A 114617-nucleotide genomic window follows, 5' to 3' on the forward strand; every position below is an offset into this window, starting at 1 on the left:
TTCTTCCACTACAAAAGGCGATCGCACTCCTCTACTTAAATACCACTGTAATACTGAATGAGCGATTCGACAAGCTGGAAGTTAATGGTTGTACTGTTCATAAATTTTCTCCTTGGTACATTTTAGGTTTTAATGCTCGATCGCTCCTAGTGCTTTCAGAGTGGCTTTTTCTGCTTCAGTCAAGCCTTTTACCCCTGTAATATTCATCCCTTCATAAGGTCTCTTAGGTCTAAGCACTTGAAGACAAGTGTTGTTTTGCACATCCCATAGCCTAATAGTTCCATCTTCACTCCCACTTGTTAAAACTTGTCCATCCGGCTTAAAAGTAATAGATACTACCCAATTGCTATGTCCCTCTAGCGTTCTAAAGCAGTCACCAGTTTCGACATTCCATAGCTTTATCGTCCTGTCATGACCGCTACTGGCAAGAATTTGACCATTCGGACTGAAAGCAACTGCTCTAACTTGATTGTCATGTCCTTGTAGAGTTTTAAGGCATTCGCCGCTTGTAATACTCCATAGTTTTACTGTTCCGTCAGCACTGGCGCTTGCTAGGCATTGGTTATCAGGGCTAAGAGCAATTGACCAAACTCGATCAAGGTGTCCCTCCATCGTGTTTAAGCACTGACCTGTAAGACAATCCCAAATTTTTAGTGTTTTATCATCACTACCACTGGCTAAAATTTTACCATCCGAACTAAAGGCAAGCGACTTTATCAACTCGGTATGACCTTGTAAAGACTTTAAACACATCCAAGTTTTGCTATTCCAAAGTTGAATTATAGCTTCAGAGCAAGTAGCAAGTATGCTATCGGAATTAAAAGCCATTGGCATTACCCAATTATGACCGCTCACTTCTAACGTTTTAAAGCATTCATTGGTTTTCAAATTCCAAAGCTTGATGCTTCTGTTAGAACTTCCACTCACTAAAACCTGTCCATCAGGGCTGAAAATCAAGTTTGATACCCAGTTTTCGCTTACTTTCAGAATCTGGAAACAGTTGTATGTATTGGTATCCCACAATCTAAGTGTTCCATCATCACTTCCGGTTGCTAATGTTTGACCATCTGGACTGAAGGCAACAGACAAAACAAGATGATGATAGCCTTGGATAATCCTGAAGCACTGTCCACTAGACTTATCCCACAGTCTTGCAGTTTGATCATCTCCACCACTGGCAATAATTTGGTTATTAGGAGAAAAGCAAATTGAGCGAACCCAATTAGAATGCCCTCTCAAAATTTTCAGGCATTCACCTGTATCGACATCCCAGAGTCGTATGGTTTGGTCGAAGCCACCACTTGCCAGTAATGGACTATCTGAGCTAAAGGTTGCTGTGCGTACAGAAGCGGTGTGCCCTTCGAGAATATTCATGCATTCACCTGTATGAACCTGCCATAAACGCAATGTTCGGTCGTCATTGCTACCGCAGCTAACTAGCAGTTGACCATCAGGGCTGAATGCTACCGAAGTAACTGAATCAATATGTCCTTGCAAGACTCTTAAACACTTACCTGTATCGACATTCCAGAGTCGTATAGTTTGATCACCCCAACCGCCACAGCTAGCGAGTAGTTGACTGTCAGGGCTGAACGCAACGGATTGAACAGAAGCAGTATGTCCTTGCAAGGTTTTCAGACATTCACCTGTGTCAATATTCCACAGTTGAACCGTCTGATCTCCACCACTGCTGGCTAGAATTTGACTATCCGAACTAAAAGTTACTGCTCGGAGCCAATCAGAATGTCCTTGCAAGATTTTGAGGCACTTACCTGTGTGAATATTCCATAATCTGATTGTCCGATCGTTACTCCCGCTTGCTAGCAGTTGCCCACTGGGACTCAGTGAAATCGACCGTACCCAGTCAGTATGTCCCTTAAAAGTAGAGAGTCGTTCGCTGTCTTCTACTCGCCACAAGTGAATCTCTCCATTCGTGTCACCCGTAACCAAAATCTTTCCATCTACAGTAAATGCTACCGACAGCACGCTTCCCAAGCATTGAGTGAAGCTAGAATTTTTGAGATTTGCTTCAGCAAAGTTGACATCGCACAAATTAGCGCTTGTCAGGTCAGCGTCAATAATTATGGTACGAGAGAGGTTTTTGCCTACTAGACTTCCTTTATCAAGTTTAATTAGTAGTGTTGCCACATTACCACCAACATACTCAACCTCTGCTTCAGTTTTGTTCTGCGTTTCTTCAAGGATTTTAATTAAAGCATTTTGATTTGAGTGAACATTAGGAGCCAACACTGGCAACAGCAGATCCATCACTGCTTTTGATAATGGAATTTTTCCTATTCCTAGCCGTAATCTCTGCAAATCTTCACTCACGAAGTTCTTCAAAGGTGCGATCGCCACACTCCGTCCTGTCTCATCCAATGTTCGCTGAAAGTAAGCCGACCAGGTGTAATCTTGCGGTTCTGCACTGACACCTACACAAGACTGCATTTGTGCCAACTCCAGAAAATCAGGCGCGACTGCCCCTAACTCAGCTGCAAACTTATAGGCAACAAAGAATTCTAAGAGCGATCGATGGGCTGGCATATAATCCCCATCTGCATTGCGGATCAGCATTGTCTGCCCCATCATGTCGTAATGCCAATGATCCAGATCTTTTTCTTCTTGAACCACAGACCCAAACAAGCGACGAATGCGATCGGGAAACTCGCGATAGTTGAGGCTCATCCGGTCAGTGGACAACATCTCCCACGACAACTCACATAAGAAATAGAGCTTTTCTGCCAGTGAGGTAAACGTGCGCTCCTCCTTGATGTCTCGCTCCATCTTGCGTCGCACCGCATAAAGATACACCCGTGACATATCCACAGGCTTACCCGCCTCAATATCTGGTAGCGCTTCCAGAATCAACTCTGTCATTACTGGACGACGTGCCAGGTCTAGTAGCTGCGGATTGCCCATTACCTTTTCCACCGTAGCGGACTCCGCCTGCTGAGACATTACCTGCCGAATTTGCTCATCGTTAAATTTCTCCAGTTCTAGCACCTCAAACTGGGGCATTTCTCCCGTTAAGTTTGAGACTGATGCTTGCAATTGGGCGTTTAGCACATCCCGCCCTTCTCTAGCTTCTGGAAAATGCTCAGTCCGGCAAGTGAGAATGACCTTCGCCCCAGGTACCACCGCTTTCGCTAATTCCCAAAAGTTATTGATCATCTCCTGGCGATCGACCCGTGCTGCCATTTCATCAAACCCGTCGAAAATCAGCAGCAGTTTACCCATTCGATTCAGTTGCTCAAACGCAGAATAGGTGAGCGATCGCACCTCATGTTTGCGGAAGAAAAACTCTGAAAATAGCGACTCCACGCTCACTGCCTTAGCATAATCGCGTAGTGGAATCACTAAGGGCAAACGGGGACGCTCCACACCACGCTGCTGTGCCTCCCGGTAGCGTTTCAGAGCCTGACTGGCATAGTGAAACGCAAACCAGGTTTTACCCGTGCCAAACTCACCCAAAACCGAAATATGCTCTTTTGCCGGATCGTCTAGCCACAGGTCAATGTAGCCATCAATCCAGCCATCGCGATCGTCATAGCGGCTCATCCCCATCCGCTGCTTGGTGTCGGGGTCAATTTCCTCTTTGGTGCAGGCTAGCGGCACATACTTCTGCTCGATGCCCCGGCGCTGAATTTCGGATTCCAGCCAGTCCAGATAGCCGCCAAAGTCTGCATCTTGATCTAGCAGTTCATCGAATGTGTAGCAGCCTAGGTCATGATTCTCCTCCTTCTCAACCTCCTCTCGTGCCGCTCGACTGATGCGTCGCGCCGTTACCAGCCAGCCTTCATCTGCCCGCTGCACCTCTACCGACCGCCGCAACGCCTTGATGTCCTTCAGCCCCACCTCGCCATCGATGCCCCGTACCAGGATGCGATCGTACCGTCCCCGCCGTACAGGAATATCGATGATCCATTCAAAATAGTCATCTTGCCATACCTCATAGGACTCAAAGCGATAGCCTAAAGTCTCAAACCAACCCTTCATCTGCTGGGCGAGGGCAAAGGCTCGGCACTGGCTTTCCTGAAACTGGCGTTCTTGAATAGCTGCGGGAGTGGCGATCGCCCCAGGCAGTGCCGGGTAACTCTGAGCCGCAAGCCGCGCCATCTCTGTCCGCATTCCTTCCAGTGTAGGCAGCCGATGCAGCCGCTCTTGAATATTGCCAATTTGCCGATGCAGAGATTCAAGTTTCTGATTCGCTAAAACTTCAGCAGGCGTGCGGGTGCGCTTGGCAATTTCTATAAAAACCGCTGCAAACTGATAAAACTCTTGTCGAGCATCAATACCAAGAGCCTGAATTTGATCACCCAACGTATGCCCGGAGAGAAAGGCTTCACCTTCCTTAAGCAGCAGACTTGGATTGTTTTGATCTAATGCCTTACGAAAAATTTCTTGAATCTCTGCTTGTCGGAACAATTCCAGCACCGGCTTAGGCTTACCGATGCCATATTCCACCAAGGTGTACTGATAGACTGCTGTAAAGTCGGCAGGGGGGTGATCTGGGTCAAGATTGAGTTGCTTCAGTAGCTTGATGACAACCTCACTCCGCTGGAGCTTATTTTGAACCACTGGACTGGCAAAACCAACAATAATGTCAATTAGCTTTACTAGCTCAAGCACAGCTTCTCTCCTCCTGATTCAGTGCAGTCCCATCAATCTTTAATCGCTATTATCCAAACCCTAGGGTAAAAATAGTTGAATTAGGCGGATTTGCTTAATCTGAGTCTTGAACTTTCTCAGTCTTCTGACGACGCGCAGCCTGCACCAGCTTCACTCGATACAGATCGGCATCCTTGCGCCACACCACCCGATGCCCTTTCAACTCCGCACAGTGGTCTTCCAGGCATTTCTGCCAACCCCGACGATCGCCAATCTGTTTCCAATCATCTAGCAATCCCCAATCTGCTTCTTGCCGACTCAGCTTGGCGAACTTCTCGTGGAGCGGATAATCCGTCATTACCAGCAAATCCTTCTGATGTAGCACGGGCGGGTTGTCGCTATGGTCATAGTCTCGGTAGCTGACATGCAAATCCCGCAGGTCAACCTGCATACTGGTGTCTAGGGCAGGATGGGGATCAGCGTCAAAATCTGGATAGACCTGGTAAGAGATTTTGGGCTGACGGAAATGAAACTTGATCACATTTGCCTCTTCAGGACGACCGATCGTGCGAGAGGCGCAACCTTCGTAAAGACGGAGCAGCGGATCAAGGGCTTCGATCGCCGACACATGCACCCAAAGCGAATTGGGTAGCTTCTTGCCAACAGCACTGTTTTGGCAGCGAGCGCCGATGATCTCTAGATTGCCGAGGCTTAACAGTATCAAATCTGACGCTGTACAGGCTTGCTGATAGCCACCGAAGAGGGCTTTGATGTCGTTTTGCACGACTGAGGAAAACTCGCGCAGTTTGGGACGACGGCTGAAGTGGCTGAGGGCAAGATACACCAGCAAGTCCTGACGGCGCTTATCGGCGATCGCATCCCACTCCTGAACGTTGGTCGCCTGTAAAATCAGATGAAATGCTTTACGAAGCGTGCCAAATTCTGTCTGGATCGATGCGAAATTTTGAGTTTCTTCGGCGATGGGCAAGCGTCCGCGATCGCTGACAAACGCCATTAGGGGAGCCAGAAGCTCCTGGTATTCCTCAAATCGCCGGACGCTGGCTTTGACTCTGGGGGTCGTGGTGCGCGATCGAAACCGGGAAGCCCGAAAGCTCTGTGCCTGTGCTTCATCCCGAAACACTAAGTAGATACCCAGGGCGATCGGAATCGCATCGACTCTCAACACCTGATCGATGTAACCCTTCAGTTCTTCCTGCTCATAATTTTTCTGAAAGGTATTGCGACGCGTAATCACGCCATCGCCATAAATCACCGTGCCGCGAATGCGGTCTTCAACCAAAACCTGTGCGGCGACAATCAACACTTTCTGAGTCAGCGCCCAAGCCTTGATCAACGCCTCTCGCCGTTCTGCTGGATTTTCGATCACATTGATGACATAACCCAAATTGATGACATCGGCAGAGACACAGGGAGTATCAGGCTGATAGTGCGGGTCCCAGCCTGAACCCGAAAAGCCCTGCTCTGCCATGCGCTGAACATCTCCACCCTGCCCACAGCCGTAATCAAAAAACGTGGTTTCCGGCGTGAACAACCCTGCTTCTAGGGCTAAGCGAACAGGCTTAGAAAGAGCGGTACGAACCAAGGCAGCTTTGTGGCGATCGATCTTAGGCGGGCGATCGGCTCGGAGCGGACAAGCCAGCCGATGTCCATGCAGTTCAATTTGGTGAGCGTTCAATCGCTGCTGCCAGCCAAACCGAGTGCCAATCTCACGAGAGTTGTTGAGCAAACCCAAGCTAACCTGCTGTCGCGTTAGCTCAGCAAATTTGCTGTGGTGAGGATGGCTAGGCAAGAGAAAGGTTTCTTTGCGATGCAGCACGGGTGGATTGTCGGCATCTTGGTAATCACGACTGCTAACCTGTCCAGTACTCAGGTCTACTTGAATACTTTGCTGAAGGGCGGGATGGGCATCAGTCTCAAAGTTTGGGTAGAACAAATAAGAGAGTTTGGGCTGAGCCGTGCTGAATTTAATCAGCGTTGGAGCAATCGGCTGTGGAAGATAGCGTCGGGCAAGCTGCTCGTAACTTTGTAGTGTTGGGTCAAGATTTGGCAGAGCCGAAATGTGAATGTAAAATGCACCCAGTAGCCGTTTGCCGATCGCACTTTGATTACAACACGCCACAATTTCAGCGAATTGCTGCTCGATCGCCTCTGAAGCAAACGCTACTTGCTCTAAGCTGTCCATGATGCTCACCCAGTTGCTTAAAACCAGCATAGGGTATTGATCTAGATAAGGCAGAGAGAAAGAGTTTCAGTACGGTTATACTAAATCTAAGTAAATCTATCTTACCTAGTGCGTAAAATAGCGCTTTGGCTTTTTTACCACCACATCTAGCGTGATCCTCAAAATTTCTGCTACTGTTAGGAGCCATTGGGAAGACAAGAAGGCAAGCCATGAAGACCCTGAGTCTATTTGAAGAGGAGCGCCTGACGTTGCCGAAAAGCATTGAGCTATCGGTGGAATCGTTGCGTCACTATGGCTCTTTCTACAAACACTGGGCGATCGCCTTCTCTGGAGGAAAAGACTCTTCAGCTACCGTCACGCTCGTTGCCCATCTGATTGAAACAGGGCAGATTCCCAAGCCCGAAAGCCTGACGATCCTCTATGCCGACACTCGCCAAGAGCTACCGCCGCTCCACACGAGTGCGCTCAATATTTTGGATGCCCTGCGCGATCGCCTTCAGCCTCTCTTTAACAAAGGCAGTTTTGAAACTCGTGTCGTGCTGCCTGAATTGGATCACCGCTATTTTGTCTACATCCTGGGTCGGGGTGTGCCGCCGCCCTCAAATACGTTCCGCTGGTGTACGCCCAAGCTGAAAGTGATGAGCATGGAGCGGGAACTAGAGGCGTTACGCCAAGAGCGGGGCGAAAAGTTTCTGATGCTGACGGGAGTAAGGATTGGCGAAAGTGCTGCCCGTGACCAGCGGATCGCCGTGAGCTGTACCAAAGATGGTGGCGAATGCGGGCAAGGATGGTTTCAGCAATCTACGTCGAGTGCGATCGCCGATACTTTAGCGCCGATCGTCCATTGGCGTGTTTGCCATGTATGGGACTGGCTGCTTCATGCGGATTTGGAACTGGGTTTCCCGACGTTAGAGATTGCGAAGGTTTATGGGCAGGACGTTAGCGATGGGGAAGAGCCTATCAATGCCAGAACGGGCTGTATTGGCTGTCCCCTTGTCCAGAAGGATGCTGCACTCGATCGCGTTGTGGCCCAGCCGGAGTGGGCATACCTGAAACCCTTGGAAAAGCTTAGACCGTTGTATTGGGAAATTAAAAAGCCGCAGTATCGTCATCGTAAGCATGGAGAGATCAATAAAAACGGTTCTTTGGCAGCCAAACAGAACCGCTTGGGACCCCTTCATATAGATGCTCGTCGTTGGATGTTAGAGCAGGTTTTAGCGATTCAAGCAGAGGTAAATACGGCAGCAAAATTGCTGAGTAAACCAGAAATCAGCTTGATTAACGATGAAGAACTGTCGCGGATTGAAGAATTGATTGCTGCAAACACCTATCCTGAAAAGTGGGATGGGACTGAACACCGGGGTGATGAATGGCTTCCTGAAATTCTTCCCGATGGAAGCATTCAGAATCTTTTGTTTGATAATTCTGAATTTGATCCTGTTGGATGAGTCTCCAGACAATGGCTCTAATGGAGCTTAGACGACAAGGTTTGGCGGCGCTGTGCAAGGAATCAGACTAGCATAGTGCGCTTTCTTCACCAGTTTGATGCCGGGAAGCGGTGACTATACAAAAGATCACCACCAGTGGCAAGATGGGCTGACTGTAGCGGATATAATGACGCAGACTAAGGGACGTCGCAATCAAGTGTAATTTACTACAAAGTGTGAGAGGAGATTTATGGAGAAGCGAACCATTGCTGAGGCAGCGATCGAGGTACTGAAGGAAGCAAAGCAGCCCATGACAGCAGCCGAAATTACCCAGGTAATCCTTAATAAGGGGCTTTACAGCTTCAATACAAAAGACCCAAGGGCCATGGTGCGTGGGGCGATCGAACGGCGATGTGAGGGTGTCGATCGTAAAAATTCAACTGGAATTAGATTATTTAAGAAGCTTCCTGATAACAAGTATCAGTTAAAGGCATGATACGACGATCGGTACTATCTCAATTGTTTATCTACCTCTCGAATGAAAGCAGTAACTTCTTTCAGTAGAAAATCAATGTCATTGCTGGTAATGTTTAGTGCGCTTCCATCTTTTCGCTTTCCATTTCTGTGAACAATATCATGTCGATTTAGTATTGCTTTGAAAACTATTGAAAGATTCTTTGGAAAGCTAATACCCAAAGTATGATGGTAAAGCTCCCTTACTTTATCTAGCCTGTGATAAACCAAATCCATTAAGTATATTTGAACTTCATCCTTCAAAGAGTCAAACCGCAGAAATATCTCACCTAAATTTAAGGTTCTGGCTCGTAATTCTGGTGCTTTCTCTACCAATTTCCTAACACTTTCTTCATTAGAGAGTACTGTAGTAATGAATGCATCTGACAAATAACTTTCCATTGCCGTGATGATGTGACCATAGAGCATTCGATTAAGCGCTTGTTCTAATTCATCCTTCAAGTTTGGGGATTGCTTACTTAACTTTTCTATACTCTTAACTGCCGCTTCAAAATTTTTATAGAACTCCGTGTTCAGATTTTCTATAAAGTACTCATCTATATCATCATCCTTGGGAATTTTAGACCACTCTTTACAGGAAAAGTTATCTTCTATCTCTTTAGCAATCTTGAGAATAATAGCGGATGACAAAATGTCAGAAAATTCATTGTTTAGAACATCTAACGCCTCGTAGGGACCATCTAGGACAGACACAGAGTTCCCCTCTACATTATTTGCGGGCTTATATTCTGATAAGAACCACTCTTTTAATGCTCTAACTTGATACTCTAAGTCGCCGTCAGCGATATCTTGCAATGACACTGGCTTAATGCTATCAAGTTTTGGAAGATAGTATTTTCTTTGAGTCTTGCCCTTGTTGTTTTGGATTCTTTCTGGTGGCTCTAAAAAATAATATCGGTTATCTTCAGTCGAGATGAAATGTTTTGTCCTAGAGTATGACTTCTGTTCAGGAATTCCTTTACAATGTTTTCTGATCTGACCATTTACGATGTGGACTGGATCAGCAGTGTTGAACTCATAAAAGTTGTTTTTCACGATTTGTTGATAAGCTTCCTTTGCGGTCATGGGCTGACCTTTGATTCTCATAACTTCTTTGATGGCTTCAATAATGATCATGCCTAGTTCTTTTGAAGAATAAATTAGGTGAGGTCTTCATACTGAATAATTTCAGTGGATTTAAGGACTGTTATTATTAAGTTTTCGCTACTTTTAATGCTTGAATCAGCTGCTAAGTATCCGATACCCCGATGGAGATGTAGTCGAAACTGAGTTGCTAATGCCTCTCGATCTGTATCAAAGCCATCTTCGTAGCATCGTTGTTTAAGTGCTATCGCCAGTGAATCTCCGATCGCCCCTCCAAACACTTGCCAAGTCATCTCCACATTGCTGTCAGTAGGGACTGCAACAGGTGACGGTGGGGCTGGTTCTGCTAAAGAGCGGCAAAATGCCCAGCGGCAAAGGATGTTCCATTGGTCAATTTTGGTGACGCGCTTGAGCTTGATTAGCTGATCCTTGGCGGATTGGGAAATGCGAACTCGATCGACAGGGGGTTCCATAGGATTTACCAGAAGTAACCAGGCTTTACTTGAGTTTGATGCTTGGCGCGATCGTACTTCAGCAGATATTCACGGGCGATCGCACCATTCTCCCGCAACCGCTTCACCTCCGTCTTGCCAATCTCGGTATCAGTTGAGAGCAGCAGCACTTGGTGACTGGCTTGCGGAAAGTAGCGATCGACTAAATTATTGCGGTGGGAGGAATCAAGCCGACCCAAAGGGGTATCGATTGCCACAGGGAGTTGCCGACCAGAGGCACGGGCTAATCCCCACAGCAGTGAAATCGCCAATAGCTGCTTTTCACCAGCGGACAGCCGATGTTTGGGTACGGGCTGTCCCTCATAGTCAAAAAGGGAAAGGCTAAAGGTTTCAGTGTCAATTTGAACGCGCTGCACTAAGTTAGATTTGTGCAGCAAGTAGAGGAAGCACTCTGTCACTAGGGTTTCAAGCTGGTTGAGCTTGCGAAGCATTAGCTTTTGTTTGAACACTTTGAGCGTTTCTTGAACTTTGTCGATTGCGCTTAGAATATGCTCATCGTTCTTTTGGTCGATCGCCAACTTGCCATAGTCCATCAGTTCTTGTTGGGTACGAGCGATCGTCTGTTCTGCCTGTTCCAGAAGCCGCTGGCTCTGTTCACGATCGGCTTTGAGGCTCACAACATCCGTCTGCGCTTGCCGTACCTGCTGCACTAACTTGGCATAGATTTCTGGGGAAGCGGCAGTTGCCAAGTAGCGTTCGATCGTCTCAATCTCCTCCTGGCAGGCCTGAAGCTGCTGTAGCTGTTCCGCTGCTACTTCAAACTGATGAGGTAGGGCGTATTGCAGCGTGTGGGTGAGTTGATGCAGCGTGTCTACATCCACACCCAGCCAGTTTTCGACCGTTTCCTGGGCAACTGCTTTGTCCTGTTTCGCCAAAAACGATTGGATTTGCTTTACCTTCCTTGTCTCTAAGTCCAGCGACTTAACAAACTGGAGCAGCTTTTGACTCCGTTCTTCCAACAACTCTTTGGCAACTGACCACTGCTGTTGTCGAACTTCCTTCTGAGCTTGAGCTTCCGCCTGTTGAAGTAATGGCTGAATCAGTGCCAAAGGCAATACTCCAGATGCGATTTCACGTAAGGCTGCACGATGAGCATTAGCGTTGTCTCTTACCTGCTGTAATTGGCTCTCTTGCTGAGTTTGCTCTGCCGCAATTTTCCCCCCTTCCGATAGAAATCGTTCTTCTGCCTGCCGCCGGTTCTCCTCTACTTTTTCCAATTTTTGTTGAACCGCTGCGGTTTTCTTTTTAAGGGTACGGCGTTCTTCCTCCTGAACTTCTAGGCGTTGCTCAATGTCTAATAGCTGCGCTTGCTCTTGAGCAGTTGCTATGGCTTTACGCTTGCGAGAAGTCAAGACATCGAGATCGGCAGAGAGGCGATCGGGCAGTTCGAGTCCCAGTAGCGATCGAATGGCGCTGGTGACAGACTGTGGCAGTGTGTCCTGGTCAGCCAATTCGCCGACCTGCTCGCCATCAAATAGGAACAGGCGGGAGATTCCCAGGGGTAACAAATCCTCAATGCGCTCATCCCATTTCTGTGCAAGATCGGGGGCGATGTCTTCATTGACGGTAATTCTTAGGATGTCTCGATGACTAATCTGCTCAGTCCAGGTACGGTAGATTCTAAATTCGGTGGGTTGCGCCTCGTTATTTAGCGTTTGCTGAAAGCCCAGTTCGATCGCGGCATCTTGTGCCTGCCGATTAATGCACTGTTTGAGGAATTCGGGGTAGCTGAGGTTGCTGCGAGTTGAACAGGAAGCGCGATGCCCATAGAGTGCCAGACGGATAGCATCCATCAGCGTCGTTTTGCCACCGCCGTTCATGCCGCCGAATAGAATGATGCTTTGCTGATCCTTTCCAGGACGCAAATTGAACACCCACCGCCCTTTGTAGGGACCAAAGTTTTCTAAAGTTAGTTCTTGAAAAATCATGTCGCCGCAACTAAAGGAATGACTGTGATTAAGTCGGAGAAGCGATCGAAATCTTTCACATTATGGGTCAATAGCCGATCAATCCCAGAGGTGAGCAGGGTGGCGACGATATTGGCATCATGAATTTGACGACCGCCCATCGGGATAGTCTGGAGCAAATTTAATAATCTTGCCGTAACTTGGAAACTATCCTCAGCAATCTGAAAGCGTTGCTCAAAAAACTGAATCCTTTCAACAATGACTTCAGGCGGTTGAATATTCACAAAGGTTTGAGGACGCGTTAATGCAGCAATAAATTCGCGCAAAATTTGCCGACTGATCCATAAGTCTGCCCCTGAGTTATCCAGGTTTTGCAATCTTTCAATGGCGAGTTGATGATAGGGTGCAGAACTAACGTTGGCATAAATCAAAACATTCGTATCAACAAAAATAGCTCTATCGCCCGAAGTCACCATACATATCCTCACGTCTTAGTGAAAGATCAGTGGGCCAGGGGCCATAGTCATCCACTGGAAATTTGAAGGGTTGGCGTTGCTCCTGAGTAGGCTGTTCTTCCATAACTAAAACAATCTGGTAGTCTCCAGCAGGAATTTCTGGAGGAAGCTGAATTTTTAGTTCATGATCGGAAGTAATTGTGGCTGTAATCTGTAGGGTTCGCATCGTTGGATGGCTCAGTGCTAACTTGTCTTTTCCAATTATGGACTCTCGCTGATTCAGATTTCCTGACGGTTGCCGAATTTTAGGTTTGCCCAGGAAGGCGCTGGCTGAGTCTCTTGGGTCGAGGCTGTGCCATCGGTTAGCTGTTTGACGGTCTCTACATCTCCAGCTTTGGCAGCTTTTTTGATGTTCCAGTTGCGGTGGGCGTTGTCGATCGCCTCTTCTTTAGGACGAGAACTGGTGTCAAAGTGTTTTTCGAGGGCATCGATGATTCCAACCCGCCGCGACATGGTTTGAAACTTGCGCTCGGTGCTGAGGAGCCGAGTCATGAGTTCAAAGTGCATGGGGTCATCGCAGATTTCCTCTAAGATGCTCCATTCATCTAAGCCAAGTTGAGTGCTGCCAGCGTTGGGGCGGGGATCAATAAAGTCTTCCCCTGTCACCTCTTTGTAAATTGATGGCAGAACATCGTCGAACTCGTGAAATTCCTCTAGCCAAATCCGGCGAATCTCGCTGATTTCATCGATCGCAATCAGTTCAATGTTTTGCATTAACGCAGGGGCATTTTCCCGCACTTCTGTTTGAGCCTGGAGTACTCGTCGCAGCCATTCTTCTCGCCATTGCTTGGTGTAGGGACCTGGAATATTAACAATTTCTTTGGCATTCAGACTGTCCACATTGCGCTCGTACAGTTGAATTTGTCCTTGTCGCCGTCGAAAATCACGGCGATCGAGGTCATTCTCCATATCCAGTTCGTTTCGTAGATCGAGGAGCGGCTGCATCCACTCTTTTTCTTCATCATTTTGGATCATTGCCTCCATTGATTTGTCGGCGCTGACCAAAGTGCAGACCCAGCAGCCAAACCGAGAGCTACCGCAACTTGGCGTAGACGTGTCAACAACCAAGGGACATTCGTTGTCTGCCGTTGCACCTCGATACATGGCAAATAGGTCTTTGTTGTTATTGCCCCAAGGGTTTTGCCATTGCAGCAAATACAGCCAAACCTCATCGGTGCGCCAATCTTCGATTGGGGTATAGATGAGGGAGTTCGGGCGGCTGGGGTTGTAGTTGAGGTGAGAAAAGACACGCCAGTTGCGGTGCTTTTCCATCAGGGCTGCCCGCGATGCGCTCTCAGCCTTGCGGGTTCCCAGAACTAGAATAACTTCGCCACTTTCGCGGATTTTCTCGCAGATGTAGTTATCTGACGGTTTGATCTTGAGACGCGCGGTACACCAGCGAAATCCTTGCCGTGGCGCAGGATAGCCTTTGCCAATGAGATTTACCCAAAAGGTATCTTTGACGGCGGGTTTAAGCAGAATTGGCTCAATGGGCATATTTTTCTCTTTGGCAACCGCCCCCATCACGGTGAGCGATTTATCGACCTAGGCAGAGACGACCAGATTTTTGACCATCGTATCGGTGGTGATGACATGAATGGTCTTGGTACGCTTTTCAGGGGGAAGGGCGGCGATCGCATTCCACACTAGCTGAAGCACCGCTGTCGAATCTTTACATCAGAATAGTACAAATGAACTTCAAGTGCTATAATAAGTTTACGTAAATGTTCTTCAGGAAAGCAGATGAGCGCACGGATCGAAAAATTCTATCCTTTGTTGCTTGGCTTCTTGGTAGGTATTGCAAGTCTTTATGCTGCAAAAATCTATGGAGTTTCTGAGAACTTTAAAGATATTTTCTCCGCCGTCATTAATATTTGTGGAATTACAATAGGATTCCTTGCTACTGTAATAACAATCATTCTTGCATTTAATGATCAACACGTTATCAAACAGCTTAAGAAGACTGGTAGTTATAAAAGAATCTTTAATTATTTTATAAGCTCAATTCAATGGTTCTTTACAATATTGTTGCTAAGTGCAATTGGCTTAGTCCTTGACTTCCGTACGAGTTCAGCTTGGCAGCCATATTTCATTGGCTTATGGTCATTTGCACTTGCTGCTGCTTTTCTCAGCTACTACCGAGCAATTGATATCTTCACCGTTATTCTTCGTTCGCTAGATTAGTCTCTGGTTTACCTCCTTTAAACTAAAGATTTCGTCTTGTCGTCTCTGCCAAGCTCTACGAAGTGCATCACAACGTGAAGTGTATGGAATACTGCGCTCCTGCCCCATTTGCAAGCTTACAGTCTCTCTCATTGTTTCTTTGAGCAGATTTTTGATATGGATAGCTTCATTATCCTCGTCTGCCCCTGAAATCCTTATTCTAGAGATTTCTCCTGGATGCTTGCCTTCCCATCTAAGTAAAGATTTCACTGTAGTTTGTGTGCTGCTTGTGTCCAAGGAATCATTTTTAAGATGTCCAATAGAAAACTTTAGACCGATACTTGGTGCTTTGTACTTATTCATCAAATCAATTTCTTGTTTCACACTCAAACCTTGATCTTGGAGAAATTCCATATTGTTTACTTCTGCAACTCGAAGTCGGTATTCGAATGTCCTAATACTCCTCAACCTCCCAAGTCGCTGCAAAGCATCTTTCACAATAATTGGATCTGCAAAAATCTGCGATTGAAAGAGGTTTAATACAGAGCATCCCAAAATTTCCAAGTATCTCAGAAAGGAAGGAATAGAAACTCCTACTTGAGTAGCGTGAAAAAGCAAAGTTTTAGTTGCAGAGTGATATAGAAAAGCTGTTTGTTCTCCTAAGCCCTTGTTCACTGGAAGATTCAAATCTTCGACTCCACCTTGCAAGCCCGCTATGAAAGGCAACCCACTCATGCGAATTCGCACTATTTCGCCTTCAAGAAATTTATTACCAAGATTTTCCACTTCTAATAGTCGATGTATGCGAACGGGTGCGGTGTTAACAGTCTGTGTTCTATCGTTCTCAGGTAAAGCATATATCTGTTTAAGGAAATCCTCAAAATTCAAGTTTGCATTTTCCGGCATTTCAATGGTGTAAAAATCTATCCTGGCAACCTTAGTCATTAGTACAGAGTAGTTAGGTGAAACACAACATTGCGCTAAAGATAGCGTGATCTTAACTTATGCTCACCAAAAATAACTACATCTGTACTATTTTCTGCTACTCTACTTGAATTCTTCGGCTAGCAACGCTAATAAACTCCCCTGTATTTTTAATTTCAACAGGATGGCTCCACTCGCTACCCGCGATGATATTGCGGTTGTGCAATAACAGAATCATGCGATCGACGGCTTGACGGGAAGCAGTGAGCGTCATTTTTACAGGTTCATCATTTGGGGAAAATCGAACAAAACTGTCCATAGGCGGTTGGTCAGAATCGCCTGAAGAGCCTCTATCAACGAACATTTTAAGCACTCCTTAAGCTACAAAGAGAAACTGTCACACTAAATTGTCACAGTCCATTTAGTCTTTATAGATTATCACAGTCCATTTGGACTGTATACGAGAATGCAAACCTCTGACACGATTGATTATGCTTCAGTCAAATTGTGCAATTTAGAGGTATGGGTAAGGCAGGAAGAGTTCTGAAAGCGGTTATGGAAAAGTACGGCATCAGTCAAGGAAAGCTTGCTGCCGTAATGAATATTGGCTCTTCTAATGTCTATCGTTGGGCGAATGAAGTGAGAGATCCGACATCAGAAACTGTCATTGCCATTATCAAAGCACTAGAGGCAATTAATCCTGATGCAGCAGCAGAATTTAGAAGTCGGTATGTTGATGATTCGGAAGCTTAGGCGATATTCCAGCGTTGACGATGCCAATCCAGTGATTCAAGTCTTGGATAGTGAGTGGCTTGAGTCGGTAAATTGATTAGCTCTCCATCAAAATCCTTCATCGATCTTGTGTCTTGGGGAGATTCTTCAGTAAAGCGATCGTGCGGAATGATAATCCGGTAATCTTCGTTGATGCCGAACCATCCGCGATCGAATGCCCAATGATGATTTTTGCAGAGCGCTAGACCGTTATCAAAGCGATCGTCTCTAAATTCAGAGAATGGTTTAATGTGCGCTCCGTCCACAATATTCTGACTATCCAAACTAATGATTCTCAGTCTACAAAACGCGCAGCGCTGACCGTACAAGGAGACAACTATTTTTCTAAAGGCTGCATCCCTAACAACGGTTTTTGCTTCGTCTGCTAGATCCTCGACGCTGTAGGTTTCACCGCCTTTCTCAAAAAGCCGTAACTGAAATTCCTGAAAAGCATCAACCTGATACAGGGTTTGGAACTCTCTTTCCCATTCAGAAAACCATTCTTGGACTATGGCAGTTATTAAATAACTTCTTGATTCTGAATCATATAAAAGATTAAATAGATCGTCATCTAAAAAAGCATAGTTGACTGCATTTCTCAAAGCCGTCAAGCTTTTGAGTTTAACTTTGGCAGCGATCGTAGACTCAAATCCAGGATTAGGCGACAAATGCCAAAAACCATCGCCAGTTAAATGATAAAATGGTAAGGCGATATCTGAGCGATGAATATCTGAACCTAAATGAGTCCAGTATTTCAGGAACGTAGAAATCAACTCAGCCGATAGAAAAATCTGATTTTGTTGAATTTCGCCTTGCTGAAGTAACTCAATTACAGACAACAGTAAGATCGGTTTATGAGGTGCAACGCTACCATGAGCGCGATCGACTCGTAATTTAGAAAACTTTTTCACGTAAAAGCTGAGATCTTTAGTCATCTTGGATCACGCCTCATCAATAATCTGCTGAATTTCCTCAAATCTGCCAGGAAACCATCGAGCGATGAGAACTGTCATTAAGCTACTTCTGGAAAGTGGATCTTGTAGGAACTCAAATAAATCCTCATCTAAATGAGCGTATTTTATTGCTTGTTTAACTTCTGATAATGTTTTTAACTTAATCTTAGAGGAGATGAGATTTTCAAAACCTGGGTTAGCCCATAAGTGCCAAAACTTACCGCTTCTCATGTGAAAAAATGGACGAGAAATATCTGGGTTATGTTGCTCTGAGCCTAGAAAATTCCAATATTTATGGAATGTGTCGCTTAGTTCAGAAGACAAATAAATCTCATTTATGCTTATGGTTTCTCTCCTAATTAAGTCAATGACAGATAGCAGCAGAATTGGCTTATGCGGTGCAACTCCATGAGCGCGATCGACTCGCAACCGTTGAAACTTCTTAGCATAGTAGCTTAGAGCTTCTATCTTGGCTACTTCATCTCTCATTAAATGACTGCACTGTGATCCGTACTTTCAAACTTTATCAGAACACCCACAATAAAGCTGAGTCGAAAGAAGTCCCTGCCAAGACCGCACATTCTCAAACGCCAGTACAGGCGCTAACCCAAACTTTTGACACTCCCGCGCCCACTGCTTCACCAAATGCCGATATGGATAAACGATTAGCAACGACTGAAGCTGGATTTCCTCATAGAGTTCCGCCGCGATCGCCAGTGCCGTAATGGTTTTCCCGCTCCCGGTTGCCATCTTCAGCGTGCCTTGCCCCTTGTTGGTAAACCAGTTGGCGATCGCTTCCTGCTGATAAGGACGCAGGGTTAACCAAGCTGGAGTCACCGGATAAAAAGACGGAGTGTTAGATGGCTCTGAAGGGGAGATAGAATAATCGCCCTGCGGCTCCTGACTTTTAATTGCAGGCTGCTCCGTCACCGGAAATTGAGTCGGGCACAGCCGCAAGAGCGATCGCCTTGCCGCTTCAGGAAATTCTAAAATCTCCAGCGTTGGAGTCTGGTTTTCCCAGAGGCGTTGAAAGTCCTCAAGTTTCTCAGTAACCCGCTCATCATCCCCCGATCGCCATGAACGAAACACATCTACACACTCAAAATTATCGATCAGCCCGCTAGCACTCTCATTTGCTGATCCTGTGAAGACAACGACATTGCCATCTGCGTCTCTAAAAATTCCCAACTTTTCATGGTAAATACCGCGCTGATAGGGGTCTTGATGCACCGCTAGCTTGATTTCCAACAGCCCCTTGCTCAGTAGCCATGCCAGATAGCCCAGACGATCGTTGGCAGTTGATTCTGGCTGCTCCAGTTCTTGCAGCAAAGAGACTGTGATCACCGCTTCTCGCTGCTTTAGACCTTGGGCGATCGCCTCGGCATCGTCCTGGGATAGGTGAGGAGAGGCAATCAGCCGCATTTTACCGCCTGACTGAATCAGCGCCGTAACGCCCTTGGCTGCTGCCGCCAAGGAAGAACTGGAAAAGAAGCCGACCGCGCGATCGTAGGTAAGCGATCGCTCTAAGCAAGGAATGTAAAAATCTTCCAGTAGGCTGTGGCGGTCACTACGATATTGATTGCGTAGATCGAGATGCTTCAAACTCAATGAGACTGCCCCCAACTGTTCTGTCTCTAGTCTGCCCCACTCCACAGCAATCGGATACGACGACTAAAGCCGCCGCGCTCAGTCTGTCTCCGCTTCTGTTCTGCTAACACTGCCTCGTGGTCAATGTTATGGGCTGCCATAAGTGCATTCATTACTTCACATAGATCGGCTAACTCGGCAACCAACTCTGTAGAAGCTGCTGCTGAAGCTTCTTGGGCTTCTTCCATCAGTTTTGCCCGTAGTGCTTGGTGAAATTCCTCCTTACTCATGACTTCTACCGCACACCTCTGTCCTGTCGCCTGAATAATTTCGGGGATGCGATCGCGTACTAACTTGTTATAGACCTTTCTCATTTGCTTGTATTGATTCAATAGTTCTAAGTGATGGTATCAGTTTGGGCTACCTCATTGGGCTGCTTGTCCTTGCTACACTGAATCTAAAGCACCCAGAGACAGCAATGCAGATTACACTGGAAATCCCTGACGACTTGGCTTCCCAGATAGGATCTTTAGAAGACCAACTCCCTCAGATCCTACAGTTGGGACTACGGGAATTGCACGCAGGTGCTCAGGTCGGTTTTACTGGAGCAGCAGAAGTACTGGAGTTTCTGGCTGCATTGCCGTCTCCAGAGGAAATTATCTCATTGCAACCCTCTGAAACCCTTCAGGCTCAAATCAACAGCTTGCTGGAGAAAAATCGTACACAGACGCTAACAGTAGACGAAGAGCAAACCTGGCAACAATACCAATACCTTGAGCATCTCGTTCGGATTGCAAAAGCTCAAGCACTGATCAAGCTAAAACAGCGTGCTTTGTGAGTAGCTATATCCCCGCCGCATTGCGTCGTTTAATATACGACCGGGCCAAGGGCTGCTGTGAATACTGTTTTACGCCCGAAATCGCTTCGTTTGCTTCTCACGAGGTTGACCACATCATTGCGGAGAAGCATGGTGGGCTGACGCAGGAAGATAACCTAGCTTTATCCTGCACCCTTTGTAACAAGCACAAGGGATCTGATCTCGCTTCGATCGACCCCCAAACGGGAGAAATTACACCTCTATATCATCCTCGACGCGAGTACTGGCTTGAGCATTTTTGCCTTGTAGGGGCAGAATTTACTCCTTTGACTCCAGTGGGTCGAGTGACTGTTCGCCTACTACAACTGAATCGGAGCGATCGCGTCAAGGAACGCCAGCTATTTATCAAAGCAGGTGTGTTAGATTTACCCTCTGCAAAAAGCTAAAAGCTATTTCAATCTTTTGAGGGCGATCGCCGAAGTAGTTTGCAATTTCGCCCCATCCCCACTGAATTCAAATGACCTAACTTGCACCAAAGTGACCCAAAGTTTTATTGATTGGGGGAAAATTGGGGGAATTTATTAACAAAAAGCTTGAAAGCCTAATCTTTGCGTTGTTTTACGAGGACTGAAAATCCTCGTGTCACCAGTTCAAGTCTGGTTCCTGGCATATAAGTAAATCAATGTACGGCCGCACGATAAATGTCGCTGATCGCAAGTGTGACTGTGCATGTAAAGTGGCGCAATTTTCAGGTCTATGCGTTGATCTTCCGCTTCCTGTCGTTGGATGTATTGTCGCACCGTTGCTTCTTCGCGTCCCACCGTTGAGACGTAATACCCCCGCGCCCAGAAATGTTACCCCCACAAAGTTCTTTCGCTTTCCTCCATAGTTGCGCGCGATTGCATAGAGCTTCTCTCCGCCAAAAGCGTAGGCACTCTTGCCCTTGAAAAATCCTACCACTTGAGATACCGAGTGCTTTGGTGGAATTGAGATCAGCATATGTACATGATCCGAGCACAAATTCCCTTCTTCAATCCGGCACTCTTTCTGCCGCGCTAATTCATAGAACACTTCTCTTAGATACTGCCGTAGCTCTTTGTACATCGCTTTGCACCGATACTTTGGGATGAACACCACCGGGTATTTGCACTCCCATTTTGTATGACTTAAACTGCCTGCGTCTTTCATAAGTCTTCTTTGCACCTACCCTTCCTTGATAAGTGGTAAAGAGACTCTTTCCTACACTTACATCTCTGTCAAACTGTGACTCCTGGAACCGTCAAACTTTGCGAGTTCCCCAGCAGAGCTGAGGGTTTACCCGATTAAGTTAAAGACACTCTTGCTTAGCAGCAGAAGTACCTGCATGGGTACTAGGCGATCGCTGACGCAACACCTGAGAATGGGTGCAACGGCGTTCTGTTAGAGATAGTAGCTCAGAAAAATTAGAGGTTAAACTGCTCACGCCACAAAGGTTTAGGAACAGCGGCATATAGGAGACAAGCATGGCAGCTACCTTAAGAATCAGGAGCATCACCTGTATTCCTTGTTTGAGAAATAAAAAGCTTAGGATATGCGTTCAAAACGCGCCTCAGTCAGGGCAATGTAAAACAATTACACTTTGCCCAAACGGGAACTCTCAGCCCATTAATCTTTCCTTTCGGGTCGAGGGTAAAATCTGCTTCTACCAAATCGGTGAGTCTGAGCCAATTTACACGAGCTATCCTTCCGTTAGCCCGCTTCAGAGCGACAACAGAACCATAACTTTGCAGGCTACTATCCAACAGGCTGGAGGCTGTGAATTGAGATTATCTTATAGGGTTACCCCGAACCAGAATGTACTAGCTTTTGCATTAGATTTTGTGGTTCTCTCCGCGACCACCCTGATTCGCTACATAGGAGATTTCCTCTCTACCCTCTTTGTCCTCTTGTTTAGCCGATCGCAACTAGAGGAACAAGATCCACTCATCGAGGACACCGTAACGCCACCTGAAGAACCGTCTACTGAAATCCCAACAGAGACTTCTACCGAGCAAACTCCTCCGCCAGAAGACTCTTCTCCAAAAGACAGCGATCTATGACCAGCAAAGGGCGATCGCAAGTTTCAAAGCTCAATATTGGTACTTCGATCGCACTGGGTCTGATTCTGGCGTTTAGTCGTGCGACCCAAGCAACGGCACAGCAGATACCCGATCAAACCCTGGGACGCGAACGCTCACGAGTTCAGCAAAATGTTGAAGTTCGAGGCAGACAAGGCACACAAATTGGGGGCGGTGCTATCCGAGACACCAATTTGTTTCATAGCTTTCGCCGCTTCGATGTGCAAGCTGGACAGCGCATCTATTTTACAAATCCATCGGGTATCAACAGTATTCTGGTACGGGTGACGGGCAGCTCGGCTTCTACAATTAACGGCGTACTCGGTGTCGCGGGAGATGCCAGCCTATTTTTGCTTAACTCCAACGGCATTCTATTTGGAGAAAACGCCCGATTAGATATCAGAGGAGCCTTTGTTGCTACGACGGCGGCTGCCATCCACTTTGCCGACCAGGGCAGCTTTAGTGCCACTGATCCTGATGCCAATTTACCCCTGCTAACCGTTCAACCATCGGCTTTGCTCTTCAACACGCAACCTCAACCGATCGTGACCCAGCAGGCACAGCTAGAGAGTAGGACTGGCTTAGCCTTGTTGGGCGGGAGAGTGCAGGTGAACGGCGGTCTACTTCAATCAGAAGGGCAGATTGCGCTGGGAGGACTGGCAGAATCAGGGCAGATTGCGATCGCCCATGAAGCAAACCGCTGGCAAATCGACTTTCCTACGCAAGCTAGACGATCTGATGTAGTAATCGATGGTCGTCGGAGTATCCCCAGTACAGCCAGTCTTAAAGGCAATCAGTTAACCATCCATGCAAACCAGATTCAGCTCGATCGCGCCAGTCTAAGAGCAACCCCAAGCGCTTCTGGTACACCTGGCAGCATTCAACTGGAAGCTCAAGGGGCGATCGAGCTAAATGAAAGTGGACTCAGTAGCGTTAGCTTTAGTCAATTGAACGCTTCCGGTAATGTTGGGTTAAAAGCGAATGGCAATGTAACTCTACAATCCAGTACGATCGATAGCTCGACCTTCGGCAGTGACGATGGCGGTAGCCTCGTCATTCGCGCTCATGCCCTCGCGCTCAACGATAGTTCTGCCTTATTGACCGTCACTACAGGTGCTGGCAATGCAGGAAATATTTTTGTTTACACCGATACAGATATTACCCTACGGGACAGCAGTCATGTCTCTGCTGCGACCGATGCCAATCCAACTCTGGGACTGGGTGATGGAGGAGAGGTGATTTTCTTGTTTGGCGGTACACTCTCCTTGTTAGATGATAGCTATGTCACGGCGATCAGCCGTGATCAGGGAGAGAGCGGCACGGTGCTTCTTACCCAGACCAACCCAACTCGGAGCGCTACTGAACCGCTGACTGTCCTGGATGCTCAGCTCATCGATCGCGCCTGTAGCACTGCTGACACTCACCTGAATAAGTTTGTCATCACGGGTCGTGGGGGGATATCGCCTAACCCCACAGATTCCCGCAGCCTTGAGGCGGCGATCGTAGACTGGGCAAGTTTGCCAACAGAACCGAGGCAGGAGCAGCCGATTTCACGGCAGAATAGCCGAGTAGCTGACCGTCGAGCAATGCGGACTCCAGCCCCATCCCAGATTACCGAGGCTCAGGGCTGGATTAGGGATAAAAACAATACCATTACTCTGGTAACGCAAGCCTTGGCGATCGCGCCCCAATCTGGTGGGTTAGGTAGCCTGAGCTGCAATCCACCCCAAGCTACTGAAGTTGGGGAGTAAAGCGATCGCTTTACCCAGAATCAGGAGATCGCAAAGTCTTCCTATTTTTCCTAAAAGCTGGATTTCAAAAGCGCTCCGCGCTTTTGAAATCCAGCTTTTAGGGTTTTGTGGCGCGCTCCGCGCGCCACAAAACCCTAATTTGAGATCTACTGAGAATGCGCAGGTTACTATTGTGCCTCCGGAGAGCGTCTGGGTGTAGTGTAAAGAGGTTGCTCATAGTTAGAAGCAATGCATTTCTCCAATAAGTTAGAAGCTACGATTAGCCGCAACTCCAGTCTTCTGATCGTTGGACTTGACCCTAATCCAGAGATGATGCCTGCTGGCTATGGCGATCGCTCCAGCCAGGATGCGCTCATTGAGAGCCTGCGGGCTTGGTTGCAATGGACTATTGCTCAAACAAAAGATTTAGTCTGTGCTTACAAACCTACGCTGGGTTTTTATCAAGCTTTGGGCAGTGCGGGAATGGAATTGCTTCAAGATATTCTTCATTCCATTCCCTCCCATATTCCCGTCATTCTGGATGCCAAGCACAGCGACTTAAATACCAGCAGTTTGATTGCCCAAACGGTTTTTATCGAGTGGCAAGTTGATGCAATCACACTTAGCGCTTACCCTGGGCAGGATTTGGTTGCTCCCTTTTTGGTTTATCCCGGCAAGGCAGTATTTGTGCTGTGTCGTACTGCTAACGCATCTGCTGCCAAATTACAGGAAGACCCAACATCTGAATCTCCTTTCTATCTCCATGTCGTTCAGGAATCCAAGAATTGGGGCACGACCGATCAACTGGGATTAGAGATTGGGACAACGACACCAGATGTACTAGAGAAAGTGAGGGCGATCGCTCCAGAGCGGCTGATTCTGGTGCGGAGTATCTGGCAGGAAGAGGTGAGCCTGCCTCAAATCTTGGCAGCGGGATTGAACCACAACGGAGAAGGGCTGCTGATTCCGATCCCCCAAGACTGGATGAGCCAGGAAAATTTAGCTGAGCAGGTGCGATCGCTGCGAGAGCAGGTTAATCAGGTCAGAACGCAGACGGTTCAAGAAAACTTAAGCTGCGATGTATGGTTCTCTAATGTCTGCACCCTGAAGCAGCACCCACACCTGGATTTGATTTTGCAATTGTATGATGTGGGCTGCATTCTTTTTGGCGACTTTGTTCAAGCCTCTGGAGCCACTTTTCCCTACTACATTGATCTGCGCAAGATTATTTCTAACCCACAGCTTTTCCAACAGGTGTTGAGCGCTTATGCAGAAATTCTTAAAGACTTGAGCTTCGATCGCATTGCCGGGATTCCCTATGGAGCTTTGCCCACTGCGACCGGACTGGCGTTGCAGATGAATCGTCCGATGATCTTTCCTCGTAAAGAAGTCAAGGCTCACGGGACGCGCCGCATGGTTGAAGGCAATTTTGAGCCGGGAGAAACGGCTGTGGTGGTAGATGACATTTTGATCAGCGGCAATAGCGCAATGGAAGGAGCCGCCAAGCTTCAATCTGTAGGACTGAAGGTGCTGGATATTGTAGTGTTTTTAGATCACGAACAGGATGTTAAAGATAGGCTACGAACCAATGGGTATCAGCCACACTCGGTGCTTACAATTTCGGAGGTGATCGAGACACTCCAGCAGGCAGGTCGCATCAGTGAAGCAGAAATGGGAAGGTTTAAGTCGGAGATGCATTAGAAATTATCTGACACAACGATCTAATCCTATAAGTTCGCCTTGAGAAATAGGACTACCAATTTGTAGGGTTAAGCGCGATCGCTCCTTCAATGAAGTTTGTAGCAGAATGACTGCTCAAGCGAGACAAACGGCAAATCTGCGGGGGCAAGATACTTGGCATAACAAGACAGCCAGAACCCCTTTTTCAAAATAACTCTTCTGCCTCTTCAAGAATTTCGGTTTCAGAATCCTCAGAACTCATACTGGTTTTGGCGTTGCTGATTTTAGCTATGAAATTTATTTTGAGAGGTGCGCGGAGCGCACCTCTCAAAATAAATTTCATAGCCGGATTAAGCAATGCCCTGGTTTTCTCTGTAGATGAGTAGGGGGAAAATAGCCCGTATTGTGATACGTGAGTTTCCACACACCCTGCACTCATAGGCCCTCTGAGCAGCTCGTTCGCTGCAACTCTAAATTTAGACGAGTAAGATAGGCGAAGACAAGCAATGTGGGTAGGGTAGCCAGCGTGAACCGTTTTCGCTTCTCTCAGCAGTCATCAGAACCGCCAGAGGCACCTTTGGGTGGGCGGTATCAGCTCATTGAAAAATTGGGGAGCGGTGGATTTGGTCAAACCTTTTTGGCTCAAGATCTACACTTACCCGGAAATCCTCGCTGCGTCATTAAGCGTCTCCAGCCTCAAATTACGGATGCCGCCAGTCTGCAAACTGCAAAACGGTTGTTTGACACTGAAGCAGAAGTGCTTTATCAGCTAGGTAGCCATGATCAGATCCCTCACTTGCTGGCACACTTCGAGCATCAGCAAGAGTTTTACTTGGCGCAGGAATTAATTGTTGGGCAAACGCTGATTCCTGAACTGATGGCGGTTCAACCTTGGACAGAAGATCAGACGATCGCGTTTTTACGAGATCTTCTGGGTGTCCTAAACTTTGTCCATCAGCAGAATGTCATTCATCGGGATATCAAACCGGCTAATTTAGTTCGCCGTGAGCGAGATAGAAAAATTGTCCTAATTGATTTTGGGGCGGTCAAACAAGTTAGCACTTCTCTCACTCATGCTAATGGTGTATCACAGACGATCGCGATCGGTACCCAGGGCTACATGCCCAGTGAGCAACTCGCAGGAATGCCTCGCTTCAGTAGCGACATCTATGCGGTCGGCATGGTTGCCATTCAAACGCTAACGGGCATGTCACCGCAATCCTTCAGACCTGATCCTCAGACTCACGAAATTCAGTGGCAACATCTCGCTCCGCAGGTGAGTCCAGCCCTGATAGCTGTTTTGGATAGAATGATCCGCTACGATTTTCGCGCCCGCTATCCCTCAGCGGCGGTAGCCCTAGCCGCGATCGAGCAGCTTATTGATGGCTCTGCGGCTACTCATGCTCTTGATCAAACGTCATTTCCGATAGAAAAATCGGTTCCACCACCATCGCTAGATGCATCTACTACTCTACCTTGGAAAAACAACCTACTCCCCCCACCCCCTAACGCACTCAGTCAGGCAATAACTCAGCCGCTGCTGGCTCCTGATAAACCGATCGAATCAGCCCCAATGAAGCTAAAGGGTTGGCTATCAATGTTGACCACGCTAGGTCAGGGGCAGACTCTGAGGCGGGTGCTGGTAAGCATAGCTGCCCTTGGCGTTGTGGCGACGGTGATTCAGGTTGCATCCTCCCTACAGCCGATTGCTCAATTACCCGCTCAATCTCCGAGTCCCTCAGCTTCCCCCAGTCCAGATCCAGTGGCTCAAGCGTCTGCACTGCTAGCTCAAGCCGATCAGTTGCGATCGCAAAGCCAATTTCAGCAGGCAATCGAGCGTTACCAGCAAGCGAGTGCACTTAACCCCAAATTACCAGAAGCCCACTGGGGAAGGTGTTACAGCCTGAATACTCTCGAAAAGTTTACTGAGGCAATCACGGCCTGTGACGCTGCCCTAAAGATCAAGCCCACCTATGCAGAAGCCTGGTGGAGCAAGGGATATGCTCTGGATCGACAACAGCAAGACCCGCAGGCGCTGGAGTCGTATGAACAGGCGATCGCCTTGAAACCTGACTTTGCAGAAGCCTGGAGCAATAAAGGCACTGCGCTGTTGCAACTCGACCGCTCTACTGAAGCAATCGCCGCATTTGACCAAGCCACCCGTTTGAAGCCCAACTTTGCAGAAGCCTGGAGCAATCGCGGAGCTGCGCTGTGGAGCCTACAGCGATTTGATGAGGCGATCGTCTCTGTCGATCGAGCGCTGCAAGTTCAACCGGACTACAAAGATGCCCTGAGCCTACGACAGCAGATGCGCCAGCGGTTAGGACGCTAAACCATTGACCACTCAAAAGCGCAATCAAAGCCCCAATCGACTTGAATGCCGAAACTTTGAGCAGGGCTGTCGGCATCAAGCTGCACGACTACTTATCGAGAAGTGATGATTGCGATTGAACCCGAACAATGGATGGTTTTTCAGTCTTTGCCTTTTATTAAAGCCCGCTTGTATGCAGCAGGAACGAAATGGAAAGAACGGGGTGCTGCCCTTGTTTTGAGTCTACGGACGTTAAGTTATTCCCAAGGTCGTTGGCAGCAGTTTTGGTCAAAAATTGATCAGTATGGCTTTAACTTAGCAGAAGGGTAACATCAGATTTTGGTCACACCCTCGGCAATAATGTCTTAAATGTCTTAACCATAATGGCTACAGCTGTAATTCCGACGCGATCGTAAGCAATGCGCGGCTTTATCCTGTATAGCGCTACGCGCTTAGATCCAATGAGTTATTTTTTGAGAGCCGCGCGGAGCGCGGCTCTCAAAAAATAACTCGTCCTAACTCAATTACGTAATGCTATACCAGGATATTCTCAACTCTCCAAGGCGACAGTTCGGTTGTTGTAAAGACTCATAGCTTTAGGAAAGCCCTGCTTGAAGCTCAGCTCCACGGCATCTACGACAAGCTTCAGAACTTCAGCCATTAACCGATTTTCTGCCTGTGAGAATCGACCTAGCACATGGGAAATCACCTCTCCCTCGGTGCCTTTGTCTTGAGGAATGCCAATACCAATCCGCAGCCGGGAAAAATCTTGGCTATTGAGATGGGCGATCGCCGATTTCATGCCGTTGTGTCCGCCTGCCGAACCCGACTGACGTAAACGGACTTTGCCGATCGGCAGATCCATATCGTCATAAATAACCAGCACTTCCGCCGGGGTAATTTTGTACCAATCGGCAACCGCCCGAATGGACTGTCCAGATAGGTTCATAAAAGTCGTAGGCTTCAGTAGGCAAACCTTCGCGCCCTTCACCGCTACCCCTTCACCAAACCAGCCCTGAAATTTGCGATGTTCGGCAAGCCGAATCTGCCAAGTTTGCGCCAGAGTATCGATCGCTGCAAAGCCAATATTATGACGTGTGTGGTCATACTTAGCGCCGGGATTGCCCAACCCGACAATCAGGCGTGGCATTGGGGCTTCATCCGTATCAGCCATGGTCTACAGGGGCGATCGCTTCTTCAGGATTAGCTTCAGGCTGGTCTTCAGTCTCATACCCAGCATCCAAATCCGCAGATGCCAGGGCTTTGAGTTCGGGGGGTTCTAAAGTTGCCTTCATAGGTTCGCTCTGAGGCTCCTTTTTAGGTTCGCTCACCGTTTTTTCGATGCGCTCTGCTTCTTTCTTAAACTCATTTTCAAATTCCTTGGAGGCTTCCTGAAAGCCCCGAATCGCCTTGCCCATGCTACGACCGATTTCGGGGAGCTTTTTAGGACCAAAAACCAGCAGTGCTAACGTCATAATCACCGCCATTTCTGGCAAACCAACTCCAAAAATATTCATAGCATTCTCCTGAAAGCGATCGCGTAGTACCTAGACCGAGAGCCACAGAATAGATGCAGCATACCTGTCCTACAGCCTTACTTCCCTACTTTAATACGAATAGCGTGCATCGACCGGATGCAGACAGGCTCACCGTGATGAAAGCCATAGCGCCAGACCTCATGCAGAAAAAATCCCCAGCCGAGCCAGGGAAAAAGCTTAAGTTTGCGAGAGTCTCAAGCAAGCCCAGAACGAGCTTGCTGTTCAGACCCTACTTTCCGAGCGTAGACCAATCCACATTCACACCTTCCAAAATCAGGGAAGAGTTGTAGATTTGCAAAATAATCAACAAGAAAATGAGAAATAACCCCATAAAAACGCCCATCAACGGCGTTGTGCCCCAACCGGGCGCAACCTTACCGTACTCAGAGTTTAGGGGCTTGAGGATGTCTCCCAACCGAGTCTGCTGTGCCATGAGTGACCCTTATCGCTATCTAAAGATTTTAACGATCCGTAATACTATAAGAATAATACTTGTCGTCGTCATTTCAACATACGTTATTAATCAACACATGGTACCTGCAATAGTTCTTAGCGTTATCGATACTTCAGAGCCTGCAACCTACATCAGCTGGGCGATCGCATTTTTTGTGGTGCTGCTCACGGGCATTACGGTCTACCTCTCCTTTGGGCCGCCCTCTAAGCAGCTTGCTGACCCTTTTGAAGATCACGAAGATTAGTCAACTTTCGAGCTTTGGATTTCAGACTGAATTCAAAAGCTATAGCTGTATTCACCTAGGTTAGGACGGGGACATTTTAGTTGGCGCGCAGAGCGCGCCAACCAAAATGTCCTAAAGAAATTGAATACGGCTGTAAAACCCAAAGTTCTGAGCCACGCACCAGCGCATATTACCCTGGGCTGCAAACTCTCAAGAGTTACGAGCGGTCAAGAATTACGAACGGTTCCGTCGGGCATGAGGGTTTGAAAAAAGATTGCATTCCGTAAATCGGTGCAAGATAAATTAGCGCTTCTCAAGTCTGCCCCAGTGAGATCAGCTCCAATCAGTGTGGCATCGCTGAGATTAGCAGCCACGAGGCAAGCATTTCTGAGAATGGCATGGCTGAGGTTAGCACGGCACAAATCAGCACCGCTTAAATTCGCTGAGCATAAATTAGCGGCTGCCAGATCTGCCATGCGGAGTTGCGCCTGAGTAAAGTTACAGCCCTGCAAATTCGCTTGAGTTAAGCCAATTTGGAAAAGGCAGGCACGGCTCAGGTTGGCTTCTTCTAAACTGGGAGCCACAATATGCAATCCGCTTCCCCTTAAAACAGCGCGGGTAAATGTTCTTTTACCTTTTGCATACTCCTGCAGCAGGAGAGCGGCTCTTTCTTGCGCAAAGCTACTGGCTTGCATCAGGCTACCGGGAATAAAACTGCTTTGAGAAGATTCGCTATAAGAGTTTTGAAAGCTTTTCATCGCAGACCGGGAAGTGAAGAACACTCCATCATTCAATCTAGGTCTGGGAAATCCGGTGCCACTCTCTGGGCTGAAACACGGAACTTTGCCCCTACCTTGGGATTTGACAAGAGAAGATTCAGTATTCTTACAGAGGACAAGCTATTTAGCTGGCAATGCCTCTGTGTACACTTTCTAGCGCCTGCTCTTCAGTGCCAAAAATCTCGAATACAGAATCCATCATAGTGACTTCAAAAACTAACTTTGCTTCGGGATGGACATTACAAATCCGAAAGCTGCCGTTCACTTTATCAGCATCCCGCATTCCAGCTACAAGCGAGGTCAAGCCAGAGCTATCGATAAAATTGACTTGGCTCAGGTTAACCACAATATACGGGCTAATTTTGGCAATGCATTCCTGTAGCTTGAGGCGAAATTGCCAAGCAGTCGTGATGTCTAGCCGCCCAGTGGGAGCCAGAACAACGACAGTTTTGCCGTCTTGAGTGGTATGAATCTTCTGCTCCATTGGAATTTTTGCCCTTCTCTAGAAACGTAGTCGATCGATGTACCCATTCACAGAAGCACTGAAAGTAGTAGGCTCGAAGATCTCGAAGCCAAAAATAGAGTGAGAAACCCGCAGCAGATCTTAGCGGACCTTCGACAGAGATGTCTGATGACAGAAATATCTGACGGGAAGGATAGTTCCTGTTTCTATTGACTCAACGAGTTCGGTACAGCCTACCCAATATTACCCAGGGTGCCCCAGGAAAGTCATAATCTCTACACCCGATCGCATGATTCCCAGAGAAGTTGATTGGCTCAGCTTGAGTTCAAAGATTTAGAACCCCCCGCCCAACCAATCTTGTGACTTAAGAAAAGTTTCGTAGAGTTGAGCTTCAGGAGAGTTAGGTTCAGGTTGATAGCTATACTCCCACCGCACGAGGGGCGGCAGAGACATGAGGATCGACTCAGTGCGCCCATTGGTTTGCAGCCCAAAAATGGTGCCGCGATCGTAAACCAGATTAAATTCTACATAGCGTCCGCGTCGGTAGAGCTGGAAATCGCGCTGGCGATCGCCCCATTCCAAGCCCTGTCGGCGATCGATGATGGGCAAATAGGCAGGCAGGAACGCGTTGCCGCAGCCTTGCACAAAAGCAAAGATTTCTTCCCAGCTTCGAGGAGAGATTTCTCCGACAGCATCGCTATATTGAGCCGCAGTGCCCGTGGGGTTGGAAGAAGTTTTGGGATTAGGGCCGTGATAGAGCTTGCTGCGAGTGCCATCTTGATAGTCGAAGAAGATCCCGCCTACGCCCCGCGTTTCTTGACGGTGCTTGAGATAGAAATATTCGTCACACCAACGCTTGAAGGTGGGGTAATACTCTTTGTGGTGGCGATCGCAGGCATCTTTTAGGGTCTGGTGAAAATGCACCACATCTTCGGTAAAGGGATAGTAAGGCGTGAGATCGATGCCGCCGCCAAACCACCAAACGGGGCCTGCCTCAAAGTAGCGATAGTTGAGGTGAACCGTAGGAATGTAAGGGCTGTGAGGATGGAGAACCATAGAGGTTCCCGTCGCGTAAAACCCGTGTCCGGCCGCCTCTGGACGCTGCACCAAAATAGAAGGAGGAAGTTCCTGTCCCCAAACTTCTGAAAAGTTGACTCCACCCTGCTCAAAAACGCCGCCTGATTTGAGAACCCGCGATCGCCCACCGCCGCCTTCTTCTCTCTTCCAGCTGTCTTCCTGAAAAGTTCCCTGTCCGTCCGCAGCTTCTAGCCCTGTGCAAATGTGATCCTGCAACTGCTGAAGAAATGCGCTAACGCGCTGCCGTGAATCAGAAGGAGGCGCAGAAGCGCCAGAGAAGCCTGAAGCTGTGCCGGAGACTGGAGATTTCACCATAGCAATAAGAGATTCAAACGATAATGAAGCAAAATTGATGACGCGATCGAAGGCTGTTTGGGAGAGACAAGTGACGTAAAACTCACCCTGCCCTGTAGGTCAAACCTTCCTGTTAATCTAGCCTATACCGATGTGTGGCACTCTAGCGCAGCATTACGTTAATGAATGTAACGAATATGGGGCTGGGGTAGGCATAGAATTCAGGCTGGCAGCCCTCTCAATACACGTAGAACTAGCAGATCGCAAATTAGGGTTTTGTGGCGCGCGCCACAAAACCCTAAAAGCTGGATTTCAAAGGCGCGGAGAGCCTTTGAAATCCAGCTTTTAGAAAAATTAGGAGGACTTTGCGATTGACTGAAGATGGCAAATTAACGCAGTGTGCAACTTGATCTAAAAGTCTTATAGGACGAGCAAGAGCTTTAGAGAAAGAGTCACACATTGCGTAAATTAGCTGGCTCGTAATCGTTTATTGGAAGTGTCGCGCTCCGCGCGACACTTCCAATAAACGATAGTGGTATATAGGTAAGGACTACCCCAAAAACTATTGGGTTTTATCTTGTACGTGATCCTTAGCAAACTGCGCTGATTTATTCTAGAGCGATAAGCTGATAGAGATGCAGCATCAGTGGGAGAATCTTGATGCTATTTTGCTGCGAGACCGATAGAGGGAAATCGTCATGCTAGGTTTCTGGTTAAAAATTGTTCGTCTGGTGCGACGAAGCTGGAGGGAATTTTCGCCCCTAGTTGTGACCTATCAGGTCTTGAGTTCAGCCTCAGTGGATGACTTGTGGCAAAAAGTAGTTGATTTGGCAGATGTGTCCTGGCATCCGCTGCTGGCAAAAACGGATGTGCCTCGCGGTCAGATTCCTAAGCCGGGATTAATTTATCAGGCTGTTAGCCGTCTGTTTCCAATGCCCATCCAAATCTTTGTGGAACGGGTGCTGCCCCAAGAGCTGTTGAGCGTCAGAATTTTCGCGTTGCCCGGAGTGGAAGAGCGCGTTACCTACCGAGTAGAATCCACAGTTTGCGGCACCTACGTTTCCTATTCGGTGACCCTCAAGGGTTGGCTGTCGCCGTTAGTTTGGTCGGTGATTCGCCCCTATGCGGCAAAGGTGGCGAGTGAGCTAGCGCAGACCGTAGAGCGAGAGCTATTGACTAACACAACCCGGCGGCAAAAGTTTGCTAAACCAGATGGCTTAGATTTTTTGGGTTGGGTGCTGCTGCTGGGTGCTAGTCAAGCGATCGTCTCCCCCTCTTACTTCTGCTAATCTGCCTTCTACCAATTTGTTCGGTTAACCCGTTCTGCCTAACGGTAGAATGAGGCATTGAGAGCGAGCTGTTTCCTGTTTAAGCTGTTTGCTGTTTAGATTGAGGTAGCTCTAGCGATCGCTGCTATGGTGGAGAACACGGTGAAGAATATAACGTCTGATATTAATGCCAACGCCATTCTGGAAGCGCTGCGTCCGGTTCAAGATCCTGAGCTTCGCAAGAGCTTGGTTGAGCTGAACATGATTCGTAACGTCCGGGTAGAGGAGGGCAATGTCAGTTTTACGCTGGTGCTGACAACTCCTGCCTGTCCATTGCGGCAATTTATAGTGGAAGACTGCGAACGGGCAATCAAAGCTCTGCCGGGAATACAGAGTGTCTCAGTAGAGGTGACTGCGGAAACGCCTCAGCAAAAGGCTTTGCCCGATCGCACGGGCATTTCTGGAGTCAAGAATATTCTGGCAGTTTCCAGCGGCAAGGGTGGCGTAGGCAAGAGTACGGTGGCTGTGAACGTTGCGGTGGCTCTGGCGCAGATGGGGGCAAAGGTAGGGCTGATCGATGCCGATATCTATGGTCCCAACGCGCCGACAATGCTGGGCTTAGCTCACACCAAAATTCAGGTGCAGCAAGATGAAAAGGGCGAATTTATTGAGCCTGCTTTCAACTATGGGGTGAAGCTGGTGTCGATGGGCTTTTTGATTGACCCCGATCAGCCCGTGATTTGGCGAGGGCCGATGCTCAACGGCATTATCCGCCAGTTTCTTTACCAAACGCGCTGGGGCGATCTAGATTACCTGATTGTAGATATGCCGCCCGGTACTGGAGATGCCCAGTTAACTCTAGCGCAGGCGGTGCCCATGGCAGGTGCCGTGATTGTCACCACTCCGCAGGCTGTGGCGCTAATGGATGCCCGTCGGGGTCTGCGAATGTTTCAGCAGTTGCAGGTGCAGGTGTTGGGCATTGTCGAGAACATGAGCTACTTTATTCCGCCCGATCTGCCCGATCGCCAATACGATATTTTTGGCTCTGGTGGCGGCGAAAGGACTTCTAAAGAGCTGGGGCTGCCTTTGCTGGGCTGTGTGCCACTAGAGATGCCTGTGCGGGAAGGGGGCGATCGCGGTATTCCTATCGTCATTGACCTGCCGGATTCGGCATCGGCTCAGGCTTTGAAGGCGATCGCTCAGCAAATTGCCGCCCGTGTCTCGATCGCTGCGTTAGCTTGACGTAGAGGAGTAGAAGGGTAGATGAGTGAATGGGTAAAGGGGTAGATTCGGACACTCTCATCATCCATCCACCCCTCTACCCCGTCACCCATCCACCCCTTTATCCCATCACCCATCCGTTCTCCAAGTTCTTGACCTACCGCCAAACCCATGCTGCAAAAATCCCTGTTTAGCCGCATTAGTTGGAAATCTTTGCTCCAGCCTTGGCAAGAAGTAGATTGGCTTTTAATCTTGCTTAGCGTTGGGTTGACCCTGTTGGGTGGCGTAGCGATTCACAGCACGGTCATGCATACAGAGCTGGCAAACTATGGGTGGCAGCATAATCTGACGGGCGGCGTGGGGCTGCTCGCAACGCTAATGATTGCCCGCTGGCGCTATGAAAACCTAATGCAGTGGCGCTGGATTATCTATGGCATTACCAACGTAGTTCTGTTGGTCATTATTTTCATCGGCACGACCGCTAACGGAGCACAGAGCTGGGTAGGTGTGGGAGAATTCTTCATCCAACCTTCCGAATTTGCCAAGGTGGGCGTGATCATTGTCTTGGCTTCGCTGCTGCAAGAACAGGGGGCATCCAGTATCCCGATCGTCCTTAAAGCTTTGGCTATTACAGTTCTGCCCTGGATATTAATCCTGCTACAGCCCGATTTGGGCACCTCGCTGGTGTTTGGGGCAATTTTGCTGGGAATGCTCTACTGGGCAAATGCTAAGCCGGGTTGGCTACTGCTGATGGTTTCGCCGCTGGTGTCTGCTATCTGTTTTGGGCTGTTTCTACCGGGATGGCTGGTGTGGATTGGGGTAGTGGGTGCGATCGCCTGGAGAACGCTGCCCTGGGCGTGGATTGGGACGTTTTTCTTTACGGTGATCAATCTGGTGGCGGGAGGGCTAGGCAACTTTGCCTGGGAGCATGTGCTGAAATCGTATCAGCGCGATCGCCTTACCCTATTTCTTGATCCCGACAAAGATCCGTTGCGGGGCGGCTATCACCTGATCCAGTCGCGTATTGCCATTGGTGCTGGAGAACTGATGGGGCGAGGGCTAAACCAGGGCACCCAAACGCGGCTTAACTTCATTCCAGAGCAGCATACCGACTTTATTTTTTCGGCGATCGGTGAAGAGATGGGTTTTGTCGGGTGTATTTTAGTGCTGCTGCTGTTTTGGTTGGTGTGTTTGCGGCTGGTAATTATTGCCCAAAATGCCAAAGATAATTTTGGATCTCTGCTAGCGATCGGCGTGCTGTCGATGATTGTGTTTCAGGTGCTGATCAATATTGGCATGACGATCGGGCTGGCTCCCGTGACCGGAATTCCGTTACCCTGGCTCAGCTATGGACGATCGGCACTGTTGACCAATTTCATAGCGCTGGGCATTGTGGAATCGGTCAATAATCATCGCCATCGGCTGAAGTTTTAGTCTCAATCAGCACCATTATGCAACGCGGGAATTAAAAGATTGGCAACGACTAAAGGGGATAACATAGAGAGCCATAAAGCAAAGAGCCATAAAGCATCTGAACAGCCTTTGGTGCGGCTGTTGCAATATGGGCAGACTTATCGATCGCAGTTTTGGCTAGCGACTCTCTTCTCTGTCCTCAACAAGTTTTTTGACCTAGCCCCCCCTGTGCTCATCGGGGTGGCAGTAGATACGATCGTACAGCGCCAGAATTCTTTGATCGCCCAGTTCGGCGTTCAAGATGTCAGGCAACAATTTCTGATTCTGGCGGCTTTTACAGTCTTAGTTTGGGTTTTGGAGTCGGTATTTGAGTATGCCTACGCGCGGCTGTGGCGCAATCTAGCACAAAAAATTCAGCATAACCTGCGGCTGGATGCCTATCGGCATGTGCAGGATCTGGAGCTAGAGTATTTTGAGGCGCGTAGCACAGGCGGGCTGATGTCGATCCTCAATGATGATGTCAATCAGCTAGAGCGATTTCTAGACTTTGGTGCCAATGAAGTGATCCAGGTGATCACGACCGTGCTGCTAGTGGGCGGCGGCTTCTTTCTGGTGGCGCCCAGCGTTGCCTGGATGGCGATGTTGCCGATGCCGTTTATTTTGTGGGGTTCGATCGCCTTTCAAAAGCTGCTGGCGCCTCGCTATGCGGATGTGCGCGAGAAGGTCGGTTTACTCAGCGGTCGTTTGTCTAATAACCTAAGCGGCATTGTCACGATCAAAAGCTTTGTCACCGAAAATTACGAAGTCGAGCGGCTGCGGCTAGAAAGTGAAGCCTATCGCCATAGCAACCGTCAGGCGATCGCCCTCAGCGCTGCTTTTGTGCCGCTGATTCGCATGATTATTTTGGTGGGTTTTACGGCGCTGCTGGTATATGGCGGATTGCAGGCAGTCGAGGGCAAGATGGCGGTGGGCACCTACAGCACGCTGACTGTGATGATTCAGCGATTGCTGTGGCCGCTGACTCGGCTGGGCGAAACGTTGGATCAGTATCAGCGGGCAATGGCATCGACAAATCGCGTCATGAATTTGCTGGATACACCGATCGCCATTCGTTCAGGACACAAGCTTCTGGGAGACAATTTGTTGGGAGACAATTTGTTGGGAGACAATTTGTTGGGCAACGGGCGATCGATCCGGGGCGAAATTGTTTTTAAGGACGTGACATTTGCCTACCGCGATCGCGCTCCTGTGGTCGAGCATCTGTCACTCCACATTCCTGCGGGAAAGACAACGGCGATCGTGGGTTCTACGGGTTCGGGCAAGAGCACGCTGGTGAAGCTGCTGCTGCGGTTTTACGAAATTCAGTCGGGTAGCATTACGGTAGATGGCATTGAGCTGCGTGATTTGGAGCTACACAGCTTGCGGAGCGCCATCGGGCTAGTGAGTCAGGACGTGTTTTTGTTTCACGGCACGGTGCTAGAAAACATTATCTATGGCAGCCCATCGGCAACGCTGGCTGAGGCAATGGCAGCGGCAGAAGTTGCCGAAGCCCAAGAGTTTATCGATCAGTTGCCCCAAGGCTACGACACAATCGTGGGGGAAAGAGGACAAAAGCTCTCAGGGGGACAGCGCCAAAGGTTGGCGATCGCCAGGGCAGTGCTGAAAAATCCGCCGATTCTGATCTTGGACGAAGCCACTTCTGCTGTAGATAACGAGACGGAAGCCGCAATTCAGCGATCGCTAGAGCGCATTACCCAAAACCGGACCACCATTGCGATCGCCCACCGTTTATCCACCATTCGCAATGCCGATCGGATTTATGTGATGGAGCAGGGCAAACTGGTGGAGCAGGGCAACCATGACGATCTGCTAGAGCAGCGAGGCATTTATACCAATCTCTGGCGCGTCCAGATGGGCGTACGGAGTGGGGGGTAATGGCTACAGCCTGAGTAACCTACTCCAGGGAATTAGCTGCCTGAGATAGCAAAGCCCCTAGCTGCCTGACTTTTTCTATCAATTCGCCATCCGCCACTTCGCCATCCGCCGATTCGCTAGCTAAGCTGTCTGCAAATTGAATCGTGTCTTGACCCAGATCGGCAATGGCGGCTGCGATCGAAGCATCCGTGACCCCCATCAATGCTAATTTCAGCCGCTCTAGGTCTTCGTCTAGAGTCGTGCTAGAAATGTTTGCCCTAATCTGCTGCTTCCAGCTTTCAACGAGCTTCAGGGCATCCTCAGAAGAGATAGAATTTAGACCCTGTTGAAGAATAGAAATAGTGTTGTCCAGATCAGCAGTTTGCATAATATCAGCCATAAAGTTCTTGAATTAGGCGCAGACTCCTCAAAGATTACTAGAAAACTGGCTCCAGGAAACTGGTTGGGCTAAAGCTGCGATCGTCTCCCCAGAAATCGCCTCCCCAGAGGATGAGCCGTTCTGCTTCCAGTTGCTATTTACCAGCCTAATCCTGAGAGCTAGCTTGAGACTTCAGCTCTGAGAGATGCACAATAAATTTCTCACCCATAACCGCAATGCGATCGCCCTCCATCAGCTTGCGTCCGCGACGAGTCTCCATTTTGCCGTTGACTTTGACCTCGCCACTCTGAATCAGCAGCTTTGCCTCACCCCCCGTCTGCACTGCCCCTGACCATTTCAAAAATTGATCTAGCTTAATCGCGGGGCTTGAAGCAGCACTCGAAGCGTTTGGCAGTTCATCCAGTGAGCTATCCAATGAACTCTCTGGCAAATTATCTTGTGAATGATCCGGCATTGTCATAGGGCTGTGGAAGCGGAGAGATTAAAATCTTTAGACACATCATATTATCCCAACTTGCTTCATGACCTATTGCCTAGGTATCATCACCCGTCATGGATTGGTTCTTGCGGCTGACTCTCGCACGAATGCAGGGGTAGATCACATTTCTACCTACCAAAAGCTGTTCAACTTTTCTGATGCCGGACAGCGCGTTATTTTGATCGCAGCTTCAGGGAATTTGTCAATTACTCAGGCGGTGATCAATGACCTGAATCAAGACCTAAAGCTGAAGGGCGAAAACCTGCATTCTCTGCCAACGCTCTATGACGTAGCGCAATACATTGGCGGCAAGGTTCGCCAAATTCAGAGTCAAGAGCGCCCTTGGCTGGAGAAAGACCGCATTGACTACCACTCGACTTTGCTGCTAGCGGGGCAGATGCCTGACGAAGCCCCCGGACTGTTCATGATTTATAGTCAGGGCAATTTTATTCAGGCAACCCCCGAAACGCCGTTTCTTCAGATTGGTGAAACCAAGTATGGCAAGCCTATTCTCGATCGCACTCTCACCTACGACACGCCGCTAGAAGAAGCTGCCAAGTCAGCGCTGCTATCCATCGACTCTACAATGAAGTCCAATATCTCGGTAGGGCCGCCGATCGATCTGGTGATGTATGAAACTGATAGCTTCTACCTACGGCATCAATTGCGACTACGATCGAGCGATTCCTATTTGGTGAAAATGCGCCAGCTCTGGGAGATCTCGCTCCGGCAAGCTTTTGAGCAGATGCCCAATATTGAGTGGGAATATGTGGGGAATGAGGAGGCAGGGAGCGAGGAAGTGGGGGAGTGAGGGGATGCTAGTCCTGTATGAGTTTGATGAACAGCTCGTACCGCATGGATGAATTTACGCCCAGCGTTTTGAGCTTGCCGCTGACGGGAGCCGTGTCTTCTGCGCTAGCGCTGGCAATGAGGGGAATATGGCGATCGCTCACGACCAGCCCATGGGTAGGATCGTAGCCCCGCCATCCGGCTCCGGGTAGATACACCTCTGCCCAAGCGTGCAGATGACGATCGCTGCTGTCAGGATCGCCTTCTTGGTAGCCGCTGACAAACCGAGAGGCAATGCCCACGGCTCGGCAGACTTCCATAAATAGCACAGCATAGTCGCGGCAGGAGCCTTGCTTGCTCCGCCAAGTGATGCCGGGAGGCAGCGGCGATCCGGTTTCGCGCATTCCGTAACCGCAGTTTTTATAGATACGCTGATTCAGTTCATTCAGAAAAGCAGTCGTGCTATTTGTGGCTTGCCAAATGTCTTGCGCTAGCATCATGGCTTCTGGATCGATCGCACCTTGGGAAAACGGATTGCTCCAGTAAGGCTGTAAGTAGCTCTGCAAGCGGCTCAGGATAGAGCTGGGATAGTCCATAGGCAGACTCACAGCCCAAGGTTCCATCATATAGACGAAAGGGTTGTGGCAAAGAGTTTCGACCTCAGAAATTGCCTCAAGGGTAAATTGGGCGATCGGTTCCTCAGTAAACCAGGCCTTGAGGATGGCGTTGCCGTCCAAGTCAACGTTCTCTGACATTTGCTTAGGCGGCGGATCAAGCTGGAGCGAAAATGAGTGCAGCTTTTGCTGAACGTCGCAGCGAGGGCGCAGCCGGATGATGTGAGGCGAGAGGAGAACAGGGCGATCGTAGCTATAGAAGGTGGTGTGAGTAATTTGATAACGCACAAGGGTTAAACACTAGGGAATACTAGGGAGGCTTGAAATCGTTCGATGACCTAGCGCAGTAATAGTCTATCGTGCCTAACTTTGAGCTGAATATGGTTCATTCTAACCTTGCGCCCTGTGCAATTCTTATACCAATTTAAATTTTTGAGAGCCGCGCGGAGTGAGGCTCTCAAAAATCATCTGCCCTGTTTGGGTCTTAACCTGTTTGGGTCTTAAATTGGCATTGCACTTTGCGTCAAGTAGCCCAACAAGAAGGGAGCAATATTTATCTATCGCTCCCCTTAATCTAGTTCAACGATCGATCGCTGCTAAATTGCTTATTCTTCTAGAGATTTGGCGGCTTTCTTAAAAGCGCGTCCCAAGGTGTGAAGCTTGGTCTTGTAGCCGCGATCAGCATTATTTGCCGATTCGTCAACCTGCTCACCCAGATGAGTTAGCAATTCGGCAAGATCTTCTGCTTTAGCTTTGCCGCTGGAGAGCGACTTACTCAGCTTCTTAAGGCTGCTGCCGATTGCCTTGAGTTCAGACTCTTTGGATTCGCTCAACGTCTCTTGCCACTCTTCAATCATTTCGGTGGCTTGCTCTAGGTCGATCGCGGTCAGATCGCCTTCTTCAAAAGCATCTAGCAGGGCATCTAAATCTTCTGAATCATCATCTTCAACCTCGGCAGCCGCTTTGGAAGACTTAGAGTCTGTAGACGCAGTATCGTCAGACTTGCTGCTGGTCTTGCCGCCTTTGCTGGCTGCTGCCTTGCGCTTGTCTTCATCCATTGATGCAAAACCTTGCTTGCCCTTAGTCTCTTCCTTGCTTGCCATTGAATTAAACCTTTGGTGTGCGAACAGATGTACAAGGGTTAGCTTACAAAGCTGGCTAGCTAGATCACTCCGTCGCAAGGGTAAACCTGCGATCGCGCCCTTGTCCCTCCTGTGAGATAGACAAGATCAGGCTTCATGCCGATCTTTATTGAACCTCTTGCAAATGTAGGTTTGGTAAGAGCCTTGCCCCTACAAAACCTAAGCTCCCAACCTATCCAATTTGAAAATCTTAATTTACGCGATGTACAACTTGGTCTAAAAGCCTTGTGGGATGGGCATCTTGCTTGCCCCACGTAGATCAAGAGCTTTAGAGAAAGAGTCGCACGTCGCGTTAATTTGCAAGAGGTCTCAAGAGGTCTATTGTAGTTTGTGTATTTTCAGCGTCAGCGCTCCATTTCTGCTACAGACTTGGGCACACCTGCCGTTAAGATTTCGGAGCCTGTAGAGGTTACCAGAACATCGTCCTCAATCCGAATACCAATGCCATGCCAGCGCGGATCAACTTCTGGCTGACCTTCTACAGGCTTGATATAGGGCGAAATATAGATTCCCGGTTCGACAGTTAGTATCTGTCCCGGCTCAAGATTATGGGGGGTTTCTCCATGCTGGTAAACACCCGCATCATGAACATCTAAACCAAGCCAATGCCCAGTTTTGTGCATGTAGAAAGGCTTGTATTTCTCTTCTTTGATAATCTCTTCAATGTCGCCTTGCAATAGCCCCAACTCCATCAGACCTTCGACAATGACGCGCACAGCCACATCGTGGGTTTGCTTGTAGGGGTTTCCAGGCTGAACTTGGGCGATCGACTGCATCTGAGCCTCCAGCACAATCTCGTAGATCGTCTTTTGCTCTGGGGTAAACTTGCCGCTGAGGGGGAAGGTGCGCGTAATGTCAGAGTTGTAGTATTCGTAGGCGGCTCCGGCATCAATCAGCAGCAGCTCGTTGTCCTGCATCCGACGATTGTTTTCGGTGTAGTGCAGCACACAAGCATTGGCGCCCGAAGCCACAATTGAGGGATAGGCAGCCAGTGCGCCCTCTAGCCGAAAAGTATGTTCGATCTCAGCCTGGACTTCATATTCATAGCGTCCGGGGCGGGCAAACTCGCGGGCGCGGTTATGGGCATCAGCCGCGATCGCCGCCGCTTTCCGCATCAAGTCAATCTCAGCCGCGCTTTTGATCTGGCGCATTGGGTGCAAAATTGAAGCCGGATCTTCAAGGGCTGTTGGAGCAAATCCCTTGCGCTGATAGGTTGCCAGCAGCTTCTGCCAATGGGTGAGAAGCGTTTCATTGAAAGCGCGATCGCGTCCTAGCCGATAGTAGATGCGATCGGCTTTTTCCAGGTACTGCGGCAGCTTCTCGTCTAGTTCGGCGATCGGATAGACAATATCTGCACCATATTGCTCTTTGGCAGCCTCTACGCCCACTCTATAGCCCGTCCAGGTTTCCTTTTCTAGATCCTTAGGCTGCACAAATAGAATAAACCGATGCTCCTCATGGTGGGGTGCAAACACCGCTACGGCTTCCGCCTCGTTGAAACCTGTCAGGTAAAAAAAGTCGCTGTCCTGCCGGAAGTTATACTCCACGTCATTATGCATCACCGCCATGGGCGCACTGCGAAAAACCGCAGAGCCTTTGCCGATGCTAGTCATGAGTTTTGCGCGACGCTGAGCATATTCTGTTTGCATGACTGGCGTTTGCATAGCTAGAGCGATATGAGGGGTAGACAATTCTTATTGTTGTACCCAGACCCTAGAAAAGGCAACTTTTAATCGCTCTAAGACAGTCCTAGAAAGCGTAGCTTAGAACCTTAATTTGACTGCCTGAACTAGGCAGATCGGCGTTGCCCAGCGAAATTGTGTCGCCTACCTGATCCACAGGCGTTCCTGACATCAGCGACAGAAAATTATCCAACGGCAAAATATCGCAAGTTGCAGCATCAGCGGCCTGAGTGCGGTATTGCGTCGGGATAATCAGCTTCGGGTTCAGCGCCAGAGCTGCCGCCTTCGCTGCTTCGGGCGTGTATGCCTTGACACCATTCCCTACCGGAATCAGCAGAATATCGGGGCGACCCATGAGAATCTGCTGCTCGACTGTGATAGGAGCCGCCGCACCGCCCAAGTGCAGGATGTTAACTCCACCTTGGTTCCAGCGCCAAACCACATTTGTGCCAAACTGCTTGCCTTGGCGGGTGTCGTGATCGGTGCCAATGCCCTGCACCTGCATGCCGCTAAACTCGTAGACTCCCGGCTCATCCAGAATTCGAGGAGTGCCCGGTAATCCCTCAATGACCCCTTCGTCAAAGAGCCGACTGCTAATCATCACCAAGTCGGCCCCGACGCGAGGCGCGCGATAGCCTGCCGTGCAGCCGATCGGTCGAAAAGGATTGACCAGAATCCGCCGTCCGTCGCCGCTAAATAAAAAGCACATATGCCCTAGCGACTGGATGCTAACAGCGCTGCTCTGGGCTTGAGCCGATCGCCCCACAATACCGCTCAAAGATAGAGCAAGACCAGCCCCGGCGTATTGAATCAGCTGTCGTCGTTTCATAGTCTCCTCCCACAGTTTACGATCCCCGCAAGTGTAATGGGCTTCAGCCACCCAACAATTGCAATTACCTAGCTTACAGGGATTAGGGGCAGTATTTGAGAAGCGATGTGCATGGCTTATGTATTTTCAGAACTGTCTACTCAGGGTTAATAGCAACCAAGAAATTTCTCAAAAGCTGCTTACCCGACTGAGTGAGTACGCTTTCAGGATGAAACTGAACGCCTTGAATGTGGGGATAGTCGCGGTGGCGAACCCCCATAATCGTGCCATCTTCTACCCAAGCAGTAATCTCCAGATCCGCTGGACAGGTTTGGCGATCGATCACTAGACTGTGATATCGAGTTGCCGTCAAAGGATTCTCCAACCCCGTAAATACGCCTGTGCCCTTGTGGTAAATCGGTGAGGTTTTGCCATGCATTAGCTCAGATGCCACCGTAATTTTGCCGCCAAACATATGCCCGATCGCCTGATGCCCCAGACAGACACCCAAAACGGGCGTGTTCACACCCAAGAGCCGAATCACATCTAGAGAGATCCCCGACTCATCAGGATGTCCCGGTCCCGGCGATATCACAATCCCATCAGGCTGCATTTGCTGAATCTGCTCTAGCGTAATCTGGTCATTGCGATAGACCACGACCTCAGAGGCAATTGCCAGCTCTGCCCCTAGCTCTCCCAAATACTGAACGATGTTGTAGGTGAAGCTATCGTAGTTGTCGATGACCAGAATCATAGGAGCGATTTTAAGGAAGCGAGAGGTTATGGAAAAGCGAGAGGATAGGGGCGTAGAAGAGGACTTAAAAAAAGTTGACCTGTAAACGATCGAGCAAGGGAGGCAACAGCAGCGACCCGGCAACGATCACGGCGGCTAGGGAAGAGACCAAGACAGCCCCAGCGGCGCAATCCTTGGCGATTTTTGCCAGCTCATGATAGGTCTGCCGGACGGTGAGATCCACCACCGATTCTAGTGCCGTGTTGAGTAGCTCCATGGTCAACACGGCGCCAATGGTTAACCCAATGATGGCAACTTCAACGCGAGTGACCTGTAAATAGATGCCGAGGGCGATCGCCAAACTGCCGACCGTGACGTGAATGCGGAAATTTCTCTGAGTCAAAAACGTGTAGCTCAGCCCTGCCCAAGCATACTTAAAACTGACAAACAAATTGGAGGCAACCCGCCAAGAAAGCGCCCTGTTATTTTCAACGGTAGGGCGCAGCGGAGTCTCTGTCGGGACTTCTGGAGTCATAGTCATAAGCAACTTAAACAGGTGCGAGGTGGGGTGTAAACCAATCAACAGTTAGGAACTGTATAACCACAGGCTATTATTGCAACTTTCTTATGAACTTTAATTAGGCGATCGCCAGGTAAATTAATGTTAAAGTTCACGGTTTCTGACCCGGCGTAGTCAGGCGCTCCTGTTTTACGCCTTGGGATGTGCTTCATGATAATAACTCTGGAGTCTCTCTGTCTGTAGCCCCACGAGCTGTAATAGCCTCTCTTGTTGCTTCAGCATCAGCATCAGGTTTTCCTCATCTGGATGATCCCATCCCAGTAAATGCAGTAAGGCATGAGCGCCTAGCCACGCCAATTCATGCCGCAGAGGGTGCTGCTGAGCCTGAGTTTGGGCAGTTTCTACCGAAATCACGATATCGCCTAGGTAAAGCGGCTGCTCCGCCATGTCCTCAAGCTGAGGATAGTCTGTCTCTAGCGCCGCAAATGCCAGCACATCGGTCGGCTGGTCTTTGTGGCGATACTGAGCATTGAGCAACTGAATTTCAGCATCATTGGTCAGACGCAAGCTCAGCTCATATTCTTGATGCTCTGCAACGCCGGGATACCCTTCAAAAATAGGGCTTTGTAGGAAGTTGGGCGCTAGAGCCTTGAGCCACTGCTGAAACCAAATTTGCCACTCTGCTTCAGACACTGGAGCATCCAGCCCTGCCGCCTCAAAAAAACAGTCCTGTACAGCCACTTCGACTTGCACAGGTAAGGATTCCAACATTCGCAATTCCTCTAGCGAGTCAGGTAGGCAAGACCCACCAGCACCCCTAGTAGAGCGATCGTGCTGAGGGCAAAGTGGTAAAGCGATGTGCCCCGTTTGCGTACCATGTTGCGCATGGCTAGCTTGACGTAGCTGGGGGGTGCAGTCGCCTTCTCTGGGACAGAAGCCTCACCACCTGATGATTCAGTTGGCTTGGAAGCAGGATCAGAAGCGGTTTGGGGCTGGCTCATGGAGCGATCGCTCTCAATCAGTACAAGATTCTACTCCGACTGTAGCACTCAGTTACAAAGAAGGTTAGTCAATATAGCCATCTTTTATCAATTAGTTCGCCCTTGAAACTCGCGGGCAGTTGTACTGGCATCAAAAACGGGCATTCATTAAGAACTGCGATCGAATTTGCCAACGCTGACCGTCATGGAGCAACAGAGTAAGGCGATCGCTCACATATTCAAATTCCACCTGCCGTAGCTGTAGCTCAGACCAGGCTTGCTGAAACGTAGCCAGAGTCAGATTGCGGGAGGCAAGGGTGATATGGGGCGAAAAAGCTCGGTGCTGGACAATTGGATCGAAAATGCCATGGGTTTCAAGCTGTGCCATGAGGCGAGCTTGCAGCGCCAACAGTTCGGGAGTTTTGAGCACGTTGATATACAGCACTCGCGGCGCAAAGCTGCCAAAGCCGCTGAGCTTGACCGGGACGGCAGATTGGTTTTGGGTAAACTGGCTGAGGCAGCTTTCTAGCCGCGAGAGATTTGTCATTTGCCAGAGAAAAGGAGCCTGTAGGGTAATGTGTGGGGGCGATGGAGAGGTGCGCGTGTGATAGCGATCGCCCAGCTCCTGAATCACGCTGTTGGCATAATTCTGAATCTCAATAGGTGGAATCAACGCAATGAAAAAACGCGCCTCATCTGGAGCGACTGAAGCCATAATATTGAAATGTCAAGATATGGAAGTACCAAGATATTGAAATGTCAAGCTGAAATCATAATGAATGATAGAGGGTAAAGTTCTTCAATATTGCTTGGGCAGAATACCAACAGGGAAAACATCAGTAGAGTCATAAATCCACAATCAAGGATTTAGGGCACTATATATAGAGCTTTATTCTTTTTTCTAGTTTATCTCTACAAAACTGTAACTCTCTTCTGACCTCATGGTTGTGACCTATGAAACCCCGTATCTTCTCACTTCTGGCTCTGTCACTTTGTCTGGCAACACCCGTAAAGGCTGAAAACATCCAGCATACTCAGCAGCTGATGAGCACCAAACGCTGCGAAAGCTGTGATTTGAGCGGCGCAGGGCTGACCTATGCCAATCTGTCAGGTGCAGACTTGAGTAAAGCTAATCTGAGTCAGGCAAATCTCAGCCGAATTAATTTGAGCAGCGCAAATCTGCGGGGGGCAAATCTATCGGGAGCGGTTTTATTTAACGCCAACTTGAGCGGGGCAGACCTAAGCGGAGCAGATTTGAGCGGAGCAGACCTGCGGGGAGCAACTGTGACAGGCGCAACCTGGACAGAAACCAATCTTACTTCAGCCAATTTGATGGGAGCCGTGGGCTTGCCCACAGAAATTGCCACACCCGATCGCCTCTATGCCTGGGGATTGGCGGAAGCAGAGCGCGGTAATTTTCGGGATGCCATTAATAACTATAATCAGGCTTTGAGTCAGCAGCCTGACTTTGCCCATGCCATTCTGGCTAGAGGGGTGGCGCGGTTTCGATTGGGCGATCGCCCTGGGGCAATGGCAGACGCTCAGGCGGCTGAGGAGATCTACACGGCACAGGGCAACAGTCAGGGGCTGCAAATCTCCACTCAGTTCACCGAGGGCATGGTGGCCATGCAAGAGGCAGAAGATAAGCAGAAGCGCCGCGAACGGGTCGGGGGCGGCGGCGGTAGCTTCCTGGGCTTCCTAGGGTCGATCGCCAGCCTGTTACTGCAATTTGTCACGCCGGGTCTTTGAATTCTCTGACGCGCCTCCAGCCTGAGCCTTCGTAACCAAAATTAAAGCGATCGGGGTGCAAAATCTCTGCCAAGATTTCCAGAGAGTCCACCAGCCGGGTACCCGGACGATTGAAATATTGATTGCCATCCGTTACGTAGACCTGTCCAGTCTTTACGGCTGACAAATTCGCCCATTCTGGATGGGTAGGCAGCGATCGCGCCTCTTGGGTTGTCCGCGTCAAATCAAATCCGCAGGGCATGAGAATAATGAGGTCTGGATTGGCAATCGTCAGCGCCTCCCACTGAAGCCAGGGTGAATGCTGACCCACCTCACCAAACAGCGATCGTCCCCCTGCTAGCTCGACCAGTTCTGGAATCCAGTTTCCGGCAGCCATCAGAGGCTCAATCCATTCGATACAGGCGACTCTGGGGCGATCGGCTATCAGGCTTGAACCTTGGGCACAGGTTTCGACTCGCTGCTGAAGGAAGTCAATTACAGGCTGGCTTTCAACGCCCAGCGCGGCAGCAACCTGTTCAATATCTGTCCACAGATCTGCCAAGACATTCGGCTGAAGCGAAATAATCTGAGGTTGGCTATGGGTCAGGCAATCGACTGCCTGCTCAACCTCTCCCAAACTCACGGCGCAGACCTCACATTGGGCTTGCGTCAAAATATGGGTAGGCTGAAGCTGCTCTAAAACCTCAGTTTTGACACGATAAACGCTCAACGCCGATTGCAGCAGATCAGTGACACGATCGTGAATTTCAGCGCTTGTCCCTTCTGGATCAAACTTGGGTTCTGTACAAATCGGCAAACTCACCACCGAAGGCGGATAATCGCATTCGTGCGATCGACCCACCAAGCAATCAGCCAGACCCAGAGCCGCCACAATCTCTGTGGCGCTAGGAATCAGGGAAACAATTCTAGGTGGAGGCAAGGGAGGCATATGTTGTCTTTGGAGGAACCCTGTACTCTACGCGATCGCTAGAAAGCGCTCAGGAGTAAAGCTGCCGTGCAGTCCGTAGGGCACATGGTGCTTAAGGGATAGCTTTGCCAGAGGTTTGCGGATGTCGCGGGCATCGTGGATGACCAGCTGCGATCGCTCCAATTCGCCGTTAAAAATCAGCGTCAGCAGCCACCCGTCATCTTCCGCCTGTCCGTTGGGGCGCGGCACAAAGATGGGTTCACCCGCAAAGCCGTGCGGGGCAGCACTCCAGAGCTGGCGATCGCCTGTGCCAACATCAATTTTTAGCACAGCTTGCAGGGGCGCGTTGCCCGTTGCCGCATCTGCCGCGCCCATGTAGGCATAGCGATAGGGACGACCGACGCGATCGGGATGCACGACCGGAAACTCGCAACAGCGGCTTTCAATTAACGCTCGCTCAACGGTTTGAGTTTTTAGGTCAAATCGGAAGCGCCAGAGCTGACCAGGAGCCAGAGCCGAAAACTTGACCTCTCGATAGTCCTGAGCGGGATCGATCGTCGGGAAATCGGCATAGCAAATGGAGTCAACGCAGAGTAGACCCTCTTGTTCGAAAGCGTTGGCGTGGTGGAAGACAAACCCAGCATCCACAGGAATAATCTGTATTGGCGCTGAGCCATGTCTAGGAATAATGATCACCTGAGTTGGCTTATTAGGCTGAATCTTGAGACACTGACCCGCGCCTTTCATCCCCAGCAAAAAGGGTAGCGGGTTAAAGCTCATGGGTGCCTGGAAGAAAACACAGTAGTTGGGCGTAATTGCAAAATCATGCATGAAGGCAAACCCTGGCACAGAATGAGTCTGCTGCTGCACCAGCTTGCCAGAAGGATTGAACTCGTAGAGGGTGATGCTGGTCGAGAGTCCCGGCTTGATGGCAAAGTTAACCAGGCGAGGTTCGCCATCGCAGTTGGGATCAATCCGAGGATGTGCCGCAAACGCAGAACCCGTCTTCAATACGCCATCTAGGTACTCCAGACCGATCGTTTCTAGAGTTGCCGGATCGAGCCGATGGGGTTCAGCCGCTTCCCACAGTGCCAGCAGCTTCTCGCCCCAGTAGAGAATGTTGGTATTGGCAATATTTTTGAGCTTTAGATCGAAGGCATTTGCCAGCCAGCCCCCCGATTTCTGAGTGCCAAATACGCCGCGGTAGAGGATTTTGCCAGCTTTCTCTTCTTCGACAAATGCCTGAGTTCGCACAAATCGATTGCGGAAATGGACGCGCCCCTCGCCAAAAGTGAAGGCACAGACCATGCCATCACCATCAAACGGGTGATGGAAGGGATGACCATTGATATCTAGCAAACCAGGGCCATTACGAAACAATGTGCCGCTTAGCTCAGCAGGAACCTGTCCCTCAATTTCATCGATCCAATAGTCGCGTTCTTCAAGCAGCGATCGATATCCCTTTTGCCACTCTTGCAGGTCGTAAGAGGCGGAGTAGTCTTGCTCAAGCTGAATCTGCATAGGTGCCTATAGATGCCTTATGGTATCGGTGATTTATTTGTGGTTTTGAAGAAATGCTGCTACTTGCCGATTTCTGTAACTAGCTCTGAGTCTGCAAGAGCAACCACCCCCTCTAGCGGTAGAACCTCCAGAGGTACTACGGTGGTAGAGTGCTGAGATGACCCTTCCTGCGCAGGTAGCCAGCTCAGAAGTGGCAACGGCAGCAGCGTGGTCAGATTGGTGATCACTACCAAAAACCATAGCTTGTCAAAATTTGACTCATTGATGCCCAACCCATGCATCAGCCAAGCTCCTAGCTCGTAGGAAAGAAATCCTGCCAGGTTATAAATAGACATCAGCAGCGCAAATAGCGTCGCCTCAACGCCAGGAGGACAAAGCCGCGCTGCCAAAATTAGAACAGGCATAAAGGCAATTTGACCCATCACCGTCAACACGATGCTATCGCCTAGGCTAAACCAGTGATCGTCAATGCCGATCGCCCGATTGGTATGAGTGACCAGCAGCAGCATCGTCATCCCCAGCGCCGCAGAGATTACCGTACTCCAGCCAAACATCACCCGCATGGGAATGCCCTTGAGAAAACGCTGGAACACCCAAATGCCGAGCAATGCCGCTAAGCTCGTGACCAGCCGAACCCTTCCCAAAAACTCAGGCTGAAATCCCAGCTCGTTGGTGGTGAAGAAAAAGAAAGCTGAATCTGCGGTCGGAGTTGCCTGCCATAGAAAGATGAATGCGGTTGGCATCCAGATTGATTTCTGTGTAATGGCTCCCTTAAGCTGCTTCACCTGATCCCAAATGGCCGACCAGTTGCTGGCTTCCGTCACGCGCGACTCGGCAATCAGCCATGCCACCCCTGAAACGATGAGGGGAAAAACTGCCGTAACGCCAAACACTGCACGGTTGGTGAAGTGCTCTAGCAAGAACCCACTGAAGTAGGCAGTCAGCAACCCGCCTAATGCAGAAGCGCCCCAGGTAAGAGATTGCAGCGATCCGGCATCCTTCACCTCTTCGCTGCGCGCCCGTTCCACCACCAGCGAATCCACGATCACATCGCTCAGCGCTACGGAGAGGGAGCCAAGGGCGATCGCCAAAGTCGCAGCCCAGGGCGTATGAACTACGGTCGCCATTGCCACCCAAGCCCCAGCTCCCAGAAAGCCCGACAGGATTAAGTAAGGACGACGGCGATAGCCAAACAGCGGTAGACCATCCGAGATGAACCCAAACAGCGGCTTCACCATCCAGGGCAACGCTGCAATGCCCATTAGAGCCGAAACCTGCACTGGACCCAGCCCCAATTCATCTTTTAGGAAAAAGCTGACGGCTAGACGCGCGAGTCCCACAACGCCCTGAACAAAGTAGACCATTAAGATGGCAATGAGTTCAGGGGTTGGCTCGTTACCAAAGAACAGCTTTTCCGTCAAAAATGGCTTGAGCTTATTAGAACCAGGCAGTGAAATTGTCATTCAGTAAGATAAGGATTCCAACAGAATCGTTAAGAAATATCACGCTGCCTACTATGATAGCGTTCTGCATCCTTCTGTCCAGTTTGGGAGTATCTAGTTTGAGAGGGCTATAGAGTTGGCCCTAGGCTCTAGCACTAGGCTCTAGTAAAATCCGCTGACGTGATGGTGGTGGAATTAATTCCTTCCAGTACCGCAATGACATCGTTGCCCACTTTAACGAGTGTATTGCCACTACTTTGAGTAACTCTCAAATCGCTAAACTGTAGCTGCTCAGATAGTTTCAGGAGATCGCTTTTGCTCTTGAAGTCTTTGATCACGTCTCCTCCAGAGGCTTGCCCAATGACAAAAATATCATTGCCGCCACCACCTGTTAGCGTATCTCTGCCGCCGTCTCCATACAAGATGTCGTTACCGCTACCGCCCTCTAACCCATCGCGATCGGCTCCTCCCATTAGCGTATCGTTGCCAGCACCGCCAGATAGACGATCGCTGTCATTGCCTCCCAACAGCCAGTCGTTGCCGCCGTAGCCCTGGAGGGTATCATTGCCACCATAGCCGTAAATCTTTTCATTCATTGAAGCGCCCCGCAGCCTGTCGTTTTCTCTGGTACCTTCAATAGTTCCTGGGGGGGGTGGCACAGCCGCCACGTAGCGCTGAGCAGCAATATCGGTGTCGGCTCTCTGACTGTTCGTGACCCAACCCACCACAAAATCGCCATTTGCTGCCATGCCGATCGCCGGATCGGTTTGGGCGTTATTTTGAATTCTGTTAATCCGAAACTCGCTGCCAGAGCGCTTTCCATCCAGGTTGTAACGCTGAGCATAGATATCAAATCCGCTGCCCTGTCCATTACTTGCCCAGGTGATTATAAATCCTCCTTCTGCATCCATACCGAGCGATGGCGTGGTTTGAGTGCCGCCGCTTGTGGAATTGACCTGAAACTCTCGACCTCGCGAATTGCCGTTGGCGCTATACCTTTGCGCATAAATTCCTGAATTATCGCTATCCTGGCTCCTCCAGGCAATCACAAAATTTCCGGCTGCATCAATGCCTACCGTCGGCTGATCTTGGTTTCCCGTTGCCGTGCTGTTAACCTGAAACTCAGAGCCGACGCGCCGACCATTGCTTTCGTATATTTGAGCGTAAATGCCCTTGCCGTCATCCTGCCCACTACTCTCCCAGACAATCACAAAGTTGCCCGAAGAGTTCATAGCGATCGTCGAGTTTGCCTGATCACCACTTGTAACGGAATTAACGCGGAATTCTCGATCGATCGCCCTACCGTTAGCCGTAAAGCGCTGAGCATAGACTCCTGTACCGCTGTTGTCTTTACCCTTTGTGCTTGCATTAGGCTGACCGTTGCTTGTCCAGGTGACAACGAAGCTGCCGCTCAAATCCATCGCTACGGTCGGAACGGTCTGATTGCCAGCCGTTGAGGAATTGACTAAAATTTCTCCGCCAATGCGCTGCCCCGTTGAGCTAATCCGCTGAGCATATACATTCGTGCTGCCATCCTGGGTGGTGCTTGCCCAAACGACCACAGAGTTCCCCAGCCCATCGATCGCCACAGCGGGGTCAGTTTGACTGTTTGCAGCCTGATTGACCCTAAATTCTGAACTTAAACTTCCTCCATCCGATCGGTACAAACGCTGGTATATGTCTAAATCTCCGCTCTGGCTTTGGCTTTGCCAGACGATCGCAAATTCACCTGAAGAGCTGAAAGCAATTTCTGGATGTTCCTGATTGTTAACCGTGATTGTGTTAGCGCTAAACTCAGAGCCAGTCGGTTGAACGGTCATATAATTTTTTTCCTATCATGGCACCATGACTGAATTACGCTACAGGTAGAGGTAGAACTGTCTTTGAGGCAAATTTAACGCTTTATACGGATAAAACCACGCGGGCTTATCACTCACGTAGCGCTAAATGTAATACTGCTGAGCAAATTTTTCAATAGCCTACATATGTCATAACCACTCTGATTTTTTGAGAGAGTTTTTTAGAGACACCCGCGATCGACGCGAAACCTAGTCGTTTCTGAATTCGATCGGGTGAAGCTAGTTTAATCAGCTTCATCCCGGTTCAAGATCTCGTGAGCAAATGCTGAATTAGATATTACAACTCTGTAAGTTTTTGTAACAATAGGCTTAGGACGGTATCTTTAGGGCTGAAGAAGATTCTTAAGTACACGTCCGCGAAGGTGGTATTTAACCGCAACCTTCGTCAATCAGTCTGAAGTCTACTTGGTTCTGAAGTTTACTTGGTTCTGAAGTTTACTTAGTCTGAAGTCTACAAAGAGGATAGACCTGTGGCAGTCGAAACAATTCAACAACAGTCAACGTCAACCGTTCGCAAACATGCGCCCCGTTATAAGGTGTTGCTTCACAACGACGACTTTAACTCTATGGAGCATGTAGTACAGGCTCTGATGAAAAGCGTCAGTAGCCTCACCATGCCCCAGGCAGTCAGTATTATGATGGAAGCACATACCAACGGCATTGCTTTAGTCATTACCTGTGAGCAAGAACACGCCGAGTTCTACTGTGAAATGTTAAAAAATCACGGTTTGATTAGCACGATCGAACCTGAAGATTAGCCCGGAAACCCTCTCACAGTCTTGGGCAATTTCTTTGGGGCAGCTGGTGAAGATTGTTATTTGAGACCGTAATTTGAAATCCCTACTTGCCAATCTAGCCTGCTATCCTGCACCCATCCGCATTATGGGTCTACTGGCTGTCCTGGTGGCTTGCTGGCTGCCGATCGCCGCTCCCATCGCTTTCTGGGTTAAAGATCCCAACACGGTGACTTTAACCACAATGCCGCTGCTGTTTGTGGGATTTCTGCTGCTGATTGGGCGCTGGGGCAAATGGCTCTACCGCGATCGCCGCATCTTCAATACCTATGGGCTAATTGCCACTCGCCAAAATGGTAAAGAGCTGTTGCAGGGGATGGCGATCGGTCTGTTCAGTCTTCTGGGTCTATTTAGCATTCAGGAGCGGCTGGGCTGGCTCAATTGGCAGATTTCGCCCTCAGTTCTGTTGCTCAAAACCATTCTGGAGGGTTTGGCGATCGGATTAGGCACTGGGTTTGCCGAAGAGCTAGTGTTTCGAGGATGGATTCTGGATGAGCTACAGCGAGATTATGGAGACAAAATTTCTCTGTGGGGCAGCAGCTTGCTGTTTGCTTTACTGCATTTCATTAAGCCATTGTCAGAGGCATTCCGAACTTTTCCTCAGTTTCCGGGGCTGCTGCTGCTGGGCTTGACTTTAGTTTGGGCAAAGCGATCGACTCGGAGGCAAGCGCAGCCCGTGAGTGCTGTTCATCAGGGGCGATTGGGTTTGCCCTTGGGGCTTCATGCCGGATTGATTTGGGGATACTACATTGTCAATGTCGGACAACTTGCCCAATATTCAGGGCGAGTGCCAGAATGGCTAACTGGAATTGATAAGAATCCTCTAGCCGGGGGGGCTGGACTTCTATTTCTGGCAGGGCTAGCGGTCTACATGGGCAGGCGATCGCACCCTAGCGCCTGGAAACAGTCTTCCTGATGGGATGCTGGCGCAACTTCATGCGCGGGCACTGTGGGCATAAATTTTTTGAAAGGGTTACAAAGCGCCCTTTCAAAAAATTCGTACCTTAAAGTTAGGAACGCCCACTCGCGCAAATCTACTGGTATGAGCACAACGATTCTGCTATGGTACGCTTGGGCACATTCGCAGCATTCTGTTCCTTAAGTTCTTTTGGCAAAAATTATGACCAATCGATCGGAATCCTATTCTGTCCCTGCTGCCGTCAAGCGCGTTGCCGGAGCTTTTTGGCTTACAGGTTGGGCGAGTTTTTGGGTGCAAATTATTCTGGCGTTTGTCTCGGCGCTCGTTTTGCTGTTTGCGGCTTCTGGGTTGGGCGTTAATTCGGCGGGCGGAACACAGGTTCCGGGGCAGACTCCAATTGCCAGTGCAGAAACGGGGATCGGACTGGTGCTGGCTATCCTGGGGCTGCTATGCCTTTTTGTGGGTGCTTTTTGGGCTTTCCGCTACACGCGCCTCTCTCGCAAGCTAAAAACACCTGACTCCCAGACTCGCCCTAAGCCGAAAGATTTGGTGCAATCTTTGCGCATAGGTCTGTTCATCAATTTAATTGGGATGCTGCTCACTATCTTTGGCGCTCAGGCGATCGTTGGTTCTCTGGTGGGCAAATCCTTCTCCCAGGGCTTTGCCGTATTCTCCGGTAATTCTCTTCGCTTCATCACGCCGCTGGATATTTTCTTGGTGCAGTCCAATACCAACACCATCATGGCGCACTTTGTGGGGCTGATCGCCACGCTATGGCTGCTGCAATGCATGAATCGCCAGTAGGTTAACTTCGGCTTTTGGTGCGACAGCGATCGCAGTGCTGACACCCTTTGATCTTCAAGTCTTCCGCCTCTTGGGCAAAGCCAAAGGCTTGAAGCAGAAAACTCCAGCGGCATTCTTTAATCGTCAGATATTTTGCCATCTGCTGCGTGGCTTGAGATTGATTTAAGACCTGTGATTTGACAGCGCGATCGATCCGGTAATGAAATGGATCTTCCCACTCTAGCTGTCCGGTACTGTGGAGTAGAGACAGGGCGATCGCACTATCTTTGAACTGTCGCGTCACGGCACTAATTTCTCCTCGATCGGGAAGCTGCCGCATAAGCTTTTGGGCGGTTTGCTGCTGTTTGTGCGTCTGATTTTGGAAGAACTGCTGGCGCTGTTTGTCAGCAGAATCGAGCCATCCCGTGGGTTCACTAATCAGGGTAAGGGCCTGCGATCGCTTGCCGTCTCGACCACCTCTCCCGACCTCCTGCACATATTCTGACAGCAGCAGCGGCGCATGAAAATGCACAACCCACCGGACGTTTGGCTTATCGATCCCCATGCCGAAGGCGCTTGTGCAAACGACAAATTGCAGGGTTCCGGCGATCCAGGCGGATTCCATTTGGCGACGCTCTGCTGGACTGAGTCCGGCATGATAGGCTGCGGTCTGAAACCCCTGCTGCCTTAGCCAAACGGCAAGCTCTTCGCCATCGCGACGGGTGCGGACATAGACTAATCCCGACTGGCGATCGCCCCATTGAATAAACCGCAAAAGCTTTTGCCGTCGATCTCTGGGAGTCCAGGCAACCTGCACAGACAGATCTAGATTAGCTCGGTAGGGACTTTGTAGAAAAATTTGCGGCTTTTGCAGCTGCAAAACTTGTCGAATCGTTTGCTGGGCATCAGGATCGGCAGTAGCGGTGAAGGCGGCGATCGCCATTCTGCCTCCGGGTTTGGCTTGCAGCAGCGCCGATCGCACTGCCCCCAGCCGCCGATATGCCGGACGGAATGTGTCCCCCCACTGCACTAGACAATGCGCCTCATCGAGGATTAGCCCATTAATCTGCACTTCCGGTCGGATCAGCCGCTCCCAAACAGGGGCGCTCAGCAGCGTTTCTGGAGAAAGGTAAAGCAACCGCAGCTTTTGATGCTCGATCGCCCAGAGGGTTTGCTTGCGATCGCGGCTAGACAATTCGCTATGCAGCAGCGCAGCGGAAAAACGGCGCTGCTTTAGCTCCTGCACCTGATTCTCCATTAGGGCAACTAGGGGCGAAACCACAAGGGTAAGTCCTTGACTCAACAAAGCGGGAAGCTGAAAGCAAATGGACTTGCCGCCGCCCGTCGGCATGATTACCAGGGCATCTTGATGGCTTAGCAGCGCTTGGATAATCTCACCTTGAGGCGATCGAAAATCCTCATAACCCCAGATTTCTTTGAAGCGCTGACGAACGGTATACCAATCTACAGGTTGTTTAGGAAAGGGCAGATGCATCCCTGATTCATTGCAAAGCACTGCACTTAAGATGCCCAGGATTTGACCGGGCAGCACAGGGCTCACCTGAACGGCCACAAAAGTATATTGCGAAATGTGTCCGGAATCTCGCTCGCTACCTTCGTAGGCTGAAGGGATACGCATTGTAACGAAATTTTGCAAAAGCTGATGGTTCAGACTTTCAATTTATGACTACTTTTGTGACGGAAGTTACAGCGATCGTGAGGTCAATAAAGTATCGAATCGCCTGAAACATCCATGTCTAGGAGGTAAGCCACACTTCATGTTGTGAAATGTTGGCTAAAAAACAACAGATTATCTCAATGTAAGTTTATTTAACTTAACATTGGGGGTATGCTAGTAGAGCACAAATAACTAGGTACATTTTCCTACCGACACATCAGCTATCGATCTCAAGCCATGGCTTGATTTGTCCCTAACTGATTATTTTGTGGAATAGGTGCAAAGGTCACGCCTGATCTCAGGATTTCTAGCCTCAGGACTCATTGCCCTCAGACTACTGCCCGATTAACAGGTTTAGCGACGTCGCACTTTGTTCGCATCTTGCTTGACTCAAGCATGTGTTCAAACAAGTCCGAGAATGTTCAGCATCTGACCTCCTCTTCAAGGTGGGTACACCTCTTCTACAGGGCACTGCTTCTCAAGCATCTCGCTCAGCAGACTGAACTCTCTACATCAACCAAACTTTATTGGGTAGGCTCCCACTATGACTGCACAGTTTCCTTGGCTTACGGTTCTCGTCCTCTTTCCACTACTGGCATCTTTGGCGATTCCCATCCTGCCGGACAAGTATGGAAAGACGGTTCGCTCCTATGCGCTGGGAGTAGGTTTAACAGAGTTTGCCCTCATTATCTACACCTTTTGGAAGCACTACACACTAGGCGATGCCGACTTCCAACTGGTTGAGAACTATGCCTGGATTCCGCAAATTGGGCTGAACTGGTCTTTGGCGGTCGATGGTCTTTCGATGCCGCTCGTGATTCTGTCAGGATTGGTGACGACGCTGGCGATCTTCGCCTCCTGGAAAATCACCTACAGACCTCGCCTGTTCTACTTTCTGATGCTGACGATGTACAGCGCTCAGATTGGGGTATTTCTGGCACAAGACCTGCTGCTGTTTTTCATTCTCTGGGAGCTAGAGCTGGTTCCGGTTTATCTGCTGATTGCCACTTGGGGCGGACAGCGCAGACAGTACGCGGCAACCAAGTTTATTCTGTACACGGCGATCGCCTCAGTGTTTATCTTGGTAGCAGCTCTGGCAATGGCGTTCTACGGCGATACGGTTACGTTTAACATGCAGGAATTGGGAATGAAGGACTACTCCCTTTCCTTCGAGCTGCTGATGTATGCTGCATTCCTGATTGCCTTTGGCGTCAAGCTGCCTATCTTCCCGTTCCACACCTGGTTGCCCGACGCCCACAGTGAAGCTCCTGCACCCGTGTCGATGATTTTGGCGGGTGTGCTGCTAAAGATGGGTGGCTATGCACTCATTCGTATCAATATTGAGATGCTGTCTAACGCTCATGTTTATTTCGCTCCCGTCTTAGCGGTTTTGGGTGCAGTGAGCGTTGTCTATGCCTCTCTGACGGCATTTGCTCAAACGAACTTGAAGCGGCGACTGGCTTACTCCTCGATCGCCCACATGGGTTTTGTGCTGATTGGCATCTCTGCCTTTACGGAGCTGGGTTTGAGCGGTGCAGTATTGCAAATGGTTTCCCATGGCCTAATTGCCGCAACGCTGTTCTTCCTGGCGGGTGTTGCCTACGATCGCACTCACACGCTGATGATGGACGAGATGGGCGGCATGGCAAAACAAATGCCGACCGTGTTTGCGCTGTTTACCGCAGGGTCAATGGCTTCTCTGGCGCTACCTGGCATGAGTGGTTTTGTTAGCGAAATTTCTGTGTTCCTGGGCTTCGCCACTAGCGATGCCTACAGCACAACCTTCAAGGTGGCGATCGTCTCCTTGGCGGCAGTGGGCGTAATTCTCTCTTCGATTTATCTGCTCTCAATGCTGCGAACCGTTTTCTACGGCGAAGAAAATGCTGCATTGTCCAATCTGACGCTGACCGATGCTAACCCACGGGAAGCGTTTATTGCCCTCTGCCTGCTGATTCCCATCATTGGTATCGGTGTCTATCCCAAGCTAGCAACCCAAACCTATGATGCTAAAACGGTCGAGGTTGCCGCTCAGGTGCGTCAAGTGCTGCCCGTGCTGGCAGAGCAGCCGCTGGATCAGTTCAAGCGCTCTGTGATTGCCTCCCCGGCGATCGGGGCAGATGTAAGAAATTTGATTAGTGCGGTAGACTAACGCCCCTTGAGTGAGCTGGATCTATTTGAATTTCTTAGGGGGCGTGGCAGTACCATGCCCCCTAGAATCTTTAAAGCACTATTTTTAATTCGATGGCGTTGAATGTGTCTTTTCTTCAGGACTTCTGGACTCAGAGCGCTCTGTTTTGGAACAATGCGTCCTCCCTGCTAAAAGTGCTGCTGTTTTTTGCGGTCTGGCTAGGATGCTGGCTCCCGATCGCCTTGCCCATCGCCATAGCCGTAAAATGGCAACCGGCACAGCCCATCACACTTTCCCAAAAACTGCCGCTGCTGGCCTCTCTGTACCTGATTGCGCCTTTGCTCATAGGAGGAAGTTCAGCTCTAACCGGGGAAACCTTTGCACATTTAGGTTTGCCTTGGCAGATTGGCGTCATGCGATCGCTAGGATTAGGGCTAGGCATAGGGGCGATCGGGTTACTGAGCGCGTTTGCGCTGCAAAGGTGCTGGGGCTGGCTAGAGGCTTCTGCTCCCCTATCCCTAAAGACAGCCCGTACGGTATTTCTGACCCTGCTGTTGGGGTTAGGGGTTGGCGGCGTGGAGGAGCTGGTCTTCCGGGGCTTTTTGCTCAATCAGCTACGGCAAGACTATTCGATTGGGTGGGCTGGGGCGATCGCCAGCCTCATTTTTGCCCTACTACATCTTGTCTGGGAAGGTCGGCAAAACCTGCCTCAGATGCCCGGACTCTGGCTAATGGGCATAGCTCTGGTGCTGGCTCGCAGCGTGGATGGCGGCAATCTCGGTCTAGCCTGGGGGCTGCACGCTGGCTGGATCTGGGCAATCGCTAGTCTAGACAGTTTGCAAGTCCTTCGCTACACAGGACGGGTGCCTGAGTGGATAACGGGTTGGGGAGGGCAGCCCTTGGCAGGAGCGATCGGCGTGGTCTTTATGGGTCTAGTGGCGACAGTTATGACCCTACTGCTCCAAAGCTCCACAGAGTTCCGTATATTTGAAGGGGGTTCACTGTAGGAGACTGCCGATGTTTGGTTTAGGTTGGCCGGAATTGGGTCTGATTGCGATCGCTGCCGTTTTGGTTTTTGGTCCTAAAAAAATTCCAGAGCTAGGCAATGCTCTGGGTAAGACTTTGCGGGGGTTTAAGGAAGAAATGAATAAGCCTGACGAGGAAACGGCGAAGCTTGACGGGCAGGAGGATGAGAATAAAAGCTAGAAGCCAGGAGTCAGGAGCCAGAATAACTCCTGACTCCTGACTCCTGACTCCTGACTCCCGCTAACCCCCTGACTGAGCGTAAGATTCCACATTCACAGACGACACACCCACAGAGCCATTGCCGTTTTCCATCATCAGGCTTTGGGGCTGAACGTTGGCAGGTAGGTTGAGATCATCCTGAGGATTGCGGGCTTTGATGAGGTCGATCGCCCGATTGACGCTTTCAGGGAAAATCACGACCAGGCTGCCTTGGGGAGCTTGATCCAGCGCTATGTTGACTGCCTCAGTCTCATCCAATATCGTTTCATAGCGAGCGGCGCTGCCCGCCGATTCAATGCCTTCAATAATCAATCGGGAAGCGTCTCCCCTAGGGCGACCTCGATTGTCATAATCTTCTTTGACAATGATGCGATCGAAAATTCCGGCAGAGAGCTTGCCCAAGGTGACAAAGTCCTCATCGCGTCGATCGCCCGGTCCACCCACCACACCAATGCGATCGCCTGTCCAGTTGCGGATAAATTCGCCCAGCGCCTCATAGCTGTGGGGATTATGAGCATAATCCACCATGGCGTGAAACTGCCCCAAATTAAATAGGTTCATCCGCCCTGGGGTCTGACCGACCGAAGCCTGGAAGGTTGCCAGCGCTGTGCGGATGTACTCAATCTTCACGCCATGGGCAAAGGCTGCCAGACTGGCTGCTAAAGCATTGGCAATCATAAAGGGAGCGCGTCCACCCATGGTTAGCGGCACGTTTACCGCCTGCTCAATCCGCAGCGTCCAGTCGCCCTTCAGGATAGACAGGTAGCCATTTTCGTAGACGGCTGCCAGTCCGCCCTGCTGAGTATGGCTACGAATCAATTCGCTATCAGGGTTCATTGAGAAGTAGGCGACTTGTGCCTGTACCCGTGCCGCCATCGCTGCCACCAGCGGATCGTCAGCATTGAGGATAGCGTAACCGTTGGGTCGGGTGCTCTCTACTACGATGCTCTTGAGGTGCGCCAAGTCTTCCACCGTATCAATGTCGCCAATGCCCAAGTGATCGGCAGCAACGTTTAGGACAATGCCAATATCGCACTGGTCAAAGCCCAAGCCCGATCGCAGAATCCCCCCTCTTGCCGTCTCTAGCACCGCTACCTCAACCGTTGGGTCATTGAGAATTACCTGAGCGCTTTGAGGTCCGGTCGTGTCGCCTTGCTCGACCAGATAGCCGCCAATATAGATGCCATCTGTCGTGGTATAGCCGACAATCTGCCCCGTCCGCTTCATGATGTGCGCCAGCAGCCGCGTCGTCGTAGTTTTGCCATTGGTGCCCGTGAGCGCCAGAATCGGAATTCGGGTGGGGGTACCCGGTGGAAACAGCATGTCTAGCACGGGTTCTGCCACGTTGCGCGGAATGCCTTCACTGGGGCAAAAGTGCATTCGGAAGCCGGGAGCCGCATTTACCTCCACGATGACACCGTTGGTATCTCGCAGGGGTCGAGAGATATCTTCAGTGACAACATCAATTCCGGCAATATCCAGCCCCATAATTTTACCGATTCGCTGAAACAGCCAGATATTCTCTGGGTGAACTTCATCGGTGCGATCGATCGCAATCCCGCCTGTACTAAGGTTTGCAGTCGCCTTGAGATAACAAATGTCTCCCTTGCCGAGCACAGTGTCTAGAGCATAGCCTTGGCGATCGAGCAGTTCCCAGGACGTGCGATCGAGTTCGATACGGGTCAGGATATTCTCATGTCCGTCACCCCGGCGCGGGTCGCGATTCGTTTCTTCAATGAGCTGATCGATCGTCGAGATCCCATCCCCAACCACATGAGCCGGAACCCTCTCCGCAACTGCCACCAACTTGCCGTTGACCACCAGCACCCGATGATCTTGCCCCGTGTAGAAGCGCTCGACAATAACGCCTTTAGACACTTCTCTGGCGGCATCGTAAGCCTCTTCCGCCAGCTCTAGATGATTGATGTTAATGGTAATGCCACGTCCGTGGTTGCCGTCTAGAGGCTTAATGACAATCGGGTATCCGCCCACATCTTCGATCGCCTGCTCCAGCTCATCTAGGTAGTGAATCACCGTCCCTTTGGGCACCGGAACGCCTGCATCTCCTAAAACTCGCTTCGTTCCTTCTTTATCGGAAGCCAGCTCAACGCCCAAAATGCTTGTCTTGCTGCTAAGAGTTGCTTGAATCCGCTTTTGATAAATACCGTGACCCATCTGAATAATTGCTCTGGCACTGAGCTGCGACCACGGAATACCGCGGATTTCCGCCTCTCTGACGATGCATTCTGTACTGGGGCCTAGGGAAGCCTGGGCACCAAAGTCACGCAGGTCAGCAAGGTCTTGCTTCAACTCTTCTAAAGAGTAGCTACCTGTACTCACAATACTTTGGCAGAGCCGAACAGCTGCCCTCGCCGCATAGCGTCCAGCCTGCTCATCCACATATTCAAACACGACCTGATACACACCTGTATCAGAGGTTTCGCGGGTGCGCCCGAAGCCGACTGGCATTCCAGCAAGCGTTTGCAGCTCTAGCGCCACATGCTCAACAACATGTCCCATCAGCGTCCCTTCCTGTACCCGACTGAGGAACCCTCCCCGCTGTCCTAACGAACAGAAGTGCTCGACTAAACTGGGTAAAACTTCTGCCAACCCTGCGTAAAAGCCAGGAATTTCGTTGGAAAACCGCCCAGTCAGATCTTCAAGATCGAGACGGATGACGATTAATTTTTTGTAGCGGATACTCCAGTAATTGGGACCGCGCAGCGTTAGGGTTTTGAGGATTTGCATAACAAGATCAGAGCGTCATAGGGCTATGGAGCAGAAAGCAGTATTCGTCTAGTCTTGAGCTTAGGTACACCTTAAAAAGTTCGTGACGAACTTTTTAGAGATGCTGTAAGAACTTCGCGGCACTGAACCCGTAGTCCAGTGGCTTTGAACTTTGGCTAGATTTTGAAGATCTACGCCCAAACTTAAATGAACTAAACAACCCGGATATGCTACTAGGGTATACTAGCCTGTCAAAATTTTTAGAGTCGTGCGTTACTAGCTAAAGCTATAGATCAACGATCGCCAATCCCGCAAAACACATTGCCTCGATACATTGCCTCGATCAATTTAGGCGTTGCTGATTCCTCTAAGAATGTTTGAGAGCAGCGCTTCTCGCCGTTTTCAAACATTTATACTCAGATTTAAGCATCGCCTCAATTCAAGCGAACAGGTTTAGGGAGATGAAACCATCTGACGCTTGTGGAGGTCATAGCGATCGCCATGACTCAAGATATGCAGACGCAGGTTATGAATGCTGAGCGGATCGGTATCGCCAACATGGGGATAGTTGGTGTAAGACGATTCGCCTGGGTCAATAATAGTCACCGTACCTTTACCAATCACTTGAAAAGTACCGTTATTTTCAAACATAGCGCAAGTATCTTCATCAATGCCGATCGCTAGCTTGTCCATATTGGAAGCGACAGCGCTGAGCAATCGCGCCATGCGGTTCCGATTATGGAAATGTTGATCAACTACCACCTCCGGAATAATGCCCAAACCTATGGTCATATCTACTAGAGAGCGATTCGGCGATTCACCGCTGCCTCCTCCCGCGATCATTTGCTGCCCCATGACGGCTGCCCCTGCGCTGGTGCCCGCCAACGTAATTTCGCCTAGTCTGGCACGGGTGCGTACACATTCCATAATGGGCGTATCTGAGAGCAGCCCACAGAGCCGAAGCTGATCCCCGCCTGTCATAAAGACCCCTGTGCAGTCTTCAATGAAAGCCTGCCACTCAGGGTTGGAGCCATGCTCTCGCTCGCGGATGTCTACGACCTCGATCGCCTTAGCACCCATCTCTTCAAAAATGGTGACATATCGGCTCCCGGTTGCAGCTGGCTCTCGTGAGGCAGAGGGGATAATAGCAATGCGGGCATCGGCTCCGCCACAGCGCTGAAAGAAAGTTTGGAGGATAATCCGTCCGTGAAGTTTGTCTTCGGCTCCGCCAATGACCATGACGGCGGTTTTTGTGAGCTGGGGCATCCTTTGCTGAAGAAGTCTAGGGTCGAGTTGCAGCATGACATCCCCTCTGGGCGTAGTTCTGGGCATAAAGTGAGTTAGACGCTCCAGTAGCCAACCGAAAGAGATGCTGTGCATGTTTATGAGCTTGCCTGATCGCTAGCCTGATGACTGTGAGAGTTCTCTGGCGGTGTTCTCTGGCGGTGTTCTCTTGATAATTGCTTCTGGTGTCCAGAGACAATATTCTACTCTTCCTTCTTAATTTTTTTCGAGAAGTGCGCGTCAATTGAGTGCCAAATTTTTTGGATTTACTGCTCAACCGAAGACATCATTACTGCTGCTGCTTTCTTCCATCCAGTATCTTACCTTACGTAGACCTTAGAGTAGTGCTGGATTTTGCTCAAGGAATTTACTTGACTCCAAGCCTACCGAATGAGCCATGCTTCTGTTGTGTCGGTTCTAACGTAATGACTTTTCTTGCCCTCACATTGAGGGGCGATCGCTGGTGCAAAATCTGGGCGAAATTTGGGCAAAATCTGGGGCAGCCTAATTTCTAAATTGAATCTGAACTCAAATTATTCATAAACTGTATGAGAGATCTATCAAAAAAATATTGGAGCCATGCTGACTCAGCATTCCCCCCGTCCTGAACCGATTTGGCTCACCGTGGCTCGGCTACTGCGATGGGATAAACCTGCCGGACGGCTAATTTTGATGCTGCCTGCGCTTTGGGCCGTGGTGCTGGCAGGTCGGGGAGCGCCGCCCTTGCCTCTGGTCGGCATTATTATTTTGGGGACTCTGGCAACCAGCGCGGCAGGGTGCGTGGTGAATGACCTCTGGGATCGCAATATTGATCCCCAGGTCAGTCGCACCCGTAGCCGCCCTCTAGCCTCGCGCGCCCTCTCAGTCAGAACGGGCATTGTTGTAGCGCTGATCGCTTTCATCTGCGCTTGCGGTCTGGCGGTCTATCTCAATTTCTTCAGCTTTTGCCTCTGTGTTGCCGCCGTGCCGTTTATTGTGCTTTATCCCTTGGCGAAGCGGGTGTTTCCAATTCCGCAGTTGGTGCTGTCGATCGCCTGGGGATTTGCCGTACTCATTAGCTGGAGCGCCGTGACAACAAATCTGGAATTTCCCACCTGGCTGCTGTGGGGGGCAACAGTGCTGTGGACTTTGGGTTTTGACACCGTTTATGCCATGGCAGACCTCAAGGATGATGAGCGGATTGGCATTAACTCAAGCGCCCGATTTTTTGGACGACATGCAGCAGATGCAGTAGGAATTTTCTTCCTAGGGACAACTCTGCTTCTAGCTGGCGTGGGCGAAGTGATGGATCTAGGCATAAGTTTTTGGGTCAGTTTGGGGGTGGCGAGTGTCGGATGGGGGTGGCATTATCTTCAGTTGCGTCCGCGATCGCCCAAGCCCCAGGTTTATGGTGAAATCTTCGGGCAGAATGTTTGGATAGGATTTGTGCTGCTAATCGGGATGTTATTGGGAAGCTGATCGGACTCAATAGACCTCTTGCAAATTAGGTTTAGTGGGGCTGCGTCCCTACTAAATCTCATCCCAAAACTTTAAAAGAGGTCTAATGGACAGGAAGGATGAGGCAATGGCACCGCAGTTTCGCGATCGCACAGAGGCAGGGCAACTCTTGGCTAAAAAGCTAGGTCACTATGCCAACCGATCGGATGTGGTTGTAGTGGCTTTACCGAGGGGGGGTGTGCCCGTTGCCTATGAAATTGCTCAAGTTCTGCACGTTGGGCTAGATATTTGCCTGGTGCGAAAACTAGGAGTACCGGATCACCCAGAGCTGGCTATGGGAGCGATCGCATCAGGCGGAGCCAGGGTGATGAACACAGATATTGTGGAATTGCTGCACATCTCTGATCAGGATGTGCTTCAGGTGACGACCGCCGAACAAGCCGAGTTAGAGCGGCGAGAACGACTCTATCGGGGCGATCGCCCTGTCCTGAGTGTGCGCGACCAAACAGTGATTTTGGTCGATGATGGTATTGCCACGGGCGCGACAATGCGAGTTGCCATAGCGGCATTGCAACCCCAGAAGCCGCGCTGGATCGTTGTAGCGACACCGATCGCCTCGCCCAGCAGCTCTGAACAGCTCAAAATCCAGGCTGATGAAATGGTTTGCTTGGCAATGCCCGCTCTCTTGCGCTCTATTGGTCAGCACTACAGAAATTTTCCACAAACCTCTGATCAGGAAGTTTGTCAGCTATTACACCATGGCAACGGGGTTTAACCCTAGCTTTGCCAGCAGGCGATCGACATTGAAGTGTTTCGCCATCATTTGGCAGATGGCTTGAACCTTAATAGGCTCATGGAGGCGAACTTGCCCAAAAGCGCGATCGATAATTTCTACCGTTGTCAGCGTATCGAGATCGACTGAGAGAATCGGAATCTCTAGGTCTTCAGCCCGACTCAGAATTGTGGGCATGGGCGGAATATGCCCCGTGAGAATGAGGCACTGCGTCGAAGTCTCCAACGCAGCCAGCTGAATGTCGGTGCGATCGCCTCCCGTCACAACCGCCATGTTATGAGCTTTGCGGAAGTAACCCAGCGCCGAGTTGACGTTCATCGCCCCGATCTTGAGACTTTCTACCATCAAATCCATGCGGTCTGCGCGGCAAAGCACTTCTGCGCCAAGCTGTTTCACCAATTCCCCCACGCTGACGCTCCGCAACAGGTTGTTTCGGGGCAGAACGGCCAGCACTTCAATACCTTGCTTCTCTAGGAAAGGCTTCACCTGACTGTTGACCAGATCGACTTGCTCATGGGGCACGTCATTGATTAAAGTCCCAATGAGGCGATCGCCCAACTGCTGCTTTGCTACGAGCAGGCTATCCACCACCAGCTCAGAGTGAAATCTCGACACCAATACCACCGAAGCATCTAGCGTCTGGGCAATTTGAGGCAGAGATAGATTAAACAACTTGCCCTCTTCTAGAGTTCCTGCGCCCTCTAGCAACACCAAATCCCCTGAAGGAGTCTGGGTGTAGCTCAAGAGATGCTGGGCATAGTCAGCAATATCTTCTCCGGTCAGGCGCTGGGCGATCGCAGATTGGCTGAGCGGCAGCAGCATAGGCAGAACCCTTTCTGGGGGAAGCTTGAGCGTTTGCGTAATAAACTGAATATCTTCTTCAATTAACTCTGCCTGAGAGGCACTCAAGCAAGTTCCGACGGGCTTTCCATAGGAAATGTCCAGCCCTTTCTCTTGCAACCGATGCGCCATGCCCAAAATGATGGCAGACTTGCCGCTATAGGTTTCTGGAGATCCAACTAAAAGGTACTTTGCGAGTTTTGGCACGCACTCACTCCTGCGATCGAATGGAATTGAGACAGATTTTTGATGCGCTCAGCCTAAAGCCTAATTTAGCCTAGAGCCTGACAAGGCGCTTTACTTGAACACTGACTGACTCAGAGCCATTAAGCTTTGAGTATTTTAAGCACGGTATGGAGTTATGTTGAGATCTAGCCTAGTGCAAGTTCTGTATCTACTTCGGTATCTCCAGTGGCACTTTCGAGAACGAAGCAATCTTGCCAGACCTGAGCCGATCGCCCTGAGCCAATCGCCCTGAGCCAATCGCCCTAAGCCGCTGCAATCTAGAGCCGCTGCAATAGATTAAGACCATGGGTATCTGTGCCGCAAGTGCTAAACAAGCCATAGACTTGCCCAAGCGATCGCACTTCCTGCGTTTGCTTCGGGCTAGCTTTCCAAGGTGAAGGATTATTGTAGGCATAATAAGCCTCAATGCCATCGATCCCGGCTTGAGCCGCTTCAGGAATGAGGTCGGCAGGCGATCGCCGATATCGGGCGGGGTGTGCTAGCACCGCCAAGCCTCCAGCGGCATGGATGGCAGCAATTACTCTGGCTGCTTCAGCTCTGTCTCCCACAGGGGCTTTGCTCTGAGCATAGGACTGAATGGCATCGTGGTCAGGATCAAACGCATAAGCCAGAATGTGGACTTCGTCTTGCAACAAACTTGCGGTCACTTCCATCCCCACCCAAAGTTTCGGCAACATCTGGCGATCGGGCTGTTCGTTAAGCCACTGTTGCGCCCGACGGTAGCCGCTGACACTGTGGTGATCAGTGATGGCTAACCCCTTTAGTCCGATCGACACAGCTTGCGCGATCAGTTGCTCCGGCTGAAGCCGACCGTCTGAAAAAACGGTGTGCATATGAAAATTGTAGGAGTGAGGGCAGCTATCAGCCGTGATTGCTTCAAACACAGACCGGAGAGATGCTGTATCCTGCGCTGAATCTTGCGCTGATGAAGCCAAACCATGAACCAGATCGGCAGCCATAGTTCTCTTAACGGTTATTTACATTCTGATATCATACCTGGTCATGATCTAGACCTGCCTGTTTATTTTGAGACTGCATAGCCCCAACGCTGACTCTGCGATCGCCCCAGGTTCGCCCCAGGATCGCCCCAGGTTCGTCTTAGGTTCGTCCCAGTAAGCGATAATTGCAAAAGCGACCCTTGCAGAGATTTCATTCAGAGCCTTTAACTTCAGTGCGCTTCGACATTATTACGCTGTTCCCCGATTTTTTCACCTCGCCGCTTAGCTCTGGGCTACTGGGTAGAGCGCTGAGCAAAGAGATTGCCACAGTCAATTTGGTAAATCCCCGCGACTTTACTGCCGATAAACATCACCGAGTAGATGACGAACCTTATGGCGGCGGCGTGGGAATGCTGCTGAAGCCAGAGCCAATTTTTGCAGCTGTAGAATCAGTGCCTGTGTTGCCCAATCGAGAGGTGATCCTGCTGACTCCCCAGGGGCAAACCATGCACCAAAAGATGTTTCAAGATCTAGGGAACTATGAGCAAATTGTCATGGTTTGCGGACATTATGAAGGGGTAGACGATCGCGTTCTCAATCTCGTTACCCGTGAAGTTTCTCTAGGAGACTTCGTTCTCACCTGTGGCGAGATTCCGGCGCTGACTCTGCTGAATGGCGTTATTCGGCTGCTTCCCGGCACGGTCGGCAAAGAGGAGTCATTGAAGCTGGAAAGCTTTGAGGCAGGGCTACTCGACTATCCGCAATATACTCGCCCCGCCGAGTTTCGCGGTATGCAGGTTCCGGAGGTGCTGCTATCGGGCAATCACCAGGCGATCGCTCAGTGGCGCAAACGGCAGCAGCAAGAGCGCACTCGTGACCGTCGCCCTGATCTTTGGAAAGCATGGCTAGAACAGCAGCAATCCGAGAAATTCGAGAAGGGCTAAACTAAAAGAAAATCGAGCATCAGAGGAAAAGCCCGTGGTTACAACTCTCTCCCTGCAAGATCGGCTTGTGGATACGATCGCCCTCTACCGCGATCGCGTGGACTATCTGGAAGTTCGTCTAGAGCAAGGCGAAGCAACGGCAATTTCCTATCGCGGCAAGCAGCTAGATGCAGTCGATCGCAGCTTTTCTCTATCGGGCGGCATCCGCGCCTGTCACAAAGGCGGCTGGAGTTTTGTCACATTCGACGGGCTAGGCGACCTCAAGAATCGGATTGAAGATGCCATTGCCCAAGCTCATCTCATCGGCAAAGAAACCACGGAGCTAGCGGCGGTTGATTCCATCCAGGACTATGTGGCTGTCGATCTGGGTCACGATCCGCGCGGTGTTTCTCTCGATCGCAAGCGGCAATTGATTGAAACCTATAACCAGATTTTGCTGGACTACGATCCGCGTATTCAAACCACGATGGTGGGCTATGGCGATCGGTTTCGCACAAATTATTTTGTTAACTCTTCGGGCACCTGCATTGTGCAGGAGCGGCTGGATGTCAACGGCAGATTTGGCGTAGTTGCGCGTGGAGAAAACGTAGTGCGTCAGGGCTTTGAATCTGTGCATTCGCGATCGGACTACGGAGCGCTGGAAGGGCTAGAGGCCCAGGTGAAAAGCGCCGCAGAGCGAGCAGTACGGCAGCTAGACGCGAAGCCTGTCAAAGGCGGACAATATCCGGTTGTGCTTGATCCCTATCTGTCAGGAGTCTTCATCCACGAGGCGTTTGGGCATTTGTCTGAAGCAGACTTTGTCTACGAGAATCCGCGAATGCAGGAGCTGCTGGTGCTAGGCAAGCCGATCGCCATCCCTCAGCTCAATGTGGTGGATGATGGCACGATCCCAGGTTTGCCAGGTTCCCTTAAATACGACGACGAAGGCGTTCCGGCACAGCGTAAGTATTTGATCAAAGACGGCATTCTTACCCAGCGCTTGCACAGCCGTGAAACTGCTGGGAAAATGCACGAAGCGCCCACAGGTAATGCCCGTGCTTTGAGCGCCACCTATCCGCCGATCGTCCGCATGACCAACACGGGGATCGAGTCGGGCGATCGCGCTTTTGCAGACATGATCAGCGACATTGAGGAAGGCGTATATGCGGTGCGGATGTTAGGTGGACAGACTAACGGCGAACTGTTCACCTTCGCAGCGGCTGAGGGCTACATGATCCGCAATGGTCAAATTGCTGAGCCAGTTAGCGATGTCACCCTCAGCGGCAACGTTTTTCAAACGCTCAAAGACATTGATGCGATCGGCAGTGACTCTGTCTATAGAAACGGCGGCTGCGGCAAAGGCGGACAATCGCCCTTACCTGTCAGCGTGGGCGGCCCTCATGTACGGATTCAAAACGTGGTTGTGGGCGGACGATAGCAGCAGCTAGCTACAATGCGGCCCGATATTCTGCGTCAACCCAGCAGCGGGGCAATGCCTCACCTGAAGGAAAAACCAGTTCATACTTAGCAACTTTCTCAGGATCTTGCTCTTCCTCTCCAGACTGCACCCTGCCGCAGACTTTTTCCTCCGCAGGATTAATTAAGGCAACGGTATCTTCAATCTCAATCAAAACTCCAGTTTGCTTGTTCTGTAAAAGCATAGTTTTCTGCTGCAATTAAATAGTGCTATCTCTCAGAATCCTGCGTCTGCCCCAAAGCGACATCTACCGATCGAGATGGATTGGCATTATTTTGAATTCTAGATTCCAATCCAAGATTCAAAACTGCCGAACTTCACCTATGCCCGATCGCACCCCCATTACCCGCGACATGAATCGCGCAGACTATTCTCAGCTACCTCGCCATTCGTTAATAGTTTGCGCAACTTTAGTGCATAGCCCCGTCAATCTGGGTGGACTGTGCCGCACCGCGGAGGCATTTCGGCTGGAGGCGATGGTATTAGCTGATTTAGCGATCGCCGAAACCCATCCCTTTCGCAATCTGGCGGCTTCAGCACATCACTGGCAGCCATTAAATGCCTGTGCGCTGGATGTTCTCCCAAGTTGGCTGAGTCAGCAGCGGCAGTTAGGCTATAGTCTGATTGCGCTGGATGCTAACCCTGCCGCTCTGCCGCTGACAGAATTTGTGTTCTCGCAAAAAACGGTGCTTGTGCTGGGGCAAGAGCTAACTGGAATTCCGGCAGCAATTTTGGATCAGTGCGATCGCGCCCTTAGCATTCCGCAGAGTGGCATGGTGGAGTCGCTAAACGTGCAGACTGCCGGGGCGATCGCCATCTACGAATACATTCGCCAACAGTCTCTTTCTCTAACGTAACCATGGCGCATAAACTCTTAACCCTACTCAGCGATTTTGGACTCAATGATGCCTATGTGGGCATGATGAAGGGCGTGATTTATCAGATCAATCCGGCGCTCACGATCGTCGATCTTACCCATGAGGTGCCACCCAAAAATATTGCTGCTGCTCAGTTTCACCTGATCAACGCCTATCCCTATTTCCCGGCAGGGAGCGTCCATGTTGCCGTGGTTGATCCGGGAGTGGGCGGCACAAGACGGGCGATCGCCCTAGAGCTGACAGACGGCTTCCTCGTCGGAGCTGATAACGGCTTGCTCACAGAACTGGCGCGGCGGCGATCGATCCTTCATGCCGTTGAGCTGAGTAACTCGCGGTACTGGAGATCTGCCGAACTTAGCGCTACCTTTCACGGACGGGATATTTTTGCGCCCGTGGGAGCACATCTCGCCAGCGGCATAGCCATTCAGGATTTGGGGACCGCGATCGATCCAGCAACACTGGTGGAGCTGCCGATCGCAGCCCATAAGTCCACCCCAACGGGCTATACGGGCAATATTCAGCATATCGATCGCTTCGGCAATGTGATCACCAACATTCCAGGCGATGCGGTACGCGACAAATCTTGGTCAATTATCGTCAATCGGGTAACGGTTCCCGGCTGTCGGGTGTATGGCGATGTCCCTGCCGGAAAGCCTCTAGCGCTGATTGGTAGCCATGGCTGGATCGAAATTGCCGTCAACGGCGGCGATGCCCATTTTCAATTGCGGCTAAATTGGACGGACTCTATCAAAGTCGCGATCGAGCCTCAGTTGATCAAAGCCTAAATTGATCGACCCCAAATTGATCGACCCCAAATTGATCGACCCTAAGCGGAAACGCGATAATAGTCTTGATTCTTCCAAAAATCTCAGATCGAGAGCGATGACCATGGACGCGCAGATAACCGATCAGCCTACCGAAAGCTATCAAGGACAGTTTGGAGAATTTACGATTACGGATGGCGATCGCCAAGGGGTAAAAGTTTACCGAGGGGGTCTGCTGGTGGCGGCTCTGAGTTTTGCGATCGGTACGGCACTGGTTTTCTGGCAAGGAAGCAATCCCAAGGTGCTAGTGGCGCTAACTCCGTTGTATACGCTGTTTGCTGGAGCGCTGGCGGTTAGCTTGCTCACTATCCATATTTATATGGGATTACTGCATCGGGCGCTTCAGATATTTTGGGTAATTGGGGCGATCGCGGCAATTAGCGTCGCTCATCTGAATCCAGAACCCTTTGCCCTGACGGTGTATCAGCAGCCGCTGACGATTTTGGGCATTGGCTTTACCTTTGCGGCACTGACCGGAATTTTCTTCAAGGAAGCTTTTTGTTTTAATCGCCTGGAAACCAAATTCCTTACCTTCATTGTCCCTGCGCTCTTGCTAGGACACTTGACGGGACTTTTGCCGATCGCTCTAGGAAAAGGGCTGCTGGCGGCATGGGCAATTTTGTTTATGGTGTTTGCCCTGCGGAAAACAGTGCAGGCTATCCCTGATGACATTGGGGACAAGAGCGTGTTTGAGTATCTCAAGCATCAGCGCCCTTAGGAATGAGTTCGTCTGCTTCGTTTACAGGTAGTGGCAGTCTGGAGATCCCTCATTGGTCGTCAGGGTAACATTTCTCGAAGGTAGTTAGCGTTATCGAGTATCAAATCAGGGCTAAGATGCAGTCGATTTAGGAAATTTCTGTCGCTGATGATTATTTGGTTGAACGGAGCCTTTGGTATTGGCAAAACCCAGACCGCCTTCGAGCTACACAGCCGAATCTCTGATAGCTTCATATTTGACCCTGAGCAAATTGGCTTTTTCCTCCGGAAGATTGTACCGTCAGAAATCTATGTAGGAGACTTCCAAAATCATCAGATATGGCGCGAGTATACCCATCAAGGATTGCAATACGTTGCTGAGAATTTTGCCGGAACAATCATTGTTCCAATGACTGTTACTGATCCTCTTTACTACGATCAAACTGTGGGTGCGTTGAGACGCGGGGGGTTGCAGGTGCATCATTTCACTTTGCTTGCTTCTCGTGAGACAGTTCTTCGTCGATTACGGCGACGTGGTGATGGCAGCAATTCTTGGAATGCACATCAACTTGACCGATGCTTGAAATTATTATTAGATGAAAAATTCGCAGTTCATCTCAATACGGAAGAAAAAACAATTGAGGCGGTTGCAGAAGAAATTGCTCATCACGCAGGTCTTGAACTCAAACCTCCAACTTGGCATCCAATCTTACGTCCTTTGAAGCGGCTGGTCGTGCAAATACGCCATATCCGCTTGTAATTGGTTGATCGTAGCGATCGCCGTCGAACAGGTCGATGAAGCAGACTGTTGGTAGAACTTGGTGGTGCTGCGAAGGTTATTTACCGCCGTTTATCTTAGTCATTAGCTTGAAAAGCTTTGTATAGAAAGCAACCTACAACTTCTGCTGACTGCTCCACAGACTAGAAAACTATTCAGTAGGCTTCTAGAACACACATGAAAATAGCTAACAACAGGGATATCTTTCTGTCCAAATATCTTTTTACCCTCCTTCTCTAGAAGGATAGCTCTACATACTTGTTTCGTTAAAGTACGGGGGATGTATCTAGTAATCAAATATTATGGCAATTGAAGATGCGATTGCAGCTGCTAAAGATAAGCTGCCAGATATCACTCCTACGCCTCCTGCTTTTCACAGTCAAGCAACTGCCCATGAGCTTAAATCCCGTCTTAACTGGGGAGAGCCAGGGTTAACGATTCTGGATGTACGTAGCCATGAAGCTTTTGGCGATCGCCGCATCATGGGCGCTATGAATATGCAGCTAGATGAATTGCCCCAGGCGGCTCAGAGTTTAGCATCAAACCGAGACATTTATGTGTATGGCGAAAATGACGAAGAGTCTGCGACCGCAGCAACTCGCCTACGTGATGCAGGGTTTGTAAAGGTAGCAGAACTGAAGGGTGGTCTTGCAGCTTGGCAAGAAATTGATGGTTCTGTAGAAGGAATCGCTACTAACGAAAATCCGGGTTCAGATGCTTATAATGTTGGCTCTCGTCTAACGGCATTCAGCCAAGAAAAGGAAAAAGAGCAGCGCATGGAACAGCAGAAGTAGGTCTTTTGTTATTTCAATTTACGTAGCTTTCGAGCCAGCTTTTGAGGTAAAAGCCTATGCCCTTTTCGGGGTGTAGGCTATCTGGTCTTAGACGCTCTATAGTCGCAGCAAAGGCTGAAGTTCTTGTGGCTCCAGTTCGCGCCATTCTCCAGGCTGTAGCTCTGCTAAGTGAAGGTGAGCGATTGCCACCCTAACTAATCTCAAAGTTGGAAAGCCAACCGCAGCGGTCATCCGCCGCACCTGACGATTTTTTCCTTCTGTTAAAGTCAGTTCAACCCAAGCAGTCGGTATCGATTTACGAAACCGAATGGGCGGATTGCGAGGCGGTAGATCAGGTGGTGGCAAGACTTTTACCTGAGCAGGGCGAGTGCGATAGTCTTGAATCCACACGCCCTGACGGAGTTGATCCAAAGCTGCGTCATCAGGAATATTTTCTACCTGCACCCAGTAGGTGCGCGGGTGCTGAAATCTTGGATCGCTGAGCTGATGCTGGATGCGACCGTTATTAGTTAGCAAAAGTAATCCCTCACTATCCCGATCGAGTCTTCCAACCGGATACACATCTGGAACCGAAATGTAGTCTTTTAGAGTTCGGCGCTGACTCTCAGATTTTTCGTCGGTAAACTGTGAGAGAACATCATAAGGTTTGTAAAATAGAAGAAAGCGATCGGGCATATCGTCAAGATAGAAAAAGAATATAAGGGTAGATTCAACCTTAATTGAAGAGATGATTCAAGAAAGGGGGAAGCTGAAGTTAAAAATTTAATGCCAAAGTGAACAAAACCTATTGTTCTTTAGGCCGCATCTTAGAAACATTGTCTCGTAAAGAAATATTGCGACTTATTTAAAAAAATTTAGATAAGCTCTCTGTATATTTATTTTTATGCCTGACTTAATGTAAAACACTAATAAGCATATTGCTGAGGAAACGTTTTATGGATATGAGAAAGTACCGGGTTGCTTGCACACTTACTTTCGGGGATATTTACGGTCAAATCATTATTTGGTTAGTCGTCCTATTCATTAGTTTGGCAGCTGCAATGGCACTCATGGGAGCCAGCCGTCCAATCTATGCTCTAGCGACTGTAGGGCTAATCTTGGTGCTATCTCTACCCTTCCTGCTATTTGCTTTCGTAACAACGCTGCTCAACCATATTGAGCTAGTCACAGTTGATCCGGCGCTCGAAGCTAGGAAAAGTCCGGCTCAAGCCCTTGCTCAAAACACAGCCCAAGCTGCTGGCTAGCTAGCTTTAGTAGATCGCAGAGTCTTCCTATTTTTCCTAAAGGCTGGATTTCAAAGGCGTTCCGCGCCTTTGAAATCCAGCCTTTAGGGTTTTGTGGCACGCGCTACAAAACCCTAAATTGCAATCTACTGAGCTTTCTAAATCTCTGAGGACGAACTAACGCGATCTGCAACTTGGTCTGAAAGTCTTGTAGGATGTCCATCCTGCCTGCCCCACATGAATCAGGAGCTTTAGAAATTGTGTAGCAACCGCCAAGGCGGTAAGGACGGGGACATTTAGGGTGGGGCGCTTCGCGCCCCACCCTAAATGTCCTAAGCAAACTAGCAACAGCTACATAGATTCGGGATCAGGTCAGCGCAACCTTACTTCTTAATAAAGTTTGGATGAACCCTTAAGGAGTTTGGGCATAATGAGGTTGCAAGTTTATATGTGGATGACTCATGACATCCGAATCTTTTCTGACGATCGCAGATCAACCCATTTCAATGGGGCAAGTGTTCAGGTATCTACAGGCAAATGGTAAGTTAGACGGGTTTATTGGCGATATTGTCCGTCAGTTTGTGATCGAGCAAGAACTGCAATCCCAGGTCAATTTCAGCATTGGTTCAGCGGTCGTTGAGCAAGCCGTGATCGACTTCCGGCTGCAAAACCAGTTGACTGACCCCAAGCAATTTCAAGACTGGCTAACCAGCAACAGTTTAACCTATGAAGCCTTTCATGCTCAGCTTGGCATGACTTTCCGCCTAAAAAACCTAAAAAACAACGTGACTGAGGCTCGCCTGCCAGAATACTTTATTGAGCGCAAGGTCTATCTCGATCGCGTCGTTATTTCTCGAATTATCGTTAACGAGAAGGAACTTGCAGACGAATTAAAAAGTCAGCTTCAGGAAGGAGCTAGCTTTGATCAGCTCGCCAAAGAGTACTCCATCACCGACGATCGGATTATGAATGGCATGGTGGGTCCAGTCAGCCGCGGCACGATGCCAGATATGCTGCGAGCCGCAGTTGATATGGCAAATCCAGGTGAAATCGTTGGACCTTTGGGTTTAGACGATCGCTGGGGGCTATTCCGAGTCGAGGCATTTCTGCCTGCTGCTTTGGATGACCCACAGGTGAGACAGGCTCTACAAGATGAGCTGTTTGAACACTGGCTAGCTGAGAAAATGCAGAACCTCCCCATCAAAATCCAAGTTGACTAATCATCTACCATGACTCAAGCCCTTCCCATCAGCATTAACTGGGATGCCCCTCCCTTCAGCTGGTTAAAGCCAGAGCAGCAGTTTCGGATCAAATCTCAGGGAAAATCCCGCAGCTTTGCGCTGGGGGAGGTGATTTGGTCAACTGAGACTCCAGGGGGTCACTATCTCGTGGTTTCAGGTAACGTGCGGCTAGTTCCTACCGAAGGGGATGCGGTGCGGCTGAAGGAGGGCGACTGGTTTGGTGATGCCCTAGAGTTGTCGGATGCCTGGAAGGCGAGGGCTGCTAGCAAGGAAGTAATCTTGCTGGAGTGGTCGGATACAGAGTGGTCGGCAGTCGCCTCACCGGAGATGAAGCAGTTTTGGTCATCGGTGCGATCGCGCTATCAGCCCAATTTCTCCACTGCGCCCCAACCTGTCTCTGGCTATCCTTTCGTTTCAGGACTCAATACGGCAGCGGCTTGCCTAACTATGCTGGCACAGCGGCTAGAAACCCCCGTCCAGCTCGAATGGGTACAGCGGCAGCTCCGGGGACAGCGACCTAAGGATTTGGTCAGTGCCGGGGAAAAAGTTGGCTTACAAATGCGGCGATTGCTGGTAGGCAACTGGCAAGATTTTCGGCAAATCACCTTTCCGGCAATGCTCCAGTGGCAGCAAGCCGGACATTGGGTAGTTGCTTATGGAATTAGGGGCGATCGCTTGATCATTGGCGACCCCATGAACCCTAGCCAAACCTGCGAGAGCATTCCGCGTCAGTTGGTAGAGCAATCTTGGGACGGTCAGCTCTGGCAGGTGGATCTGATTCAAAAACAGGAGAAATTTAACCTCACCTGGTTTTTACCCGCGGTTTGGAAATTCCGCAATCTGCTGGGTGAAGTACTGCTTGCCTCCTTCACCCTTCAGCTTTTAGGCTTGGGTTCTCCCATCATTACCCAGGTGATTATCGACAAGGTGATGGTGCAAGAGAGTCTGCCGACGCTGGATGTGATGGCGATCGCTCTCCTGGGAACCGCCGTTTTTGAGGGCGCGCTGGGCATCTTACGGATGTTCATTTTCACCCACACTACCAATCGGCTTGATATGGCGCTCTCGGCGCAGCTATTCCGGCATTTGCTGCGGCTGCCCCTGTCCTACTTTGAGGCGCGCCGAGTCGGAGACACCGTGGCGCGGGTGCAGGAACTCGAAGAAATCCGCCAGTTTCTTACCAGTACGGCGTTGACTGTGGTGCTAGACAGCATCTTCTCGGTAGTCTACCTGGTGATGATGGCGTACTACAACATTCAGCTTACGGGTGTGGCTCTAGCGGTAATTCCCATGTTCGCCATCCTGACGCTGATTGCCACGCCGATCCTCAGAACCTGGCTGAACGAAACCTTTAATCGAAGCGCCGACAGCCAATCTTTTCTCGTAGAAACCATCACCGGAATTCATTCGGTGAAAGCCCATGCCGCCGAAAAAACCACCCGCGATCGCTGGGAAGGTCTTTACGCGCGCTTCATTCGCACGGGCTTCAAGGCATCTACTACAGCGAATATCAGCAACCACATTGGCGACTTTCTCACCAGTATCTCGGCGCTGCTGATTCTCTGGTTTGGGGCACAGTTAGTGATTAAGCAGCAGTTGACGATCGGGCAACTTGTGGCGTTCCAGATGCTTTCTGGACGGGTGACGGGGCCGCTACTACGCCTGATTCAGCTTTGGCAAACGCTCCAGGAGGTGTTGTTGGCGGTCGATCGCATTGGTGACATCCTCAACGTTGCCCCTGAGGCAGAACCCGGTACTGGGCTAACTTTGCCGCCTTTAAGAGGTCAGGTAGCGTTCGATCAAATCGTCTTCCGCTATAACGAAGAGCAGGAGCCGATTTTGCGCGGCGTGTCCTTCAATGCTGACCCCGGTATGTTTGTCGGCATTGTCGGGCGTAGCGGATCGGGCAAAAGCACTCTCTCTAAGCTCATTCAGAGGCTTTACCAGGCAGAATCAGGGCGGATCTTGATTGATGGCTTTGACATTAAGAGTGCTGATCTGGCTTCCCTGCGACCGCAAATTGCCGTGGTACTGCAAGAAGATTTCCTGTTTAACGGCTCGGTGCTAGAGAACATCACCTTCGGCAATCCAGATGTGTCACCAGAGCAGGTCATCGAGGCAGCGCGGATGGCAGTTGCCCATGACTTCATTTGCGATCTGCCCCATGGCTACGAAACCAATGTGGGCGAACGTGGCACCTCGCTTTCGGGCGGTCAGCGGCAGCGGATTACCCTGGCACGGCTGTTCCTATCCGATGCGCCGATTTTGATTTTGGATGAGGCCACTAGCCACCTGGATGCTGAAACGGAACAGCAGGTACTAGAAAATCTCAAGCGCATTTCTCAAGATCGGACGATGTTCTTGATTGCTCACCGCTTTGCGCCTCTCAAAAAAGCGGATCTAATTCTGACGATGGAGAAGGGCGTTATTGTCGAGCGCGGCACCCATGATGGGTTGCTTAATCAAAAGGGGCTGTATTGGTCGCTATATCAGCGGCAGCAAGCATCCGTTTAGAGAGATTTTAGGAAATTTTAGAGAGATAAAATTTATCCTAAATTTACATTTGAATCAGCCATCTTCCTGGCAGGTGGCTGATTCTGCATACGCAGAAGGACTGAAAAGCCTCTGCCCAGAGAGTTTCAAATAGACTGTAAGAAACTGCGCTCTACAAAATGATTACAGCGCTACAAAGTTTGTCGAGAAACTTTACCAGGAATTTACTTAGTAACTTATTCAAATTAATCTTCAGTAAGTTCACGGCTTTTTTTTACGAACTTTTCTAGCTTTGCTTCAAGCTATACGTAAAGCTGCTTAGCGCTGTGGGATGGCTTCTGCTGCAAAGCAGAGGTTGGATGCACAGTGGCTCAGCGGCTCAGCTTTTGAGAGCGATCGCCCTAGATTACTTGATTAGCGCAATTGAGCGGTGTGTCTACCTAGGAGTGCATGAGGAGATATTCATTGAAAGTGCTGAAAACTTGTATCAATTTTAATAACGGCGTAGTCAACAATGACTCGATCACGCACCCTGACAGCCTGTTCTCCATTCTTCATAGCAATAGCTATTTGAAGCGCATTTGAAGCGCTTGGCTGTCAGGCAAAAAGCATTCATTCCTGGAAGACTTTTCTTTGTTTAATTGCTTCAGCGGCTGAGGTTACCTAACTCATCTTCATAATGGCGTGTCTGTTAAGTGCTGTAGATGAATTCTCATCAACTTGCGGCACTAGCAGTTTGAGCCAATAGTTTGGGCGAAATCTTCAAGCCGACGTGCCTCTACCTCAATTTCATTCCAACCTTTACAAACAGCTAAACCATGGCAGATACTGACATCCTGAAGTTAACAGATGCTAAAATCAACCAGGCATCTTTTGCCCTCTACACTACTCCTGTTGACAGGACTCAAGGGCTGTCAATTACCTTCGACTTCTTCTCCTACGGTGGATCAAGTGGATCAACAGGTGGAGCGAACGGAGGCGATGGTATTGGATTTTTCTTAATCGATGGTGCACAGTCACCCACAAAGCCCGGTGGTTTTGGCGGTTCGTTAGGCTATGCACAAGACGCCACTACCGCGGGAATTGCTGGCGGATATTTGGGGGTCGGATTTGATGAATTTGGCAACTATTCAGCAGCCCAGGAAGGGCGGATTTTAGGTCCAGGCACAACCCCTGATGCCATTGCAGTTCGGGGTAGTGAAGCAACTGGCTATAGATATTTAACGGGAACCCCGACGAGTCTACCGGTGAGCCTGGATAACCCTAGCCCGCAGGCAACTCGCGCGAACTCTCGTAAACAGGCTCAAGTCGATTTGACTCCCACAGGCTTGCTCACAGTTCAGATTGATTTGAACAATGATGGCGATTTTTTAGATGCTGGAGAGAAGCCGATCGATGCTTTTGATGTCATTGCAGCCGGAAACGGACCTCTCCCTTCTACGCTCAAGTTTGGTTTTGCAGCTTCAACGGGCGCAGCGACGAATATTCATGAAGTTGGCAACTTCAAAGTCACAGCCTCAGATGGTACTCCATTACCTGGCAATTTTAGCGATGGTCTCTTAATTACAGGCAGCGGGACTGGAGCAGCAGGCGGAGTCATAAGAGGCACACCGGGTAGTGACACTATTATTGGAGGCGGCGGAGCCACCATAATAGGAAATGCAGGAGGTGACAAATTTACCTTTTCTGGCATTAGCAAAGCTGCCGCCCTGAAAAGCTCTACGGTCAGCAAGCTGACTAAGGTGACTGACTTCAAGTTTGCTCAAGGCGATCGCTTTCAGCTCGACTTTGACAACAACCTCAACACGTCCCAGCGACCCAAGGGGTTGTCCTACGCGGGTACAATTAAAGCGAGAAACCTGACAGAAGCGACTAAACTCGCCTACGCCGACAAGAGCGCCAGCAAGCGAGGCAGACAGTCCCTCAAGGGAGATGAGGCACTGTTCTTTAAGTTTGGCAGCCGCACCTATCTGTCTGTCAATGATACCAAGGCTGCATTCGCTACGAGACTTGACTTGGTTGCAGATGTGACGGGTATTCAGTTCAAGGCAGGAGATATCAAAAAAGCGTCTCTGTCAGTTGGCAATTACTTCGTCTAAGGATGCATTTGTCAGCAGCATTCCTGTAATGATTTCTGTTGCTGTGGCGGAGCATTACCAACGGAATCATTACATTTTGAGGACTACCGACGCGTTGATCGACCGAAGAGGATGTTTGAAAAGTCCAACTATTGGTAGCGAAACGTTTCACATCCCCTTCAATCCCCCTTAAAAAAGGGGACTTTGAATTCATTTTCCCTCTTTTTAAGGGGGGCAGGGGGATCAACAGGTGCCTAAAATCACAGCCGACCACTTTGCAAACATCCTCTAAGGCGTGACAGATAGACTCAGGTTCTCTGACAAAAGCTAATCGATCGCCTACTCCTATCCGGGCGATCGCTTCAATCTTTTACTTCTCCCAATATCTCTGCCAAATCAACTTCTCGCGGGTAGATTAGCCAACTCCTCTGCCAGGGCTGTGTCAAGGTTTTGACTAAGGGAGAAAGTTCGCTAATTTCTCGCAAGCCAGAGCCAATCTGTAGCTTAATGCCTCGCTGATAAAGCGTATAACCTCGGCTCCAGGTAGTTCTCAGCCCCGTGTAGTATGCAGTGCCGTATTCAGACTGGCTCTGCGTCGATAGAACAGCCTGCAAAAGTTGCTGTTGGCGATCGCTATCTAATTCAGTCACCTCGAAAGCTTTGGGCAAGTCTCGATCCAGAAAGCGGCGGCAAAGATCGGCAAGAACGGGATCGGAACAGTGCTGCCACCTTTGAAGGTGATACATGAACACGCCATCATTAGCCTCCAGATATTGGCTGAGCAGCAGCTGATTACAGTCTTGCTGAAGCCATGCCGTCATCGTGTCATCGGCAGAGAGGTGATGCAGCGCCAAAAGCTCTTTGGCACGACGGAATGCGCTTTCTAGCACCCAGGAAGCCGCCAGATTTTTGGGATGGTTGTAAATTTGAGCATACATAAAGTAACGAACAATCAGGTAATGCTCGATCGCCGCCATGCCCTTTTTAGCCACCACAAGCTGTTGAGTCAGCGCATCGTAATCCATTGCCATCAAGATGCGATCGAGATCTAGCTTGCCGTAGGATGCCCCTGTAAAGTAGCTGTCTCGCATCAGGTAATCTAGGCGATCGCAGTCTAATTGACTGGTGACAAGCTGCCAAACCAACGGCACAGGATGACTTTTGTGGTAAACCAGCCGCATTTGCTCTAGCAGATCGGGGTCAAATTCATCTAGCAGCATTCGCACCGGAGCAGACTCTTGCAGAATGCGCTCTGTCCAATGCTCGTGATGGTTGCCAAAAATCTCTTCGCAGGTATGGCTGAAAGGTCCATGCCCAATGTCGTGCAGCAAAGCCGCACAAAGAACCACGGCTCTATAACCCCGCAGTTCAGGATATTTTTGAGCAATCCGATCGAATGCCCGTCGAGCGATCGCCATCACGCCCAAAGAGTGGGTAAACCGTGACGACTCAGCGCCGTGGAAGGTCAGACTGGCAGGACCAAGCTGGCGAATTCGGCGCAGTCGCTGGAAGGGCGGTGTATCAATCAGCCGAATCAGCAGCGCCTCTACAGGATCGCCAAAATCTAGCGTGATTGCCCCATGTAAGGGATCTTGGTAGGTTCGTCCCGCGCTAGGCTGCACCAGCGACTACGGCTCCCTGAGTCAGCACCTCAACGGCAGTTTGATACTGGCGATCGGTAGCAGTTGCCAATTCATCTCGCGTAATGGGGTCAAGCGAAACCTCCACATCAGGTGCAATGCCCTGACGGTTGATGTCATGGTGATTGGGAGTTTCGTATTTGGCGATCGTCACCGCCAAGCCAGAGCCATCTGATAGGTTGAACAGGGATTGAATCAAGCCCTTGCCGAAGGTACGTTCGCCAATGAGCTGCGCTCGTCCGTTGTCTTGCAGCGCACCCGCCAGAATCTCGCTAGCGCTGGCGGTTCCCTGGTTGACCAGCACCACAAGCGGGTCGTCTGTGAGAGCGGCACCGCTTGCTTCAAAACTGTCCTGGATGCCGTTGCGGTTGACGGTATAAACCACAGTCCCTTCCCCCAGCCAAAGCCGTGCAATCTCAATCCCCGACTGCAACAGCCCACCCGGATTGCTGCGGAGGTCTAGCACGTAGGCATTTGCTCCTTGAGACTCCAAATGCTTGATGGCGCTTCCCACCTCGGCACTGGCATTTGCATTGAACTGACTCAGGCGAATATAGCCAATTTGTGTCCCGTCATCTTGGGTGCGCAGGTCAGCGTACACCGGATTAAGACTGATACGATCGCGTACCAAAGTGATGTCCTGAACTTGAGGTGAAGGACGATCGGCGTCTTGAAACTCTTCAGGCGCAATAGTTAGCGTTACTTTGCTGCCTGTGACACCCCGCATTCGTTCGGCAGCTTCGTCCAGGGAAAGCTTGGTCGTGGGATACCCGTTGATCTTGAGAATGCGATCGCGGGGTTTAATTCCAGCTTTCTCGGCGGGCGATCCTTCAATCGGCGCAATGACACGCAACTCGCTGTTGGGGTTGTCCTGCGTAATTTGCAAACCCACGCCCGTTAGCTCTCCAGCCGTGTTGGTTTGGAGACTGCGATACTGATCGGGCTTGAGCAACCGGGTGAAGGGATCATCCAGACTCGCCAGCATTTTCTGAATCGCGCCATAGGTCTGCTCACGATTATTAATCGGCTGCTGCAAAGCCTTTTGCCGCACCAGCCACCAGTTTTGATGGTTAAACGTGCTGTCTACATAAGCGCGATCGACAATTCGCCAAACTTCACTTAAAAGCCGCTGCTCTTCCGTCAGCGCCAGCGCGGGCGAACTTAACACGCCCATCGCCAAACTCATTGCCAGACTTACCGAAAGCACGAGCAGCAGGACAGATCTAAAAATCCGATTTCTCATAGTACAGATCTTAAAGTGAGTCTGGCTTCCTGGCTATAGGGTGAATGCGGAAAAGTGCGGTAGCAGCATCTGCAAGAGTGAGTTGAGGAGATCATTAAGATCCGCTCAAACCTGGCTTTACAGAGCCTTGCACAGTGCAATTCACCTGAGAGCTGTGTTACATTTATTGACAGTCATAATACCCCCCTGGAACTCTCGTTTCATGTTTACAAAACAAGTTACTGACTCAAAAACCTTCAAGTGGTTTGATGAGCGTCTTGAGATTCAGGCGCTCGCTGATGATATCAGCAGCAAGTATGTTCCTCCCCATGTCAACATTTTCTATTGTCTGGGGGGCATTACCTTAACTTGCTTCATCATCCAGTTCGCCACTGGATTTGCAATGACTTTTTACTACAGACCGACTGTAGCTGAAGCCTTTACTTCTGTGCAGTACATCATGAACGATGTCAGCTTCGGCTGGCTGATTCGCTCCATTCATCGCTGGTCTGCCAGCATGATGGTTTTGATGATGATCCTGCACGTTTTCCGTGTCTATCTGACGGGTGGATTCAAGAAGCCTCGTGAGTTGACCTGGGTGACTGGCGTTGTGCTAGCAGTAATCACGGTGTCCTTCGGTGTAACGGGATATTCACTGCCCTGGGATCAGGTCGGCTACTGGGCGGTGAAAATCGTATCCGGTGTGCCTGAGGCGATTCCTGTGGTAGGCGTTTTGATTTCCGACATGCTGCGGGGCGGTGCTAGCGTGGGTCAAGCCACTCTAACTCGCTACTACAGCGCTCACACCTTCGTCTTGCCTTGGCTGATTGCGGTGTTCATGCTGCTGCACTTCCTGATGATCCGCAAGCAGGGCATTTCTGGTCCCTTGTAATGGGGTTCTTTGTAGCCTGATCCTTTGAACCTGGTTCTCTGCAAACCGCTTCAATTTAAATAACTTAAGGAGAGCACTCCCTCATGGCAACAATTAAGAAGCCAGACCTCGCAGATCCGATTCTGCGAGAGAAGCTGAAGAACGGTATGGGTCACAACTACTACGGTGAACCTGCCTGGCCTAACGACTTGCTTTACATTTTCCCAGTTGTGATTCTGGGCACGATCGCTTGCTGCGTGTCTCTCGCCGTACTTGATCCGTCCATGGTGGGTGAACCTGCAAACCCCTTTGCAACACCGCTCGAAATCTTGCCTGAGTGGTATTTGTATCCTGTGTTCAACATCTTGCGCGTTTTGCCTAACAAGCTGTTGGGCGTTGCCTGCATGGGTGCCGTACCTCTGGGTTTGATTCTGGTTCCCTTCATTGAGAACGTCAACAAGTTTCAAAACCCTTTCCGCCGTCCTGTGGCAACAGCCGTTTTCCTGTTTGGTACGGTAGTTACCCTGTGGTTAGGAATTGGCGCTGTGATGCCGATCGACAAGGCGCTGACGCTGGGCTTGTTCTAAGTTGCGACCTATCTAAAATTAGCGCCTCCTGAACTCTCTGCGGATGTAAACTCATCTCTGTGAGGTCGAGGGGCGCTAGCTTTTTGCCTGTTTAGCTGAACTTTTACAGTATGGAGAAGATATGTCTCAAGCTAAAAACGTTTTGGGTGGAACGCTAGAGTGCTGCTGCACCGACCCTATGACCGGATTTTACCGTGACGGATATTGCAGCACGGGTGCCGGAGATGTCGGGATGCATATTGTCTGCGCTCAGGTGACAGCAGAATTTCTAGCCTTTAGCAAGTCGCGCGGCAATGATTTGACCACACCAATGCCGATGTATAGCTTTCCAGGGCTAAAACCGGGCGATCGCTGGTGTCTTTGCGCCTCGCGCTGGCAAGAGGCTTTTGAGGCAGGAATGGCTCCGCCTGTGGTGCTAGAAGCCACCCATGCTGCCGCCATTGAATACGCGGCGCTCAGCGACTTGAAGCAGCACGCCATCTAGACCTTGCCTGTGCCCTTGCGCTAGAGAACTTCCGATTTTAACTTTGCTATCGGCAAATACAGGAACTTTCGCCAGTTTGGCACATAGGCTCGCTTGCGAAACACATCATACTGATTTTTCTCTATCACGTCCAAAATGCCGCGATAGAGCATTAGCGCCGACCAGACGGGAAAGCGGGCATCTGGGCTGAGTAGCCTGACTCCCAACTCGGCTTCGTTGAAGAACTGACGAGCCCGCTGAATTTGAAACTTCATGAGTGCCTGCCAGCGATCGTCCACTACACCATTAAACAGATCTTTTTCGGAGTACTTAAATTGCTCTAGATCCTCAAGCGGCAGATAAATTCGACCTCGACGAGCATCCTCCCCCACGTCGCGCAGGATGTTGGTGAGCTGATTGGCAATGCCCAAGGCGATCGCTTTAGCCTCTGGATTCACCGTTGGATGGGCTTGATCCCAGGGAGCCGTGCCCCGGCTGGTGTCTACTCCCATGACTGGCGTCGTCATTAGACCCACCGTTCCAGCAACCCTGTAGCAGTAAAGCTCCAGCTCTTCAAAAGTTTCATAGCGCGATCGGTACAAGTCCATTCGCTGTCCGGCGATCATGTCGCGGAAGGGCTGAATGTCGATAGGAAATCGCTCTAGGGTGTCAATCAATGCCACATCCGCGTCATCAATGGCATGTCCGGCAAAGACAGACTCTAGAGTCCCTTCCCATTGATCCAACGTAGCATTGGTTGTTTCGGCAGAGTGAGGGCCATCGACTAACTCATCAGTACGACGGCACCAAACATAGATTGCCCAAACCGCTCGACGCTTTTCCTCTGACATCAGCAGAGTACCGAGATAAAACGTCTTGGAATACTCTGCCGTCACTTGACGACAGAGTTCGTAGGCATTGTCCAAGGAAATTAGAGGGGTGGCGTGGGGTGATTCAGGCAGTTGCAGCATTACATTGACGCTGAGGGTTTAACTTCGGAGCTATTACTTCGGAGCAAACAGCTATCAGTTATTCTCCTATGGCAGTGCCACGAAACGGCATTTATTAAGCAGCTAACCGCTAGATTTGGCGATTTCATAGGTAAAAGTAAAGGTTCAAGCCACAGTTTGCAAGTCCTTGGGGGTAGAAACAGAGCCAATTGACTGACGGCTGATCGCCTCGGCCGCCATTTTTCCAGATAGCACTGCTCCCTCCATGCTGCCTAGATAGCGCTGCAAGGTATAGCTGCCCGCCAAAAAGAAATTAGCGATCGGGGTTTCTTGAGTCGGTCGGTAAGCCTGACGACCCGGAGAAGCCGTGTAAACCGATCGAGGCGTCTTCACGACCTTAGACTTTCGGAGCTTAACTGGATTCTCGCCGCAAAGGTGCTGCGGAAATAGTCGCTCTAGCTCTTTCATCGTTGCCGCAATGATTTCCTCATCGGACTTGTCGATCCAGTCTTTTGCTGGGGCAAGCACTAGCTCTAGCATAGAGCGATCGGGGTCTTCATAGGCTTTGCAGGTGATGCTCATATCAGCATAGACGCTAAGCAGATCTGAGCGAGAAAACAAAAGCTGATCGATGTCTGTGAACTTGCGATCGAACCAGAGATGCAAGTTAATCACCGGAACGCCCTCCAAGCCCTCCAGTTTTTTGAACAGATCCATCTGCTTCCAGGGTTCAGGAGTCAGCACTTTCATGACGTCTACTGACATGGCTGAGACGTAGATATCGGCAGTGAGGATTTCATCCGCAGCGCCCTCCAGTCCTCGAATCAGGAAATGCTTTACTGTGCCGTCTTCATTCAGCACAATTTGCTTCAGCGGAGCATTCATCCGCACCTCACCGCCTCTTTCTGTAAAGTAATCGACGATCGGCTGACACAGGCGCTCTGTGGGTGAACCGTCCAGGAAGGCAATCTTGGAGCCGTAGCGCTCCTGCAAAAAACGGTTCAGTGCTGTCAGCAGGATGGTTGAAGACACTTCCTCAGGGTTGATAAATGTTAAAGCTTTGCAGGCGGCAATAAACACATCGCTGGAGACCCGTTCGCCTACGCCCTGCCGCTGCAACCATTCCGAGAAGCTGTACTTGTCCATGTCTTCGACGTACTTCTGACCCCGGACGATCGCAGGCAGCAGACCGATCGCAAATCGAATTTTTTGCTCCCAGGTCAGCATATCGTTGTTGTTAACGATCGACGCTATCACGTTGAAAGGAGCCGGGATATCCGGCACATCAAACCGTGAATAGGTGCCAGGTTTCTCAGGTTGGTTAAAAATTAGCGTGTGCTGTTTCCATTGCAGCCGATCCTCAATACCCAGCTCTTTCATGAGTTGCAGCATATTGGGATAGGCGCCAAAAAAAGCGTGGAGTCCAGTTTCATACCAGTCTCCTTCCTCGTCTTTCCAGGCAGCAACCAGACCGCCCAAGACATCTCGACTTTCCAGGACAATCGGCGTGTGTCCGGCATCCACAAGGTACTTTGCACAGGTTAGTCCGGCTAACCCGCCTCCAGCGATCGCAACCCGCATGTAACGCTACTGTCCTTTGAATTGATTCTCATATTATATGTTGCGAACTGTAACATATCGACCTGTAACTCCCTAAATTCTGGAGGAAATGTAAAGAATAGATGAAGCTGTCTATAGCTATACAAAGATCTGATGTCTCTGCTGTGAGTGAAGATACTGTTAAGGATGAAAATCACTCTGCACACGTCACCCATTCCTGATGCTTAAACTCTATCGAAATGAAAGGATCGTCCATTTTTAAACTGCTGAAGCAGCGTCCCTGGGTTTTTCTGCTGCTAGGAGCGTTGTCTCTTGGAGGCGTACTTTTGGGTGGGCAATCTCAAATGCTGAGTCGGCAGTCTGCTCCAACGGCTACGGCAACCGCTAGCGCTTCACCTGCAAACAGCGCGCCTGTTGCCCCCATTGCCTCCAAAACACCGATCGCGTCCAAAATCTCTGGGACAGCGACCGCTTCTGTTTCCCCTAAAACTTCTCCGTCTCCTCCAACCACTCCGTCTACTTCACTCAGCCCTAAAGCCGAGGCTTCCCCTACAAAGCCATTGCTGACGCCAGAACAACAGGCTATGAATCAGCGGGCAAAAGCGGCATTTGAGGCTTCTCTGTCTTCGGTCGATTCTTTGATTGAAATGCGGGTGGCGATCGCCAAAGGGGTTTCTGCCCTTACCCTGAACGTTTCTACTGACGCGGAGCTAGTTGACCAAAACGGTCAGCACTTAGGCAGTCTCGCTGCTGAAGAAGCCTACAAGGCTCAAGCAAATGGGGCATCTATCAGCCTTGCCGCTCAGGAGTTGTCTTCCCCTGTCTGGATTGAACCCCCTCCAGGGGGCACTTTTACGCTAGGCGATCGGACTTATCGGGGACGGCTGCTGCTTGCCGCTAACGGCAGCCATCTGTGGGGCGTAAATTTCGTTAGCCTCAAGCAGTATCTCTACAGCGTTGTAGCTAGCGAAGTGTCTCCAAGCTGGCCGATGGAAGCGCTTAAAGCTCAGGCTGTGGCAGCTCGCTCTTACGCGCTGACCTACCACTTTAAACCCGTCAACTCGCTCTATCAGCTAGGTGATGACGAGTATTTTCAGGTGTACAGCGGTCTTGCTAAAGAAGCGGATGCGACCAATCGAGCGGTGGACGCGACGGCAGGTGAATTCGTCAGCTACCGGGGCGGTGTAGTTGAGTCGCTGTATGCGGCATCAGATGACATTGTGGCAGAAGCTTTTCAGGGCAAAGGAATGAGCCAGTTAGGAGCCTTGGGGCTTGCAGAAAAAGGCTATACCTATGAGCAAATTTTGGAGAATTATTACCCCGGCACAGGAGTGGGCAGGATTCAGCAGGATTATGAGTAAAGAAATTTTGGATTGAACAAAAGCCTGGGTTTCTTAGAGGCTTGTGGAGTTATGGCAATCGCCAAGGCGGTTAGGACGGGGACATTTAGGGTGGGCGCTTCACGCCCACCCTAAATGTCCTCAGGAACATGGATTTAACAAGATGTAATTCTTGGGGTAGGGGATTGCAATGCTAAGCCCCTCCTGTAGATCGGTTGTACTGGCGACAGCCATATACGAAGCGCCAATGGCGCTCTGATTTTGTTTACCTATTTGCTTATTTGACCATTCGGTAGAGCTAATTGACTCCTCTGTTCGTTACTTTATTAAGGTTGGGCTGATCAGGAGAAGAAATATGGCGTTAGGAATGTTGATGTCTGGCAAGTGGGTGTCAGAGCGCGAACAGGAAGATGAAAAGGGTCGGTTTGTGCGCCCTTCGACAACGTTTCGCAGCTCAATTACTGCTGATGGGTCGAGTGGATTTAAGGCAGAAAGCGCTCGCTATCATCTCTACGTTTCTCTTGCCTGTCCTTGGGCACACCGAACTCTGATCATGCAGCAGCTCAAAGGGCTTACAGAAGCAGTTTCTGTATCTATTGTCGATCCGGTCATGGGCGATCGCGGCTGGCAGTTTTCAGATGCACCTGGATGCATTCCCGATACGGTAAACAATGCTAGTTTTCTATGGGAAACTTACGTTCAGGCAGAGGCAAACTATACTGGACGCGTCACGGTACCCATTCTGTGGGATAAGCAAACCCAGGCGATCGTTAATAACGAATCTCGCGAAATCATTCGCATGTTCGATATTGAGTGTGAGGCGATCGCCACAAACAGTCTTGATCTGTATCCTAGGAAACTGCGCGAAACTATCGATCGAGCAATTGATACCATCTACACACCTATTAACAACGGCGTATACCGTGCTGGATTTGCCACAACTCAATCCGCTTACGAAGAGGCAGTGACTGAGCTGTTTGAAGCGCTAGATCATTGGGAGAAGATTTTAAGTCAGCAAAGATTTCTCTGTGGCGATCGCTTGACTGAAGCCGATATTTGTCTATTCACAACGCTGCTACGCTTTGATGCCGTCTACTATGTCCATTTCAAATGCAATCTTCGTCGCATCGTTGACTATCCCAATCTGTGGGGCTACCTGCGAGAAATCTATCAGTACCCCGGCATCAAAGAAACCTGCAATCTTGATCACATCAAGCAGCATTACTACAGAAGCCATCCTAAGGTAAATCCGCTAGGCATCGTGCCTCTAGGGCCTGTGATTGATTTTGAAACTGATCCAAAGCGCGGAGCGATCGGGCGAAGGATTCCCTCGGATTAAGCCATCAGAGCCTAAACGCTAGGTGAATTTGGGAATCTCCCCCTACAATACTGTCACCGCTAAACTGTTGCTAACTGCCTCCATCCGTTTATGACTTCCCCCATTCTCGATATTCGTCATCTGTCTGTTGCGTTTACCCAAGACGATCGCACCGTTCAGGCGGTCAGAGAGATTTCCCTAAACGTGATGCCAGGAGAGACAGTGTGTGTGGTAGGCGAATCAGGTTCGGGAAAGTCGGTGACTTCCTTGGCGACTATGGGATTGCTGGCGACTTCGGCAACGGTGCAGGGCGAGATTTGGTTCAAAGCTGCCGATCGCGCACCTGTAAATCTATTCAGCCTCACGCCTGACCAGCGGCGCGCCTATCGAGGGGGGCAAATCGCCATGATTTTTCAGGAACCCATGAGTTCTCTAAATCCGGTCTACACCTGCGGCAACCAGGTAATAGAGGCGATTCGTCTCCATGCTGACTTGTCTCAGGAAGCGGCTTACGGGCAAGCCATCGATCTCTTTCGAGAGGTACAGCTTCCCGATCCCGAAGGAATGATGGAGCGCTATCCGCATCAGCTTTCGGGTGGACAGATTCAGCGGGTGATGATTGCCATGTCGCTGAGTGGGAACCCAGCACTCTTGATTGCCGATGAACCGACAACCGCTCTAGATGTGACCATCCAGGCAACAATTTTGGAATTGCTGCGGGAAATCCGCGATCGCCGCAACATGGCAATTCTATTCATTACTCACGACATGGGCGTGGTTTCTGAAATTGCCGATCGCGTTGTAGTTTTGTATCGCGGTCGGGTCATGGAAATTGCCCCAGTGTACGATCTGTTTGCCCATGCTCAGCACCCCTACACGCTTGGCTTACTCAACTGTCGCCCTCGCCCAGAACAGCACATTCGGCGATTGCCCACCGTCTCGGACTTTATGCAAATCAGCACTGACGCAGAGGGACAGGAGCAGCTTATTTCTCAACCCCTCAGCGTAGTGTCGGAAAATCCTCGCTTTGCGCCAATTTCACTAGAAGATGAGAGGAGGCGATCGCAGCAACTTCTTCAACAAGCGCCTTTGCTATCCGTCAGCCATCTCACCAAAAGCTATCCGATTCGCACAGGATTTCTGGGACGCAAGAGCAGCTTCAATGCCGTCGATGATGTCAGCTTTGAAGTCTATCCTGGTGAAACTCTCGGTCTGGTAGGCGAATCGGGCTGTGGCAAGTCTACCTTAAGCCGCGTCCTATTAAGGCTGATCGAACCCACCTCCGGCGAGGTTAAGTTCGATGGCAAATCGGTGTTTCAATTGGGCAACGCCGAACTGCGCCAACTGCGCCAAGAAATGCAGATTGTCTTTCAAAACCCCTACGGCTCCATGGACCCGCGCCAAACGATCGGCTCAGCTCTGGTTGAACCCATGGTGATTCACAATATTGGCGGTTCGACCGAGCAGCGACGACAAAAGGCGATCGCTCTCTTGGAGAGGGTTGGACTTGACGGCAGCGTCATGAACCGGATGCCCCACGAATTTTCAGGTGGTCAGCAGCAGCGCATCTGCATTGCCCGGACGCTCACCTGTAACCCTCGGTTCATTATCTGCGATGAGTCGGTGTCGGCATTAGATGTGTCAGTGCAGGCACAGGTCTTGAACCTGCTCAAGGATTTGCAACAAGACTTCGGCTTGACTTATATTTTCATTTCCCATGATTTAAGCGTTGTGAAATTTGTCAGCGATCGCATTATGGTAATGAACCAAGGCAAAATTGAGGAAATCGGCGCGGCTGAAACGGTCTACAATCATCCCACCCGCGACTACACACGACAGCTCATTCATGCTATCCCCGATGCCAAGCTAGAAGACATTCGGGCGCGGCAGTCTTTACGTCCGACATTGGTAGAGTAACATTCCTCATCGGATAGATCTTTGCGATCGAACTTTCAGCCGCACAGATTAACCCGGCTGAACTATGGCAACCGCCAAGACAGCTAGGACGGGGATATTTCATAGCCGCCATCTACGGTGATAGCAACTTCTTAAATGTCATCTGCTGAAGTAGCTTTCTGAGACTTAGGTTTGCTGAACAAAAACCACCAAAGTTCTAAGCCCATTAACCCAACTCCACCCAGCGTCACAGCAACTTTGTTGCCCAAAGACTGTTCAATTCGCTGGAACTGACCCGTCGTTTCAGATGCTCTCTGAATCGGGTATCCGGGTATCTCAGATGCGATCGCACCTGGAAGCACTCCCAGCAAAAACCCAAAGCCTGCCAATGTTCCTAAAAGTGTTGCCTTTTTCATCATCATCCCTTCTAAAATAAGGCTTTGGGCTTGAAATTTCGCAATCGTAGAGCATTGGTTACAACTGAGACTGAGCTAAGCGCCATTGCAGCTCCAGCGACCACAGGACTGAGTAACCAGCCGGAAATAGGATAGAGAATTCCTGCCGCAATTGGAATTCCTGCCACGTTATAGATAAACGCAAAGAACAGGTTTTGTCGAATGTTTCGCAAGGTGGCGCGGGAAAGCTGAATTGCAGTAACGATACCATTCAAATCACCTGAAATTAACGTGATATCGCTGGCGGCAATGGCTACGTCTGTTCCGGTACCGATCGCCAAACCTACGTCAGCTTGCGCTAAGGCAGGTGCATCATTAATGCCGTCTCCCACCATTGCAACTCGTTTCCCCTCTGCCTGTAGCGCTGCAATCTGAGCTGCCTTTTGATCGGGGCGAACTTCTGCCATAACGCGACGAATTCCCACTTCTCGCGCGATCACCTCGGCCGTGCGGAGGTTGTCGCCTGTCAGCATCACAACCTCTAGTCCTAGCTTTTGCAGGGTGCGAATGGCAGCCGCCGAGGAGGGTTTGACGGCATCTGAGATACCCATGATGCTTTCTACTTTGCCGTTGACCGCTACCCAGATCACAGTTTTGCCGATCGCTTCCAACGACTCCCACTGGAGCTGAACCTCAGTCTCAATCCCTAGTTCATGCATCCAGCGATATGTTCCAATCTGCACAAGCTGATGAGAAGCTTGACCAAAAGTTGGGTTAGAAACATAGCCTTGAACGCCACTACCCGCGATCGCCTCAAAATCTTCTACGCTGGCTAATTCTGCGCCCTGAGCTTGAGCATACTGCACGACTGCTTCAGCCAAGGGATGCTCTGAGTTTCGTTCTACAGCAGCAGCAAGGCTCAGAAGCCTTAACTCGTTGCCATTTGCTGTTCCTCTGACCGTTATAAAATCGGTTACAGTCGGTTTACCTTGAGTAATCGTTCCCGTTTTATCTAAAACGATCGTTTGGAGTTTATGAGCCTGTTCCAGACTTTCGGCTGCCTTAATCAAAATCCCATTCTCTGCTCCTTTCCCGGTTCCCACCATAATGGATGTAGGTGTTGCTAAACCTAATGCACAAGGGCAGGCAATAATTAGTACCCCAACTGTTGTAATCAACGCCATCGTCACGTTCCCCATGACGTTGTACCAGATGACAAAAGTGGCGATCGCGATTGCTATAACTACAGGCACAAACCAGCCTGTAACGCGATCGGCAAGCCGTTGGATAGGAGCTTTAGAGCCTTGTGCCTGCTGCACCAGCTTGACGATTTGCGCCAAGAAAGTGTCTTTGCCTATGCGGGTGACGCGGAGCTTAAAGCTGCCCGTTTTATTAATCGTTGCTCCAATGACCTCATCGCCAACTTGCTTTTTCACGGCTAAGCTTTCGCCTGTAACCATGGCTTCATCGATCGTGGAGCCGCCCTCAACAATTTCGCCATCTGCGGGAATTTTTTCGCCTGGACGGACAAGAATTATGTCGTTTAGAACGACTTCATCGATCGAGATATCTATGTCTTTTCCGTTGCGGATCACGCGCGCTGTTCTCGCCTGTAGACCGATCAATTTACGCATTGCCTCAGAGGTTTGTCCCCTAGCGCGGTTTTCTAGCAAGCGTCCCAGCAAAATTAGCGTGACGATCGCTGAGGCAGATTCATAGTAGACATCTGGATTCAATCCTTGGCGGATGAACCAATCAGGGGAAAAAGTTGGGAAGAGAGAGTAAACGTAAGCCGTACCCGTACCGATCGCCACCAGAGTATCCATCGTTGCGGTATGGCGTTTGAGGGATTTCCAAGCGTTGATGAAAAAAGAACTGCCACACCAGAACAGCACTGGAGTTGTTAGAAATAACTGTAGCCAAGCATTATGCAGCCACATGGGGATGAACAGAATCGGCAAGCCCGTCATCATAGGCAGGGAACCGATCACGAGAATGATGCTAACAACACCGCCTACCCAAATCTTACGGGTCAATCTACGGTTTTCGGCTTGTCTTTCTTGCCGCTCTCTATCGCTCTCATCTACGATGCCCTCTTGCAGCGGCTGTGCAGAGTAGCCTGCCGCATCAACAGCCGCTTGAATTTCAGCGAGGCTGGTTTTGTCAGGGTCATAGGTGACAGATGCCTGCTCTGCGCCAAAATTGACGCTAGCGCTAACGTCCGGAATAGATTGAATCGCTTCCTCTATGTTGTGTGCGCATGAGGCGCAACTCATACCCCGCAGCTTTAAAGTTGCATTTTCGGTTGCCATGATTTCCTTCTTGTGTCTGGCTTGCAGCTTGTGGCGATCGGCTTACAGCGGTCACTCTGCTACGGTGTAGCCTGCTGCTACGATCGCTGCTTTCACGGCTGTTTTGGACTGCTGTGTCTCAACGGTCACTAGCTTAGTCTTCGGATCAGCCACAATCGTTGCCGTAGAATCGATCGCTTTCACGGCTTGAGTAATAGTCTCGCTACAGGCAGAACACGCCATGTTGGGAACGGTCAACTGAAGATTCATGATTTAAAGCCCTTTTCTATTCACTAAATTCTATAGTGCACTCTCCAGTCGAATGGAGAGTCAAGGGGGCTGAATAATATTTTAGGGATAGTTTGAAGACGTGTAATACCGATTTAAACGAATTTGTGGGCACATCGAACCTCAGCAGGGGCTTGGCAATGCCAAGCCCGTACCGGGATCTGTCGTAGTTCTAATTCAAATTGGTTAGGACTTACGCATTTTTGTGGTGTGTGGTGGGGTGCGCCCACCACACACCACAAAAATGCACCACAGCTAGAGGGCTTGCGTAAGTCCTATTGGTATAAGAATTGAAATCTGGCTTTACGCCTATGTTTGCTGCAATCCCAGCAACATTAGGTTTTATGGTTTTCCCATAGTTTTTTATCCCGCTTGATAAAACTCAGGCGGAACGCGATTTGGGCATGACGAAGCTCAAGCAAAAATACCAGGTTATTTTCGCTCACAACACAATGCCCGCATGTTCTACTACATACAGGGGTATTTATCTTCCCTTCAGGAAACAAGGGCTATGGACTTAGGATCACAAATTAATTAACCTGCAATAATTTTTTGGAAGTGTCGCACTCCGCGTGGCACTTCCAAAAAACTATTGAGTTTCATTTTGTACGCGATCCTTACCATAGAGCCGGGACTGGAGCCTCCTGTACTGTTCTATCCGCACCCGAATCTATTACGGTGGGAGCAACGCTGGGCGACTGTCGGAAAGAAGGGGCAAAGGGCGCTGCTGGTACAGGCTCTTCGGTAAAGATGGCATCAGATTGGAGAGAGCTGGTAAAAGGAGTGGGAAGGTCTGCCGTGCGAAGGGTTGGATCGCTCGTGTTTTGCTGCATCATTAGCTCGTTATAGAGCTTGTGGCTCACTCGTCCATCACCCGCAATCTCATTTTCAGGAAATGAGAGCAAGAACCAAAACGTGTTACGGGGAAATCTACGGTTGAAGTAAAAAGGCTGATCGAACGTGTAGTATGCGTCCTCGATCTGGTCAATGACGGTGGGGCGATCGTCAATCACTTCTTGCGCCACGGCGCTGCTCATGCCACCGACCCAAGCAATCGAAGTAGCCGAAAGGATAAATGCACCTAAAAGCCCTTTGAGCTTTGGGCAGGTCAAGCTTGCCAAGACAGGTTCAAGCTTTTTACTTGTGGAGTTTGTCAGTTTACAGACGGTTTTTGCCTGATCTCTATCAATGTTTCTGCCGATATACATGGTTTACTTATCCTTCTAAAGACTCTGAACTTGATGTCTTGCCCGATCGACCAAATCCTTATCTAGAAGTTCATCACCATTGTTAAACCTTCCACTCAACGAGTCAATGATTTAACTAAGATTTTTAAGCTCTAACTCATCATAGAATCTATGATGAAAGCTGGCACATAACTTCTCAAGTGTAGACTGCTTCTGTATAGGGGAGTCAGATTGAAGCGCGATCGTCTCTTTCTCAGATTTTGATCTAATACATCAGCCGTTCTTTCACTCTCTTTATCTAGATTGCCCAATGTCAGCTCAACTTGAATCATTAACCTTCGTTGTTCAAACCGATTTGCCGTCTTTGCGTCAGTATCTGCTCGATTTGTTTTGTCAGGTGGCTTACAAAGAGGGGGATTTCGTTCTCTCATCAGGGCAACGCAGCGCCTATTACATCAATAGCAAGCAGGTGACGCTGCATCCCCAAGGCGGAGTTGCCGTGGGTCGTATTCTGCTGTCTATGCTGTCTGCCGAAACCCAGGCGGTAGCGGGGCTGACCCTGGGAGCCGATCCGATGGTGACAGCCACCAGCGTGGTCGGGGTCTATGAGGGTAGGGCGATCGTCCCGCTGATTGTTCGCAAAGAAGCCAAAGGGCATGGCACCCAGGCTTACATTGAGGGACTGACGCTGCCGCCCGATACGCCAGTTGTCGTTTTAGAGGATGTCGTCACAACTGGACAGTCTGCTCTGAAGGCGGTCGATCGACTCCGTCAGGCAGGCTACCAGGTTAACGAAATTATTGCGCTGGTCGATCGTCATCAGGGGGGCGCAGAGCTGTATGCCGAGCAGGGCATCCGCTTTCAGACCGTGTTTTCTATTACGGACTTACAAACTCGATCGGCTGAGCTATGAGCGGCTAGGTTGTGAGCAGCTGAGCTATGGAGACGCTTACGCCTCAGTTTCAATAATGCCGCCCCCCAGTAGGATATCCCCGTCATACCAGACGGCTGCCTGTCCCGGCGTAATGCTGATCTGCGGATCGTCTAAGACAATCTTGGCACGATCGTTCGCTAACGGAATTACCGCACAGGGCACCGCTTCTGAACGATAGCGAATCTGCACCTCCGCTCGAATGGGGGCGACGGGAGCGGCAATAGACACCCAGTTGACGCGCTGCACGGTCAGCTCTGAAGCTTGGGCAACTGTGCGATCGCCCACAATCACCTGATTTTTGGCGGCATCGATCGCCACCACGTAAAGCGGCTGCGCGGCGGCAATGCCCAGCCCTTTGCGCTGTCCGATCGTGTAGTTGTGAATACCATCATGCTGCCCCAAGATCTTTCCCGTCGCATCGACAATATCGCCCTGCTTCGGAGCCAAATATTTCTCTAAAAATTCCCGCATCGATCCATGCGCTTCAATCAGGCATAAATCCTGGCTCTCTGGTTTTTCGGCAGTGTGCAACCCAAACTTCGCCGCCTGTTGGCGGGTCTCAGCTTTGGTTTGACCACCCAAAGGAAACAGCGTATGCGCTAAAATCTCCTGACTCAGGTCGTAGAGAAAGTAGGTTTGATCCTTGTGGCGATCGATCGCCCGTCGCAACTGATGGCGATCGGTAGTGGGGTCATAGGCAATCTGAGCATAGTGCCCGGTGGCAATGCGATCGATGCCTAACTCCTGCTGCGCATACTGAAGCATGGGAGAAAATTTAACGGCTTTATTACACTGTGAACATGGCAACGGCGTAATGCCCGCCCCGTAGCCGCTGACCAAGTAGTCCACAATATTTTTCTCAAACAGCTCCCGCGTATCCACAACATGATGAGGCACGCCCAATTCCTCGCAAAGCTGAGCAGCATCCACCATGCCTTCAGAGCAGCACTGACCTTTACCCTTCATCAGCCATAAAGTCAGCCCCACCACCTCATAGCCCTGCTGATGCAGAGCCGCAGCCGCTACTGAGCTATCTACCCCACCCGAAAGTCCGACAACGACTTTACTCATGAATCTTGAAAACCAGAATTTGAAGCTGGAAAAGTACAGTTCTTCCAAATTCTACGCTAGCACTCAGCTAAACAATTGGGGAAAGCACAATTTTGGATAATCGCGTTCAGGATTTAAATTCCTGTGCTAGACTTGCAGCCAACATTTAGATTTAGCGTTACGGACTTCCGTTGACCCCCATATGTAGGGGAATAGCGTGCAATGACTGACAAATATTTGCGATCGAATAACTATAGACACCCCGCTTGGCATCTATCCATAGCAACCTTGTTGTGCAGTGGATTTGTGGCAGGGCTGGCGCAGGGGCTTGGGGCTGGGCGGGTTGGGGCTGAGCCGCTCCTGACTCGTGAGGGAGCCAACGTTTTGATTGCTCAAGATGTTGTACAGGGTTTACCGCCTCCACCTCCTGGACAAACTGCCCTGCCTTCACAGCCTGATTCGATCGATCGATCTCTGGCACAACCTCAAGAGCAGCAAATGTCCGATCGCCGCTACATGGTGGTTGTCAATGGCGGCAGCTCTAGATTGCTGAGTCAGGTACAGCGCGTTGCCTCCGATGCAACGGTTCAAGAGTATCAGGGACAGCGCGTGATTCAGGTTGCTACGTTTGATGACTCCGATCGCGCCGAGCGGCAAGTGGAGCTGCTGGCATCTAGAGGGATTGGCGCAAAAATTTTGCCCTTGCCCACGGGATTATCTAATGCCGAATTGCCCAACGCCGGATTGCCCGATGCTAGTCAGCCTCTTTTGTCTTCACCTTCTGTTCAGGCGCGATCGCCCAGAATGGCATCTCCTGATCTGCCGCCGCCTGAACTGTTGCCCTCACCCGAATTATTGCCTTCACAAGCAGTACCCAGAGAAGTGAACTTTAATGGAGGGCAGCCAACGCTAGATCAGTTTCCCAGCCCGCCGCCTCTGCCGCCAGGGGCTAACGGCAGCGTCGATGGTTCTCGCAGACCCCAGGAGAATCCAACCAATAGCGCCGCCCGCAGCAGTCAGATTGACTCACCGCGAACCGGATCTGCTGAAGGCTTCAGCGGTGGGCGAGCTTATTTTGTGGTGATTCCAGGGAAGCAAGGAGAGCTAGAGGCTATCAGTAATCAGGTCATCCGCTTGGGGGATGGCTTTGGCATTGCCCAGTTGGTGCAGCAGACCAGCCAACCGAGAGGCCCTCACGTTCAAGTCGGCCCCTTTGGCGATCGCGATGCCGCCAACCGCTGGAATCGTTATTTTCGAGATTTTGGCATGGATGCAAGAATACACGTTCGCAGATAGTTTGGCGCGGATAGTCTTAGGTTTCGAGTAGGTTTGAGTCAGGGTATTTGTGGCGTATGCCACAAATACCCTATTTTTTGGAAGCATTTACTGCTCTTTAAGATTCTGTCGAGCACATTGTGCAATCGCTTCAAGGGCTGCTAGATCTGGAGCCAGAGCAGAACTATCCATCTGGAGCCAGAGCAAATACTCAATATTGCCAGCCGGACCTACGAGAGGCGACCAAGTTAAACCACTATAGCCCCAGCCGAGCGTTTGGGCAGATTCAAGGACTTGAGCGATCGCCCCCGCCTGATCCTTCGCATCTCGCACCACGCCCTTCTTCCCAACTTTTTCCCGACCCACCTCAAACTGAGGTTTGACCAGCAGCACGATTTCGCGCGGCGCTTGCAGCAAGTTCCACAGCGCAGGCAAAACTTTCACTAGAGAGATGAACGACACATCTACCACGCCCAGATCTGGGTAAGCATGAGTAGGCTCGTAAAGTTCCTCTGGTTTCAAGTAGCGAATATTGGTGCGTTCGCGGAGTATCACACGCGGATCTTGGCGTAAACTCCAGGCGACCTGTCCGTAGCCCACGTCAACGCCATACACTTGCTTTGCGCCTGCCTGAAGCAAGCAGTCCGTAAAGCCGCCCGTAGAAATGCCGCCATCTAAACAGATGCGATCGCTCACCTTAACCTGAAACTCCACCAGCGCTTTCGCCAGCTTTTCACCGCCTCTAGAAACAAAGGGCGATCGCTGTTTCACCTCAATCTCAGCTAAGCTATCTACCTCTGTGCCGACCTTATCGATCAACTGCTGATTCACCCGCACTTCGCCAGCCTGAATCAGCCGCTGAGCCTGTTGGCGAGACTCACAGAGATGACGTTCAACCAGGAGAATATCGAGGCGTTGTTTGGTCAAGGGAAAGCTGTAAAACCAGTTTGCTTCTTCACAGTAATCTATTTATCGCCATTCTCATATCTTGCGCTTGCCCAAACATACTACATTAGTATTACAATACGTAGTTATAATCTTCTGTATCGCTTTTCAATCCTGTTGTCTTAATCTATCTGTCTTTGACGTAAAGCCCGCAATAAATCCAGCAGCCCCATATCGGCACGCGGTTATTCATCAAGCATCCAGATATTAGCGCTTCTACGATCGCCATCTATTCATCTTGTCCACCTATTCACCCTGTATCTACCCCATGCCAACGGCAAGGAAAAAGTATCATGCAAAAACTTTTAGATATTTTGCAATATTACCGATCGTACTGGTCGCTTTCCATCTGGAGTATCGCGGCGAGTAGCTCCTTTGAAATTATCGATCTAGCGGTTCCCTACGCGATCGGGCAACTGCTCAATGTCTTGTCAGGGCAACAGCTAGATGCCTTCTTGCAGCAGTGGATTGATCAAATGGCTCAATGGCTGAGACAAGCAGGCGATCGCAATTTTGAGCTGATGATATTGCTTGCCATTATTTTTGTCGCGACGGTCGTTCGCGCCCCCCTTCAGCCCTGGCTAGGAGGATGGTTTCACTGGGATATTTCCTTTAGGACAAGGCGCGATCACTCAGTGGAAGCCATTTCTAAAATCTTGACTCTGCCGCTGGAATTCTATGATGAAAACAACCCTGGACGCATCGCTGGGCGAGTGGCGCGTGGATTGTCTAACCACACTTGGACATACCCAGAAGTTGCCGGACAAATGATTCCCAAAATCTTTCGAGTGCTGGGAATTTTTGTAATTATTCTGTTAATCGAATGGCGAATTGCAGTTCTTTTTCTGCTCTCCTTTGTTTTCATCCTCAGCTTCACGATCAAAAACCTGCTCCACTTAATTCAGAAAGAAGAGAGACTCGATAAATACGAAGAAAATACCGAAAGCCATACTTCCGAAATCATTACCAACATCAAAACGGTAAAAGCTTTTGCGACAGAAGCCTATGAGCTGAAGCGCCAGCAGAAACGAATCGAACGGCAGTTTAGGTTTCTCAACTACCGAATTCATCTGGGATATACCAAGCTGGCTTCTTGGCAGCGGCTAGTCGTCGAGTCGTCGGTATTTTCAGTGTTGGCGCTGACGCTCTGGGCAACGGTGCGGGGACAGATTTCTCTGGGTCATTTTGTCACGACGCTGACGGTATCCAGCATGGCATATGCTGAGCTAGAGCCGATTAGCCAACTTGCGGAAGTGTTTGCCCGTCGCTATGCCTCCATGAAAAGCCTGCATGAGTTTTTGGCGCTACCCAGCGGCAAAGATGCGGCAAGTCTGGATGGTTCACCAGAAGCCGTTCGCAACTACCAGTTCACAGGCAAAGTCCATTTCGATCGCCTTAGCTTTGGCTACGACGAGAAGCGGCTTGTCCTGCAAGATATTAATCTGCTGATTGAACCCAATCAAACCGTGGCGCTGGTGGGGCGATCGGGTTCCGGTAAGTCTACTCTGGTCAAGCTTCTGTTCCGCTACTTTGACCCACAACAGGGCAAAATCCTGATTGACGGTCAGGATATTCGATCGCTAGATGTGACGGGCTATCGTAAGCGACTGGCGATCGTTCACCAAGAAGTAGACGTGTTTAACGGCACGCTGCTAGAGAACCTCACCTACGGCAACCCGCACGTGTCGATGGCAGAGATCCAGGAAGCTTGCGAAATTGCCAGAGTCGATGAGTTTGTGCGGCTGCTGCCCAAGAGCTACAAAACAGTTGTTGGGGAGCGGGGCGTACGCCTCTCAGGCGGACAGCGGCAGCGGCTAGGCATTGCCCGCGCCTTGCTGATGAATCCAGATGTGCTGGTGTTTGACGAAGCTACCTCTAGCTTGGACTATGAATCGGAGCGATCGATCCAGTTAGCCATGCGCAGTATCTTGGGTACTCGCACCACGATCATCATCGCCCACCGTCTCAGCACCGTTCGGGAAGCCGACAAAATTGTCGTTCTCGATAATGGTCGAATTCTTGAAGTGGGCAATCACGCTGAATTGCTCAACCACGGCGGCATCTACAACCGTCTACACAAGCTCCAAGAAACAGGCGAATTGCTGGTGTAGAGATTTTCTGGGAACGTAAATTAATTTTGAAAGGGATACATCACATATCCCTTTCAAAATTTGGTGTTGGTATTCATTACATGAGTACCAACACTGCCCAAAAACTTCAGTAGCTCTCTTCACCTGCCACCGAGTCATCCCAGGATTCTTTAGCTCTTAAAGCCAAAGCCGCATCACGAATGGCTTGCCATTGACAGAAAAGCTCAGCACCACTGATGTCGCTGGTTTTATAACGACGGATTGCCAGCTCTAACTCTTGGACAGTCTGAGGCACAGGAATTGTACAAACAGCTTCTACCATGGGATTACCTCTACGATTAAGCGTCGAAGGACTCAAGCAACTGCTTGAGGATATAGTCCCATTGTCGCTAATTTTGTCCAAATTTGTAGCCAAAAATACAGTATTTAACGAAAAAATATGTAGTAAGGGTCACATTCCAGTTTGAGTTTGCCCAATTTGAGTTCGCCCGACCGTTTCATTGGCTCAGCCCGCTAAATCAGGAAACACCTCCCGCACTGCGGGATGGATTAGCTTGTGAGCCTGAACATTTAGCCCTCCAGCCAAAGCCGGATCGATCGCCAAAGCATCTAGCCCTTTATCTGCCAGCTTCAGCACGTAGGGAAAGGTGCTGTTATTGAGGGCTTGGGTTGCCGTCCAAGGCACAGAACCCGGCATATTAGGAACGCCATAGTGAACCACCCCCGCCTCGACATAGGTTGGGTTTGTATGAGAAGTCGGGCGCAAGGTTTCAATACAGCCCCCCTGATCAACTGCCACATCTACAATCACTGACCCCGGACGCATCTGCTCAACGAGCGATCGCCCTACCAAAATCGGCGCTCTGCGACCCGGCACCAGCACCGCTCCTATCAAGAGATCAGCCCTCGGAACAACGGCTTCCACCTGAGACGTAGTGCTATAAAGCAGCTCCACCCTAGAGCCAAACAGAGTTTCCAAGTAAGCCAATCGCTCTAAATTGACATCTAATATTTGCACTTGGGCACCTAGTCCTACCGCCATCTTTGCTGCCTCAGTGCCCACAATGCCACCCCCCAAAATGACCACCTTACCGGGCTGTACTCCTGGCACTCCTCCCAACAGCACCCCTCGTCCCCCTTGCTGGCGTTCAAGATAGCGTGCCCCAAACTGCACAGACAGCCGTCCAGCAATGATACTCATAGGCGTGAGCAATGGCAGACTCCGGTTTGGCAGCTCCACCGTCTCGTAGGCGATCGCCGTCACCCCTGAGCCAATCAGAGCTTCAGTCAGGGGACGGTTAGCCGCTAAGTGTAAATAGGTAAAAAGCAGCTGATTCTTTTGAATGAAATGATACTCTTCGGGTAAGGGTTCCTTGACTTTTACAACTAGCTCTTGATCCCAGGCAGTAGCGGCATCATCAACAATTTTTGCTCCGGCTTGCAAATAGTCTGCATCTGTAAAACCTGCACCCAATCCGGCGGAAGTTTGTACGTAGACAGCATGATTGCGATCGGTCAAACCCCTGACGCTGCTTGGACTCAGCCCTACTCGAAATTCTTGATCTTTCGTCTCTTTAGGCACACCAATTTTCATAAAACCTCACTGTCGATCAGGATTATTTGAGAGCCAACCCTCCTCATATCTTTAACTTAAATCTGTAAGCAAGATCGTTATTCATAAGCAATGCTCAGAGAAAATTAAGTCTTAACCAGTTGACTAACCCTCAATCCAGTGGTAATTTTGGCTATGTCAATGCAAAAAGTCAGCCTAATTTGAATTCGTATCTCCACCTGCTTCATCAACCGACTTGTCCAGACTTACTGAGACAGATTGAGTCATAAGCAGTTGAAAGAGAGGTTCAAAGCGGAGGAACCATAACTTGGGGCGCATTCTCAAGGAACTGGAAAAGATAAGGTAGGTTTTAGCTGAATTCAGCTACTCGACTTCGCTTTTTTAGAAACCTGAAAAAGGGTACCTCTCAACCCTAGCCCGTCAGCTAACTCCGTCGGCACTGAGAGGAGACTGAAGAATCAGAATTTTTTTAACTGGTTTGCTTCGGTATCCTCAGGCTTGTGTGGGTCATTTGTTTCTCTGATTCTATCCAAATCGGCAGGGCAAATGCTGTACGCGATCGCATTAGACTTTGAGGAGACAATAGATGACCTTTAGATCTGGTAATAGAGTCAGGGTGTTCGGCATTTAACCCGGTTGCGGAGCATTGCCTCTTTTTAGGCGCTCTCGTTTTCAACCAGGTATTGTTACGACTTCAAGGGGAAAGGTGAAATGTTCGACGGCTTTAGACCTACGAATATTCATTCTTAAGGAAGTCACCTTCAGACTTCTACGCTTGTACTGTGATTAAGTTGTGGCTCAAGGCTAATGCCATGAGCCGAGTTTTACATCCTTACAGATTGAGACATCTGTCAATGTGCTGGAGTTTCTGTCCTCGTTAGTTAGAGCGTGTGAAATGGACTTGTTAGAGTATCAAACCAAAGAGCTGTTCCGCCAGATGGGCATTCCTGTACTGCCCTCTCAAAGAATTGCCCGACCTGCCGATGTCAAAGAGCTGAAGATTCCCTACCCTGTTGTTCTGAAATCTCAGATTCACAAGGCAGGACGCAGCAGAATCAGCGGAATTCGGTTAGCGGAAAACACCATTGACGCAATAGCATCTGCCCAAGCCATTTTTCACCTGCCCATCATGGGTCAATATCCAGAGGTTTTGTTGGCAGAACCGAAGTACGAAACTGACTTAGAATTCTATCTGGCGATCGTGCTTGACAGCGCAACTCGTCGTCCGCTGCTGCTGGGTTCTCAGCACGGAGGACTTGACGCTGAACCAAAGCTAGAGCATATTCAGCGAGTTATCGTCGATCAAGAATTTTCTTCTTTTTATGCACGCCGCCTAGCCCTGAAAATGGGGCTTAAAGGAGCTTTAATTCAATCGGTCAGTGCTGTGATTGAGAAAATGTATCAGCTATTTGTACGTCAAGATTTAGACCTATTAGAAATCAATCCTTTGGCTGTAACGGCAGAAGGTGAATTAATGGCGCTAGACGGCAGGGTAACCATAAACGATGCAGCCTTGGGTCGCCAAGACGATCTGGCATCTATGGTCGCCAACAGCCGTGACCAAGCCTATCAGGCTCAGGCATCTGTTTCCTCAAGATTGACCTGTCGATTTAAGCAAGTGGAATCTAATGGAAGCATAGGCATAATTTCTGCGGGCGCTGGCCTGATAATGACCACTCTAGATTTGTTGAAGCAGGCTGGAGGCAAGGCAGCAAGCTTTGTTGATTTAGGGGAAGCCTATCGATACTGTTTGCCGCAGCTTTCGTTCGCTGAGCATTTCGAGCAAAGTCTGTCGCTCATGGCTCAAGACAAATCGCTGAAGGTGGTGCTGATTAACCTCGTGGGCAGTTCAATTTCCTGCCTTCAAATCGCCGAAACGTTTGCTAACCACATCAGGCGGTACTCTTCGCAGCCTTCCCCTGTGTTTGTTCTGCGATTAGTAGGTGCTCAGTTCTATCAGGCTCAAGAACTCCTTATGCCGATGGGTATTTCGGTAGTTGAGCGGCTAGATGGAGCCATTGACCAAGCAGTCGCCTTGACGAAGGCTCAACCCATTAGGGAACTCAATCCCTCTAGCTCTCGATTCAGAGCTTAGCTTTAAGGGGTTTTGCTGAATACCTTCTGCTTCACGCCCGCCTATATCTCAGACTCTCCTTTTCTCGATCGTAAGACACGTTAGCCATGGATTTCACATTCAACAGTCGGGTAATGGTGATGGGTATTGCAGAACCTCTCAGTTCTGTTTATGTGCCCATCATGACAACCTATGGAACCCAAATTGTTGCGGGTATAAGTGCGGGGCGGGGTGGGCAGATGATCTGCGGTATTCCTGTGTTTGATATGGTCGGTCAGGCGCTGGCGCAGAGAGGTTTGGTGGAAACCGCTATTCTCTTGGTGAAACCTTACGAGGTCTTAGACGCGGCGCTAGAAGCGATCGCTGCCGGAATTCGCCAGCTCGTTATCATCACAGAAGGGGTGCCGCCCCTAGATATGGTGTCTTTGGTGCGCAAAGCTGAGATTACCGAGACTTTGGTGGTCGGGGCAAATTGTCCAGGCATCATTGTTCCAGGACAAATTCTGCTAGGAACCCATCCGCCTGCTTTTTATATGCCAGGGCACGTGGGAGTTATAAGCCGTAGTGGAGCTTTGGCGTACGAAGTCGCTTGGGAACTGACTCAGGCAGGGCTAGGGCAATCGATCGCCGTGGGAATCGGGGGCGATCGGATTTCGGGGTCTTCTTTTCAGCAATGGCTGCAAATCTTGGAAGAGGATGAGCAGACCGAGGTGATTGTCCTAGTGGGCGAAATGGGATGCGAGGGTGAAGAGACAGCGGCTCATTATGTTGCAGAAGCGATCGATAAGCCCGTGGTTGCCTATGTTGCGGGGCATAGGCTGCCCAATCCTTCAAGCGTTGGCGCTTCCCGGCTAGCCGAGCTGCACAATAGCCCAGGTTCTACTGAAGGCAAGATTGCAGCTTTTCAACAGGCCAACATTCCCTTAGCCGATCGCCCTTCTCAGATTCCGAGTTTGGTTAAACGGGCAATGTGGGCTGTCCAACGCTAGATATAGCAGTCGCCAGTTTGCTTAGAACATTTTGCTTAGAACATTTAGGGTGGGGCACTTTGCGCCCCACCCTAAATGTCCCCCCGCCCTAACCGCCTTGGCGGTTGCTACAGAACGCTAGATAGGCTGTTCAGCGTAGCCATATTAAGAGGCAGATTGTCGCCAGATGCCGAAGACAGAGGTGTAGCCATGCAGAAATGTTGTGTTGCCTACAGGACCAATCTCTCCATTGCAGAAAAACCCGCTTAACGGCACATGGGGAAGATATTGGCTAAACAAATCAGAGTCAAAATTAGCCTGATCGTAAAGCCCCTGACCTCTGCCCATACAGGCAAACATGAGCGCGCCTACAGGTGAAGGGTTAACGTTCTTGGGGTAGCGCTTTAGCAGCATTTCCAGATCGGTGGCTGAAGCTTCAGCATCCCGCAAATGAAACTGAATTCGTTGTCCTGGACGGACGCGATCGCCAATCGCAACTGCACCTGTGCGGGGATCAACGCCCAGCAAATTACGAATCAGGAAATCGCCCTGCTCAAGCTGCTGCTTGAAAGCGCTTTGAGCAATGCCGACAAACAGCGATCGCTGAGCAATGGTTCGGTCTGCCTCGCTCAAATCTTGAAACATTCCCTGCAAAATTTCTAGAGGCGTGCGGGTTAAGCCGCAGGAAGTTTGATCTTCTCCCTGTTCTTCTAGCTTTAGCAAAACATTGCGTTCGCCTTCCACAACGCGATAGGTTTGCCCAATCGGACGGCAGCCCTGCGCCACGATCGTTTCCAGCACAATATTGCCGCTCAAAGCCACCCCAACTACGCCGTCTCGGTAGTAGCGATCGCTGCCAAACAGGCCGCTACTGCCCGAAAAAGAGCTGACATCTGTCAACCCTCCCACTTTAGCCGCATCCGGATAGGCAAAATCTAGCCCCTGTAAAAGCTCGTTTACGCCAGAGGAACCCGGCGCAGCCAATAAAATAAAATGCGGATTGTCTTGAGGGGATACACCCATCAGGCTTACCCATGCGTCTGGAGGGCCGTCAAGATCGGGCAAGTTCTCTGCATCAATGTGAAACGTATGAATATCAACTTCAGGTAATCGAGCTAAAGTCAGGCTAATCGCCGCTTCGCCCTCAATCTCTTGAACTTGCTGAGTGTGATCCATGCCGATCACGCCCCCGCCCCCACAGCCGAGCAAAACTGGAACAGAGAGATGCTCTTTGAGGAGAGGCAGCAGTCGAGAATACTCGCTAGCAAAGGCAGATGAGATAAAAACAAACCCCAAATCCGCAGTATCTTGCAAACAAAGCTGGGCTTGCTCTGCCACATCTTTGACGGCAGCTTCTAGCGAAGGACGCGTCGATATGGCACTAGCCCACTTCATTGAAGAATGAGTCGTTGGGTCTTTCATCATCATTTTCCTTGACGAGTCTCGATATCAGGATAGACAAGATTTGATTGGCCTAATAGCCTCTATTATTAGCTTTTTCTAGAGACTTTGCTTGATGGCTTCGCTTATAGCTTGCCTCAGCGCCCCTTTCCAAAAAAATTCGTATCCAGATTCAGCAATGCTGCTGAGGCTAGGTCGCCATCTGCCTAGCAATCAACTGAGCAAATAAGCCTTCCTGCTGAGCCAGTTCGTCAAACGATCCCTGTTGCACAACCCGCCCTGCTTCAATCACATAGATGCGATCGGCATGGCGAATGGTGCTGAGGCGATGGGCAATCACGATGCGCGTCACGCCCAGAGCATCCAAACTTTCGGTGACGATCGCCTGCGTCCGGTTATCTAACGCGCTCGTGGCTTCGTCGAATAGCAAAATCTGAGGCTTCAGCGCCAAAGCCCGCGCAATCATGAGCCGCTGCCGCTGACCGCCAGAGATATTGGAGCCGCCCTCGCTGACAAACGTATACATACCCATCGGCATTGCCCGCACGTCATCCGCAAAACCCGCACGCTCTGCTGCTTCCCAAGCTTCACTGACAGCCAGTAAGGCGCTGGCAGAAATATTGGCAAAGATGCTGCCGGAATTAATGCGGCTATTTTGCAGCACCACCCCCAACTGTCTACGCACAGCCGTAATATCCAACCCTGAGAGATCTTGCCCATCGTAATAGATACTGCCGTCGCTAGGAGTATCGAAGCCTAGCAGCAATCGCAACAGAGTCGATTTACCGCTGCCCGAAGGGCCTACCAGCGCGATGAATTCTCCTGGCTCTGCATGAAAGCTGATTTGATCGAGAGTCAGAGGTCCATCGTCTCGATAGCGGAAGGTCACACGATCGACCCTCACTCGCCCGGTCAGCCTACCCGGATCAGCCTTGTCGGGATCGACCTCTGGCTCAGCAGCCAGGATAGGCTGCGATCGCTTCCACAAGGTCACCACTTCCAGCACAGAAGTAATAGCATTGCTGAGGCTGGTAGCCCCACTGATAAAAATCCCAAAGGCAGCGCTAAAGGCGAGAAACCTCCCTGTAGAAAGCCCTGTCTCTCCCGCAGACTGCGCCTGCCCAATCACAATTACCGTCGCCCAAAACAGCAGGGTTGCCGTCAATCCCGGCATCACGGTGTTAAAAATTGCCACGCCGTCCTGAATCTTTTGAGTGCTTAACTCAAGCTGAAGCTGCCGCGTGTATTTTTGCCCCCAGGTCGCAAAAGCACGCTCCTCAGCCCCAGCGCTCCTCAGTTTAGGCACAGCCTCAATCAATTTCACCAACAAGCCATAAATTTCGCCCCGCAGCTCTAGAAGCGGACGGGTCTGCTGAAGCAGCAGCGCCCCAGAAGTGGCAGTAAAGGCGATCGCCACCACTGCCACTACGCCTGCCACCAGCGCCAAACTAGGGCTATAGATCAGCATCAGCCCAAAGTTTAGCAGCGCAAAAAAGCCCGTCAGAATGGTGCGAAAGGTGGTACCCGTTAGCTTTCTGCGGATTTGACCAATGCCTGAAACGCGAGACTCCAGATCGCCGATCGTATATTCCCGAAAAAAAGTCGGCTTCAGCTTGAGCAACCGATCCCAAACCGCCCCCTGCATTGAGGCTTCAGAAACCGCTTCTAGCCGCATTGTGGCTAAACCCTGCACCAACTCTAAGCTGACAGAACCCAACGCAAAGAACAGCAAACCTAATCCAATCTGGATCAGCAGATTACGATTGCCTGTTGGTAGAGCCGTGTCAATTAAAATGCCTGTTGCCAGTGGCACCAGCATTCCCGCTAGGGTACTGGCAATCCCCATGCTCAGCAGAATGATGAGATTCTTGAGCTGTCCTTTAAAGGCGAACCGCACTAGATCCCAGGCTCGTAGAACCGATTCAGGAAAAGAGCGGTAGAAGATGTAGGCACTCGGCTCCAAGCTTGACGCAATCTCTGCATCCACCCGCGGATAACGCCGCTGAGAGGAATGATTCGTTTCCGCCTGGGGATCAAAAATGACATAGTGATCACCCGCGATCGGCAAAAGCGCAACCGGGCTTTTGCCCTGACGCCGATAGGCAATAATGGCGCTACCATCCTTTTCCCACCACTTGTCTCGGAGAAGAACCCGTCGCAGCCGTAGCCGAGAAGATCGGGCGATCGCCTCCAAGGGATCACGCATTCGACTGGCATCTTCCGCCTCCATCGCTGGCTTGATGGCAACCCCTAAGGCTTTGCCTACGGCTCCAGCCACCATCAGTAGCTCATCCGCCTCTGCAAACTGATTGGCGGGTCTAGGCTGAAGCAGAGCCACCAGATCTTTGAGCGTATCTTGCGTCACCTGACGATTAAGCTGCTGTCTTTTTTGAAACCTAGAAAATTCTGCCTGAGTTTCCTGGGTAGTAACTAACTCAATCCCTCGCAGAAAATAACTATGGAGATGATTTAATCCTGCAACTAGAGTGTCGATCGTATCTATTTCTGTCGTAGATTGCACCAAAAGCTGAACATTATCCGTAGATTGCACCCACATTCCACTTGCCAGCGGCAGGATACCCGATTCAGGAACCAGCGTTAACGAATCATATCCCAGCCACTGCACGGTTCCCTGCTGGCACTGTATCCATAGCACCTGATCTCTAGGTGGCTGAAAGACTTGATCTTTAACTAAAGAAACATAGCGATCGGAGTGAGTCGGCTTAGCAAAAACAGTATGCGGTAGCCCTTTCACCTGTGCTAATTGATGAACCCATGTTTCTACGAGCGGCAACAGAGTGGGCAGACCGACGGTAGCGATCGACTGCTCCCAGAGTTCTGCGGGTTCAACAGCTACTGCCAGAATGCCTAGGTGATGTTCTGAATGGCTCAATATAGCGCTAAATAGAGCTTCCCCAGGTTTGACATCAAACAGATACCGACGTTCGCCCTCTGGAGCATCATCAATAATGGCTATTGCAAACAAGGCGATC

The 114617-nt window shown here is 50.1% G+C and carries 106 protein-coding genes, 3 pseudogenes and 1 riboswitch (1 of these 110 running past the window's edge); of the genes and pseudogenes, 50 read left to right on the forward strand and 59 right to left on the reverse strand.

Annotated elements, in window-relative coordinates; translation table 11 throughout:
* Positions 1 to 129: 129 nt before the first annotated feature.
* On the reverse strand, positions 130 to 4629 hold the full coding sequence (locus AC5JMP_RS25665; RefSeq protein WP_495854349.1) for a WD40 domain-containing protein: 4500 nt from the start codon (positions 4627 to 4629) through the stop codon (positions 130 to 132).
* Positions 4630 to 4723: 94 nt separating this feature from the next.
* Entirely contained in the window at positions 4724 to 6841 is a 2118-nt protein-coding gene (locus AC5JMP_RS25670; RefSeq protein ID WP_495854350.1) for a DNA phosphorothioation-associated putative methyltransferase, read from the reverse strand.
* 179 nt (positions 6842 to 7020) lie between these two features.
* Here AC5JMP_RS25670 and AC5JMP_RS25675 point away from each other — a divergent pair, with 179 nt between their 5' ends.
* Both AC5JMP_RS25675 and AC5JMP_RS25680 read left to right on the forward strand, forming a co-directional pair.
* Positions 7021 to 8259, forward strand: a complete 1239-nt coding sequence (locus AC5JMP_RS25675; protein ID WP_495854351.1) for a phosphoadenosine phosphosulfate reductase domain-containing protein — start codon at positions 7021 to 7023, stop codon at positions 8257 to 8259.
* A 229-nt stretch (positions 8260 to 8488) separates the two neighbouring features.
* Entirely contained in the window at positions 8489 to 8734 is a 246-nt protein-coding gene (locus AC5JMP_RS25680; protein WP_495854352.1) for a winged helix-turn-helix domain-containing protein, read from the forward strand.
* Between the two features lie 14 nt (positions 8735 to 8748).
* Here AC5JMP_RS25680 and AC5JMP_RS25685 read toward each other — a convergent pair whose 3' ends face one another.
* The 6 genes and pseudogenes from AC5JMP_RS25685 to dndC all read right to left on the reverse strand — a co-directional run.
* The gene (locus AC5JMP_RS25685) at positions 8749 to 9888 is read right to left on the reverse strand and encodes a hypothetical protein (RefSeq protein WP_495854353.1); all 1140 of its coding nucleotides are present in this window, start codon (positions 9886 to 9888) and stop codon (positions 8749 to 8751) included.
* A gap of 23 nt (positions 9889 to 9911) precedes the next feature.
* Positions 9912 to 10328: a DNA sulfur modification protein DndE gene (gene dndE, locus AC5JMP_RS25690; RefSeq protein WP_495854354.1), complete on the reverse strand. Its 417-nt coding sequence runs from the start codon at positions 10326 to 10328 to the stop codon at positions 9912 to 9914.
* 5 nt (positions 10329 to 10333) lie between these two features.
* Entirely contained in the window at positions 10334 to 12295 is a 1962-nt protein-coding gene (gene dndD / locus AC5JMP_RS25695; protein WP_495854355.1) for a DNA sulfur modification protein DndD, read from the reverse strand.
* Positions 12292 to 12750, reverse strand: a complete 459-nt coding sequence (locus AC5JMP_RS25700) for a type II toxin-antitoxin system VapC family toxin (protein ID WP_495854356.1) — start codon at positions 12748 to 12750, stop codon at positions 12292 to 12294. The genes dndD and AC5JMP_RS25700 overlap by 4 nt, the downstream gene beginning before the upstream one ends.
* Entirely contained in the window at positions 12731 to 12955 is a 225-nt protein-coding gene (locus AC5JMP_RS25705; RefSeq protein ID WP_495854357.1) for a hypothetical protein, read from the reverse strand. Before AC5JMP_RS25705 ends, AC5JMP_RS25700 begins: the two co-directional genes overlap by 20 nt.
* Positions 12956 to 13008: 53 nt before the next feature.
* Positions 13009 to 14463: pseudogene (dndC, locus tag AC5JMP_RS25710) on the reverse strand (DNA phosphorothioation system sulfurtransferase DndC); the annotation flags it as partial.
* 69 nt (positions 14464 to 14532) lie between these two features.
* On the opposite strand from dndC, the gene AC5JMP_RS25715 reads away from it, so the two are divergent.
* Positions 14533 to 14973, forward strand: coding sequence for a hypothetical protein (locus tag AC5JMP_RS25715; protein ID WP_495854358.1), 441 nt, complete (start codon positions 14533 to 14535; stop codon positions 14971 to 14973).
* Here AC5JMP_RS25715 and AC5JMP_RS25720 read toward each other — a convergent pair.
* A complete protein-coding gene (locus AC5JMP_RS25720; RefSeq protein ID WP_495854359.1) occupies positions 14965 to 15897 on the reverse strand; it encodes a DUF6731 family protein in 933 nt (310 codons plus the stop codon). The two genes, AC5JMP_RS25715 and AC5JMP_RS25720, sit on opposite strands and share 9 nt — an antisense overlap.
* Positions 15898 to 15994: 97 nt before the next feature.
* A complete protein-coding gene (locus tag AC5JMP_RS25725) occupies positions 15995 to 16240 on the reverse strand; it encodes a hypothetical protein (RefSeq protein ID WP_495854360.1) in 246 nt (81 codons plus the stop codon).
* A gap of 158 nt (positions 16241 to 16398) precedes the next feature.
* On the opposite strand from AC5JMP_RS25725, the gene AC5JMP_RS25730 reads away from it, so the two are divergent.
* Complete coding sequence (locus tag AC5JMP_RS25730) at positions 16399 to 16629, forward strand: helix-turn-helix domain-containing protein (RefSeq protein ID WP_495854361.1); 231 nt, start codon at positions 16399 to 16401, stop codon at positions 16627 to 16629.
* Here AC5JMP_RS25730 and AC5JMP_RS25735 read toward each other — a convergent pair.
* The 4 genes from AC5JMP_RS25735 to AC5JMP_RS25750 are packed head-to-tail and all read right to left on the reverse strand — an operon-like array spanning position 16626 to position 19561.
* Positions 16626 to 17582 (reverse strand): HNH endonuclease, encoded by a 957-nt coding sequence (locus tag AC5JMP_RS25735; protein ID WP_495854362.1) that lies wholly within the window; start codon positions 17580 to 17582, stop codon positions 16626 to 16628. The two genes, AC5JMP_RS25730 and AC5JMP_RS25735, sit on opposite strands and share 4 nt — an antisense overlap.
* Positions 17583 to 17588: 6 nt before the next feature.
* Entirely contained in the window at positions 17589 to 18089 is a 501-nt protein-coding gene (locus tag AC5JMP_RS25740) for a phosphorothioated DNA-binding restriction endonuclease family protein (RefSeq protein WP_495854363.1), read from the reverse strand.
* A 27-nt stretch (positions 18090 to 18116) separates the two neighbouring features.
* A complete protein-coding gene (locus AC5JMP_RS25745) occupies positions 18117 to 19253 on the reverse strand; it encodes a DEAD/DEAH box helicase family protein (RefSeq protein ID WP_495854364.1) in 1137 nt (378 codons plus the stop codon).
* Positions 19235 to 19561, reverse strand: coding sequence for a pyrophosphohydrolase domain-containing protein (locus tag AC5JMP_RS25750; protein ID WP_495854365.1), 327 nt, complete (start codon positions 19559 to 19561; stop codon positions 19235 to 19237). The genes AC5JMP_RS25745 and AC5JMP_RS25750 overlap by 19 nt, the downstream gene beginning before the upstream one ends.
* Before the next feature lie 104 nt (positions 19562 to 19665).
* Here AC5JMP_RS25750 and AC5JMP_RS25755 point away from each other — a divergent pair, with 104 nt between their 5' ends.
* Both AC5JMP_RS25755 and AC5JMP_RS25760 read left to right on the forward strand, forming a co-directional pair.
* Positions 19666 to 20025, forward strand: a complete 360-nt coding sequence (locus AC5JMP_RS25755) for a hypothetical protein (protein WP_495854366.1) — start codon at positions 19666 to 19668, stop codon at positions 20023 to 20025.
* A complete protein-coding gene (locus AC5JMP_RS25760; RefSeq protein ID WP_495854367.1) occupies positions 20022 to 20450 on the forward strand; it encodes an HNH endonuclease in 429 nt (142 codons plus the stop codon). Before AC5JMP_RS25755 ends, AC5JMP_RS25760 begins: the two co-directional genes overlap by 4 nt.
* A 204-nt stretch (positions 20451 to 20654) precedes the next feature.
* Here the strand turns inward: AC5JMP_RS25760 and tnpA are convergent.
* Both tnpA and AC5JMP_RS25770 read right to left on the reverse strand, forming a co-directional pair.
* A pseudogene (tnpA, locus tag AC5JMP_RS25765) lies at positions 20655 to 21192 on the reverse strand (IS200/IS605 family transposase).
* A gap of 139 nt (positions 21193 to 21331) precedes the next feature.
* Positions 21332 to 21535, reverse strand: coding sequence for a hypothetical protein (locus AC5JMP_RS25770; RefSeq protein ID WP_495854368.1), 204 nt, complete (start codon positions 21533 to 21535; stop codon positions 21332 to 21334).
* 328 nt (positions 21536 to 21863) lie between these two features.
* On the opposite strand from AC5JMP_RS25770, the gene AC5JMP_RS25775 reads away from it, so the two are divergent.
* From AC5JMP_RS25775 to AC5JMP_RS25795, 5 genes and pseudogenes are all read left to right on the forward strand, one after another.
* Positions 21864 to 22082, forward strand: a complete 219-nt coding sequence (locus AC5JMP_RS25775) for a hypothetical protein (RefSeq protein WP_495854369.1) — start codon at positions 21864 to 21866, stop codon at positions 22080 to 22082.
* Complete coding sequence (locus AC5JMP_RS25780) at positions 22079 to 23851, forward strand: filamentous hemagglutinin N-terminal domain-containing protein (RefSeq protein WP_495854370.1); 1773 nt, start codon at positions 22079 to 22081, stop codon at positions 23849 to 23851. The genes AC5JMP_RS25775 and AC5JMP_RS25780 overlap by 4 nt, the downstream gene beginning before the upstream one ends.
* Positions 23852 to 24079: 228 nt before the next feature.
* Positions 24080 to 25531: a bifunctional orotidine-5'-phosphate decarboxylase/orotate phosphoribosyltransferase gene (locus tag AC5JMP_RS25785; RefSeq protein WP_495854371.1), complete on the forward strand. Its 1452-nt coding sequence runs from the start codon at positions 24080 to 24082 to the stop codon at positions 25529 to 25531.
* A 505-nt stretch (positions 25532 to 26036) separates the two neighbouring features.
* On the forward strand, positions 26037 to 27842 hold the full coding sequence (locus AC5JMP_RS25790; RefSeq protein ID WP_495854372.1) for a tetratricopeptide repeat protein: 1806 nt from the start codon (positions 26037 to 26039) through the stop codon (positions 27840 to 27842).
* Between the two features lie 156 nt (positions 27843 to 27998).
* Positions 27999 to 28151, forward strand: a pseudogene (locus AC5JMP_RS25795) (ISKra4 family transposase); the annotation flags it as partial.
* A gap of 220 nt (positions 28152 to 28371) precedes the next feature.
* Here AC5JMP_RS25795 and pth read toward each other — a convergent pair.
* From pth to psbH, 3 genes are all read right to left on the reverse strand, one after another.
* Positions 28372 to 28995 (reverse strand): aminoacyl-tRNA hydrolase, encoded by a 624-nt coding sequence (pth, locus tag AC5JMP_RS25800; protein ID WP_495854373.1) that lies wholly within the window; start codon positions 28993 to 28995, stop codon positions 28372 to 28374.
* On the reverse strand, positions 28988 to 29338 hold the full coding sequence (locus AC5JMP_RS25805; RefSeq protein WP_495854374.1) for a TatA/E family twin arginine-targeting protein translocase: 351 nt from the start codon (positions 29336 to 29338) through the stop codon (positions 28988 to 28990). The genes pth and AC5JMP_RS25805 overlap by 8 nt, the downstream gene beginning before the upstream one ends.
* Positions 29339 to 29588: 250 nt before the next feature.
* Positions 29589 to 29792, reverse strand: a complete 204-nt coding sequence (gene psbH, locus AC5JMP_RS25810) for a photosystem II reaction center phosphoprotein PsbH (protein WP_495854375.1) — start codon at positions 29790 to 29792, stop codon at positions 29589 to 29591.
* A gap of 97 nt (positions 29793 to 29889) precedes the next feature.
* On the opposite strand from psbH, the gene psbN reads away from it, so the two are divergent.
* On the forward strand, positions 29890 to 30057 hold the full coding sequence (psbN, locus tag AC5JMP_RS25815) for a photosystem II protein N (RefSeq protein WP_495854376.1): 168 nt from the start codon (positions 29890 to 29892) through the stop codon (positions 30055 to 30057).
* A gap of 206 nt (positions 30058 to 30263) precedes the next feature.
* Here psbN and AC5JMP_RS25820 read toward each other — a convergent pair whose 3' ends face one another.
* From AC5JMP_RS25820 to hemF, 3 genes are all read right to left on the reverse strand, one after another.
* The gene (locus AC5JMP_RS25820; protein ID WP_495854377.1) at positions 30264 to 30794 is read right to left on the reverse strand and encodes a pentapeptide repeat-containing protein; all 531 of its coding nucleotides are present in this window, start codon (positions 30792 to 30794) and stop codon (positions 30264 to 30266) included.
* A gap of 145 nt (positions 30795 to 30939) precedes the next feature.
* The gene (locus tag AC5JMP_RS25825; protein ID WP_495854378.1) at positions 30940 to 31299 is read right to left on the reverse strand and encodes an STAS domain-containing protein; all 360 of its coding nucleotides are present in this window, start codon (positions 31297 to 31299) and stop codon (positions 30940 to 30942) included.
* Between the two features lie 312 nt (positions 31300 to 31611).
* The gene (hemF, locus tag AC5JMP_RS25830) at positions 31612 to 32670 is read right to left on the reverse strand and encodes an oxygen-dependent coproporphyrinogen oxidase (RefSeq protein ID WP_495854379.1); all 1059 of its coding nucleotides are present in this window, start codon (positions 32668 to 32670) and stop codon (positions 31612 to 31614) included.
* 677 nt (positions 32671 to 33347) lie between these two features.
* Between hemF and AC5JMP_RS25835 the strand changes: the two genes are divergently transcribed.
* The 5 genes from AC5JMP_RS25835 (at position 33348) to AC5JMP_RS25855 (ending at position 38486) form a co-directional block, all read left to right on the forward strand.
* On the forward strand, positions 33348 to 33938 hold the full coding sequence (locus AC5JMP_RS25835) for an SRPBCC family protein (protein ID WP_495854380.1): 591 nt from the start codon (positions 33348 to 33350) through the stop codon (positions 33936 to 33938).
* Positions 33939 to 34088: 150 nt separating this feature from the next.
* Positions 34089 to 35159: an Mrp/NBP35 family ATP-binding protein gene (locus tag AC5JMP_RS25840; RefSeq protein WP_495854452.1), complete on the forward strand. Its 1071-nt coding sequence runs from the start codon at positions 34089 to 34091 to the stop codon at positions 35157 to 35159.
* Positions 35160 to 35188: 29 nt separating this feature from the next.
* A complete protein-coding gene (locus AC5JMP_RS25845; RefSeq protein WP_495854381.1) occupies positions 35189 to 35332 on the forward strand; it encodes a hypothetical protein in 144 nt (47 codons plus the stop codon).
* Positions 35310 to 36572 (forward strand): rod shape-determining protein RodA, encoded by a 1263-nt coding sequence (gene rodA / locus AC5JMP_RS25850; protein WP_495854382.1) that lies wholly within the window; start codon positions 35310 to 35312, stop codon positions 36570 to 36572. Before AC5JMP_RS25845 ends, rodA begins: the two co-directional genes overlap by 23 nt.
* A 39-nt stretch (positions 36573 to 36611) precedes the next feature.
* Positions 36612 to 38486 (forward strand): ABC transporter ATP-binding protein, encoded by a 1875-nt coding sequence (locus AC5JMP_RS25855; protein WP_495854383.1) that lies wholly within the window; start codon positions 36612 to 36614, stop codon positions 38484 to 38486.
* A 19-nt stretch (positions 38487 to 38505) separates the two neighbouring features.
* On the opposite strand, the gene AC5JMP_RS25860 is transcribed toward AC5JMP_RS25855, so the two are convergent.
* Together AC5JMP_RS25860 and AC5JMP_RS25865 are read right to left on the reverse strand one after the other, a co-directional pair.
* Positions 38506 to 38865, reverse strand: coding sequence for a hypothetical protein (locus AC5JMP_RS25860; RefSeq protein WP_495854384.1), 360 nt, complete (start codon positions 38863 to 38865; stop codon positions 38506 to 38508).
* Positions 38866 to 39010: 145 nt separating this feature from the next.
* On the reverse strand, positions 39011 to 39259 hold the full coding sequence (locus tag AC5JMP_RS25865; RefSeq protein WP_495854453.1) for an RNA-binding S4 domain-containing protein: 249 nt from the start codon (positions 39257 to 39259) through the stop codon (positions 39011 to 39013).
* Between the two features lie 127 nt (positions 39260 to 39386).
* Between AC5JMP_RS25865 and AC5JMP_RS25870 the strand changes: the two genes are divergently transcribed.
* The gene (locus tag AC5JMP_RS25870) at positions 39387 to 40154 is read left to right on the forward strand and encodes a proteasome-type protease (protein WP_495854385.1); all 768 of its coding nucleotides are present in this window, start codon (positions 39387 to 39389) and stop codon (positions 40152 to 40154) included.
* A 7-nt stretch (positions 40155 to 40161) separates the two neighbouring features.
* On the opposite strand, the gene AC5JMP_RS25875 is transcribed toward AC5JMP_RS25870, so the two are convergent.
* The 9 genes from AC5JMP_RS25875 to AC5JMP_RS25915 all read right to left on the reverse strand — a co-directional run bounded on the left by AC5JMP_RS25875 (position 40162) and on the right by AC5JMP_RS25915 (position 47326).
* Positions 40162 to 41034, reverse strand: a complete 873-nt coding sequence (locus AC5JMP_RS25875; RefSeq protein WP_495854386.1) for a transglutaminase family protein — start codon at positions 41032 to 41034, stop codon at positions 40162 to 40164.
* 317 nt (positions 41035 to 41351) lie between these two features.
* On the reverse strand, positions 41352 to 41849 hold the full coding sequence (locus AC5JMP_RS25880) for a KGG domain-containing protein (protein ID WP_495854387.1): 498 nt from the start codon (positions 41847 to 41849) through the stop codon (positions 41352 to 41354).
* A 383-nt stretch (positions 41850 to 42232) separates the two neighbouring features.
* Positions 42233 to 43537, reverse strand: a complete 1305-nt coding sequence (locus AC5JMP_RS25885) for an aminopeptidase P N-terminal domain-containing protein (protein ID WP_495854454.1) — start codon at positions 43535 to 43537, stop codon at positions 42233 to 42235.
* 100 nt (positions 43538 to 43637) lie between these two features.
* Entirely contained in the window at positions 43638 to 44399 is a 762-nt protein-coding gene (locus AC5JMP_RS25890; RefSeq protein WP_495854388.1) for an MBL fold metallo-hydrolase, read from the reverse strand.
* Positions 44400 to 44535: 136 nt separating this feature from the next.
* The gene (locus tag AC5JMP_RS25895) at positions 44536 to 45132 is read right to left on the reverse strand and encodes an anthranilate synthase component II (protein WP_495854389.1); all 597 of its coding nucleotides are present in this window, start codon (positions 45130 to 45132) and stop codon (positions 44536 to 44538) included.
* A 64-nt stretch (positions 45133 to 45196) separates the two neighbouring features.
* A complete protein-coding gene (locus tag AC5JMP_RS25900) occupies positions 45197 to 45646 on the reverse strand; it encodes a diacylglycerol kinase family protein (RefSeq protein WP_495854455.1) in 450 nt (149 codons plus the stop codon).
* Positions 45647 to 45820: 174 nt separating this feature from the next.
* Positions 45821 to 46402 (reverse strand): rRNA maturation RNase YbeY, encoded by a 582-nt coding sequence (gene ybeY, locus AC5JMP_RS25905; RefSeq protein WP_495854390.1) that lies wholly within the window; start codon positions 46400 to 46402, stop codon positions 45821 to 45823.
* Positions 46403 to 46413: 11 nt separating this feature from the next.
* Positions 46414 to 46632 carry a DUF3285 domain-containing protein gene (locus tag AC5JMP_RS25910; RefSeq protein WP_495854391.1) on the reverse strand — a complete coding sequence of 73 codons (219 nt, stop codon included), beginning with the start codon at positions 46630 to 46632 and terminating at the stop codon, positions 46414 to 46416.
* Between the two features lie 130 nt (positions 46633 to 46762).
* Positions 46763 to 47326, reverse strand: a complete 564-nt coding sequence (locus AC5JMP_RS25915) for a 2'-5' RNA ligase family protein (RefSeq protein WP_495854392.1) — start codon at positions 47324 to 47326, stop codon at positions 46763 to 46765.
* Positions 47327 to 47565: 239 nt separating this feature from the next.
* Between AC5JMP_RS25915 and AC5JMP_RS25920 the strand changes: the two genes are divergently transcribed.
* Positions 47566 to 48360, forward strand: coding sequence for a pentapeptide repeat-containing protein (locus AC5JMP_RS25920; RefSeq protein ID WP_495854393.1), 795 nt, complete (start codon positions 47566 to 47568; stop codon positions 48358 to 48360).
* Here the strand turns inward: AC5JMP_RS25920 and AC5JMP_RS25925 are convergent.
* From AC5JMP_RS25925 to AC5JMP_RS25940, 4 genes are all read right to left on the reverse strand, one after another.
* The gene (locus tag AC5JMP_RS25925) at positions 48344 to 49288 is read right to left on the reverse strand and encodes a cobalamin-binding protein (protein WP_495854394.1); all 945 of its coding nucleotides are present in this window, start codon (positions 49286 to 49288) and stop codon (positions 48344 to 48346) included. The two genes, AC5JMP_RS25920 and AC5JMP_RS25925, sit on opposite strands and share 17 nt — an antisense overlap.
* 27 nt (positions 49289 to 49315) lie before the next feature.
* The gene (locus AC5JMP_RS25930; RefSeq protein WP_495854395.1) at positions 49316 to 50788 is read right to left on the reverse strand and encodes a carotenoid oxygenase family protein; all 1473 of its coding nucleotides are present in this window, start codon (positions 50786 to 50788) and stop codon (positions 49316 to 49318) included.
* A gap of 59 nt (positions 50789 to 50847) precedes the next feature.
* Entirely contained in the window at positions 50848 to 52251 is a 1404-nt protein-coding gene (locus AC5JMP_RS25935; protein WP_495854396.1) for a folate/biopterin family MFS transporter, read from the reverse strand.
* Between the two features lie 134 nt (positions 52252 to 52385).
* Entirely contained in the window at positions 52386 to 54050 is a 1665-nt protein-coding gene (locus AC5JMP_RS25940) for a calcium-binding protein (RefSeq protein WP_495854397.1), read from the reverse strand.
* Positions 54051 to 54559: 509 nt separating this feature from the next.
* On the opposite strand from AC5JMP_RS25940, the gene clpS reads away from it, so the two are divergent.
* The 3 genes from clpS (at position 54560) to AC5JMP_RS25955 (ending at position 56606) form a co-directional block, all read left to right on the forward strand.
* Positions 54560 to 54847 (forward strand): ATP-dependent Clp protease adapter ClpS, encoded by a 288-nt coding sequence (gene clpS / locus AC5JMP_RS25945; protein ID WP_495854398.1) that lies wholly within the window; start codon positions 54560 to 54562, stop codon positions 54845 to 54847.
* Positions 54848 to 54920: 73 nt separating this feature from the next.
* Positions 54921 to 55799, forward strand: a complete 879-nt coding sequence (locus AC5JMP_RS25950; protein WP_495854399.1) for a CPBP family intramembrane glutamic endopeptidase — start codon at positions 54921 to 54923, stop codon at positions 55797 to 55799.
* A 204-nt stretch (positions 55800 to 56003) separates the two neighbouring features.
* Positions 56004 to 56606, forward strand: a complete 603-nt coding sequence (locus AC5JMP_RS25955; RefSeq protein ID WP_495854400.1) for a DUF3611 family protein — start codon at positions 56004 to 56006, stop codon at positions 56604 to 56606.
* Between the two features lies 1 nt (position 56607).
* On the opposite strand, the gene AC5JMP_RS25960 is transcribed toward AC5JMP_RS25955, so the two are convergent.
* The gene (locus tag AC5JMP_RS25960) at positions 56608 to 58080 is read right to left on the reverse strand and encodes a RecQ family ATP-dependent DNA helicase (protein ID WP_495854456.1); all 1473 of its coding nucleotides are present in this window, start codon (positions 58078 to 58080) and stop codon (positions 56608 to 56610) included.
* Positions 58081 to 58807: 727 nt separating this feature from the next.
* Here AC5JMP_RS25960 and AC5JMP_RS25965 point away from each other — a divergent pair.
* The 3 genes from AC5JMP_RS25965 (at position 58808) to AC5JMP_RS25975 (ending at position 61597) form a co-directional block, all read left to right on the forward strand.
* Positions 58808 to 60412, forward strand: coding sequence for an NAD(P)H-quinone oxidoreductase subunit 4 (locus tag AC5JMP_RS25965; RefSeq protein ID WP_495854401.1), 1605 nt, complete (start codon positions 58808 to 58810; stop codon positions 60410 to 60412).
* Between the two features lie 104 nt (positions 60413 to 60516).
* The gene (locus AC5JMP_RS25970) at positions 60517 to 61398 is read left to right on the forward strand and encodes a CPBP family intramembrane glutamic endopeptidase (protein WP_495854402.1); all 882 of its coding nucleotides are present in this window, start codon (positions 60517 to 60519) and stop codon (positions 61396 to 61398) included.
* 10 nt (positions 61399 to 61408) lie between these two features.
* On the forward strand, positions 61409 to 61597 hold the full coding sequence (locus tag AC5JMP_RS25975) for a Sec-independent protein translocase subunit TatA/TatB (protein ID WP_495854403.1): 189 nt from the start codon (positions 61409 to 61411) through the stop codon (positions 61595 to 61597).
* Positions 61598 to 61657: 60 nt separating this feature from the next.
* Here AC5JMP_RS25975 and cphA read toward each other — a convergent pair whose 3' ends face one another.
* Positions 61658 to 64384: a cyanophycin synthetase gene (gene cphA, locus AC5JMP_RS25980; protein ID WP_495854404.1), complete on the reverse strand. Its 2727-nt coding sequence runs from the start codon at positions 64382 to 64384 to the stop codon at positions 61658 to 61660.
* A gap of 432 nt (positions 64385 to 64816) precedes the next feature.
* Positions 64817 to 65665 (reverse strand): cyanophycinase, encoded by an 849-nt coding sequence (locus AC5JMP_RS25985; protein WP_495854457.1) that lies wholly within the window; start codon positions 65663 to 65665, stop codon positions 64817 to 64819.
* Between the two features lie 561 nt (positions 65666 to 66226).
* On the opposite strand from AC5JMP_RS25985, the gene AC5JMP_RS25990 reads away from it, so the two are divergent.
* Both AC5JMP_RS25990 and AC5JMP_RS25995 read left to right on the forward strand, forming a co-directional pair.
* Positions 66227 to 67105 (forward strand): 4-hydroxybenzoate solanesyltransferase, encoded by an 879-nt coding sequence (locus AC5JMP_RS25990; protein ID WP_495854405.1) that lies wholly within the window; start codon positions 66227 to 66229, stop codon positions 67103 to 67105.
* A 106-nt stretch (positions 67106 to 67211) separates the two neighbouring features.
* The gene (locus AC5JMP_RS25995; protein WP_495854406.1) at positions 67212 to 67859 is read left to right on the forward strand and encodes a phosphoribosyltransferase; all 648 of its coding nucleotides are present in this window, start codon (positions 67212 to 67214) and stop codon (positions 67857 to 67859) included.
* On the opposite strand, the gene AC5JMP_RS26000 is transcribed toward AC5JMP_RS25995, so the two are convergent.
* From AC5JMP_RS26000 to AC5JMP_RS26010, 3 genes are all read right to left on the reverse strand, one after another.
* Complete coding sequence (locus AC5JMP_RS26000) at positions 67836 to 68924, reverse strand: phosphotransacetylase family protein (protein WP_495854407.1); 1089 nt, start codon at positions 68922 to 68924, stop codon at positions 67836 to 67838. The two genes, AC5JMP_RS25995 and AC5JMP_RS26000, sit on opposite strands and share 24 nt — an antisense overlap.
* 296 nt (positions 68925 to 69220) lie before the next feature.
* Positions 69221 to 69922 carry a PHP domain-containing protein gene (locus AC5JMP_RS26005; protein WP_495854408.1) on the reverse strand — a complete coding sequence of 234 codons (702 nt, stop codon included), beginning with the start codon at positions 69920 to 69922 and terminating at the stop codon, positions 69221 to 69223.
* Positions 69923 to 69984: 62 nt separating this feature from the next.
* Positions 69985 to 70116 carry a hypothetical protein gene (locus AC5JMP_RS26010; RefSeq protein WP_495854409.1) on the reverse strand — a complete coding sequence of 44 codons (132 nt, stop codon included), beginning with the start codon at positions 70114 to 70116 and terminating at the stop codon, positions 69985 to 69987.
* An 18-nt stretch (positions 70117 to 70134) separates the two neighbouring features.
* On the opposite strand from AC5JMP_RS26010, the gene trmD reads away from it, so the two are divergent.
* On the forward strand, positions 70135 to 70845 hold the full coding sequence (gene trmD, locus AC5JMP_RS26015; protein WP_495854410.1) for a tRNA (guanosine(37)-N1)-methyltransferase TrmD: 711 nt from the start codon (positions 70135 to 70137) through the stop codon (positions 70843 to 70845).
* Between the two features lie 52 nt (positions 70846 to 70897).
* Positions 70898 to 72262: a TldD/PmbA family protein gene (locus tag AC5JMP_RS26020; RefSeq protein WP_495854458.1), complete on the forward strand. Its 1365-nt coding sequence runs from the start codon at positions 70898 to 70900 to the stop codon at positions 72260 to 72262.
* A 10-nt stretch (positions 72263 to 72272) separates the two neighbouring features.
* On the opposite strand, the gene AC5JMP_RS26025 is transcribed toward AC5JMP_RS26020, so the two are convergent.
* On the reverse strand, positions 72273 to 72485 hold the full coding sequence (locus AC5JMP_RS26025; protein ID WP_495854411.1) for an acetyltransferase: 213 nt from the start codon (positions 72483 to 72485) through the stop codon (positions 72273 to 72275).
* A gap of 91 nt (positions 72486 to 72576) precedes the next feature.
* On the opposite strand from AC5JMP_RS26025, the gene AC5JMP_RS26030 reads away from it, so the two are divergent.
* From AC5JMP_RS26030 to AC5JMP_RS26050, 5 genes are all read left to right on the forward strand, one after another.
* Complete coding sequence (locus AC5JMP_RS26030; protein WP_495854412.1) at positions 72577 to 73158, forward strand: TrmH family RNA methyltransferase; 582 nt, start codon at positions 72577 to 72579, stop codon at positions 73156 to 73158.
* 2 nt (positions 73159 to 73160) lie between these two features.
* On the forward strand, positions 73161 to 73964 hold the full coding sequence (locus tag AC5JMP_RS26035) for an SAM hydrolase/SAM-dependent halogenase family protein (protein ID WP_495854413.1): 804 nt from the start codon (positions 73161 to 73163) through the stop codon (positions 73962 to 73964).
* 103 nt (positions 73965 to 74067) lie between these two features.
* A complete protein-coding gene (locus tag AC5JMP_RS26040) occupies positions 74068 to 74721 on the forward strand; it encodes a DUF2301 domain-containing membrane protein (protein ID WP_495854414.1) in 654 nt (217 codons plus the stop codon).
* A 147-nt stretch (positions 74722 to 74868) separates the two neighbouring features.
* The gene (locus AC5JMP_RS26045) at positions 74869 to 75459 is read left to right on the forward strand and encodes an AAA family ATPase (protein WP_495854415.1); all 591 of its coding nucleotides are present in this window, start codon (positions 74869 to 74871) and stop codon (positions 75457 to 75459) included.
* Positions 75460 to 75779: 320 nt separating this feature from the next.
* Positions 75780 to 76271, forward strand: a complete 492-nt coding sequence (locus tag AC5JMP_RS26050; protein ID WP_495854416.1) for a rhodanese-like domain-containing protein — start codon at positions 75780 to 75782, stop codon at positions 76269 to 76271.
* Positions 76272 to 76367: 96 nt separating this feature from the next.
* Here AC5JMP_RS26050 and AC5JMP_RS26055 read toward each other — a convergent pair whose 3' ends face one another.
* Positions 76368 to 76946 carry a pseudouridine synthase gene (locus AC5JMP_RS26055; RefSeq protein ID WP_495854417.1) on the reverse strand — a complete coding sequence of 193 codons (579 nt, stop codon included), beginning with the start codon at positions 76944 to 76946 and terminating at the stop codon, positions 76368 to 76370.
* 260 nt (positions 76947 to 77206) lie between these two features.
* Between AC5JMP_RS26055 and AC5JMP_RS26060 the strand changes: the two genes are divergently transcribed.
* From AC5JMP_RS26060 to AC5JMP_RS26080, 5 genes are all read left to right on the forward strand, one after another.
* Entirely contained in the window at positions 77207 to 77515 is a 309-nt protein-coding gene (locus AC5JMP_RS26060) for a hypothetical protein (RefSeq protein WP_495854418.1), read from the forward strand.
* Positions 77516 to 77955: 440 nt separating this feature from the next.
* Positions 77956 to 78714: a peptidylprolyl isomerase gene (locus AC5JMP_RS26065; RefSeq protein WP_495854419.1), complete on the forward strand. Its 759-nt coding sequence runs from the start codon at positions 77956 to 77958 to the stop codon at positions 78712 to 78714.
* A 9-nt stretch (positions 78715 to 78723) separates the two neighbouring features.
* On the forward strand, positions 78724 to 81249 hold the full coding sequence (locus AC5JMP_RS26070; RefSeq protein WP_495854420.1) for a type I secretion system permease/ATPase: 2526 nt from the start codon (positions 78724 to 78726) through the stop codon (positions 81247 to 81249).
* 338 nt (positions 81250 to 81587) lie between these two features.
* Complete coding sequence (locus tag AC5JMP_RS26075; protein WP_495854421.1) at positions 81588 to 81725, forward strand: hypothetical protein; 138 nt, start codon at positions 81588 to 81590, stop codon at positions 81723 to 81725.
* 321 nt (positions 81726 to 82046) lie between these two features.
* Positions 82047 to 83327: a bluetail domain-containing putative surface protein gene (locus AC5JMP_RS26080; protein ID WP_495854422.1), complete on the forward strand. Its 1281-nt coding sequence runs from the start codon at positions 82047 to 82049 to the stop codon at positions 83325 to 83327.
* A gap of 341 nt (positions 83328 to 83668) precedes the next feature.
* On the opposite strand, the gene AC5JMP_RS26085 is transcribed toward AC5JMP_RS26080, so the two are convergent.
* Positions 83669 to 84928 carry an HD domain-containing protein gene (locus AC5JMP_RS26085; RefSeq protein ID WP_495854423.1) on the reverse strand — a complete coding sequence of 420 codons (1260 nt, stop codon included), beginning with the start codon at positions 84926 to 84928 and terminating at the stop codon, positions 83669 to 83671.
* Positions 84918 to 86189, reverse strand: a complete 1272-nt coding sequence (gene ctpA / locus AC5JMP_RS26090; protein WP_495854424.1) for a carboxyl-terminal processing protease CtpA — start codon at positions 86187 to 86189, stop codon at positions 84918 to 84920. The genes AC5JMP_RS26085 and ctpA overlap by 11 nt, the downstream gene beginning before the upstream one ends.
* Positions 86190 to 86391: 202 nt before the next feature.
* On the opposite strand from ctpA, the gene petB reads away from it, so the two are divergent.
* The 3 genes from petB (at position 86392) to AC5JMP_RS26105 (ending at position 88110) form a co-directional block, all read left to right on the forward strand.
* Positions 86392 to 87060, forward strand: coding sequence for a cytochrome b6 (gene petB / locus AC5JMP_RS26095; RefSeq protein ID WP_495854425.1), 669 nt, complete (start codon positions 86392 to 86394; stop codon positions 87058 to 87060).
* An 83-nt stretch (positions 87061 to 87143) separates the two neighbouring features.
* The gene (gene petD, locus AC5JMP_RS26100) at positions 87144 to 87626 is read left to right on the forward strand and encodes a cytochrome b6-f complex subunit IV (RefSeq protein ID WP_495854426.1); all 483 of its coding nucleotides are present in this window, start codon (positions 87144 to 87146) and stop codon (positions 87624 to 87626) included.
* 121 nt (positions 87627 to 87747) lie between these two features.
* The gene (locus AC5JMP_RS26105; protein ID WP_495854427.1) at positions 87748 to 88110 is read left to right on the forward strand and encodes a DUF2237 family protein; all 363 of its coding nucleotides are present in this window, start codon (positions 87748 to 87750) and stop codon (positions 88108 to 88110) included.
* Between the two features lie 20 nt (positions 88111 to 88130).
* Here AC5JMP_RS26105 and crtB read toward each other — a convergent pair whose 3' ends face one another.
* Positions 88131 to 89060 (reverse strand): 15-cis-phytoene synthase CrtB, encoded by a 930-nt coding sequence (gene crtB / locus AC5JMP_RS26110; protein WP_495854428.1) that lies wholly within the window; start codon positions 89058 to 89060, stop codon positions 88131 to 88133.
* Positions 89061 to 89204: 144 nt separating this feature from the next.
* On the reverse strand, positions 89205 to 90620 hold the full coding sequence (pds, locus tag AC5JMP_RS26115; protein WP_495854429.1) for a 15-cis-phytoene desaturase: 1416 nt from the start codon (positions 90618 to 90620) through the stop codon (positions 89205 to 89207).
* Between the two features lie 218 nt (positions 90621 to 90838).
* Here pds and AC5JMP_RS26120 point away from each other — a divergent pair, with 218 nt between their 5' ends.
* The 3 genes from AC5JMP_RS26120 (at position 90839) to AC5JMP_RS26130 (ending at position 95174) form a co-directional block, all read left to right on the forward strand.
* On the forward strand, positions 90839 to 91960 hold the full coding sequence (locus AC5JMP_RS26120) for a SpoIID/LytB domain-containing protein (protein WP_495854430.1): 1122 nt from the start codon (positions 90839 to 90841) through the stop codon (positions 91958 to 91960).
* 334 nt (positions 91961 to 92294) lie between these two features.
* Positions 92295 to 93278, forward strand: coding sequence for a glutathione S-transferase family protein (locus tag AC5JMP_RS26125; protein WP_495854431.1), 984 nt, complete (start codon positions 92295 to 92297; stop codon positions 93276 to 93278).
* A gap of 90 nt (positions 93279 to 93368) precedes the next feature.
* Complete coding sequence (locus AC5JMP_RS26130) at positions 93369 to 95174, forward strand: ABC transporter ATP-binding protein (RefSeq protein ID WP_495854432.1); 1806 nt, start codon at positions 93369 to 93371, stop codon at positions 95172 to 95174.
* Positions 95175 to 95305: 131 nt separating this feature from the next.
* Here AC5JMP_RS26130 and AC5JMP_RS26135 read toward each other — a convergent pair whose 3' ends face one another.
* The 4 genes from AC5JMP_RS26135 to AC5JMP_RS26150 form a co-directional block, all read right to left on the reverse strand.
* A complete protein-coding gene (locus AC5JMP_RS26135) occupies positions 95306 to 95575 on the reverse strand; it encodes a hypothetical protein (RefSeq protein WP_495854433.1) in 270 nt (89 codons plus the stop codon).
* Between the two features lie 5 nt (positions 95576 to 95580).
* Positions 95581 to 97860: a heavy metal translocating P-type ATPase gene (locus tag AC5JMP_RS26140; protein ID WP_495854434.1), complete on the reverse strand. Its 2280-nt coding sequence runs from the start codon at positions 97858 to 97860 to the stop codon at positions 95581 to 95583.
* 51 nt (positions 97861 to 97911) lie between these two features.
* Positions 97912 to 98109 carry a heavy-metal-associated domain-containing protein gene (locus AC5JMP_RS26145; protein WP_495854435.1) on the reverse strand — a complete coding sequence of 66 codons (198 nt, stop codon included), beginning with the start codon at positions 98107 to 98109 and terminating at the stop codon, positions 97912 to 97914.
* Positions 98110 to 98744: 635 nt separating this feature from the next.
* A complete protein-coding gene (locus AC5JMP_RS26150; RefSeq protein ID WP_495854436.1) occupies positions 98745 to 99335 on the reverse strand; it encodes a hypothetical protein in 591 nt (196 codons plus the stop codon).
* A gap of 289 nt (positions 99336 to 99624) precedes the next feature.
* On the opposite strand from AC5JMP_RS26150, the gene pyrE reads away from it, so the two are divergent.
* On the forward strand, positions 99625 to 100227 hold the full coding sequence (gene pyrE, locus AC5JMP_RS26155) for an orotate phosphoribosyltransferase (RefSeq protein ID WP_495854437.1): 603 nt from the start codon (positions 99625 to 99627) through the stop codon (positions 100225 to 100227).
* A gap of 36 nt (positions 100228 to 100263) precedes the next feature.
* Here pyrE and mnmA read toward each other — a convergent pair whose 3' ends face one another.
* Positions 100264 to 101319 carry a tRNA 2-thiouridine(34) synthase MnmA gene (gene mnmA, locus AC5JMP_RS26160; protein ID WP_495854438.1) on the reverse strand — a complete coding sequence of 352 codons (1056 nt, stop codon included), beginning with the start codon at positions 101317 to 101319 and terminating at the stop codon, positions 100264 to 100266.
* Positions 101320 to 101520: 201 nt separating this feature from the next.
* Here mnmA and AC5JMP_RS26165 point away from each other — a divergent pair, with 201 nt between their 5' ends.
* A complete protein-coding gene (locus tag AC5JMP_RS26165; protein WP_495854439.1) occupies positions 101521 to 102594 on the forward strand; it encodes a hypothetical protein in 1074 nt (357 codons plus the stop codon).
* Between the two features lie 87 nt (positions 102595 to 102681).
* Here AC5JMP_RS26165 and AC5JMP_RS26170 read toward each other — a convergent pair whose 3' ends face one another.
* Complete coding sequence (locus AC5JMP_RS26170) at positions 102682 to 103500, reverse strand: TlyA family RNA methyltransferase (protein WP_495854440.1); 819 nt, start codon at positions 103498 to 103500, stop codon at positions 102682 to 102684.
* A 311-nt stretch (positions 103501 to 103811) separates the two neighbouring features.
* Here AC5JMP_RS26170 and AC5JMP_RS26175 point away from each other — a divergent pair, with 311 nt between their 5' ends.
* Positions 103812 to 105629 carry an ABC transporter ATP-binding protein gene (locus AC5JMP_RS26175; RefSeq protein WP_495854441.1) on the forward strand — a complete coding sequence of 606 codons (1818 nt, stop codon included), beginning with the start codon at positions 103812 to 103814 and terminating at the stop codon, positions 105627 to 105629.
* 106 nt (positions 105630 to 105735) lie between these two features.
* On the opposite strand, the gene AC5JMP_RS26180 is transcribed toward AC5JMP_RS26175, so the two are convergent.
* Both AC5JMP_RS26180 and ald read right to left on the reverse strand, forming a co-directional pair.
* The gene (locus AC5JMP_RS26180; protein WP_495854442.1) at positions 105736 to 105930 is read right to left on the reverse strand and encodes a hypothetical protein; all 195 of its coding nucleotides are present in this window, start codon (positions 105928 to 105930) and stop codon (positions 105736 to 105738) included.
* 183 nt (positions 105931 to 106113) lie between these two features.
* Positions 106114 to 107202, reverse strand: coding sequence for an alanine dehydrogenase (gene ald / locus AC5JMP_RS26185; RefSeq protein WP_495854443.1), 1089 nt, complete (start codon positions 107200 to 107202; stop codon positions 106114 to 106116).
* A 240-nt stretch (positions 107203 to 107442) separates the two neighbouring features.
* A riboswitch (cyclic di-AMP (ydaO/yuaA leader) is annotated at positions 107443 to 107635 on the forward strand.
* Between the two features lie 441 nt (positions 107636 to 108076).
* On the opposite strand from ald, the gene AC5JMP_RS26190 reads away from it, so the two are divergent.
* Positions 108077 to 109276, forward strand: a complete 1200-nt coding sequence (locus tag AC5JMP_RS26190; RefSeq protein WP_495854444.1) for an ATP-grasp domain-containing protein — start codon at positions 108077 to 108079, stop codon at positions 109274 to 109276.
* 86 nt (positions 109277 to 109362) lie between these two features.
* Complete coding sequence (locus AC5JMP_RS26195; protein ID WP_495854445.1) at positions 109363 to 110244, forward strand: succinate--CoA ligase subunit alpha; 882 nt, start codon at positions 109363 to 109365, stop codon at positions 110242 to 110244.
* A gap of 144 nt (positions 110245 to 110388) precedes the next feature.
* Here the strand turns inward: AC5JMP_RS26195 and AC5JMP_RS26200 are convergent, their stop codons facing one another.
* Both AC5JMP_RS26200 and AC5JMP_RS26205 read right to left on the reverse strand, forming a co-directional pair.
* Positions 110389 to 111618: an FIST signal transduction protein gene (locus AC5JMP_RS26200; protein WP_495854446.1), complete on the reverse strand. Its 1230-nt coding sequence runs from the start codon at positions 111616 to 111618 to the stop codon at positions 110389 to 110391.
* Positions 111619 to 111814: 196 nt separating this feature from the next.
* Positions 111815 to 114617 carry the 3' portion of an NHLP bacteriocin export ABC transporter permease/ATPase subunit gene (locus AC5JMP_RS26205; protein ID WP_495854447.1) on the reverse strand. Its footprint extends 80 nt past the window's final position, so only the last 2803 of its 2883 coding nucleotides appear in the window; the start codon falls outside the window, past its right edge — the gene reads right to left on this strand; its stop codon occupies positions 111815 to 111817.

The sequence above is a fragment of the Drouetiella sp. genome (assembly GCF_059504425.1).

Excerpts from the sequence above, each read along its gene's own strand:
- AC5JMP_RS25985 (WP_495854457.1), bottom strand. The coding sequence starts at position 65,665 with ATGCTGCAACTCGACCCTAGACTTCTTCAGCAAAGGATGCCCCAGCTC.
- AC5JMP_RS25820 (WP_495854377.1), bottom strand. The coding sequence starts at position 30,794 with ATGAAAAGCTTTCAAAACTCTTATAGCGAATCTTCTCAAAGCAGTTTT.
- AC5JMP_RS26005 (WP_495854408.1), bottom strand. The coding sequence starts at position 69,922 with ATGGCTGCCGATCTGGTTCATGGTTTGGCTTCATCAGCGCAAGATTCA.
- petD (WP_495854426.1), top strand. The coding sequence starts at position 87,144 with ATGGCAACAATTAAGAAGCCAGACCTCGCAGATCCGATTCTGCGAGAG.
- AC5JMP_RS25870 (WP_495854385.1), top strand. The coding sequence starts at position 39,387 with ATGACCTATTGCCTAGGTATCATCACCCGTCATGGATTGGTTCTTGCG.
- ybeY (WP_495854390.1), bottom strand. The coding sequence starts at position 46,402 with ATGTTGGAATCCTTACCTGTGCAAGTCGAAGTGGCTGTACAGGACTGT.
- AC5JMP_RS26050 (WP_495854416.1), top strand. The coding sequence starts at position 75,780 with ATGGCAATTGAAGATGCGATTGCAGCTGCTAAAGATAAGCTGCCAGAT.
- AC5JMP_RS25860 (WP_495854384.1), bottom strand. The coding sequence starts at position 38,865 with ATGGCTGATATTATGCAAACTGCTGATCTGGACAACACTATTTCTATT.
- pds (WP_495854429.1), bottom strand. The coding sequence starts at position 90,620 with ATGCGGGTTGCGATCGCTGGAGGCGGGTTAGCCGGACTAACCTGTGCA.
- AC5JMP_RS25925 (WP_495854394.1), bottom strand. The coding sequence starts at position 49,288 with ATGCCTCCCTTGCCTCCACCTAGAATTGTTTCCCTGATTCCTAGCGCC.
- mnmA (WP_495854438.1), bottom strand. The coding sequence starts at position 101,319 with ATGAGTAAAGTCGTTGTCGGACTTTCGGGTGGGGTAGATAGCTCAGTA.
- pyrE (WP_495854437.1), top strand. The coding sequence starts at position 99,625 with ATGTCAGCTCAACTTGAATCATTAACCTTCGTTGTTCAAACCGATTTG.
- crtB (WP_495854428.1), bottom strand. The coding sequence starts at position 89,060 with ATGCTGCAACTGCCTGAATCACCCCACGCCACCCCTCTAATTTCCTTG.
- AC5JMP_RS25825 (WP_495854378.1), bottom strand. The coding sequence starts at position 31,299 with ATGGAGCAGAAGATTCATACCACTCAAGACGGCAAAACTGTCGTTGTT.
- AC5JMP_RS26135 (WP_495854433.1), bottom strand. The coding sequence starts at position 95,575 with ATGATGATGAAAAAGGCAACACTTTTAGGAACATTGGCAGGCTTTGGG.
- AC5JMP_RS26080 (WP_495854422.1), top strand. The coding sequence starts at position 82,047 with ATGGCAGATACTGACATCCTGAAGTTAACAGATGCTAAAATCAACCAG.
- AC5JMP_RS25885 (WP_495854454.1), bottom strand. The coding sequence starts at position 43,537 with ATGCAAACAGAATATGCTCAGCGTCGCGCAAAACTCATGACTAGCATC.
- AC5JMP_RS25880 (WP_495854387.1), bottom strand. The coding sequence starts at position 41,849 with ATGGCAAGCAAGGAAGAGACTAAGGGCAAGCAAGGTTTTGCATCAATG.
- AC5JMP_RS26055 (WP_495854417.1), bottom strand. The coding sequence starts at position 76,946 with ATGCCCGATCGCTTTCTTCTATTTTACAAACCTTATGATGTTCTCTCA.
- AC5JMP_RS26140 (WP_495854434.1), bottom strand. The coding sequence starts at position 97,860 with ATGGCAACCGAAAATGCAACTTTAAAGCTGCGGGGTATGAGTTGCGCC.
- AC5JMP_RS25685 (WP_495854353.1), bottom strand. The coding sequence starts at position 9,888 with ATGATCATTATTGAAGCCATCAAAGAAGTTATGAGAATCAAAGGTCAG.
- psbN (WP_495854376.1), top strand. The coding sequence starts at position 29,890 with ATGGTACCTGCAATAGTTCTTAGCGTTATCGATACTTCAGAGCCTGCA.
- AC5JMP_RS26065 (WP_495854419.1), top strand. The coding sequence starts at position 77,956 with ATGACATCCGAATCTTTTCTGACGATCGCAGATCAACCCATTTCAATG.
- AC5JMP_RS25975 (WP_495854403.1), top strand. The coding sequence starts at position 61,409 with ATGTTTGGTTTAGGTTGGCCGGAATTGGGTCTGATTGCGATCGCTGCC.
- AC5JMP_RS26025 (WP_495854411.1), bottom strand. The coding sequence starts at position 72,485 with ATGCTTTTACAGAACAAGCAAACTGGAGTTTTGATTGAGATTGAAGAT.
- AC5JMP_RS25725 (WP_495854360.1), bottom strand. The coding sequence starts at position 16,240 with ATGTTCGTTGATAGAGGCTCTTCAGGCGATTCTGACCAACCGCCTATG.
- AC5JMP_RS25740 (WP_495854363.1), bottom strand. The coding sequence starts at position 18,089 with ATGAGAGATGAAGTAGCCAAGATAGAAGCTCTAAGCTACTATGCTAAG.
- AC5JMP_RS26010 (WP_495854409.1), bottom strand. The coding sequence starts at position 70,116 with ATGAAATCTCTGCAAGGGTCGCTTTTGCAATTATCGCTTACTGGGACG.
- AC5JMP_RS26200 (WP_495854446.1), bottom strand. The coding sequence starts at position 111,618 with ATGAAGTGGGCTAGTGCCATATCGACGCGTCCTTCGCTAGAAGCTGCC.
- AC5JMP_RS26075 (WP_495854421.1), top strand. The coding sequence starts at position 81,588 with ATGCACAGTGGCTCAGCGGCTCAGCTTTTGAGAGCGATCGCCCTAGAT.
- AC5JMP_RS26190 (WP_495854444.1), top strand. The coding sequence starts at position 108,077 with ATGGACTTGTTAGAGTATCAAACCAAAGAGCTGTTCCGCCAGATGGGC.
- psbH (WP_495854375.1), bottom strand. The coding sequence starts at position 29,792 with ATGGCACAGCAGACTCGGTTGGGAGACATCCTCAAGCCCCTAAACTCT.
- AC5JMP_RS25910 (WP_495854391.1), bottom strand. The coding sequence starts at position 46,632 with ATGAGCCAGCCCCAAACCGCTTCTGATCCTGCTTCCAAGCCAACTGAA.
- AC5JMP_RS26035 (WP_495854413.1), top strand. The coding sequence starts at position 73,161 with ATGGCGCATAAACTCTTAACCCTACTCAGCGATTTTGGACTCAATGAT.
- AC5JMP_RS25780 (WP_495854370.1), top strand. The coding sequence starts at position 22,079 with ATGACCAGCAAAGGGCGATCGCAAGTTTCAAAGCTCAATATTGGTACT.
- AC5JMP_RS25920 (WP_495854393.1), top strand. The coding sequence starts at position 47,566 with ATGAAACCCCGTATCTTCTCACTTCTGGCTCTGTCACTTTGTCTGGCA.
- AC5JMP_RS25700 (WP_495854356.1), bottom strand. The coding sequence starts at position 12,750 with ATGGTGACTTCGGGCGATAGAGCTATTTTTGTTGATACGAATGTTTTG.
- AC5JMP_RS26070 (WP_495854420.1), top strand. The coding sequence starts at position 78,724 with ATGACTCAAGCCCTTCCCATCAGCATTAACTGGGATGCCCCTCCCTTC.
- AC5JMP_RS25965 (WP_495854401.1), top strand. The coding sequence starts at position 58,808 with ATGACTGCACAGTTTCCTTGGCTTACGGTTCTCGTCCTCTTTCCACTA.
- AC5JMP_RS25835 (WP_495854380.1), top strand. The coding sequence starts at position 33,348 with ATGCTAGGTTTCTGGTTAAAAATTGTTCGTCTGGTGCGACGAAGCTGG.
- ald (WP_495854443.1), bottom strand. The coding sequence starts at position 107,202 with ATGAAAATTGGTGTGCCTAAAGAGACGAAAGATCAAGAATTTCGAGTA.
- AC5JMP_RS26150 (WP_495854436.1), bottom strand. The coding sequence starts at position 99,335 with ATGTATATCGGCAGAAACATTGATAGAGATCAGGCAAAAACCGTCTGT.
- AC5JMP_RS26180 (WP_495854442.1), bottom strand. The coding sequence starts at position 105,930 with ATGGTAGAAGCTGTTTGTACAATTCCTGTGCCTCAGACTGTCCAAGAG.
- AC5JMP_RS25955 (WP_495854400.1), top strand. The coding sequence starts at position 56,004 with ATGACCAATCGATCGGAATCCTATTCTGTCCCTGCTGCCGTCAAGCGC.
- rodA (WP_495854382.1), top strand. The coding sequence starts at position 35,310 with ATGCTGCAAAAATCCCTGTTTAGCCGCATTAGTTGGAAATCTTTGCTC.
- AC5JMP_RS25960 (WP_495854456.1), bottom strand. The coding sequence starts at position 58,080 with ATGCATCTGCCCTTTCCTAAACAACCTGTAGATTGGTATACCGTTCGT.
- AC5JMP_RS25785 (WP_495854371.1), top strand. The coding sequence starts at position 24,080 with ATGCATTTCTCCAATAAGTTAGAAGCTACGATTAGCCGCAACTCCAGT.
- petB (WP_495854425.1), top strand. The coding sequence starts at position 86,392 with ATGTTTACAAAACAAGTTACTGACTCAAAAACCTTCAAGTGGTTTGAT.
- AC5JMP_RS25750 (WP_495854365.1), bottom strand. The coding sequence starts at position 19,561 with ATGAGAAAGGTCTATAACAAGTTAGTACGCGATCGCATCCCCGAAATT.
- AC5JMP_RS25735 (WP_495854362.1), bottom strand. The coding sequence starts at position 17,582 with ATGACTAAAGATCTCAGCTTTTACGTGAAAAAGTTTTCTAAATTACGA.
- AC5JMP_RS25715 (WP_495854358.1), top strand. The coding sequence starts at position 14,533 with ATGAGCGCACGGATCGAAAAATTCTATCCTTTGTTGCTTGGCTTCTTG.
- AC5JMP_RS25890 (WP_495854388.1), bottom strand. The coding sequence starts at position 44,399 with ATGAAACGACGACAGCTGATTCAATACGCCGGGGCTGGTCTTGCTCTA.
- dndE (WP_495854354.1), bottom strand. The coding sequence starts at position 10,328 with ATGGAACCCCCTGTCGATCGAGTTCGCATTTCCCAATCCGCCAAGGAT.
- AC5JMP_RS26040 (WP_495854414.1), top strand. The coding sequence starts at position 74,068 with ATGGACGCGCAGATAACCGATCAGCCTACCGAAAGCTATCAAGGACAG.
- hemF (WP_495854379.1), bottom strand. The coding sequence starts at position 32,670 with ATGGTGAAATCTCCAGTCTCCGGCACAGCTTCAGGCTTCTCTGGCGCT.
- AC5JMP_RS25990 (WP_495854405.1), top strand. The coding sequence starts at position 66,227 with ATGCTGACTCAGCATTCCCCCCGTCCTGAACCGATTTGGCTCACCGTG.
- AC5JMP_RS26060 (WP_495854418.1), top strand. The coding sequence starts at position 77,207 with ATGGATATGAGAAAGTACCGGGTTGCTTGCACACTTACTTTCGGGGAT.
- AC5JMP_RS25770 (WP_495854368.1), bottom strand. The coding sequence starts at position 21,535 with ATGCTCCTGATTCTTAAGGTAGCTGCCATGCTTGTCTCCTATATGCCG.
- cphA (WP_495854404.1), bottom strand. The coding sequence starts at position 64,384 with ATGCAAATCCTCAAAACCCTAACGCTGCGCGGTCCCAATTACTGGAGT.
- AC5JMP_RS25730 (WP_495854361.1), top strand. The coding sequence starts at position 16,399 with ATGGGTAAGGCAGGAAGAGTTCTGAAAGCGGTTATGGAAAAGTACGGC.
- AC5JMP_RS26105 (WP_495854427.1), top strand. The coding sequence starts at position 87,748 with ATGTCTCAAGCTAAAAACGTTTTGGGTGGAACGCTAGAGTGCTGCTGC.
- AC5JMP_RS25705 (WP_495854357.1), bottom strand. The coding sequence starts at position 12,955 with ATGCGAACCCTACAGATTACAGCCACAATTACTTCCGATCATGAACTA.
- AC5JMP_RS25940 (WP_495854397.1), bottom strand. The coding sequence starts at position 54,050 with ATGACCGTTCAACCGACTGGCTCTGAGTTTAGCGCTAACACAATCACG.
- AC5JMP_RS26145 (WP_495854435.1), bottom strand. The coding sequence starts at position 98,109 with ATGAATCTTCAGTTGACCGTTCCCAACATGGCGTGTTCTGCCTGTAGC.
- AC5JMP_RS25895 (WP_495854389.1), bottom strand. The coding sequence starts at position 45,132 with ATGATTCTGGTCATCGACAACTACGATAGCTTCACCTACAACATCGTT.
- AC5JMP_RS25755 (WP_495854366.1), top strand. The coding sequence starts at position 19,666 with ATGCAGATTACACTGGAAATCCCTGACGACTTGGCTTCCCAGATAGGA.
- AC5JMP_RS25670 (WP_495854350.1), bottom strand. The coding sequence starts at position 6,841 with ATGCTGGTTTTAAGCAACTGGGTGAGCATCATGGACAGCTTAGAGCAA.
- AC5JMP_RS26195 (WP_495854445.1), top strand. The coding sequence starts at position 109,363 with ATGGATTTCACATTCAACAGTCGGGTAATGGTGATGGGTATTGCAGAA.
- AC5JMP_RS25915 (WP_495854392.1), bottom strand. The coding sequence starts at position 47,326 with ATGGCTTCAGTCGCTCCAGATGAGGCGCGTTTTTTCATTGCGTTGATT.
- AC5JMP_RS25675 (WP_495854351.1), top strand. The coding sequence starts at position 7,021 with ATGAAGACCCTGAGTCTATTTGAAGAGGAGCGCCTGACGTTGCCGAAA.
- AC5JMP_RS25845 (WP_495854381.1), top strand. The coding sequence starts at position 35,189 with ATGGGTAAAGGGGTAGATTCGGACACTCTCATCATCCATCCACCCCTC.
- AC5JMP_RS26130 (WP_495854432.1), top strand. The coding sequence starts at position 93,369 with ATGACTTCCCCCATTCTCGATATTCGTCATCTGTCTGTTGCGTTTACC.
- pth (WP_495854373.1), bottom strand. The coding sequence starts at position 28,995 with ATGGCTGATACGGATGAAGCCCCAATGCCACGCCTGATTGTCGGGTTG.
- AC5JMP_RS25720 (WP_495854359.1), bottom strand. The coding sequence starts at position 15,897 with ATGACTAAGGTTGCCAGGATAGATTTTTACACCATTGAAATGCCGGAA.
- AC5JMP_RS26165 (WP_495854439.1), top strand. The coding sequence starts at position 101,521 with ATGACTGACAAATATTTGCGATCGAATAACTATAGACACCCCGCTTGG.
- AC5JMP_RS25900 (WP_495854455.1), bottom strand. The coding sequence starts at position 45,646 with ATGACTCCAGAAGTCCCGACAGAGACTCCGCTGCGCCCTACCGTTGAA.
- AC5JMP_RS25680 (WP_495854352.1), top strand. The coding sequence starts at position 8,489 with ATGGAGAAGCGAACCATTGCTGAGGCAGCGATCGAGGTACTGAAGGAA.
- AC5JMP_RS26045 (WP_495854415.1), top strand. The coding sequence starts at position 74,869 with ATGATTATTTGGTTGAACGGAGCCTTTGGTATTGGCAAAACCCAGACC.
- AC5JMP_RS25935 (WP_495854396.1), bottom strand. The coding sequence starts at position 52,251 with ATGACAATTTCACTGCCTGGTTCTAATAAGCTCAAGCCATTTTTGACG.
- AC5JMP_RS25995 (WP_495854406.1), top strand. The coding sequence starts at position 67,212 with ATGGCACCGCAGTTTCGCGATCGCACAGAGGCAGGGCAACTCTTGGCT.
- dndD (WP_495854355.1), bottom strand. The coding sequence starts at position 12,295 with ATGATTTTTCAAGAACTAACTTTAGAAAACTTTGGTCCCTACAAAGGG.
- AC5JMP_RS26120 (WP_495854430.1), top strand. The coding sequence starts at position 90,839 with ATGAAAGGATCGTCCATTTTTAAACTGCTGAAGCAGCGTCCCTGGGTT.
- ctpA (WP_495854424.1), bottom strand. The coding sequence starts at position 86,189 with ATGAGAAATCGGATTTTTAGATCTGTCCTGCTGCTCGTGCTTTCGGTA.
- AC5JMP_RS26125 (WP_495854431.1), top strand. The coding sequence starts at position 92,295 with ATGGCGTTAGGAATGTTGATGTCTGGCAAGTGGGTGTCAGAGCGCGAA.
- AC5JMP_RS25805 (WP_495854374.1), bottom strand. The coding sequence starts at position 29,338 with ATGAATATTTTTGGAGTTGGTTTGCCAGAAATGGCGGTGATTATGACG.
- AC5JMP_RS26175 (WP_495854441.1), top strand. The coding sequence starts at position 103,812 with ATGCAAAAACTTTTAGATATTTTGCAATATTACCGATCGTACTGGTCG.
- AC5JMP_RS25930 (WP_495854395.1), bottom strand. The coding sequence starts at position 50,788 with ATGCAGATTCAGCTTGAGCAAGACTACTCCGCCTCTTACGACCTGCAA.